Here is a 111,860-nt window from a genome sequence, read left to right as displayed (position 1 = left end):
TCAGAACGTAGCTGGTTTTGCCGACCCCGCCTTTCCTGTTCCCTACCGCGATCACATGGGCCATCTGGCATCCTTCCAAAGTCCTTGTTGCAATATTGCATTCTTGCTTGCAATAAGGCGTTATTGCTTGCCGTATTGCACGCATCCTATTCGTCGTCTTGCATGCTTGCAAGCTGCAATATTGCAAGCATGCAAGACGACCTGAGGGGTGCCTAGCAAGCCGCACGGATGTTCCACATCCCTGCGGCATCGGCGTACATGCCGGGGGGCGGCCAGTATTCGTCTATCTCCGGGTCGTAGAGATCTGCTTCTGCCAACTGGCGGTCTGGGTGGTGGCGGTCGAGCCAGGCATGCCAGGCGGCACGCTGCTGGCGGTGGATGGTGAGTTGTGCGGCGACGTCTTGGTCGGCACCGAGTCGCTGGGCGAGCTGGGTGAGGCTTGTGGTGTGGGTGATGTACCAGCGTTTGTCCTGGTCGCGGCGGATCATGCCGAGCGCTGACATCTCGGCCAGAGCGCGCTCGGCGGTGCTGGCACCGATCTTGGCCTGCTGGGCGACCTCCTTGGTAGTGGGGGAAAGGCGGCTGCGTTCGATGGCTTCGTAGGCGAGTGCTGCGGCGGGACCCAGGACGCGGAAGACAGGTCGGATAGCGTGGATTTTGCCCTGACGCCAGCTGAGGTCGCGGGCGAGCTCACGGTACTGCTGAGGGAGTTCTACGAGGTAAACGTCGGCGTTGCGGTGGCGCGCGTCCGCGACCTTGGTGACCATTCCATCCGAAAGCTGCGCCAGGCGATGCAGCAGCCTCGCCACAGTGCTGTGGTGCTGCCCCAGGGCAAGTGCGAAGGTCCGGCAGCCGACGTCGAGCGTATCGGTCTCCATGGTCCTCATGTAGGCCAGGACGCCCCTGATGAGGAACCGCAGGCCAATCCCCTCGCGGCCGTACTTCTGGAACCGTGCATCGAGTACCGCGTAGAGCACGTTCTCTAGATCGTTGACAAGCTGGTGGATGCCGGCCGCGCTGGGCGCCCCCCCGGTGGGTTTAGTGGGGCTTGTGTCGCTTTTAGGGGCAGTTCTCTTCCCTTGGCTGCTGGCGGTGAATTCGAGGGCCTTTGCCCACTCGGCCTCGAGGAGGCGGGAGAGCTGGGCGGGGGACTGGTACAGGGCTGCGAGGCCGCGGAACTGTCCCGTCAGCTCTCCTCGCACCTGCTCGAGGGTCCACCCGCATGCTGCGAAGTGGTTCAGGACGGCCATGCGCGCTTCAGACGGAGTGCGGTGACGGGCTGTGTCGAACAGGCCGGTCTGGGCGATCGCACGGAGTGGGGACTGCCAGCCGGCCGTCGGGGTGCAGGATCTGGCGTCGCGGGCCTTCTCGGGCGTCAGGGGGGAGGGGGCGGCCTTCGCCCGGAGGGCGGCCTCTTGGCGGTTGCGGCGCAGCTCAGGTGCGAGCGCCCGGCGGAGCTTGTCGACGTCCCCGGCGGGGTTGCGCCTCCTGAGGATGTCGTAGGCGGAAGACAGCGGAGTGATGAGCTGCTGGCGGCCGCCGCGCTTGTGGAGGGTGCCAGGAACGCGGATGCAGCCGGTGGAGGGGTTCTGGTGCGGGCTGGCGTCCATGCTGGGGGCCGTGCGGGCCAGCGCGGCCACGAGTTCGCGGGCCTCTGCGCCGTCCATCGGTTCGGCGAGGGGCACGTACAGGTGCCGGCCTCCGGCGGGAGAGAAGTCCTCGACGTAACGCAGGCCACAGGAGGCCAGCAGGGCACCGAGGCGTTCTGCGTCATTGTCGACGACGGCTTTGGTCGCCTTCGAGGTGTCCAGGTCCAGGCAAAGTGTCGTGACGCGGCCTGCCGTGTCGTGGATCAGAACGGCCGCGGGAGCCCGTGGGGGCACGGCAGTGAGCTTGTGAGGGGTGCCCGGGTACTGGAACTTGCCCCGGACCCAGCGGCCCGCCCGGTACGCCGGCTGGCCTGCGATCAGGGGGGCAAGGGCCCACGCCTGCTCAGGTGTGACTGGCGCGGACAGCGCTGGCGTGGCAGACACGCCGACCCGGCTGTCGGTCTTGAGATCCCGCTCTGGGAGCACGGCATGTAGACTTGTCGGCATAGCAGGAGGACTCTCCTAGAGGGTGTGACTGTCGGAGCCCTTCACCCGGTCCCGCCAAGAACTTGGGGTGGAGAGCTTTAGAATTTGATATAGGAAGGCCCGCCTAGGCGGGCCTTCCTCGTTTTAACTGGCTTTTGCGATGGGCAACGACTCCGGTAGTTCCTTACGGTCGAACCAGGAAGGGAGTCCGTCCGACTGCATCTCAGCGCGGAGCTGTCCGAGAATCAGTTCCATCGCCTCACTTGCCGAGATCCCTGCGTGCTTTGCCATGAGGAAAACAAGATCCTTGTGTTCCCGTGGCACCGAGGTAACGAGCTGGACATTGTCCAGCGCCGTGCCACGCTTCCGTCGCAATGCAGTACTCATGAACCGAACCTAGCCTTAGGTCTAAGGATTAAGTGGGATCCTGCGCCGTGTCGCCCGGAAGCCCTCTGGAAGCCAGGAGGCGGCGAGGCATTCAGCGTCCACGCCGACTCCGCCGGGTTCCAATGAGAGTCGGCAAAGCGGGTTCTACCGACCGTCGAGGTAGGTGAGGAGCCTCTCCGCCTCGCGGTCGCGCACGTCCCGGTTCAGCCGGTATACGACCCGCTGACCCTGGCGGTCGCCCTCTGCGTCCGAGTCGACTAGGCCGAGCTCTTCGAGCTCACGGAGGTGGCGGAAGACGGTGTGGTAGGTCGCTTCCAGGTCCCGAGCGATCTGTCCGGATGTCTCTCCGTCGGGATGGCGGGCCAGTTCGCGGATCACGGCAGCGCGGATGGCGGAGACGCCGAATGCGCTCATCGCGGTCGCCTCGGCCGGTCCCGTCGGCGTAACCCTTGCATTTCGCGTCACCGTCCCATCTTGCCGCAGGTCCTTCGCTGTTGCGCTTGACTCTAGCATCCATTGCTAAAGTAGCCTAGCAATGGATGCTAGGGTCGGGTCGTCACCGGGGCATGCGGGGGGTCCTTTCCCCGCGGTTTGCAAGTATTTCAGCTTCTTGTAACCCCTGTGACTGGTTTGTCATTGAGGGCTGGTAGGTGTGGTGGGCAGGGGGTGGATGGGATGAAGCAGGGGATCGGGTGTGCGGTGGTGGCAGGGATGGCAGCCCCGCTGATGCTGCTCGCTGCCGTGGTGGTCCTCTCGCCCGGGGACGGCGCGGCACAGGCCGCGGGCTGCGGCGGAGCTGCGGCGTCCCCGAGGATCTCCGCCCCGACCCAGGCAGCCGGTTTCTCCGGGGAGCAGCTGGCGAACGCAGCGGTGCTGATGGACGATGCGAAGAAGCTCGGCCTGCCGGTGGCCGCGCAGGTCCTGGTGGTGCAGGCCGCGATCGGCGAGTCTTCGCTCCGCGGCATCGGCTACACGGACGCTGCGGGCACCGTGGACGGCGTCGCTGTCACGATCGGCATCCTCCAGCAGGATGACTCCTACGGCCCTCGGGCCGACCGGCTGGACGTGGCGAAGGCGGGCACGGGGTTCCTGTCCCGTCTCAAGGACGTCCCCGGCTGGGAGTCGCTGGAGCCGACCATCGCGATCCACCGGGTCCAGCGCAACGCCGACCCCCAGCACTATGCGGAGTACCGCGGCGCCGCGCTCGAGGTCGTGCAGTCGCTCTCCGGGGCCAAGGTGTCCGTCGGGGACTGCAGCGGCGGCGGTACCGCGGCGGGCGCAGGGGATGACCTGCCGTGGGGCCACGGGCCTGTCGACGCGCCGAGTGATCTGGGCATGTACACACGCGAGTGCGTGGACTTCGCCCTCTGGCGCGTGAACCAGGCGTACGGATCGACGTCGGCGCCGTTCAGGTTCACCAACGCGGACTTCCGCAGGGACGGCGGCGTGCTCGGCAACGCCGTGACCTGGCTGGACGGCTGGCGGGCGAAGGGCTGGCCGGTTGGGACAACACCCCGCGCGGGCGCCGTCGTCTACTACGCCCCGGGCGTCGGCGGAGCCGGCGACGTCGGGCACGTCGCCGTGGTGAAGGCCGTCAACCCGGACGGGTCCTTCCTCGAGGAGGGCTACAACGGCAACCTGCCCCCGGACGACCACACCTACTACACCCGCACAGTGCAGGACGGCACGCCCACGGCCTTCCTGTACGTGCCTCAGAAGGGATGATCCGCATGCTGCAGAGGACCATGGCCGCCGCGGCCGGGGCCGCGCTGGCCCTCGCCTGCACGGCGTGTGGCCCGGCTGCACCGACTGCGCAGACGGCCCAGGCACCCAGCGCGACGCCCACGCCCTCGTGGACGGCCTCGCTGAGCGGCGGCGACCACGCCCAGGCCCAGAACGCACCGCCGCTGCCCGTCTCCTCGTGGGACGCCGCCGGCGAGCAGAGCGCGAAGGACACGGCCGCCAAGGCCATGGCCCTGTTCGCCCGGCCCCGGGTGGACCAGCGGCAGTGGATCACGGACCTGGCGCCGATGCTGTCCCCGGCCTACCGGACCGAGGCCGAGTACATCAACCCGGCCCGGGTGCCGGTGAGCAGGGTCCTCTCCGGCCCGGCCCTGAAGGCCTCGTCCGGGGACCCCATGACCGTCAAGGCGGTCTTCACGACCGACGCGGGGGAGTGGGTCGTCCTGCTCCACCGCACAGCAGCGGCGCAGCCCTGGCTCGTCCAGGACATCGCCGCTGAGGACGCCTGAGAAAGAGGAGAACGAAGATGGCGATCGACAAGAGCAGGATCCGCGAATTCCCCCCGATCAGCATCACCATCAAGGACGAGACCGGCGGGGAGCTGCTCATCGGAGCATCCCGACAGACCGTGGTCGGCGGCAGCGAGGTCGAGGTCCGCCGCGAACTGCTGGGCCTGGTCGTCGCGCACGCCCGCACGGGCGGGTCCCCGGTCAGGGTCACCACCCGTGACCAGGAGAGCATCGGAGTGCTGCTGGTCTCCCCGGAAGGGGAGATCGAGGAGGAGTACTCCGAGTCTCTGGACGAGACGGTGGAGCCGGTGCCGGCCGCTGCGGAGACTCCCAGGCTCAAGCCCCAGGCCTCGCGTGGAGAAGGGCCGGCTGTCGAGCTGACCGCCCCGGGCGAGGCTGCGGACGGCTTCGACAGCATCGTGAAGAGCCTTGAAGATGGCGACCCAGCGCCTCCCGCCGAGTCTGAGGCCCCGGCCCCGGCGGCGGCGACGGTGCGCAGGTCCTTGCGGGACTCGCAGTCCTTCCTCGCGGTGCAGGACAACATTGAGCCGGCCAGGAAGGGCTGGCAGGGCAAGGCGAACGCCTTCGGGCTCGCCCTCGCCCCGGGCGCGGCGGAGCTGGCCGAGCGTGCGGACGAGCACCTCGTCTCCCGCATCTACTCAGGTCCGCGCACGATCGCTGTGGTGAACCAGAAGGGCGGCGCGGCGAAGACCCCCACCACTGTCTGCCTTGCGGCCGTCTTCGGCCGTGCCGGCGGCTCGGTGCTGGCCTGGGACAACAACGAGACAACCGGGTCACTGCCGTGGCGGGTGGAGCGCGGCGACCACGCCAGCTCGGCCCTGCAGGTCCTCGAGCGCTCGTCCCACCTGCTCTCGGACACCGCCCGCGCCGCGGACATCAACGCCTTCGTCCACCGCCAGACCGCAGACAAGTACGACGCGCTGTTCTCCGACCAGGACATCGACGGCGAGCACGAGATCACAGCCGACGAGGTCGACGTCCTGCACGCGGTCGCGTCGAAGTACTTCAACGTGATCCTGATGGACTCGGGCAACAACCACCGGGCCGCGAACTGGCGCCAGATGATCCGCCACACGGACCAGCTCGTCGTCACTGCCACCACGGTGGAGGACAGGGTCGAAGGTGCCCGCCTGACCCTGCAGGGCCTGGCCGGCCGCGACGAGCGCACCGCGCAGCTCGCGGCCGACGCCGTCGCGATCGTCTCCCAGGAGCAGCCCGGACACGAGAAGCTGGCCCAGCTGCACGCCGAGAAGTTCCGCCCCTACGTGCGCGAAGTCCACGTGATCCCGTTCGACCCGGCGCTCAAGGACGGCGTGATCCACTTCGGTGCCCTCCGTCCCGCCACCCAGCGGGCCTGGCTGGCCGCGGCAGCATCGGTCGCGAAGGGCCTCTGATGGCTGCCACCGCCCGCCATTCCGCCTCGAAGTGGCTCCAGGCCCTCGAGGTCGCCCCGGAGCCCACAGCGGCCCCGGCGGTCCGGGATGCCCCAGCCGGTCCCACGCGGCCGCAGAGGGGCGTGCGGTGGGAGTCGGAGACCGGTGTTCCGCGCACCACAGTCGTCGGGCCGTGTCCGGCTGTGTGGGTCATGGGGGCCCATGGCGGGGCAGAGGAGAGCACCCTCTGCGCCCTGCTCGAGAGCGCGGTGAGCACAGACCACGCATGGCCCGTCCGCCACGACCATGACCAGGAGCGCGGCGGCCAGGACGTGGTGCTGCTGGTCTGCCGCTCGAACGCAGCGGGGCTGCGCGCCGCCCAGCTCGCCGCCATCGAGTACGGCTCAGGGGCCCTGCCGGGGTCGCTGGCCGGGCTCGTGGTCATGGCCGATGCGCCCGGGCGGCTGCCGAAGGCCCTGACCGACCGGCTCCGGCTCGTCGCTGGTGCGGTGCCCCATCTGTGGCAGATGCCCTGGGTGGAGGGGTGGCGCTTGACCGAGACGCCGGACCCTGCCGCGCTGCCTCCGGCAGCGCGCGGCGTCCTGGACAAGATCCGGCTGCACACTGCCGCCGGCACCCAGTAGGAGGAGACATACATGCATCTGGAAGCGCTCAACCTCGCCGCGGACGTCCTGGCCGCGATCCCCAACCCCTCCCCGGAGGAGCCCCCGGGCGGTGCCGGGTTCCTGAAGATCCTCGGATGGGGTGCCTGGATCGTGTTCGGCCTCGGCGTCCTGGGCATCCTGTTCGCCGCGGGCAAGATGATGATCGACCAGAAGAGCGGGCACGGAGGCGGCCAGCACGCCCAGGCCCTCGGCATGGTCCTGGTCGGCTGCATCGTCGCCTCGGTGGCCTCGGGCATCGTCGGCGGTGTGGTGGCGGCCTCCGGGGGCATGGCATGAGCCAGCCCACCGAAGGCCAGGGCTCCCCTCAGGGCCAGAGCCCGTGGACCCGGCCCCGGTTCATCGCCAGCGCCGCCGTCGTCGTGGTGCTCATCGCCCTGGGCGTGGCCTACGTGGCCCTGCCATCCCCGAGCGCCGGACAGGCACCCGCGCCCACCTCTCCGGCGACGGCCGCCGCCACTGCACAGGCCAGCCAGAGCGTGTGTGGGCTTCCTGCAGGGGACCAGCGCTACCCGTCCGTGGGCCTGCCCACCAAGTGGGAGCTGCTGGGCCGGGTCGCGGTCCCGACCGATCCCAAGGGCAGCGGCCCGGGAAAGACTGACGGCAGCCTGCGAACCTGCTACCAGCACAGCCCCACGGGAGCCCTCTACGCCGCCGCGAACATCGTCGGCGTCGGGACGCTTCCCGGCGGGCCGACCGTCATCAACAAGAACTTCGCGGCGAAGTCACCAGCTCGGGATCAGGCCCTGGCCGCCCCGCCCACGCAGACACCACTTGATCCATCGATGAGTATGCAAATCGGTGGATTCAAGGTCGTCTCCTACGCGCCTGACTCCGCGACGATCGCACTGGGGATGAAAGTCACGCAGGACTCCCGGACCGGTTATGGGTCAGTGACCTACGCCCTGCGCTGGGAGGGCGGGGACTGGAAGGTCGTCCTTGAGGACAGCAGCACCTCGACATCACTCAAGGATCTGAGCGACTTCGTTCCGTGGACGGGGGTCTGACATGTTCCCGATGATCGTTCCCGCAAAGCAATGTTTACCAGCGGATCCAGGCTGCTGGGGCGGCGAAATCGTCAAGAACGTTGCTGGTGCTGCGGCGAACGGCGCTCTGGATCAGCTTCGGGATGCTGTGATCGAGGCGTGGGGGAAGGCCGTGGCGTGGCTGGGCACCTTCTGGGTGAACGTGGACACGACGCCTGTGATCACTCCGGGCACGGTGGACCAGCAGTCCGACGTGGTGTGGTGGGCGCAGAACCAGCTGTGGTGGTACACCCTCGTCCTGGTGGTCTTCGGCATCCTCGTCGGTGCCGGCCGGCTGGTGTGGGAGCAGCGCAGCAAGCATTTGATGGACATCGTGAAGCAGCTGATCACCTTCACGCTGGTGACAGGCTCCGGTGTGGCGGTGCTCCAGTTGCTCATCACCGGCTTCGACGAGATGGCCAAGGCCCTGCTGAGCAATGCCACGAAGGGGACCGGGTTCGCGCAGAGCGTCGCAGGGATGATCTCCCTGACCGGTGGCCTCGGGGTCCTGCTTGCCGTCATCTTCGGCGTGCTGGCGATCCTCGTGTCCTTGGTGCAGCTGGTGATGATGGTGTTCCGCTCCGGGATCCTGATCCTGCTGGCCGGCGGCCTGCCCACCGCCGCGGCGTTCACGAACACCGAGACGGGCAAGCAGTGGTTCCAGCGGTTCCTGTCCTGGCTGATCGCCTTCACCCTCTACAAGCCGGCCGCCGCGCTCTGCTACGCGGTGGCCTTCAAGCTCACCGGCTCGGACATCTTCGCCTCCGCGGATGAGGGTGTGAAGGCCATCGTGGGGCTGTCCCTGATGGTCCTGGCACTGGTGGCACTGCCTGCGCTGATGCGCCTGGTCACCCCGATGGTCGCCGCGGCGAGCGGCGGGGGAGCAGGCATGGCTGCCATGGGCGCCGCGGTCGGCTCTCTGGCCACCGGCGCGATCAACAACGGCCGGCTGGGCGGCGGCCGCAGCGGCTCCTCGAGCAGCGCGACCACCAGCCACAGCAGCAGTGCCAGCAGCACGACGGACCGTCAGGCGTCCGGGGCGAGCACGAACTCATCCCAGCCCAAGGCTGCCTCCGCCGCGCCCTCGGGGGCGAGCGCAGGAGCGGCGGGCAGCACGGGTGCCGGTGCAGCAGGAGCGGGAGCCGGTGGGGCTGCCGCCGCCGCGGGCCCGGCCGGGATCGCGGCCGCCGTCGGCGTGCAGGCCGTGAAGAAGGGCGCAGCCGCCGTGCAAGGCGCCGCAGAGTCAGCGGCGGGCGAAGGCCCGTCCGGAAGCCAGAAGGGATAGTCCATGGACACGAAGAAGCAGCAGGGCGTGCCGGAGCTGGCCCCGGGTGCGCCTGTCACCGTCTCCACCGTCAGGGGTGCCGGCGCTGTGCAGGAGACTTCGGGGCCCGCGGCTGCCGTCCTGGGCGAAGGCGGTGCGGCATGAGCGAGCAGACGACATACACGGAGCCGACCTACGGGAACTGGCGCAGGCCGCGCACTGCGGGCATCGGCAAGCTGGGGGCCCTGGAGACATGGGCCATGATCACGGCGCTGCTGGTGCTGCTGTTCGTGTTCCGGCTGGCGGGCCCGGTCTGGGGATTCATCACCTTCCTCGTGATGGGCATCGCCCTGGCGGTGTTCACGGTGCGGGACCGGCACGGGCAGTCCCGGATCAGCCGCATGGTCGCCAAGCGCGCGCATAGGAAGGCCGTGAACCGCCGTACGAACCTCTACCGCTCCGGCCCTGTCGGGCTCATTCCCAGCGGCACGGCGCAGCTGCCGGGCCTGCTGGCCAAGTCGCAGCTGCACCAGTTCACTGACTCCTTCGACCGCGCCTTCGCCCTGGTCTTCATGCCGGACACCAATCACGCCACGGTGGTGATCGAGTGCGAGCCCACCGGGATGTCCCTGGAGGACCCGCAGACGATTGACGCCTATGTGGCGAACTGGGGCGGCTGGCTGTCCGACCTGGGCAAGCAGTCCGACGTCGTAGCGGCGTCCGTGACGGTGGAGACGGCCCCGGACTTCGGTGTCCGGCTGCGTCAGGCCGTGGACACCCGGCGTCACCCGGATGCCCCCGAGGCGACGGTGCAGATGATGGAGGAGGTCAAGGCGACCTTCCCGCAGTCGGCCCCGGTGACCCGGGCCTTCCTCGCCGTGACGGTTACCGCTTGGCGGCAGGGCGCTCCGCGTCCCCGCAAGGTCGAGGACCTGGGCATCGACCTCGGCGCCCGGCTGGGAAAGCTCACCGAGCACCTGGAGCAGTGCGGGGCCGGCGACGCGCACCCGGTCACCGCCCAGACCCTCTGCGAGGTCGTCCGCAGCGCCTACGATCCCGCGGTGGCCAGGCACATCGCGGCCGCGCACGCCGAGGAGGTCACTCCGTCGCTGTCCTGGAACGACGTCGGCCCCATCGCCCACAACGCCGGGTGGGAATGGTACCGGCACGATTCGGGGTTCTCGAAGTCGTGGGTCATGTCGGTGGCCCCGCGCGGGGAGGTGTTCTCGAACGTGCTCGAGGCGATCCTGTCTCCGACCGGCGACGTGGACCGGAAGCGTGTGACGTTCCTCTTCCGCCCGGTGTCGGCAGCGAGGGCCATGGACGTGGCGGAGAAGGACGTCAACGCGGCCAAGAACCGGGCGGCCTCGACCGGCACCCCGAACTTCCGGGCCATCGACGACTACGCCAAGACGGTCCAGACCGCCAAGGAGGTCGCCAAGGACGCGGGAATGCTCAACTTCGGCGTGGTCATCACGGCCACCATCCGCAACGTGGAGGACGCCCTGGCCGTCAGCTACGGGGTGGAAGACCTGGCCGCGGAGTCCCAGCTGACCGTCCGTCCGGCCTACGGCGCCCAGGACACCGCCTTCGCCGCGTCGCTGCCGCTGGGCCTGGTCCTGCCCGACTACGTCATGGTCCCCTCCAAGATCCGAGAGGCAGTCTGATGAACCCGCTGAACCTGCTCCCCAGGCCCGCCCCGCGCAGTCGGCATTTCGACCCGCTCAAGCGCGGGTACCGGATTGCCGGCGGCGGATATGCGAACCTGCTGGACCTGCCCCCGGAGTACCGTGGCTCGTCCCGGCAGGTGTGCGGGCTGTGGCCGTTCTCCTCCGGCTCCGGAGCTCCTCTGGCGGGTGCGCCGCTGGGCCAGCAGATGATCACCGGCCAGGTGGTCGGGCTCGACCACTTCGGAGCCTTCGAAGAGGGCCTGATCCCGAATCCGTCCGTGTACTTCATGTCCAACCCGGCCCTGGGGAAGTCCACCGCGGTGGGGAAGATGTGCCTGTGGCTGGCCTACCGGGGCGTTCCGAGCATGTACCTCGGGGACGTCAAGGGCGAGCACGTCCTGCGCACCCGGAAGGCTGACGGGAAGGTCAACCGCCTCGGGGCCGGGCGCGGCTACCTGAACCCGCTGGACCCTGGGGGCTCGGCCCGGGCGGTCGAGCGGCTGACCGGCACGCTCCGGGAGGAAGTGGCCCGAGGCGCGCACGAGCAGCGCAAGGCCCTGATGATGGCCCTCATCACCGTCTCGAGGGAGTCCAAGCCCTCCGAGCAGGAGGACCTGATCCTGGGCAGGGCGCTGGAGATCCTCTACGACCGGCACGACGGCGTGCCGCTGGTACGGGACCTGGAGAAGCTGATCGCCGAGGCGCCGGAGGACCTGCGCACGGTGGTCCTGGACCGGGGGGACATGGACCGCTACCTCGACGCCACCGATGCCCTGCGGACCTCCCTGATCGGCATCGCCACCGGTTCCGGCCCGCTGGGGGACATGTTCTCCCGGCACACCACCGAGCAGCTGGATATGACCCGTTCCGTCTGCTTCGACCTCTCGGCACTGCCCGACACGCAGCCGCAGAAGCAGGCCGCCGGGCTGCTGGCCTGCTGGTCTGTCGGGTTCGAGGCCGTCAACACCGCCCAGGTCCTCGCCGACGCCGGCCTCGAGCCCCGGCGGAACTACAACATCGTCCTGGACGAGTTCTGGCGCGCGCTGCGCGTCGGGCGCGGGATCGTGGACAAAGCCGACTCCCTGACCCGGCTCAACCGCAACGAGGGGGTGGGGCAGATGATGATCTCCCACACCCTCAAGGACTTCGAGGCCGTGGCCGACGAGACGGACCGGGCCAAGGCCAAGGGCTTCGTCGAACGCTGCGCGATGGTCGTCCTCGGTGGCCTCGGCGCCAAGGAGCTGTCCGAGGTCGAGCACTTCCGCCGTCTCACCCGGCAGGAGAAGCGCCGGGTGGAGTCCTGGGCGGACGTGAAGAAGATCACCACCAACCAGCACGGCAGGACCGCCCCCTACGGGCGCGGGAAGTTCCTCATCAAGCTCGGCCAGGCCCCCGGCATCCCGGTCCAGATGAAGCTGACCGGTGTGGAGGACGAGATCTCGGACACCAACACCCGGTGGGAGAGCCTGCGCAAGCAGGGCGCCTCCACCGAGGAGATCGAGCGGGAGATCTTCGGAGAAGAGGGGCAGGACAACATAGAAGGAGCAGACAGTGCAGCAGCGTAGGACGTCGCAGGTCGCCCCGGGCACCTGGGCCCTGTTCATGGGCCTGGGCCTGGTGGTCGCCGTCGTCCTGGTGGTCGACGCCGGGCTGTACGGCGGGTCGTGGGTCAGCCGGGACGGGCAGAAGCTGCCCCTGAACCCGATGGAGGCCCCCTTCGGGCTGATCGCGGGCCGACTCCACTGGTCGACGGCGTCCACAGGCTCTCTCGCCGCCGTCCTGGTCCTCATGGCCCTGCTCGGGGCCCTGGTGGTCTGGGTCCGCGTCCGCGCCGCGAAGGGGCTCTCCCGCGTCGACTACAAGGCCGCGCAGATGGGACGGGGCAAGGACATTGCCATGCTCACCGAGCGGGGAGCACGCCGAGCGGCCAGGCGCTTCGGGCTCACCTGGCCCGGGATCTTCCTCGGGATCTCGGTCGCCGGGCTGGCCCGGCTCGTGGCCGACGTCGAATCCGTGGCGCTGTCGATCTTCGGCCCCCGCCAGGGCAAGACTGCCTCCCAGGTCATCCCGGCGGTGCTGGACGCCCCGGGCGCGGTCGTCTCGACCTCGAACAAGCCTGACGTCATCGACGCCACGCGGCTGCCCCGGGGCCTCAAGGGCACCGTATGGGCTTTCAACCCGCAGAAGATCAGCCCCGACCGGGCCAGCTGGTGGTGGAACCCGCTCAGCTACGTGGTGGACGACGACCACGCCCAGAAGCTCGCGGATATCTTCAAGGTGGCCGGGCGCGGGCCGAATGTGAAGGGTGAGGACCCCTACTTCGACAACGAGGGCCGGGACATGCTCGCGGCCCTGCTGCTGGCCGCTGCCCTGGGGAAGAAGCCGATCGTGACCGTCTACGACTGGATCACGGGCGGCAACGTCGGGATGAAGGAGCCCCAGGCCGTCCTCGCCGCCGCCGAGGGCGGCAAGTACGCCGCGTTCGGGCTCGCCCTGGAAGCGCAGCTCCAGCTCGACCCGGGCCAGCGCGACGGCATCGTGGGCACGGCCAAGGCCATGTGCGCGGTGCTGAAGTCCACCGGGGCGCGCCACTGGGTGAACCCGACCGGCCCGGGGGACAACCGCCCAGAGTTCAGCCCTGCCGAGTTCGTCCGGGGCACGGACACCCTGTACCTGCTCTCCAAGGAGGGCGGCGGGTCCGCGGCGGCGCTGACGACCGCGCTGACCGTCGCCGTGGCAGACGCCGCCGAGGCCCACGCCATGACCCAGCCATTCCGCCGGCTGCCAGTGCCGCTGGTGTTCGCCCTCGATGAGATCGCCAACGTGTGCATCTGGAAGGACCTGCCGGACAAGTACTCCCATTTCGGGTCCAAGGGCCTTCTGCCGGTCGCCTGGCTCCAGTCGTACTCACAGGGCGTGCGGCTGTGGGGCGAGGAGGGCATGAAGGCGATCTACTCTGCCGCGACGGTGAAGGTCATCGGCTCCGGCCTGGACGAAGAGGGCTTCCTGCGGCAGGTGTCCTCCACGCTGGGGGAATACCGCTACGACACGGTCAACGTCACTGCCGGGGACCGCAGGAGCGTGTCCATGAGCCCCGACGGCGGCAAGGAGCACATCTGGACCGTGGGGGACCTCGCGGCCATGCCGATCGGGCGGGCCATCGTCAAGCGCGCCGGAGCTCCCGGGGCGCTCATCAAGACGGTGCGGTGGATGGACACCCCGCACGCCGATGCCGTGTGGTTCTCCCTGGACCTCAATGACCCGACCCCGGAGAGCAGGAAGAAGGCGGCGGAGGCCCAGGCCCGGCGCACCGCGTGGACGCCGTTCGAGCGCCTAGTGCTGCGCCGCGCCGGCGAGAAGCCGGACTCCCTGGTGGACGCCTACCGGGTCGCGCTGAACATGCAGCAGAACAGCAGCCTGCAAATGCAGCAACCCATCAATACAGTTCCCCAGCCGATGCCAGCGAAGGCCTCGGCTGCCTCGAAGTGGCTGGAGGCGGCACGTCATGACTGAGCCGATCGACGCCTGGGAGGAGTCCCCGGAGCCGGAGGAGACCGCGGCGCCCGCCGCCGTGGACGGCGGGGAGGACGGGCGGGGCTTCCTGCTCAGTGTCACGGACGTCCTCGCCCAGATCGCCGAGGAGGCCGAGCCGATCAAGGCCGGCCGCTGGCGGTCCCTCGTCATGCACGGCAAGGCACCGGCCCCACTGGGCTGGGAGCCGCCGCAGTGGGACTACGACGCGGTGGAGGCATGGATCCACCGGGCTCTGGAGGACGGAACCCTCAAGCCGGTGCCGAAGGCGACTTCCGAGGCGGTCCCGGAGCCGGAGCTGGTGTACGGGTCCACGGCGGAGTGGGTGGCCAAGTTCCTCGTGCCGGTCTACCGGCGCCAGCTGACCGCCACTGGGGACAAGACCACATGGTGCCCCCAGTGGTGGAAGCACGCGGAGGCGATCATCCGCCTCGAGGCCCTGTGGCGGGCGTGGGAGCACCTGCGCCTGGACGGGCGCACCGGCATGAGCGTGTGGCTCAAGGACCATCTGGACCACCATCTGCCGGTCCTCACCGACGCCACCAGCGGCCCGTTCAACGGCTGCAAGCCGGACAGGCACGCGGAGAGCCCCTTGGGCCAGTTCCAACTGGTGGCCCCGCCACCCGAGCTGTTCCCCGACGTGCGCGAATCCAAGGATGAAGGAGGTACCCAGTCATGAGCACTCACCACTCAGACGGCGTGGGCGAGGCAGTGGACGACATGCTGCGCCAGGCGGTCATGGTCGCCGCCCGGCTCGGAGAGATTGCCGCCCGGGCCCGGCAGGAGCACCTCGCCCAGGCCCGTGCGGCCTCCGAACGGGCGGGCCGCGAGCTCGCGGCCCGCTTCGAGGCCGAGCGCGGTGCGGCGCGCGCCTCCCTCGCGGGCGCCCGGTCCGACTCCTGGTGGGCCGAGGCCGACCCGGAGCGGATCGGGGCCGCGTACAAGACCGCCGTGTCCTGGGCAGGCCAGGACGCGGAGATCGCCCAGACGCTGCGGCACATGGATGAGCAGCTGGCCGAGCGCGGTGTGCACGTCACGGCCTCGATGCCGGGCCGGGTCACCGACCTGCTGCGCTCACGGCAGTGGGTGGCCGAGCACGATCCGTTCATGGACGGGGCATGGACCCGGGAGATGAGTCAGGCCCGCAGCCACGAGGAGCGGGACCGCCTCAACGTCGCCCTGGTCAGCGCCTGGCTGGCCCGTCCGGAGGCACAGCAGGCCAACGCCGCTGCCAGCGAGCTGGAGGCGGCGAAGGCCTGGGCCGCCTCTGCCGACCCGGAGCGGTTCGCGCAGTGGACCCGCAGCCACGCCGCCGCCGACACGGTGGCGGCCGCGCGGTCCGACGAGGCCGAGCTGGTCCGCCGCTGGAAGGCCGAGACGGGGCAGCCCGCCGAGGCACAGGCTGTGTCCGTGGAGACGGACAGGCTCACCGGGGATGCCGTCCGGGAGGCCGGCGCCGCGGACGGCCACCGTGTGGACGGAGACCGGGCCATGGGCCGGTCCCAGGAGTGGGACGGGGTGGCAACGGACTTGGACGGCCCCTCCGAGGAGGATCTGGCGTGGGCCGCTCGGCAGGAGCAGCAACGGGAGGAGTCTGTGGCGCACGATGAGTGGGACACGGCGGAGCGGCGCGGGGAGTTCGCCGCGTCACTCCAGGGACTGGCCGACCAGACTGCCGTGGACGCCCGCGTGCTGGCCGACGTCAGTCAGGGGACCCATCCCCGCCAGGCCGTCGCCACCGCCCCGCGCAATGCCCCCGAGGCCCGACCGAACAACAACGGGGCGAGGAAGTCCCAGCTGACGAAAGGTAGCCGCTGATGCGACTGGACGTAGTAAAAGACCCAAGCCTTGATGAGTTCTTCGGCCCGGCCCTCGCAGCAGATATGCGCAATTCCGTCTACGCGGGCGGTGACTGCCGGTACTGCGGCAAGCAGCTGCGCGATGGCGACAAGGTGCGCCTGGACGCCGCCACAGAACACTTCCCCACGGTGTGGGCTCGCCATGCCACCTGCGCGCCGACAACAGCTACCGATCTGGCCTCATCGATGATCACCCCCATGACCTGGCTGACACTGGGCCTGACCATTCCCACCAAAAGCGCTTCCAGCAAGCCCCGGCAGTTGCCGCTTGCGATCCTGAATCCGAGCGTCGACGGCTTCAGCTTCCGCCCGGGCGTCGAGGCCTGGCCCCGAAGCCTGAAGGATTACTACCTCTCCCAAGGGTTCTCCGAGCCGGGGAATCTGAAGCTGGGCACCGCGTCCGATCCGCACTGGTTCGGGTCGCTGAACGGTCTGGAATTCAAGTTCTCCATGAGCCCGATCGGCTCTGACTACATCGCCAAGATGCCGATTGCGGCCCCTGCCGCAATCGAGGACTGGGGCGGCGTATCCCTGATCCTGACGCACTCGATCGTCCCGGCCGAAGCTATCGCTTCCGAACAGGACTTCCGCTCGTTCCTGCACGGAGGCGACTATGTCCAAGCCTGGATCCCGGTAAGGAAGTAGCAATAACCACCGACCCGAACACTCGGCGACAATAGCTCTCACGCTGGGACTCCGGCACCCGTCTATCCTTTTCACCAAGCGCCCCATTCGGGCTCATCACTGCTGGGGGCCATCGTGAAGACATGCCGGACATGCGGAGGGCTCAAGCCGTTCACCGAGTACCACAAGTCGAAGATGTACAAGGATGGGCTACGGCCCAGCTGCAAGGCGTGCCGCAAGGCCGCGGCGGCCGAATACTACCTCGCAGACAAAGACCGCATCGACGCCCGAAACAAGGCATACCGTGCCGCCAACGCAGAGAGCGTCAACGCTCAGGAACGCCGCTGGCGCGAAGCGAACAAGGAACGCCACGCGGCCACCACCAAAGCATGGGCCGAGGAGCACAAAGAACACCGGTCAGCCCAGGCCGCGGCAAGGTATGCCGCCGACCCAGCGAAGCACCTAGAGCGCAACCGCGCGTGGTACGAGGCCAACAAGGGGAAGTACTCGGAAACCGTCAAGCGTTGGCAGGAGGCCAACGCTGAAAAGGTTGGCATCATGCGACGAAACGCCGCAAGCAAGCGACGTGCTCGAATGCGTGATCAGGACTGTGGGTGCGTCACCGCGCAAACACTCGAAGAGGTCATCGTCGCGTACGGGCCAGCGTGCGTGTACTGCGGCGGACCGTTCGAGGACATCGACCACGTCCAGCCCATCGCGCGCGGTGGCCTCCACTGCGTGGCCAACCTCGTTCCGGCATGTGCCCGCTGCAACCGGAGCAAGCTGAAGAAGACGCTCGCTGAATGGCTCGAGCAATATCCCGAGTACGGGGACACGGTGGCGCTGACCCGGCTTCTCGCCTGCCCGAATGGCTCATCCCCAACAATGAACAACAATGAGTGACTGCCCTGTCTCTCCTCGGACTCATCTAGGCGGCGAATTGCCGCATGGGGAGCATCCGAAGCCGCCGGGCGGGAGGCAGGTGGTCCTAGATCAAGCCGTCTCCCAGGTCCTGAATCAGGCTGCCATAGTCACCCCTTTGCGTTCTGCGATAGCTGATCCCCCCGAGATGGCAGACACCCCGTCTGCCCGCTAACGACGGCCCCTCGCGCTCCTCCTTCGCGCCGAGGGGCCGTCGGTCGTTTGTCAAACTCCCCCAAACGCCGTCCACTGCATGTCAAGAAGCCTTGACGCCGTGGGGCGTGGCCGGGGAAACCGTCATCGGTTCCTGCCCTGGTCCTTGTCCCTGCCGGGGCGGGACTTGGTGCCCCGGGAGGTCTCCGGCGCGGACACGGGGGCCGTGGCCGGAGCGCCCGGGAATGCCTGGGCAACGAGGCGCTGGACCTTCTCCTGCTCGCTCTCCACACCCGGTGCGTCGGCGAGCCAGCGGGACCCTGCGGAGGGCGGCGCCTGCTCAGTCGCGCGCTGGGTCCGGAGGGCCTGGAGGTCTCCGCGGACGATGGTGAGCCTGTCCATGGCCGCGGCCCTGACCCGCTCGGCGTCGCCGAGCCTGCCGGCGGTCTTGTGCATGTCGTGGATGGCGCGCATGGTGTTGCGCAGCTGGGCCAGCAGCAGGGCGTGCCCGGCTGCCGTGGATGGCCCGACGGAGGTCTGCATGAGCAGCATGCCTGCGCCCTTCGCGCTGGGCATGGGCGCGTGCTCGACCCGGGGCGGGAAGCGGCGCAGCTGGGCCGTGCGGGCCAGCGCCTTGGCGGTGTCCGCCAGCGGCCCGGGCACTGCCTCGGTGCGCAGACTCCAGGCGGCGAAGGCACCGGAGGTTTCGCGTGCGACCTGGGCCCAGAGGGCGTCATCGTCGAGCGGGATCGTCTTCATCCGCTCGTAGAGCTGGCCGACTTCGGCGGTGGCCTTCTCCCACTCGGCAGGAGTTGGTTCGCGGCCCTCGCGGCCCTCGGTGATCGGGCGCTTCCCCTGGGCGGCCGCCTGCCATTCGGCAAGGGCTGCGGCCACGGTCTCGTCCGTGACGTTCCAGCCCTTGCGCAGCTGCGGCAGGGTCAGGTCCCGGGCGATCCTTCCGCCGCCGAACCACACCGGCTTCTCCGCCTTGCTCTCCGGCCGGAGGGCGACTGAATAGCCGGCAACGGCCCCGGTGCCGCCCTGGGCGAAGCGGGGTCGCACGAGGACCCCGGAACGGCGCAGGCGCCGGACGAACTCGGCCTCGTCCATGCTCGCGGTGGACGCCGCCCGCAGGACGCGCTGGAGCCGGTCACGGTCCAGCTCTGCCGCGCCCATCGCGACGGCGCGTTCCCGTTCCTTGGGGTGGTAGCCGCGCTCGGCATGCGGCCCGCGCACGACGCGCAGACCGTGCTCCTCCTCGAGCTCCGCGCAGGCGTCCTGGGCGCGCTTGAAGTCCTTGTGCTGGCTCCACCGGGTGCCGTCCTCGCGGACCATGGAGACGGCAAGGTGGATGTGGTCATTGCCCGCCTTGCTGGACCCGTGGTGGATGGCAATCCACCGGCACGGCGGCTTGCCGTCGCTGCCGGTGAAACCCATCTTCTCCGCGAAGCCGTGGGCGATCTTCCCCCACGCTTCATCACTGAGCTGTCCCTCATCGGCAGGCAGGCTCAGCGAGACGTGGAAGACGTGCCTGGCCCCTTCCTTGCCGGCACCGAAGACGGACTTGGGGATGTCCATCTCGCGGCCGAGAGCAAGGGCCGCCTCGGCGTCCAGGCGCTGCCCGACCTCGACACTGACGATCGACTCGGACGCCGCGATCAGCCGCTGGTCCTTGTGCTCGTTCGCACGGCCCGGGCCCACCAGGTAGTTGATGAGCCCGACCATGCGGTCACCCTTGGTGACGTTCGGGATCATGGGCGCATCACCTGCACCACGGCCTCGTCAATGCGGGCCATGAGACGACGTGCAGCGGCCACCGCCGCGGCGGCGTCATCGGGGAATTCTCCGGTGGCGTTCGCGTGCCGGGCGATCTGGTTCACGTTGTTCGACACAGCCCCGAGAAGGGTCCGGATCCCCAGCAGCTCCTGCGCGAGGTTGCGGCGGTCGAAAGCAGTCTCCCCCGGCTGCGCCATGGCGCTCTCGAACAGCAGGCGCGGTGGCGTCACACCCTGCTGCTCGGCCTTGACGACGACAGCGGCCTTCTCCTCCGGGGAGCACCAGACCTTGATGTACTCCTTGCGGCCGCCCCGCTCGTTGTCACGGCGCGACTTGCCGAGGCGCCGTACCGTCTTGGCCTCGCCCATGACGCTCCTTCCGGCCCAGCGCAGCGACCCCGAACCTCGGGGACTCACACGCCAGTGTGCCAGAAGCCCGACCCCCGGGTCGAGCTTCCAAGCCATTTACGGGCATGTAAATGTATAGCTTGCTCCTCCCTGGGGGCCGAACAGGTTTGAGAAACCATCGTGCCAACAGCTATTAAACCCAGCTGCGAAGCGAGCACTTCGGTAGGCTGAAACCATGGACATTCAGCAGATCGAAGAGGCGGCGAACCGCAAGCTTGAGCAGGACCGAAACGATCGGATCGTCGCCGTGCGCGAGTACGCTGCGGCAGCCAAGCGAAGCGCTGAAGCCCGCGCCGAACTCGCCGCCGCCGATGAGGACCACCTCGCCAAGTACCGTGTCGCCATCCGGCACGGCTGGACCGAATCGGATCTGAAGGGATTCGGCATCGAGCCGCCCGCCAAGAAGCTCGGCGGTCGGCCCCGCAAGGCCCGCACCTCGCCCCGGTCACGCACCCCCGAAACCGTGGCGGAGTCCCCCACAGGCGAGCACTGACCGCTGCCGGCCTGCCGGCCGCCGTGGTCACCGCTGCAAGGCTTTGGACGAGGCACTGGGCCGGCGCGGTGTCGCGGCGCGACCCGGGGCCTCGGACGGCCGTCCCCCACTTCTAGAGAGCAGCCTCATTCCGCGGACACAGCTCACGCGTTCCGCGCGGACGGGCCCGCCAGGATTCCTGAATCACCTCATGCAGCAAGGGCCGCTCCCGATGGGAGCGGCCCTTGCTGTGTGCCGAAGCGGGCACTCGGTCTCATCAGCGCTCGTCGACGGCGTCGGCGAGGTGTGGGCGGAGCTTGGCGCGCAGTGCTCGGGCGTCGGTGAGGAAGCGGTGGTTGGTGTGCCAGAGCTTGTCGCCGATCTCGGCGCGGGGCTCGGCGTCCCAGGCTGTCGCTGTGCGCTCGAGGTCGGCCAGGAGGAGGTCTGCGCTGCGGAGCTCCTCCGGCGTCCAGGCGGCCAGTTCCTCGTCGGTGGCCTCGCCGACTGCGGCCATCGCGTCTGCGGTCTCCTCGATCCTGGACGGCTCAGGAAGCGGGGGCCGCGCGGTGCTCTTCGAGGTGTGCATGGTCCCTCTCAATGCGGGTCGTTGGTATGGGCGATGAGAGCAGAAGAGCGGGATGGCACGGTTCACCACAAACCGTATGGCCATCCCGCTCTCTGCCTTTCCCGAACACAGGGAAATCCTGCGCGGTGCACCTCGGCCGCCCAGCGGCCGGCTCATACACGTGCTGGCACAGACTCTAGCCGCGGCCGGTTCCGCACGGAGGGTGGGGCCGCGGCTATGTGGGGTGACACGCTGGCGGCCGGCGGCCGCGCACCTGTTGCGCGCCGACCGCCGCCCGGAGCTCTGCGGAGGCTGGCCGCGCCACCCTCGAAGGTGAAGGTGACGCGGCCGATGTGTTCTAGTCGAGGAATCCGGTGAAGGGACGGCGGAGGTCATCGGGCAGGTCCGCCGCCGTCTCGGGCAGGCGGGTCGGGCCGTGTCCGTTCAGCTGCCACCAGCCGAAGGCCTCGGCGCTGATGGCTTCCCAGCAGCGGGGCTGCTGGCGGTACCAACGGGTCTGGACGTCGCCCTCGACATAGGTGGCGAAGCCGTAGATGGGTCCGTCCTCGGCCTCGAGCGTGCGGGTGGCGACGATGACGTAGGGCCACTGGCCCAGGTCCCAGCCTTCCGCTCCCCACATGCCGGGGGTGGCCCAGCCTCGGTCGGTGACCTCGTCCATCCAGTCGTAGCCGCCGTTCATGTGGTAGTCGAGCAGGACGGGGGCGGTCACCGGCTCGCGGGTGTCGAGGGTGGTCATGTGCCTGGTCTCTTCGATGAAGGCCATTTCTCTCTCCTGTGTTCGGTGGGTCGGGAGGTGTGTGGTGACCAGCCGGGCCTCCCCTCCCCCGTTCGTTTTTCTTACGGTTTTCGAGGTGTCGGTTCGGGGCTTCCGTAGGCTTCTGATCGCCCAGGGATGCGGGTATGGCTGACTGTTTTTCGCCGTCGTGGTGGCTTAGCCGAAATGGCCGCCCGCGTCCCACGACGACTCGACCGCTGATTGAGAAGTGCGACGTGATCGCTGTGTAAGAAAATGCCGGCGTGGTTGTCCGTGGGCGGCGCTGCACACGACTTGAGACGAAGGGGACTCCATGGCGGAACTGTGGGCCGGTATCGACGCGGGCAAGACCCACCACCATTGCGTGCTCATCGACCAGGAAGGGGCCCGGCTGCTCTCACGCCGGCTCGCGAACACGGAGGAGGAGATCCTGACCCTGATCGCCGACGTCCTCGACCTGGCCGCGGGCCGAGAGGTCCATTGGGCGACCGACCTGAACCAGGGCGGAGCCGCGCTGCTGATCAGCGCACTGCTTGCGCACACCCAGACGGTCTTCTACATTCCCGGTCGGGTGGTGCACCACGCAGCACGCACCTACAGCGGGGAGGGCAAGACCGATGCCAAGGACGCGGCGATCATTGCCGACCAGGCCCGAATGCGACACGGACTGCAGCAAGTGCGGGCAATGGACGAGACCATCGTCGAGCTGCGCCTGCTCACAGCGCGCCGCACCGATCTCGTCCATGACAGGACACGGTCGTTCAACCGGCTCCGCGCGACCCTGCTCGAGTACTTCCCCGCGTTGGAGGCCGCCTTCGACTTCTCCCAGCGAAAGGGCGCCGTCATCCTGCTGACCAAGTACCAGACAGCGGAGCGGATCCGAAGGGCCGGGCGGGCAAGGATCGAGGCATGGCTGCGCAAGCAGGGCTGCAGCCGCCCGGACAAGATCGCCGAGGCCGCCGTGGCTGCCGCAGAACAGCAGTCGACGACGGTCGTCGGCCACACCGCGGCGGCAGCGCTCGTGGCGCGGATCGCAGGCGACGTCCTCTCCCAGATCGAGCAGATCACCGAGGTCGAGACCGAGATCAAGACACGGCTCCAAGGGCACGCCCACTTCGAGATCCTCACGAGCGTGCCCGGCTTCGGCCCGCAGCTTGCCGCCGAGTTCATCGCTGCAATCGGCGGGAGCATGGACCGATTCGCCAGCGCCGACCACCTCGCCGGGATCGCCGGTGTGGCGCCGGTGCCGAGGGATTCGGGAAAGGTCAGCGGGAACCTCCGACGGCCCAAACGCTACGACCGCCGCCTCCTTCGGGTCTGCTTCCTCGCTGCCCAGAGCGCCGCCAGATACTGCCCCGAATCACGCACCTACTACGAGCGAAAGCGCGCCGAAGGGAAGAACCACAAACAGGCCGTCCTCGCCCTGGCCCGACGCCGCATCAACGTCATCTGGGCCCTCCTCCGGGACGGAACCACCTTCCACCACCGAAAACCCGAAGCGGTGCCTCTGGCGGCATGACGACTTCTCGCCGACCTACCTGAAGATCGCGGGCGCCATACGGCTACCCTTGGGGCCGTGGTGTGGCTGATCGTCTTCGTCGCGGTGCTTGCGGCAGTTCTGCTGTGGGGTGAGATCGTTCATTGGCGCGCCAGACGCCGCCGACTGGGCTCCCGCCCCGGTCCCGGTGGCCGCGAGGCGGTACTCGTGCTCGGTTTCAAGAACCGCAGCACACGCCCGAACCTGGTCAACCGCTTCCGGGTACGGGCAGGCCTCCGGTCACTGGACCCGGAGCCAGGATCGTCCGTCCTGATCCTCAGCGGAGGCGGCGTGGGAAGCGAGGTCCCCGAAGCGGAGCTCATGGCGAGTTACGCCCGAGAACGCCGGGGCTACGACGGCCCGCTGCTGACCGAAACAGCCAGCCGGACCACATGGGAGAACATCCAGAACACCATTCCCCTGATCGAGGACGCCGACCGGATCAAGATCGTGTCGAACTCCCTCCACGCCGAGAAAGGGCGAGCGTACCTCCGCAAGCTGCGCCCGGACTTGGCCGACCGGCTCGTTCAGGCAGACGAGTACCGCTTCGGTGAACTCATCTGGCTCAAGCCCGTCCTGGCCGTCGTCGGCATCGAGAACCTACGCAGGTACGATTCCCAATCCGAACGGTGACACCCCACAGCGACGTCGCTGATGCCCTTCCACGGAAGACCGCCGCGATCTACGATCACTCTGGCGAGGGGGTCCGTGATGCGTCGTTTCGGTTCGGTCGGCCGAGTCTGTTCGGTGATTGTCCTTCTCGCGGCGGGGACGCCGCCGTCGTGCAGTGGCCCAAGCGCGTGCCCTGCGGTCGGCTATATCTCCATGGTGACCCTGCACATCACACCGGAGCGCGCAGCCACCCTGGCCAAGCTCGACATCGAGCTGTGCCAAGACGGTGCCTGCCACAGCCTGGCCGTCGACGCCACGGCACCGCTCACACCCGGGCCCGTTCCCCTGCCGACGCCGCCCGGTGCGCCCCGGGCGGAGCCTCTGCGTGCCGCAGACGGAAGCATCGACGTCCGCATCGAGATCGGCGTCAACGACGATCCCCTGGACGTCACCACGTCGGGCACCAACACCTCCGGCTGGTCGATCGGCACAAGCCACGCTAGGCTCAACCCAACGACCACCTATCCCGACGGCCGCGGATGCGGCGGGCCGACAAACGCAGTGGCCACACTCGACAGGCTAGGCCTCAGAGCCGGCTGACCTTCCGGGGACACCCGTTCGTGGAGCCGACGGGCGAAGCGATCAGGTCCGGGCCCCGACCCCCAAGGCCTTCCCCGCTCTGCTTCCACCCAGCTTGACATTGCCATTGAGATTTCGGCTGGCGAACTTGTTCGCTTGCACCCGGCCGGGGCCGGCTACCCGAAGGGCGGCACCCGGCGGGAAATCTGCGCAGGAAACAAGCGAGCGAAGCGAAGCGCCGGAGCAGAATTCCCGGCGCGTGGCGGCCCCGACGAAGGAGGGGCTGGCCGGTTCCGGGCGGGTGCGTACAATCCGCAGGAATCTCAATGCTGTTGTCAACGCGCTCGGTCAAGCCAGCAAGGTCTCTTGGGGGTGTTCTGGCCGCCGTGCGAATGAGCAGAAAGCCTGGGTGCCGTAACCAGCTGGGGCGAGTATCATGTCCCCGCAAGGTGCCGTTCGTTAGCTGAGGCTCCTTCGCGTACAGAAGCCAGCGACCCTGAACGTCGAGAGACGCCACGGGTCAGGACAGGCTGCCCCGGACGCAAGGGGCAGCCCCGATTGGCTCCCTCCCCGAGGAGGGTCACGACGCGGAGTGCTGAAGGTCTTACGAGGAAGGGCACCCCGGGCGGTCCGCCCGGGGCCTCCCAGGCACGTGATGACGATGCCCAGGAGGTGGTTCGCCGTGGCGAGTGGCGATAGTAGTACCTCCCGACGCGCATCCTGACTGGTCCCTCTCCTGCCCAGCTCTTCCCTATTCACTGCATGCCGATGACGGCCCTACCCGGGCCCTTCCGGCATGCTCGCTTCAACTCGCCCGGCCACCGCCGGGAGGAAGCAGGCCACCATGCCCAAGATCCCCATGAACAAGACGACTCCGCCGGGCCGCACCGGCGCACAGACCACTGAACCCGCAGCCCCAGCCGCCCCCCACGGCTCGGCGGTGCTCGATTCGGCCCACGTCGGCGACATCAAGGGCGCCTTCGGCACCATCCGGCTCGATGACTCCTCGGTGCAGTCGAGCTGGAAGACCCGGCTGAAGACCCTGCTGGCCATCGTCGGGCCGGGCCTGATCGTGATGGTCGGCGACAACGACGCCGGCGCCTTCGGCACCTACACCCAGGCCGGCCAGAATTACGGCACGTCCCTGCTCTGGACGCTCCTCCTGCTCGTCCCTGTGCTCTACGTGAACCAAGAGATGGTGCTCCGCCTCGGCGTCGTCACAGGCGTGGGGCACGCCCGCCTCATCCTCGAGCGCTTCGGGAAGTTCTGGGGCGCGTTCAGCGCGATCGACCTCTTCATCCTCAACGCCCTGACCATCGTGACCGAGTTCATCGGCATCTCGATCGGCCTCGACTACCTCGGCATCCCCAAGGTCTGGGGCGTCGTCGTCTCGGCGCTGTTCGTCATCGGCGCTGCCAGCACCGGCTCCTTCCAGCGTTTCGAGCGGGTCTGCATGGCCCTCGTCGCCGGCTCGCTCCTGCTCGTGCCCGTGTTCTTCATGGCCGGCCCGGATTACGGGCAGATGGCGCACGACTTCGTCGTCCCCGGCATCCCGGCAGGCTCCGACATCGCGGACGTGACCCTGCTGATCATCGCGATCGTCGGCACCACGATCGCCCCGTGGCAGCTGTTCTTCCAGCAGTCCTACGTGATCGACAAGCGCATCACCCCCCGCTACATGAAGTACGAGCGCGTGGACCTCTGGCTCGGGATCGGCATCGTGATCCTCGGCGCCGCGGCCATCATCTCCTTCACCGCTGCCACCTTCGCGGGCCGACCCGAATTCGGCCACTTCACCGACGCCGGCGGCGTGGCCGAGGGCCTCGGCACGTACGCCGGGCACCTCGCGGGCATCCTGTTCGCCCTCGCGCTCATCGACGCCTCCATCATCGGCGCCGCCGCGGTCGGGCTCTCGACCTCCTACGCGCTCGCAGATGTCCTGGGCCTGAAGCACTCCCTGCACCGCAAGCCCAGCGAGGCCAAGGGCTTCTACGCCGCCTTCGCCGGCATCATCGCCGTCTCGGCGGTCATCGTCATCATCCCCGGCAGCCCTCTGGGCCTCCTCACCGTCGGAGTGCAGGTCCTCGCCGGAGTGCTGCTGCCGTCGGCCACCGTGTTCCTGCTCCTGCTGTGCAACGACCGGCAGGTCATGGGGCCCTGGGTGAACGGCCGCGGCAGGAACATCTTCACCTCCGCGGTCATCGCCATCCTCGTGATCCTCTCCGTGGTCCTCACAGCAGCGGTCCTGTTCCCGGACATCGACGGGGCGACCATCCTGGAGATCCTCGGCGGCGGCGCGCTCCTGGCCATCCTGGCCGCAGTCGCCCTGGTCGTGGTTCGCGCCCGCGCCAGGGCGAAGGGCACCGCCGCGCCCGAGGAGCTGGCGGTCGACCGGTCGCAGCGCTCCACGTGGCGAATGCCCCCGCTGGCCCTGCTCGAGCGCCCCCAGCTCTCGCTCGCCCGCCGCACCGGGCTGAGCGTGCTGCGCCTGTACCTGCTCGTGGCGATGATCCTGGTCATCGTCCGCGTCGTCCAGCTCGCCCTCGCCGGCGCCTGACAGCCCACCCTCCACAGCCCCTCCCTGCTGGCATAAAGTCACCCTGAGAATGTGCACCGAAAGGCACCCGATGACCACCGCAGCACCGACCGCCGCCCTGTCCCTCTCGGCCCTCCTGCGCCAGCCCGTCACCGACTCCGACGGGCACCGCATGGGCGCTCTCGCCGACCTCATCGTCCGCCTCCGCCACGACGACTACCCGCTCGTCACGGGCCTCGTCGTGGCCGTCGGGAACACCCGCGTCTTCGTCTCCGCCCACGACCTCGCCGCCCTCGCCCCGGAGCGGATCGAGCTCGGCATGAGCACAGTGGACCTGCGCGAGTTCCGCCGCCGGGAGGGCGAGGTCCTCCTCTCCGAGGACGTCCTCGGCCACCGCCTCATCGACGTCACCCGCGCGGCATTCGTCAAGGCCTACGACGTCCAGCTCACCCCCGTCCTCGACGGCTGGGCCGCCACCGGCCTCGACGTCCACCGCCGCCGCTGGCTCACCCTCGGCGCCCGACACGCCGCCCACGCCCCGCGGGACTGGAAGGACTTCGAGCCGCTCATCGGCCATGCCGAGTCCGCAGAGGTCCGCGCCGTCACCGGACGCATCCCCGAGCTCAAGCCCGCCCAGATCGCGGACATCATCGAAGAGGCCACCGACGAGGAGCAGGACGAGCTCATGGCCCAGGTCCACGCCGACCCCGAGCTCGAGGCCGACGTCTTCGAAGAGCTCGACGAGGACTCCCAGTCCGAGCTCTTCAAGGACCGCACCGACGCCGAAGTCGCCGAGGTGCTCGGGCGGATGCAGGCCGACGACGCCGCCGACGCGCTCATGGACCTGCCCCAGGAGCGCCGCTCGCCCGTCCTGGGCCTGCTGCCCGAGCCCCAGCGCTCCCGCGTCCACCGGCTGCTGGGCTACCACGACCTCACCGCCGGCGGGCTCATGGGCACCGACTTCCTCGCCCTGCCCGCCACCTCCACCGTCGCCGACGCCCTCACGGCCGTCCGCGGCGCCGTGCTCCTCCAGCCCCAGGCCCTGTCGGTGATCTACACCCTCGCGCCCGACGGGACGCTGGATGGAGCGCTCAGCCTCGTCCACGCCGTCCAGGCCGACCCCGACCGGGCCCTCGCAGAGGTCGCCGACCGCGACGTCGTCACCGCCTTCCCCGGCGACGACGTCATCGACGTCACCACCCGCATGGCCGACTTCAACCTCCTCGCCCTGCCCGTCATCTCCGAGGACCGGCGCATCCTCGGGGCCATCACCGTCGACGACGCGCTCGAGGCCGCCATCCCCGAGGACTGGTCCCGCCGCGAATCCAACCACCACGAGACAGGAAGGGAAGGCTGATCTCACTGGCGCGGAAAGACGTGCCGGGCGTACAGTAGCAGTGTGGAGGGACACGGCCGGACCAGGGCACAGCGCGAACACCCGAGCCTGAGAGTTCTGGTCGTCTCCAGGCTGCTCGCCCGGGGCGTCCCCTCGGACCAGATCGGGAGGATCACCGGGGTGCCCGCGGCCCTCGTCACGCTCATCGCCCAGGAGATACCGCAGCCTCGCCCTGGCAGGACCCGCGAGCCGGGCCCGCGAGCGACAACACGGCATGGGGACCGCTTCGGCCCCCTCCCGCGACGCCTGGCAACCCTCGCGGTCTACGGGGCCGGCACCGCCGCGACCATCATCTGGCACCAGCCGCTCATGCTCCTCGCGGTCGCGGGCGCGGCATTGATCGCCTCCCTCCCAGCTGAACCGCGAGGAATCACCAGCCATCGAACCGCCGCTCCTGACGGCAGTCTCGTCAGGCAGCAGCCAAGCGCGCGGCCGCCCGGCCGGGTGGGGCGTAATTCGTACTGTCGCGGAGCATAGCCCACAGGACGTTCACCCTGCGGCGTGCCAGGCAGAGGATCGCCTGGATGTGGGTCTTGCCCTCGACGCGCTTGCGGTCGAAGTAGGCGCGGGACTCCGGGGAGCTCTTCAGGCTGGACAGGGCCGCGAGGTAGAAGACTCTCAGGAGCCGGCGGTCATAGCGCTGCGGGCGGCGGTGGTTGCCGCTGATCTTGCCCGAGTCCCTCGGGACCGGAGCGAGGCCGGCGACGGCGGCGAGCCGGTCCGCGTTCTCGAACAACCCCAGGTCGCCGCCAGTGGCGGCGAGGAACTCCGCCGCCAGGAGCGGGCCGAACCCGGGCATGCTCGTGATGACCTCGGTATGGGGGTGGGCGGCGCCCCGCTCGGCGATGAGGGCGTCGAGTCCGGCGAGCTCGTCCTGGACCCGGAGGACCTCTTTCGCGAGCCCGGCGACGACGAGGGCACCGGCGGCCTGGCCGGGTACGGCGGTGTGCTGTCCGCGGGCCGCGGCGACGGCTGCCTCGGCGACCGCGGCGCTGCTGCGCGCGCCCTGCTTCTTCAGCCAGGCCTGCAGCCTGGCCTGGCCGTACCGGCGGATCCCGTCGGGGGTGTTGTGCCGGGTCAGCAGGGTCAGCGCGGCCTTGGACCTGCTGTAGTCGAAGGCTGCCTCGAGGGCCGGGAAGTACTCCAGCAGAGCCGCGCAGAGGCGGTTGATCGCCCGGGTGCGGTCCTCGGCCATGTCCGCGCGGCGGGCGGTGAGGATACGCAGGTCCGCGCTGACCTCGTCGCCGGTGCGCAGGGTCTGGAGGTCGTGGCGCATCCTGGCCTGGTCCGCTATCACGGCCGCGTCCTTCGCGTCCGTCTTGCCGTCGCCGCGGTAGAGCCGGGAGGCGTGGTGGACGGTGCGGCCCGGGATGTACAGCAGCCGCTGGCCATGGCCGTGCAGCAGGGCGATCATCAGCGACGCCCCGCCACGGTTGAGGTCGGTCGCCCAGACCACCTCTTCCCCGAGGGCGTTGACCTCGGCGATCAGGGCAGTCAGGTCGCCCTCGTAATTGCCGACCTTCCGTGACAGCAGCCGTGTGCCGTCGGTGTCGATCGCCACGCAGTGGTGGCCTGTCTTGCCGGCGTCGACGCCTGCCCAAACCTGCATGAATGGTGCCTCCGATCTCCAAGGCGAACAAATGGGTGGCCCCTCAGACGACTGGCCGTCGTGTCCTTATCCAGCGATCGTGTCGCGTCTCTCAATTCAGCGGTCAAGCCATCAGCGGGCGGCGGGCGGCCATTCCTGCGAAGCCGTCACCTTCCGGCCCGGCACAGCCGAAAATGCCATACCCACCGCCCCGGGTAGCCCGGACACTACTGCAGCCGGCCCAGCCAACCCGGCATCAACATAAGGACAGCCGAAAGACGATCAAGACCCCGGGGCATGGACGGGGCCGGAGCGAAGCGCAGGCACCGGCCAGGACCCGGGGCCACAGCCCGAGCGCAGCGAGGACCGAATGCCAGGGCGCAGCCCTGGCCATGCCTTGGCACAGTACTGACCCCATTAGTAACTAATGGTTCTAAGAGGCTGATCTTGGGGCCAGGCGACAGGGATGAGGACCTCGCACCCGCGCTCCCGGCGCATTGGGCCAGCACTCCAATCTCCGGCCGACACCCCCGCTGCCGCATTCTGAAGCGTGGCCGCACACCTAGTGGTTAGCACCTCAACCGAGGCCCGCTATTCGCACTACTGAGGAGACAAGTTGACCACTCTCGTGGCCCTCGTGGCCCTGACCTTCGGGATCCTGCACATCGGCGCGGGCGTGTTCGGCCTGCGGAAGCTCTACTCGCAGGACTGGCACTACTCCTACGACAGGCTGGACGTCGCGTTCAACTGGATCGTGTTCGGGGGCGGCGCAGTGGCGATCCTGACCGGCGTCCTCTTCGTGACGAAGGCGGCAAACCTCTTCGTCCCGGGCTAGTGGAGCTTGGCCCGGGCGTCCTCGCACGCGGGGCGCCCAGGTCGGGCCCGTCCAGCGCAAGCTGCTCGTATCAGGTCCTCGTCGGCTGGACTTTGGAAGCGGGTCCGCCTGGCCACGAGCTCAGTCGTCCGTGCGAGAAATCAGAGTTTCTCGAGGCCGCTCCATAACTCCTGCTCGAGCCATCCCCGCCCGACGCCCATAGAACCGAGGTCGATGTGTTCGGTCGAGGGGAAGGCCCGAAGCAGGGATCTCACTCGCCCCGGCCACTCCTCGTCAATATGAGTGGAACGCAAGATGTAGGCCATCACCGCTAACGCGCTGTAGACGCCGAACTGTTTGGGAGCCTCGCTCTCACTGAGATGCGCGAGCAACGGCACCTCAGCTGGCCGTGGCCGTTTCGGTGCGGTCACCAGTTTGCGGTTGAAGAGCCTGGCGTGATGAGCAGCGATGTTCCGGACATAGTTCAGTGTGGCGAGCCAGCTTGCCATCAGTCGCTTGGTCGGAACGCAAAAGCTATGTGCCACCTCCGTGGCCACATCATTGCGCAATCCTGTGTAGAGGCGGGAAAGATGGCCCAGCTCAAGGATCTCCGTCAAGGCCCAGATTGGCATCCGGTCGTCATACTTCGCACGAAAGTGCGCGACGAACGCCTCATCGGAACTGTCCTGCCGGCTCTTGATCCGCGAGAGCCATTGCCCATGCTGACTGGCAGTGACCGCACCGTTGGCATCTGTGGTGGGTGCGATGAAGGCCGAGACGAACATGGTCGGCTCCTCGTGAGCGAAGGCATGATGCCGGCCCAAGGTGTGCCCGATCTGCGTGCGAATCGCCACCTCGAGCCGTTCGACACCCTCGAGCACGAGCATGCGAAGGCGTCGGTCAAAGTCCAGCAAGTGGGCCGCGTCCATGATCCGAGTGCCTGGGCGATAGCGGTTGAGGACCTGGACATGGGTGCGGCCTGTCTCATCCAAGCGGTCCTCTGACTCACGGAAGGGATAGAGGTAGCCGGTCAGACGGTAGTAGCCGATCTCGTGCAGAAGCGCGGCCGTCTTCTGCTTGTCGTCAATCTCGACGCCGCGAGAGACGAGCCTTTCGATCTGATCGTGGACCGGAAGCCACGGCTTCAGGTACTCCATGCGCCCCCCAGACAAGAAAATCGGCCCGAGCCGTAAGGCGAGCGGGCCGATCATGATGTTGAGACTGTATCACCGAAGTCGGACTAGCGCCGTGCCGCTGAGCGATGGCCCCTGGTCCATCGGTGATGATCCCAGCTCAGGTGGTCGAGGGTCGACTATCCAATCAAAGGTTCCTTTGATGGGACGGTGGCGCGAGCTGGCGCCCCTCCCCCACGCAGGGACTGTCAGTTAAACGGTGTGCGGGGCCTTGGCGGTTTCAGTGAGTGGTTCTCTCGAACCGGTCCGCGAAGGTGATCGCGAACGCGTTGAGGGCTGGCTTCCACCTGATCGCCCAGCGTGCCCTGCCGCCGCCTGTGGGGTCAAGGGAGCGGGTGACCAGGTAGAGGCACTTCAGCGCCGCGGCCGCGGTCGGGAAGTGGCCCCGTGCCCTGACGGCCCGGCGGTAGCGGGCGTTGATCGACTCGATCGCGTTCGTCGTGCAGATCACGCGCCTGATCTCCACGTCGTATTCGAGGAACGGCACGAACTCCGCCCAGGCGGACTCCCAGAGCCGCACGATCGCCGGGTAGCGGGAACCCCATTCCTTGGCGAACTCGGCGAAGCGGTCCTTCGCCGCGGCCTCGGACGGTGCCGTGTAGACCGGTTTGAGCGCCTTGACGATCGCGTCGCGGTGCTGCCGGCCTGCGTACTGGAACGAGTTGCGGATCAGGTGAACGATGCACTGCTGGACCACCGTGCGCTCCCACGTGGTGGTGATGGCTTCGGGCAGGCCCTTGAGCCCGTCGCACACCGCGATGAACACGTCCTCGACCCCGCGGTTCTTCAGCTCCGCGAACACGCTCAGCCAGAACCTCGCCCCTTCGCCTCCCTCGCCTCCGGCCCAGATGCCCAGGATCTCCCGTTCTCCGTTCGAGCTCACTCCCATGACCACGTAGAACGGGGTGTTGCGCACCTGGCCGTCTCTGACCTTCACGACGATCGCGTCGACGAAGATCACCGGGTAGACCGGGTCAAGCGGGCGGGAGGACCACTCCGAGAGCTCCCCGGCGACCTTCTCGGTGATCTTCGAGACCGTGTCCTTGGAGACCTTCGCCCCGTACACCTCGTCGAAGTGCGCGGCGATCTCCCCGGTGGTCAGGCCCCGCGCGGAGAGCGAGAGCACGATCTGGTCGATGCCCTCCAGACGGCGCTTCCGCTTGGGCACGATCACGGGCTCGAAGGAGCCCTCCCGGTCCCGGGGAACCTCGATCTCCACCGGTCCGATCTCCGTCAGCACCGTCTTCTTCCGTGTGCCGTTTCGCATATTCGAGCTCAGCGGCCGCTCGCCGTGCCCGTGGCCCAGATGCTCGGTCAGCTCTGCCTCGAGCGCAGTCTCGAGGACCTGCTTCGTCAGCCCGGACAGCAGCCCGCCCGGCCCGACAAGCCCGACGCCCTGCTCTTTCGCCTGGGCAAGAAGCTGTTCGGCCAGCTTCCTGTGGTCGATAATCTCTCCCGTCACAGGATCGACCATCACATCAGAATCAATCTCGGTCGTGTCCGACACGGCCTGTCCTTCCAGTCAGGCCAAGCCCCCACACACCGTTTTTCCGACAGTCCCTTTCGGGTACAGATCATCTGTACCCGAGACGGGAAAACGCGCGAGTTGGCGTACCCGAAACGGGAATGGGTGACGGGAGTGGGGGGCCGGGGGCGAGGTCAGTCGAGGCCGAGACGGGCCAGGCGGCGGCGGGCCGCGGCCTCGCTTGGGCCGTGGCTGCCGAGCGCGAGGCCGACGACGGCGAGTGTCACCTGAGCCCCCTGCCGCGCCGGAAGCAGGCCGCGCCTGAGCGACTGCCGGTCGAGACCGAGCAGTTCGACGTGACGGTTGGACATCGAATCGACGGCAGCGGCAAACAGCGTCCGATAGCCCGGAACGAGCAGCGGGTCGAGCGGAAGGCGGCGCAGGAAGCCGACCGCCTCCTCGAGGCGAGGACTGTGCGCGAGGCGCGCGCCGTCGTCGTACGCGGCGAGCTGTTCGCGCAGTTCGGCGAGGGACCGGGGCGGCTCGGCGACCCCCATGAGCTCGCCCGCCGTGGCCCATTCGCGCACGTACTGGTCGGCGCCGCCGGGCGGGAGCGGCCCGCGGAGATATTCGTACGAACCGAGGAACGCGTCCGCGAACGCAAGGTGGACCCAGGCCAGGAGCTCGGGATCGTTCGCAGAGTACGCGCGGAGATCGCCGTGCCCATCGGTGTACTCCCCCACGACGGACTCGTGCCTGCGGTGCACATGCTCGCACGCGCGGCCAGCGGCCACGGTGTCGCCGTACGTGACCGTGAAGACCCACCGGATGGTCCGGGCCAGGCGGGCCAGCGGATCCTCGCGGTAGTAGGAGTGGTCGAGCACGCCCGCGAGGACCCCGGGATTGAGCGCCTGAGTCAGGAGCGCCCGGATGCCGCCCACGATCGGCGTCATCCCGCCATGGACGCGCCACGTGACCGAATCGGGCGCAAAGTAGCCCGCGTCGTCGCCCTTCTCGAGGGCCAGCTCCCACTCCGGGATGCCCTCGGACTGGCCCGCGAACGTGAGACTCAGCCGGCGGCGCAGAGGGGCCAGAAGACCGTTGCTCATCCCTCCAGCGTCGCGCGATGCGGCGCATGCGGCAATCCCACCTTCAGTCGTCAGGATCAGGTGAGTCCGCACCGAGGCGCACTGGTCCCGTCAGCGGTCCGCGGCCATGGCTCGGGCCGTCTCGGCGAGCGCTTCGTCGGTCGAGGCAAACCGTCAATACAGCCTCCCGAGGAGGCCGGACCCTCGCACGAGCTGAGCAGCATCCTCGTCTCGGCGGGCGCGGAGCCGCGTGTCGACGTCGGCCGCTTGGCGGGCCGATTCGCGCAGCCAGCCCCACGCGCGAATCGCTGCGGCACGAGCCGTCGCAAGGCCCGCGGGCCGGGGGCGCGGGCGGGCAGGAAGAGCGGCGATTGAGGGGGTCGGAACGGTCTGGAGGGCGGGAACGGTGCAAGCATTCGTGGTCATGCCCTGAGTCTGCGCCGGGCCGTCGGGGCGGCGATACGATTCGGCTCTGCCCAAATCCTCGCCGTGGAAAGCGCGAATTCGTAGGCTGAACACATGCTGATCACGCTCACGAGCGAGGACCTCACGAGGGTCCGATTCGAGGCCTCGCCCCTGTGGGAGACCGTCACGAGCCTTCGGGCGCTCCAGCAGGGGACCCCGCTGCACCGGCCATGGATCGACGAGGCCAAGAAGCGCCTCGCAGAGGCCGCCGAGCCGAACGCCCGCGAGCACCTCCGAATCCTCACGACGCTCGTTCCGCCCAAGGGCCCCATCCCCGACGCGCTGACGCCGACACCGCTCCGACAGGATTCGTTCGGCGAGACCCTCAAGGCTTTCACCACGACGCCACCCGAGCTCTGGCTCCGCGACCTCGCCTACCTCGACCACGCGGGGCTCCCCGACTACTCCCGCCGAATCCTCGAGGAGTTCCGGGCAGACATCGGCGCCGCGGTGCCCCGCATCACCGCCGCCCTCGAGTGGTACTGGCGCACCGCCGTCGAGCCTTACTGGCCGCGCCTGCGATCGGTGCTACTCGCGGACATCGACTCGCGTCTCGAGGAGCTGGCCCACCACGGGATCCAGGAGGTCTTCAAGACGCTGCACCCGAGCGTGCGCCCCACCCAGGATGGCCTCGAGATCCTGCGCGGCTGCGAGGCGACCGACCTCCCAGAGCCGGGCCGCGGGCTCATCCTCGTGCCGAACGCGTTCGTGTGGCCTAACACACTCGTGCTCAACACCGCGCCGTTCATCCCGACCATCACGTACGCGCCGCGAGGCGTCGGCCGGCTGTGGGAGAAGGGCCGGGAGACGAAGGAGAGCCCGGTCTCGCGGCTGCTCGGGCGGACGCGGGCACAGATCCTCGCCCAGCTCGACGTGCCGATGACGACGACGCAGCTCGCCTGCGCGCTCGACCTCGCCGCCGGGACCGTCAGCAGCCACCTAAAGATCCTCGCCGAATCGGGGCTCACGGAACCGGTGCGGGCCGGCCGCGAGGTGTTCTACCAGCGGGGCCGCGTGGGCGAGGAACTGCTCACGCGAGCGTGACGCTGCGCTGGCAGAGACCCCACAACGCATCGCCAGGGACCCCACAACGCACCGCCAGGGACCCCACAACGTTGTGGGGTCCCGTCCCACCCGTTGTGGGGTCCTGTCCCACCGGTTGTGGGGTCCCGTCCCACCCGTTGTGGGGTCCCGTCCCAACCGTTGCGGGGTCCCGTCTCACCAGTTGCAGGGTCCCGTCCCACCAGAGACGCCACCACGCTCCGCCGTCGTCTGTTCGCGACCGTGATTGAAGCCCCTCATCAGCGAGCCCCGTGCGACACACCGGGCAATGGCCGGGAGTGGCAGCCGAAGTTGGTCGGAATCGGGCGCCGATCCTGGTCGCACCGTCACGGCGACCCCCAGGTGAGCGCGGTGACGCCGTGGAGCGTCCCGACGAAGACCCGTCCGCCCGAGAGCGTCGGCGTCGCGAAATGCGGCACCGGGCCGAGCTGCGCCTGCTGAAGGATGTGGCCGGTCTCCGGATCGAGCGCGTAGAGCGCTCCCGTCCCGTAGTCCACGACCCACACCGCGCCCGCGCCGATCACGGGAGAGCCGGCCGCGTGCAGCGGCAGCTTCCAGCCCGCGTGGATCGCCGCGGGATCCGTCACGGTCACCTGCTGCAGCCCATCGCGGCACGGCACGTAGAGCGTCGTTCCGCTCACGGCTGGCGTCCCGAAGGCCCGGCCTAGCGACGACTGCGCGACCGCGCCCCCGATCCCGCCGAAGTGGTTGGGGTCCAGCAGGTAGGCCGTGCCCGCCTTTCCGTCCATGAACACGTACGGGCCCACGCGGACGGGGGTCATCGAGCCGAGGTCGGCATCGGCGGCGTTCTCCTGAGCCCAGCTGGACGGGGCGAAGAAGTCGGTGCGGTGCAGCGAGGCGTCGAGGGAGAGCACGGAGTCCGAGCCGTCGTAGCTCGTGGTCGACTCACCGTTGCCTACCCCGACGAGCAGGCGCGAACCGTCGACGGCGGGGCCTCCCGGCGCCCAGATGCCGCCCTCGCGCGACGTCGGCACCACATACGAATCGATCGCGCCGCCGCCCGACGTCGAAACGGAGAGGACGGTCCCGGTGTAGTCGGAGCAGTCGCCGTAGAGCCCGCCGTAGGCGATGTAGACGCGGCCGTCGAGGAGGGCGAGCGCGGCCCGCTGCTGGTAGGCGATCGGCTCGCCGCGCGGAGGCTCGACGTCGCGGCGCACCACAAGTGCGCCGTCGCCGGCGTCGAGGCCCACGAGCTCGTGATGGCCTCCGGAGAGCTCCGCGACCGCGAAGACCAGCCCCGTGGCGGGGTCGTAGACGGGTGTACCCGTGATCCCCAGAGGGTCGATGTCACCACACGGCAGCGCCGATCGCGGGACCGGCGAACCCAGATGGCGCTGCCACACGATCTGGCCGGTCGAGGCATCAACCGCGTACACGGTGTCCGACTCGGTCGCCGCGATCACTCGGCCCCCGACCACGAGCGGCTCGCCGTACACGGCCCCGTCGAGCTGCGTCGACCAGGCGTTGCGGAGCGGCCCGAGGGCGGACAGCCCGGGCGCGGCACCCGTCCGTGCCGCGTCGCGGTGATACGTGGGCCAATCGTCCGGCAGCAGCGGCTGGGAGCTGCGGGCGCCGGGGGACGCCGTCAACGTGCCGATCGGCACCTCGGAGGGCGGCGCCGTCGTCTGCGCGGAAGTGCACGCGGCCGCAGAGGCCAGCGCCACCGCGAGCGCGGCCGCGGCCGCCGCCCGCCGTGCGGCGCGGCCAGCCCCGCCAACCCGCGCGCCCGCCATCTTCCGGTCCTCTCCGAGGCCGATCCCAGCACCATGTCCCTCTACAGTGACACCCTGCCGCCTCCGGGTACCAGAAGAAAACACGACGGCGGCCGGTCGCCTTCCGCGGCGAAAGGCGACCGGCCGCCGTCGACCGCCCAGGCTCACACGCCCAGGCGTGGCACCAGGATCAGTTCGAGTCTTCTCGCTTCGCGAAGACGTCGGTCCCGAAGGGCCGCAGCCCAGTCTGGCCGGCGAAGCCGAGGTGGCCCCGACCGTCAGAGCCGCCGCTCGTGATCCCGAGCAGGTCCTCGTAGCTCCGCAGCGCGGAGTAGTGGTTGTACGGGGTCGCGTTGACGCTGCCGGGCGCGACGAGCTTCGAGTTGAGCAGCACGGCGCCCACGCGGCCACCGCCCGGGTACTGGCCCGGCGCGGTCGGGGGCTTCTCGCCGGTGAACAGCGCCGCGAGCGGCGGGTAGCCGGGGTTGGCGTTGTCCGGGCCCGGCTGCTCGCCGCAGCACGCGCTCGAATCGCTCGCGGAGGCCTCGTCGAACGTGACGACCACGAGCATTTCCCCGCTCTTGTAGGCCGGCGAGTTCAGGATGAGGGGCATCCAGTGCTTGAGCCACAGGTCGGCGCCGACGAGGCCGCCGGCGTGGCCGCCCTCGGTGTTCGTGCCCACGCAGGTGTCGTCGTGGCCGTCGTTGCACACGTTCGGGGTGACCATCGAGAACGCGGGGGTGGTGCTCTTGTGCGCGAGGTCCTCGGCGAGGTGGCCCGTGAACGTGTCTCCGGTCGCCGTCGTCTTGACGGAGCCGAGCGGGACGACGTGCTGGTTGCACGAGGCCGCGTTGTCCGTCACGGAGTGGAAGAAGAGGAACGGGACGTGCCGGATGGCGTACTGATCGGTGGTCGTCGAGTGGTTCGGGAACGTTCCGTTGGCCGCCGGGTGCGCGCAGTCGGTGCCGCCGAGCGGGTCCGGCGTGCCGTGGTCGCGGGCCGGGTCATTGCCCATGTCCTCGGCGTACTGGCGCCACGCGAGCTTCGAGGCGCCCTCGTCGGCACCCTGGTCGTCGGCCTGCTCTTGCGCGGCGCGAGCGTCAAGCTGGTCGCCGATGGTCTTCACGGAGGAGGGGTAGACGCAGCCGCTCCCGTCGACCTGGCCCGGGTACTTGGCCTGGTTCGGGTCGAGCGTGCCGGGCGTGACGTCGGTGTACGTCGAAGCGAACGTCTTCGTGTCCGTGATGCAGTCGTTGCCCGAGACCCGGTTGGGCGCCTGGCCGGAAACCTGGGCCAAGTAGTTGTCGGTGCTGAAGTGGCCCGTCGCGAAGTAGTTCGTGAGGAGCTGGCCCTTCGGGACGAGCGTCTCGTTGAGGTACTTCGCCGGCGAGTTGGGTCCGAACGAGGTGTTGAAGTCCTCGTTCTCGAGGTCGATGACCATCACGTGCTTGATGGCACCGGAGGCGGACGAATCCGGGTTCTGATCTCCTGCCGTGGCGCTCGACGCGAGGGCGACGGCCGCGATCATTGCGGCGGTCACCCCCGCGGCGATGGCGGGAAGTTTGCGCATGGTGTCTCCTTCGTCTGAACGCGAGCATTCGGAATCTACGGAGGCAACGTGAAGGCGCCGTGAATGCGTGCGAACACCACGATGAAAGGGAGAGTGCAACTCTCGGTGAGCCCCGCCGTCGTCCGCTGTGGGCGGGCGCCTCAGAGGTGACAGACGTTGCGCGCGGTGATAAAGCGTAAGGGGAACCAGCAACGCACCAGAAGGAGCCAGCCGTGACCACTTCGAACCCCGCCGAACCCGGCTACCGCGTCCTGAACCCCGCGACGGGCGAGGTCGTCGAGACGTTCCCCACCGCCTCGGACCCGGAGATCGAGGCCGCGATCGGCGCGGCCGCCGCCGCGTACCCAGCCTGGCGCGACACTCCGATCGCGGAGCGCGCCCGGGTTGCCTCTCGCGTCGCCGAGCTGTTCGCGGAGCGCGGCGACGTGCTCGCCGAGATCATCACCACCGAGATGGGCAAGCCGCTGTCGCAGTCCAAGGGCGAGGCCGAATTCTCGGCCGACATCTTCCGCTACTTCGCGACCGAGGGGCCCGCGCTCGCCGCGGACCAGGAGATCAAGACGTTCTCGGGCGGCCGTGCCGTGGTCCAGCGGCTCCCCATCGGGCCGCTCCTGGGCATCATGCCGTGGAACTACCCGTACTACCAGGTGGCCCGCTTCGCCGCGCCGAACCTCGTGCTGGGCAACACGATCCTGCTCAAGCACGCGGAGAACTGCCCGCGCTCGGCCCTCGCGATCGAGCAGATCATGCAGGAGTCCGGCGTGCCCGCTGGCGTTTACACGAACGTCTTCGCGAGCCACGCGCAGGTCGCGGACATCATCGCGGACCCGCGCGTCCAGGGCGTCTCGCTCACGGGCTCCGAGCGCGCGGGGGCGATCATCGGCGAGCTCGCGGGCCGGAACCTCAAGAAGGCGGTCCTCGAGCTCGGCGGCTCAGACCCGTACGTGGTGCTCGACGCCGCGGATGTCAGGGGCGCCGCCGCGACTGCGTGGACCACGCGCATGGAGAACACCGGCCAGGCCTGCAACTCGAACAAGCGCATGATCGTGGCGGAGGGCCTCTTCGACGACTTCGTCGCCGAGCTCACGGCCCGCGCCGAGAGCCTCACGCCGGGCGATCCCGCAGTGGACGCCGAGGGCACCTTCGCGCCGCTGTCCTCGCGCGCGGCCGCCGAGTCCCTCGCCGCCCAGGTCCAGGACGCCGTGGACAGGGGCGCGACGCTGCACACGGGCGGCGTCCTCTCGGCTGGAGGGGCGGCCTACTTCTCCCCCGCCGTCCTCACCGGCGTGACGCCGGACATGCGTGCCTACCGCGAGGAGCTTTTCGGCCCGGTCGCCGTGGTCTACAAGGTCGCGGACGACGACGAGGCCGTGCGCCTCGCGAACGACACCCCCTACGGACTGGGGGGTGCAGTGTTCTCGGAGGACCGCGAGCGCGCCGCCAGGGTCGCGGCCCGGCTCGAGGTCGGGATGTCCAACGTCAACATCCCCGCCGCGGAGGGCGCGGAGATGCCGTTCGGCGGCGTCAAGCGCTCGGGCTTCGGGCGGGAGCTCGGCCCGCTGGGCATGGAGGAGTTCGTGAACAAGCGCCTCTTCTTCGTCGCGGATTAGCCGAGCGAGCAGCACGCGCGGGTTTGGCCGCGCCGCACCCGCTCCAGCTGCTCGCTCACCGCCCCGCGAACGACGGCGGCCGGTCGCCTTCCCCGGGAAGGCAACCGGCCGCCGCGCTGCTTTGAGCGATCAGCCCACGCCGGGGAGACCCGGGACGGTGCCGCCCGGAACCGCGCCGAGCACGCCGTTGAGGAGATTCGTGACGAGCGCGACGAGGGTCGCGAAGGTTGCGCTGAGAGATGCGCCGAGGTTCGTGAGAATCCCCGAAACGGCGGTGGGGTCGATGCCGAGAATTGACGCGATCGGTCCGGCGAATTCGGTGGGGTTGGTCATGATTCTCTCTCCTTAGGTGTCATAGTCAGTTCCGTTCGCGCAGCGCAGGGCCTGACAGGCCGCGCCACTCCCTCAGTCGAACACAGCGAACCGCGGATTTCACCCCTCGGGACGGAAATATGACCCAGCCTCTGGAAATCGATTGTCAAGTTTCATTTACAGAAAAGTGACAGACATTGTCATGCTCCTGCGGAGCGGCACGCGCCGATCCCCCGGCGCGCCCACTCGACCTGGTCGGGCGTGCCGACCCGCACCGCCCACTGCTCGGCGAGCTGGAACTCGACGAGCGCGCGATGCGCCTCGCCGGCGTCGAGCAGGTGCCAGCCGAGGTTGCCGTGGAGGCCCACGCACCAGCGCTGCACGCGCGGCGAGTGAGCGCCCGACGCGTACTCGACCCCGGCACGCGTCCACGATTCGGCGTGCCCGCTGTCCGCGAGCGCGAGCATGTGCAGCGCGTCCGCGGCGAGGAACTCCTCCCCGAGGTGCTCGCCGAGCTCGGCAGCCTGTTCGAAGAGCGGGACCGCCATGGCGGCGTGCCCGGCGGAGTTGAGCACGCGCCCCCGCTCGAGGAGTACGCGGACAGCGATCGTGGGATCTTGCTCCGCGTCGATCGCATCGAGGAGCTCGTCGGCCTCCTCGAACCGGCCCTGCAGGCCGATGGCTCGCCCCAGCTGGGTCGTCAGCTCAGCCAGCTCGGCGCCGTCGTACGCCGGGTCGGCCAGCGCACGGCGGAAGGCCTCCTCGGAGGCCGCGGGGTTCTGGAAGTCCCAGAGCTGGTCAAGGGTCGCCTGTTCGAGCGTCACGGGGCCAACCTCGACCATCCGAGCGCGTCGCGCTGGCCCTTGGGCAGGGAGGCGACGACGAGGTCGTAGGAATCCTCGACCATGTCGCGTACAGCGTCCGCCCCGAGCTCGCCGTCGAGGCGCACGCCGTTCCAGTGCTTCTTGTTCATGTGGTAGGCCCCCGTGATCTCGGGGTGGGCCGCGCGCAGCTGGACTGCGAGGGCCGGATCGCATTTGAGCGAGAGCGACAGCGGGCGCTGCTCGGGCTGGATCGCCGCGAACATCTTGCCTTCGACGGCAGAGCCCGCCGAGGCCGGTGGGCGGACTTTGTAGACGGCCACTTCGGGCCCGAACGGATAGTCTTCGTAGGACCCTGGGAAGGACAAGCAGAGCTCTCTCACGGCATCGGCATCCATGACTCTCAGCCTAGCGGCGCGGAGGTGCCCCCAAGCTGTCAGGCGCGGTCTCGCGGCGTCGGAAGCCCCGCGTGGTCAGGCCGCCGGCCGGTGCTCGATGTCGACCGGCGTGCCCCACAGGAGCGCCCGGAACATTGCCGCGATCGCGGGCCAGAAGCCGCCACGGCCGACGGTCAGGGGTGCCACAGGGCGGTACACGATCATGGCTCTTCCTTTCGGGCTCGGAGTGTTCGTGTAACCACTGTGTGGCCGCCGGCTGGCACGGCGCTTTCGGCCGGCTTTGCGCGGGCTGTAGATCCTGCGGCAGGCACCGTGGCCCGGAAGCGCACCGTTCCTCCGGGGCGGACGTTCGACGGCGCCGAAAGGTCCGCGCTCGCAGGAAGGGTCCGCTTTCGTGGCGCGAAAGCGCTACTCGGCCCCGATGAAGCGCTCGAGATTCACCACGGTGAGCCCAGCCGCGAGCTGGGCCGCTCGGAACGCCGCAAGATCAGCCGCGAACTCCGGCCGGAAGTGCATGAGCACCACGTCGCCTGGCCGAAGGCCGTTGCCGTACTGGTAGTCCATGTGGCCGGCATTGGACTTGGTCTCCCAATCCACCACGGCCTTGATGCCCGCGTCGGCGCACGCCTTCCGCATGACGTTCGAATACGCGCCCCCGGGCGGGCGGAAGAGGGTCGGGCGACGGCCGAACGTGGCCTGCGCGTAGTCCTGCATGCCCTTGATCTCGGCGAGCTGGTAGGCGTACGCCTTCGTGGACATCTGCACGTCGTGGCTGATCGTGTGGTTCTCCACGAAGTCCCCCTCGCGCATGAGCTGGCGGAAGTAGTCGGGGTCGTCCTGAACGAAGTTCTTCGTGAGGAACATCGAGATCGGATACTCGTACTTGTGCAGGAGGTCGATCGCCTCCGGCTTCTTGGTCACGCCGTCGTCGATGGTGAGGAACACGACCGGCTGCTTCGTCGTGACCCGGGTGATGACGGGGGCCAGGCCGTTCACGATCGGCGGCATCTTGAAGTCCGATTCGAAATGCGGCGGCGCGGGCGGCGCGGGGGGCGTCGAGGCATCATCCGAAGCGCGGATCCCTGTCTGGATGTTCGAATCCGGCGGAAGCTCCGAGTCCGGGACTGACTGCGCGGAACGCGTTGGCTGGGGTTCGACGCTCGAGGTGAGCGCTCCACCCACGGCTGCGGCGCCGAGGATCGCCAAGGCAGCCCGGCGGGTGGGATGAGCGCGAACAGGATCGGACATGGATTCCCCTGAGAGGGCCGACGAGATCAGAGCTAGCGTAGTGCAAGCACATTAACGTCCGGAGAACAAGTCAAACGCCGGGGCTCTTGGCGCGTCGCCACGCTTCCTGTGCGGGGCAGGAGTTCATGACGACCTCGAGACCCGCCTCCTTGGCCCGTTCCGCGGCGGCCTCGTCGATCACCCCGAGCTGGAGCCACACCGCCTTGGCCCCCACAGCGATGGCCTCGTCCACCACCTCGCCGACGCGCTGGGAGTTGACGAAGCAGTCCACGACGTCGATCGGCTGGAGCTCGGGAGGAACGTCGGCGAGATGCCGGTAGCCCGTCTCGCCGTGGACGTCCTCCCCGCGGGGATTGATAGGGATGATCTGCTGGCCCAGCTCGTCACGGACGAACTCGGACACGGAATAGGCGGAGCGCCATTGATTCTGGCTCAGACCCACGATGGCCCAGCGGCCAGGCGTGCTCATGAGCCGTTCGATGACCTCGGGATCGTTGACATGTCCCATAACTTCACTCTACGCCGCCGGCTCCGGAATCCGGGCGGAAAGCCCGCGGGACCGGTTCCGCTGTAAGGGAACCGGTCCCGCGGACCGAATGAGGGACGGGGACAGTTATGCCCTCGCGGCCTCGACCGACGACTCTTCGCGGTCCACGTAGCCGTAGAGCTCAGGCAGGATGAACTTGGCGGACAGGAAGCCGATCAGGGAGAGGACGGAGACGGCGAGCGTTGCCCCTACCTTGCCCCACGAGGCGGTCATGATCGGGAAGATGAAGGCGCCGAAGAAGGAGGCCGCCTTCACGAACACGTAGCCGAAGCCCGAGGCCGTGGCCCGGAACCGCGAGGGCGCGACCATCGAGGTGATCGTCATGCCGTTCGAGGCGTCCCAGTAGTGGCCCCACATGAGGGTGCAGGCCCCGATGACGATGAGCCACTGGATGTTCGCGCCGAGGGCGAACGCGCCGATGAGCAGGCCGGCGAACGCGAGGCCGTAGCCCCACATGGCCACGCCGCGGTGGCCGATCTTCTTGATCATGAGCGGCGCCGTGAAGCCCGAGATCGTCGCGAGGACGTAGATCGCCGCGGTGACCAGGTTGGTGCCGGTGATGTTCGTGTTCGCGCCGCTGCCGGCCACGCCGACGCCCGCGGTCACGAGGATCACGGGGAGGTAGAAGCCGAACGCGGTGAACTCCGCACCCTGGCAGGCGTTGGAGATCCAGCCGAAGATCGTGGCCCGGCGACGGGTCTTGTCGGCCCAGATGACCTTGAGGAAGTCGCCGACCTTGGGCTTCTCCATGACGACGTTCTCGTTCGGGAGCATGTCCAGCGGGTCGTTGAAGAGGCGCTGGGAGACTTCCTTGGCCTTGACGAACTGCCCACGCTGGATGAGCGAGAGCGGCGTCTCGGGAAGGTCAAGGCGTGCAAGCAGAAGAATGACGGCGGGGATGGCGCCGATCGCGAGCGCGACGCGCCACAGGATCTCGTGGGGCATGCCGGTCACGTACATGACCGTGATGACCACGATCGAGAAGACCTCGCCGAGGCCGAACATGAACTGCCAGCGGCTGCCCATGACCTCGCGGGCGCCCTTGGTCATCGACTCCATGATGTAGGCGTAGCCGTTGGAGATGTCGCTGCCGAGCGGGATGCCGATGAGGAACCGCATGATGATGAGGTCCCAGACGTTCGTCGAGAAGCCCTGCGCAATAGCCAGCACGATGAACAGCGCCATCGTGAGGATGAACACGCGCTTGCGGCCCAGCCGGTCCGCCACGTACCCGCCGATGAGCGCACCGAGAAGCGCGCCGCCCTGGACACCTGCCGTCACGAGGCCGAGTTGGGCCGCGGTGGGGTGGTATTCGGCCGAAATGAAGACGAGGACGAAGGAGATCGCGTAGAGATCCCACGCCTCGATGAGGATCGTCGCGATCATCATCCAGCCGCCACGGCGGCTGGACGCGGTCCCGTCCTTGTTCAGAAGGACGCCGGTCGCCTCATCGGACAACCGGCGAATGGTGGTCTGGTCCATCATCGCCTTTCTCGCTGGGAACGGACGTGCGTCGTAGCAGCCCGCGAGAGCGGTGTGGAAGACGCCATAGTCACTCCTAGATGGTGATTTACATCTGATCTTGGTCTTTCAGATGCGGCTTAGATCATACCTAAAAACGTGAGGAGCGCAACAGCTATGATGTAGGGACCCCTTTTGGCCTAGATCAGCGACGATCCTCTAGGAGGAGTCCACATGGTGCACGCCGGCCCGCTTGCCACGCCCGGCCCCTCGGTTTCGACCGGCCTGCACGCCAGAGTGCTCGACGAGGTGGGCTCCGCCATTACTGACGGGACACTCGCGGCGGGTCGCGTCATCCAGATCGAAGAGCTCGAGGAACGCTACGGCGTCTCGCGCTCAGTGGTCCGCGAGGCCGTGCGCGTGCTCGCCTCGATGGGGCTCGTCGCCATGCGGCGCCGTATCGGCGTCCAGATCCTCCCAGCCGCCGAATGGAACCTCTACGATCCCCAGGTGATCCGCTGGCGGCTAGCGTCGTCGGACCGCTTCGCCCAGCTGAGGTCGCTCACCGAGCTGCGCGCCGCCGTCGAGCCTGAAGCCGCCCGCCTCGCCGCCCTGCGGGCGCCCCAGACCGCCGCCGCGGAGATCATGACCCTCGCAGGCGAGCTGTGGGCCGCGGGACACGACACCGACAGCGAGCGGTTCCTCCCCCTCGACATCGAGTTCCACCGCTGCATTCTCGAGGCCTCTGGGAACGAGATGTTCGCGACGCTTCACCCGCTCGTGGCCGAAGTCCTCTCAGGGCGCACGCATCTCGGTCTCATGCCCGACCGGCCGCATGCGAACGCCCTGGAGCTGCACATGGACGTGGCCGTGGCCATTCAGCGTTCACGGCCGGACGAAGCGCACGACGCCATGCGGGCCATCATGACCCGGACCATGTCCGAGCTCGCCGCACCACTCGACCAGCCCCGCTGACGAGGCGCTCAGAGCCCTCCACCGAGGACCTGCGGCGCCTTGAGGTGCCGTGGTCCGCCTTGGAGGGCCGCCGCCTGTGGAATCCCGAGCTCAGGCAGCGCAAGCCCCGGATCACCCGGCTGGTTCGCCTGCTGGCCCGGCGCGGCCGCGGGCTGGCCGCCGCCCTTCGCCGCCCCCGGCTGGGATGGCTGGGATGCCCCGCCGGACGGCCACCGGCCGCCCGCGTTCGCGCCCTGGGAGTGGGATTGCGCGGCGCTGGCCGAGGCCTCGTCGTCGTTCGTCGACTCGGCGGAGTGCCGCCCTGCGGAGCCCCGGACCGCCTGGGCGATCATCGTCTCGGCGGCAGTGAGCGCGTTCCGCGCGTCGTCCCCGAGGCGCTGGGCCGGATCGTCCGCGCGGTGGCGGGGCGTCCCCGCCCCACCCGCATCCGCGGCGGCGGGCGCGGCGGGTTGCTGCGGGCTGTCCGCTGGGGTGTCGTGCGAGACCGGGACGACGGCGGGCGGCTCCTGGGCGGTCGGCGTCGACTGACCCGCGGAGCTCTGGGCCGCCTTGGCCGGGGCTGCTGCGGACCGCACGCTGGACGACGGCGCGTCGCCCGAGTAGTCGACCCCGCCCAGGGCGGCGACGCCCGAAGCGCTGAGCCCGACGCCGGCCACGACGGCGGCGCTGATCATAGCGCCGCGGTGGCGCTTGCGCGGGGCGGCCCGCACGGCCGCGAGCTCGATCGGCACCGCAAGCTTCTCGAGCGCGGCTTCGGCCGCGCGGCTCCCCGCGCGAGTCGGGGCCGCACCGACGAAGGGTGCCGAGGAACCGCCCACGCCCGCCAAGAATTCGGCGAGCGCCCCGGACGGCTCGGGAGCCTCGGCCGGGGAGAGCGCGCGGAGGGATTCAAGCGCCTGGCCAAGCGCGGCGTCGTGCGCCATGCCGGACTCGGCGAGGATGTCCGCTACCGGATCCCGCATCGATTCGCTGCTCACTGTGCCATCACCCCTTCCGAAACCATCTCCCGCAGAGCCTTGAGGCCCCGTCGCTGTAGCTGCTTGACCGCGCCCGGGGTCTTCCCGAGCACCGTCGCCACATCGTCGATGCTCAGCTCGCCGACGATGCGGAGCATGAGCACGTCTCGCTGCTCAGCTCTGAGCGCGCCGATCAGGAGGTGGGCATCGGTCTGGCCGGTGCGCACCAAAGCCTCGGACTCCGCGGAGGGAACCTCGCGCTGGTCCAGGAGCGGGTCGTAGTCGACATTGAGCGGACGCCGCTCGGTGCGCCGGTAGTAGTCGACGGCACGTGCATGCGCGACGGAGAAGACGAAGGTGCGCAGTCCGGCCACACCGCCGGTGATCTCCCCGATGCGCGGGAGCACGCTCAGGAAGACATCCTGCATGAGCGCCTCGGGATCGTCGACGCCGCGCGCCCCGAAGTAGCCGATGACCGCCGGAGCCAGCGCCCTGTACACCCGCGCGAACAGATCCGGCTCAGGATGAACGCCAGCCACGAGGTCATGATCCGTGAGTACGTCCGTCACGTTTCCCCACTCCGTAGAGTCATCCCCAATGGCCGTCCCAGTGTATAGCCACGGGCCGCCGCGCACGCACCCGACTAAGACATAGGAGAAGCCGGGCTGGAACATGATGGGGGACAGATTCCAACCCGGCTTCCACATACGTCATCGCACGGGGGGCCTCGAAGGTTACGCGCGAGTTCGGTTTTTTCTGGGAAGTATTTCGGGGCCAGCTGAGGGTGGCCGGGAGCCCGATCTGACGGTGCTCCGGGCCTAGTCGATGAGGTCGCGGACCACGATGGTCTGGTCGCGGTCCGGGCCGACGCCGATGGCTGAGAAGCGCGTGCCGGAGAGCTTCTCGAGGGCCAGGACGTAGTCGCGCGCGTTCGCAGGGAGGTCGTCGAGGCTCTTCGCCCCCGAGATGTCCTCGGTCCAGCCGTCGAAGTACTCGAAGATCGGCTTCGCGTGGTGGAACTCGGTCTGAGTCATGGGCATCTCGTCGTGGCGGATGCCGTCCACGTCGTAGGCGACGCACACGGGAATCTGCTCGATCCCTGTGAGGACGTCGAGCTTCGTGAGGAAGTAGTCCGTGAAGCCGTTCACCCGCGAGGCGTGTCGGGCAAGGACGGCGTCATACCAGCCGCAGCGCCGCGGACGGCCCGTGTTGACCCCGAACTCGCCGCCGGTCTTCTGGAGGTGCTCGCCCATCTCGTCGAAGAGCTCGGTCGGGAACGGGCCCGCGCCGACTCGCGTCGTGTAGGCCTTGATGATGCCGATGGCGCGCGAGATCCGTGTGGGCCCGATGCCGGAGCCCACGGACGCGCCGCCCGCCGTCGGGTTCGAGGACGTCACGAACGGGTACGTCCCGTGGTCCACGTCAAGGAAGGTCGCCTGGCCGCCCTCCATGAGGACGACCTTGCCGTCGTCGAGCGCTCGGTTGAGCTCGTAGGTGGAGTCGATCATGAGCGGACGCAGCCGGTCGGCGAAGCCCAGGAAGTAGTCCACGGTCTCGTCAACGCTCACCGCGCGGCGGTTGTAGACCTTCACGAGGAGCTCGTTCTTCTGGTGCAGCGAGCCTTCGACCTTCTGGCGCAGGATCGACTCGTCGAAGACGTCCTGCACGCGGATGCCGAGCCGCGCGACCTTGTCCATGTAGGCCGGTCCGATGCCGCGGCCGGTCGTGCCGATCGCGCGCTTGCCGAGGAAGCGCTCGGTCACCTTGTCGAGCGTCTGGTGGAACGGCGCCACGAGGTGCGCGTTCGCGGAGACGCGGAGCCGGGACGTGTCGCCGCCGCGCGCCTCGAGCCCCTCGATCTCTTCGAAGAGCGCCTCGAGGTTCACCACGCAGCCGTTGCCGATGATCGGGATCGCATTGGGGCTCAGGATGCCTGCGGGAAGGAGCTTGAGCTCGTACTTCTCGCCGCCCACCACGACCGTGTGGCCCGCGTTGTTTCCGCCGTTGGGCTTGACCACGTAGTCCACGCGCCCGCCGAGCAGATCGGTGGCTTTGCCTTTGCCCTCGTCGCCCCACTGGGCTCCGACGATCACGATTGCGGGCATGGATTCCTCCCCGAGGATTACCGCCTCCGGCCCGGCTGGCCGAACGCTGCGTGGAAAAACCCCGGCTCTGGCGCGCGGCCGCCTCTGCAGGTCCTCACGCTCCGGGCGTCGTGCCTCCGGGCGCGGGATCCAACATCGGCAGAGCTGCGCGGCAAGTGTGCCGGGGCTCTTGCCACCCAAGTCTACCGAAGGGGTGCGTGGAAGCGGCGAAAGCGGGAAACAGAAGGGCACGAAAGCTTGCGGGAGGACACAGAGTGGACAACAACAGCCGTTGGAGCGCACGGACGGCCGGCAAGGCAAAGGACGGCGCCCGGAAGGCCGAGCACCAGACGGAGAAGGTCACCCGCTCGCCGTTCGCGAAAGGAGTGGCCCGTGCCGGTTTCGTCTTCGTCGGCCTGCTGCACGTCCTGATCGCCTGGCTCGCAGCTGAAGTCGCGCTCGGAGGCAACAGCAACGCCGACCAGACCGGCGCCGTCGAGCAGATTGCCTCGGCACCCGGTGGCCCGGCTCTCCTGTGGGGCGGCGCGGTCTGCTGCGTGGCGCTCGCGGTGTGGATGGTCCTCGAGTTCGCCACCGAGTGGCGCCGGCACGGGAAGCCGACCAAGGGGCTCGGCCCGTTCGGGACCGGCATCGCCTATCTCGCGCTGGCCGGGCTGTTCGTAAGCTTCGCAGTGGGCAACCGAGAGAACTCGAGCGATCAGTCGAAGGAACTCACGGCGACCCTCCTCGCCGCGCCTTTCGGCGTCGTCGTCCTCGTTGCCGCGGGCCTTGCCCTCCTCGCGGCCGGCGGATACTTCGGCTTCCGGGGCGTGACCCGCTCGTTCCTCGGGAAGGACGCACAGCCCACGCCGCTTGTCCCCACGTGGGTCAAGGTGGTGGGCTGCATCGGCTTCATTGCGAAGGGCGTTGCCCTTGCCGTGGTGGGCCTGCTGGTCCTCGTGGCGACGGCGCGGCACGACGCGAGTCAGCAGAGCGGGCTCGACGGCGCGCTGAAGAGCCTTGCGGGCCAGCCGTACGGCGGCTGGATCCTGGGCGCCGTCGCCCTGGGGCTCGCGTGCTACGGCGCCTACTCCGCGGCGAGGGCGAGATACGCAGACTTCTAGCTGACCCCGCCCCGCCCCGCCCTCCCCTTCCCGTCTCGGGTACAGATACTGAGCGCCTCACGCATCTCGGGTACACCAACTCCCCGCCCCGCCCGTCTCGGGTACACCAACTCCCCGCCCCGCCCGTCTCGGGTACAGATGATCTGTACCCGAAACGCCCCAGGCGAGGCAGTATCTGTACCCGAAACGGCTAGGGGCGGCAGTATCTGTACCCGAAACGAGAAGGTAGGGGTGGTGGTGTGGGGGTCAGGTGGCGTATTGCCTTCGGAGATCGGCCTTGCGGATCTTGCCGCTCGCTGTCCTCGGCATCTCCTCGACGAACACGACCGACTTCGGGATCTTGTACCGGGCGAGTCGTCCGTCCAGGTGAGCTCGTACGTCGTCGCCTGTGAGCTCCGCGCCCTCGCGCAAGGTGACGATCGCACGGGGGACCTCGCCCCATTTCTCGTCCGGCACGCCGATGACGGCGACCGACGCGATCTGGGGCAGCTCGACGATCGCGGCCTCCACCTCCGCCGGGTAGACGTTCTCGCCGCCGGAGATGATCATGTCCTTGAGCCGGTCTGAGACAAAGAGGAACCCCTCCTCGTCCACGTAGCCCATGTCCCCCGACCTGAACCAGCCCTCCGCGAAGCCGGACCGCGTCGCCTCGGAACGGTTCCAGTACTCGCGGATCACGTTCGGGCCCATGATCTGAATCTCCCCGACCTCCCCGGGAGGGACCACCTCCCCGAGCGGGTCCGCGATTCGCATGGACGTGAAGAAATGCGGGAGCCCCGAGGACCCGGCCTTCTCCCGCGAGCGTTCGCGCGGAAGCATCGTCACGCCGGGGGCAGTCTCGGTCATGCCGTAGCACGCGGTGAAGCCGATCCCCCGGGCCTCGTACGCCTCGAGCACTCGCGCCGGGATCGCGGACCCGCCGCACGTGAGCTTGCTGAGCGAGCCGAGGTCCGTCGACGCCCACGAAGCTTGCTCGGCGAGCATCTGGAACGTCGTCGGGACCCCGCTCAGCGTCGTGACCTTGTGCCGCTCGATGAGGCCCAGCGCGCGGCCCGGATCGAACTTCTGCTCGAGCACCACGGTCGCGCCCTTCAGCAGCATCGGCAGGAGGCCCATGTCGAGCGACGCGACGTGGAACAGCGGCGAGATCATGAGCGCAACGTCGTGCGAGCTGACATCCATGTCGACCAGGACGTTGTAGCAGTTCCATGTGAGGTTGCCATGCGTGAGCAGCGCGCCCTTCGGCCGGCCCGTGGTGCCGGAGGTGTACAGGATCATCGCGCCCTCATCGAGGTTCACCGTCTCGTCGATCGGCTCCGCGGGCGCCGCGAGGAGCGCTTCCTCGTAGCGTTCGACGGCGGGGCCCACCTCAGCGGAGGGGGCGGCGCCGCCGGCAGTATTCCCGCCCGCGACGGCGTCAGCGACGATCAGGCGACGCTGCACGCCGGTACCCTCGACGGCGGCCGCGGCGAGCGCGTCGAGCCGGGCCGACGCGACGAGGAGCCGCACGCCGGCGTCGTCGAGCTGGAACTGAAGCTCAGGCGCGGCGAGCCGGGTGTTGAGCGGCACGAACACCGCGCCGAGCAGTCCGCACGCAAAGAACGTCTCGACGAAGGCCGGATCGTTCTCACCGAGGTACGCGACGCGGTCCCCGCGGGCCACACCGCGCCGGCGCAGCGCGTTGGCCAGCCGATCCGTCCGCTCGGCGAGCTCGGCGTACGAGATGCTCCGCTCCCCTGCGATCAGGGCAGTCTTCGAGCCGGACTTCGGACGTCGCCGCTCGAGCCAGGAGCCAACTCCGTTGTTGTACATGGGGACTGCCCTCCTAGCGGACGGTCGTGAGGTCATTGTCCTTCGATTCGCGGGTCAGGAGTATGAACACCGCGGAGACGAGGGACAGGGCCGCGAGGAACCCGACGACGGCTCCCACGTCGAGGCCCGATCCCTTGTAGAGCGAGCCGACAATGCCGGGCGTGAAGCCGCCGCCGATGAGCGTCGCAAGCTGGTAGCCCAGAGCGGCGCCGGTGTAGCGGGACGTCGTGCCGAACTGCTCGGAGACGAACGCGGCGAACGGCCCGTAGAGGGTCGAGTGGAAGACGAGCGCGAGCGTGAACGCGAGGAACACGAGCCACGTATTGCCGGTTCCGAGAAGGGCGAACATCGGGAATAGGTACGCGACGAACAGAACGAGGCCTGCGATCATGACCGGTCGGCGCCCGAAGCGATCCGAGATCCGGCCCCCGAACAGCACGAACGCGATCGAAATGACCGAGGCCCCGGCGAACCCGTACAGCACGCCCTGCTGCGGCGCGCCCTTCGACACTGCGTACGTCACCGCGAACGTGGACAGGGTGACCTGGAGTCCGAAGGCGGCCGCCCCCGCGAGCATGACGAAGACAAGGGCCTTGGGCCGTCGGAGCACCTCGAACAGGGGCACCTTCGGCTTCGCGTCAGAGCTCTCCTCGGCGGCAACAGCCGCCGCGAAGATGGGGCTTTCCGAGACCCGAAGTCGAACGAAGAGTCCGACCGCGAGCAGGGCGAACGAGAGCAGGAACGGCACGCGCCAGCCCCACGCGAGGAACGCCTCGCTCGGCAAGGCGGAGACGATGCCCATCGCGACAGTGCCGAGGAACGCGCCCGTGGGCGCGCCGGCGTTCACGAACGACGCCGCGAAGCCGCGCCGCTTCGGGTCCGAGTGCTCGAGCGCCATGAGCGCCGCGCCGCCCCATTCGCCGCCGACGGCGATGCCCTGCAGGACGCGGAGCATGACGAGGATGACGGCGCCCCACGAGCCGATGACGCTCGCCGCGGGCACGAGGCCGATCGCCGCCGACGCGAGGCCCATGACGGTCATCGAGACGATGAGCATGCCCTTGCGGCCGAGCCGGTCGCCGAAGTGGCCGAAGATCACGCCGCCGAGCGGGCGCGCCAGATAACCGGCCGCGAACGTCGCGTACGCCTCGACGGCTCCGGCCCACGGGTCGGCGCTCGCGAAGAAGACTTTCGGGAAGGCGACGGCTGCCGCGGTGGCGTAGAGGAGGAAGTCGTAGAACTCGATCGTGCTGCCCAGATAGCTGGACAGGATGACCGTGCGCGCCTCTTTGCGCTGCACGGACTGGCTCATCTGCGTGAGACGGGTGGTTCCAGACATGCTGATTTCCTTGAGGGTGTGCTTCGGGTGGGGTGGGGAGAACCGCTATTTGTAGAACCGGGCCAGGAATTCGGCGACAACGGCCGGACGCTCCTGGCCCTCGATCTCGATCGTCGCGTTGACCTTGATCTGGGCGCCGCCCTTGACCTCGGTGACCTCGGCGATCCGGCCCGCCATGCGGACCTTCGAGCCGACCTTGACCGGCGAGGTGAAGCGCACGCGGTCGAGGCCGTAGTTGACCTTCGTCGTGACGCCCTCGACGTCGAACAGCTCGCCCCAGAACGGGATGAGCAGCGAAAGCGTGAGGAAGCCGTGGGCGATCGGGGCGCCGAACGGGCCGTCCTTGGCACGCTCGGGGTCGACGTGGATCCACTGGTGATCGTCGGTCGCGTCGGCGAAGAGGTTGACGCGGTCCTGGGTGATCTCGAGCCAGTCGGTCGTGCCGAGGTCGGCGCCGGCCATGGTGAACAGCTTCTCGAAGTCGACGACGAGGCGGGGGGTGGTCATGAAATCTCCAGACTGTTGTTCGTTTCGAGTACAGCTACTTCGTGAAAAAGCGCTGACTACTTCGTGAAAGCACTGGCGCCAGTCAGTGACCGGCCGACGATGAGGGCATTGATCTCGTGGGTGCCTTCGTAGGAATAGACAGCCTCGGCGTCGGCGTGGAAGCGGGCGACGTCGGTGTCCAACGTGATCCCGTTACCGCCGACGACCTCGCGCGCCAGGGCAACGGTTTCGCGCATGGCGAGAGACGTCTGCATCTTCGCGAGGGCGGAGTCCTGATCCCGGTAGATACCGCGCTCCTGCTGCTCGGTGAGCCGGACGACGAGCGAGAGGCTCGCCGTCACGTTGCCCAGCATCCGGGCGAGCTTCTCCTGGACGAGCTGGAACGAGCCGAGCTTCCGGCCGAACTGCTCGCGCTCGCGCACGTACCTGAGCGCCGCCTCGAATGCGCCGGCTTGGATGCCGGTCGCGATCCACGCGACGTCCGAGCGCATGGCCCGCAGCATCGCGGCGACGTCCTTGAACGAGTTCACGTTGTGGAGGCGATCTGCCTCGGTGACGCGGACGCCGTTGAGCGTGATGTGCGCGTTCTGCATCATGCGCAGCGCCGTCTTGCGGTGGATTGTCGAGACGACGACGCCGGGCGCCTCGCGGGGGACGAGGAACGCCTTGACCTGGCCGTCGGCGACGTCGCGTGCGAAGACGGCAAGGACGTCCGCGGTCGCGGCCCCGCCGATCCAGCGCTTGGCGCCGTCGATGACCCACCCGCCGCCGTTTTCCCCCGGCTCACGCCGGGCCGTCGTCGCCAGCCCGCCGGCGATGTCCGAACCGTGCTCGGGCTCGGTGAGGCTGAAGACGCCCTTGAGCGAGAAGTCGACGACGCGCGGCATCCACTCCCGCTGCTGCTCCGGCGACGCTCCCACGCGGATCGCGGTCCGGAACAGGCCGGCCTGCGCCGTGTAGAACGTCGCGAGCGAGGCGTCCGTGCGGGCGAGCTCGAAGATCCGGAACCCCTGGTAGATCCCGCGGGCCGGCCCATCGGCGGTCAGCTCGGCGGGCTCCATGAGATCGAGGTCGATGAGCGGCTGCCGCAGCTCCTCGGGGAACTCGCCGCGCTCCCAGTACTCACCCAGGAGAGGCCGGGCCTTCTCCTCGAGGAATGTCCGGAGCCGGCCCAGCACCCGGCGCTCGTCGTCCGTGAGGAGGGACTCGGCGTCGTACCAGTCCGCGACGTCGTACAGGCGCTCGACGGCGGTGGGTCGCCGACCGCTCGAGGCGAGCTTCGTCGTCGTACTCATCTCACTCCCCCAGCCCCAGGACGCGCACGGCGTTGCCCTTGAGGATCTTGGGGCGCACCTCGTCTTTGAGCGGGAGGTCGGCGAAGGCGCCGAGCCACTTCTGCGGGGTGATGAGCGGGAAGTCCGTGCCGAAGAGAACCTTGTCCTGTAGCACCGCGTTCGAGGCCTTCACGAGCGACTCGGGGAAGTACTTCGGCGACCAGCCGGAGAGGTCGATGAACACGTTCGCCTTATGGGTCGCGATCGAGTTCGCCTCCTCCTGCCACGGCACGGAGGGGTGGGCCATGATCACGGTGAGGCCCGGGAAGTCGGCGGCGACGTCGTCGAGCAGGAGCGGGTTCGAGTACCGCAGCTTGATCCCGTGCCCGCCCGGCAGCCCCGCTCCCATGCCGTTCTGGCCGGTGTGGAAGATGGCAGGCAGCCCGAGCTCCTGGAGCGCGTCCCAGAGCGGGTAGAACTCCTCGCTCGAAGGGTCGAAGCCCTGCAGCGACGGGTGAAACTTGAACCCGCGGGCGCCGAGTTCGAGCGCCTGGTGCTTCGCGCGGGCGATCGCGTCCTCCCCCGTGCGCGGGTCCACGGACCCGAACGGGATCAGGACATCGTTGTGGCGCGCAGCGCCCTCGATGAGCTCCTCGATGCTGTTGGGCTCGTGCCCCAGCTGCGTCCGCGCGTCGACCGTGAAGACGACGGCGGCCATGTTCAGCCCGCGGTACGTGTCAGCGATCTTGTCCAGGCTCGGCGAGCGGTCCTCGGCCTTGAAGTACTTCGCGGACGCCTCCGTGAGCGCCGCCGGGAGGGACGCGTGCCCGCACGAGTCCACCTCGAGGTGGACGTGCATGTCGATCGCGTCGACCTTCTCGACGTCGATCCCGAGCTCGTAGCGCATCAGCGGGCCTCGACGGCCTCGGGCTGGAGGTCCTCCGGCAGCGGCAGGAATTCCTCGCCGACGCTCTGCAGGTGCCCGCCGATGATCTCCGCGCCGCGCTCCTGGAGCGCCTCGTACGTCCAGCCACCCTCGCGGTAGTCGGTCGTCGCCGGCTCGGGGTGGGTCCAGACCTGGAGGCGGTCCCCGCCCGCGCCAATCGCCTGGCCGGTGATCCCGGCGGCCTCGTCGGAGGCGAGGTACGCGATCAGGCCCGCGACGTCGTCGGCCGTCCCGAAGCCGAGGTCGTGGCGGAAGAACGCCGGCATGGCCTCCCCGCGCTCGTCAGCCTCGACGGCCTTGGCGAAGTACGGGACGGTCTTGGTCATCGCGGTCGCCGCGACGGGGATGACGGCGTTGACCGTCACGCCGGCCTTCTTCATCTCCAGCGCCCACGTCCGCACCATCCCCACGATCCCGGCCTTGGCGGCGGCGTAGTTGGTCTGGCCGAAGTTCCCGCGCTGGCCCGTCGGGGAGCCGATCGTGATGATGCGGCCCTGGACGCCGTTGGCCTTGAAGTACGCGAACGCCTCGCGGACACACGTGAACGTGCCACGGAGGTGGACGTTGATCACGAGGTCGAAGTCCTCGTCGGTCATCTTCAGCAGGCTCTTGTCCCGCAGGATTCCCGCATTCGTCACGAGGATGTCGAGCCGGCCGAACGCCTCGACCGCGCCGTCGATGAGGGCCTTCGCAGCCTCCGTGGTGCCCACGGGGACGACGACGGCGGTCGCCTTCCCGCCGTCGTCCTCGATCTGGGCGACCGCGGCAGCCGCGGCCTCCCCGTTCACATCGTTGACGACGACGGCGGCGCCCTGCCGCGCGAGCTCCCGGGCATAGGCGAGGCCGAGGCCCTGCCCGCTGCCGGTCACGATCGCTACCTTGCCTGCCAGGCTCATGCCGTGCTCCCTCGCACTCGTGCTGCTCGGTCTCGTTGGTTCGGCTCCTCGGCCATGAGACCCTTGTCACGATCCATGAAAAGCCGGATCATTGAAAATGTCAACGATTGATTTTTGAGGATGTTTGGAGGCCGTGTGAGCGTACAGGACGAGGCTGCGGTGCCGCGGCTTGCGGAGGCGGCGATTGCGGACGACGTGGGCCTCCTCCTCGCGAAGCTGCATGCGGCCGGCTCCGTGGTGAACAACAAGGCCCTCGCCGAGTTCGGGCTGCGCGAGCGCTCATACTCGGTGCTCCGGCTCGCCTGCAGCGGGCTCGAGCCCACGCAACGAGAGCTCGCGGAGTTCCTGAGCCTTGACCCGAGCCAGATCGTGGCCCTCGTGGACGACCTCGAGGCGCGCGGGCTGGTGGCCCGCGAGCAGGGCCGGACCGACCGGCGGCAGAAGATCGTCCTCGCGACCGCTGACGGCGAACGGGTGCATCGCGAGGCCTACCGCGCCATCGCGGAGTGCGAGGCGAAGACGCTCGCGGCGCTCGCTCCGGACGAGGCCACGGCGCTCAGGATGCTCCTGCGCAAGGCACTGTGGGGGTAGACAGCGCGTCATCCAGATTCCGCACGCCTTCAGGAGATGGCCTAAATTTTGGTCTACTGAAGATCTTTATTCAGGTCCGCGCGCGGTAGCATGATGTCATGATCACCACTTCGCTGTCGGACCTGAAAGCCCACCTCTCCGAATACGCCGAGCGTGCCGAGCGCGAACACGAGAGGTACACCGTGACTCGCAACGGCCGCCCGGCCGTCGTGATGGTCAGCGCCGACGAATGGGAAGAGGTGCAGGAGACGATCTTCTGGCTGTCCCAGCATGGCCAGCCCGAACGGCTGGCTGAAGCGGCGGCCGATGTCGCCGAGGGCCGAGTCTATGGTGAAGCTGACGCCCGCGCGCTTCTGGCCAAGATGCACCGCCAGCAGTGACGGGCTACACCGCCCTCCTGACCGCAACAGCTCTGCGAAGTCTCGCCAGGCTCCCCCCGAGGATCGCCGAGCCCCTCCTCTCCTTCATCTACGGCTCGCTCGCCGAGAACCCCAAGCGCCGCTCCCACGAACTGCGCAACGAATTCAGCGGCTACCGCTCAGCCCGCCGCGGCGACTACCGCGTTCTCGTCGTCCTCGACGACGAAGCGCGCACGATGACGGTCATGGACGTCGGTCCGCGCGCCACCGTCTACCGCCCGCGATAACCACCGCGGACACCGCGGACGACGGCGGGACTCGCCGCCCGCCGTCGTCCGCGCCGGAGTCAGCCCCGCCGTTCGAGAGTCTCCACGAGTTCGAGGCCCCTCTCGGCCCACGCAATCTCGGCCTCCGCCCGCGCGATCATGCCCTCGTACGCGAAGACCTTGTACGCCGTGATGCGGTCAGCCTCGCCGCTGGCCTTGCCCTCGATCCGCTTGGCGAGCGTGGGGTTGGAGTGGTCGCGGAGAGTCCGGATCATGTCCTTCCAGTCCTCGATCCGAGCCGAGTGGTACGCGATGTGAGCCGTGAAGAACTCGCTCGACGCCTCGGGCTCCGCCCACTCGAGGTAGGCGGCGCGCAGCCGCACGGGGTCGCGCTCGCGCTGATACTCGGGCGGGGTGTTGAGCCAAGCCTGGAACGATTCGACCCCGGCTTCGGTGATCGCGTAGCGCTTCTTCGTGCCCCGCTTGCCCCAGGGGACCGTCTCGCCGCGGATGAGCCCGTCCTGCTCCATGCGGCGCAGCTCGGGATAGATCTGCGAGTCCGGCGCATGCCAGACATAGCCGACCGAGGTCTGGAAGTTCTTGTACACGTCGTAGCCGGTCATGGGCTGCGACGTCAGCATCGCCAGGAGGGCATTCCGGAGGCTCACTCGGATACCCTACCCACCTCTTGCAACTACCTATCTCCATAGATAAAGTGTGTCTCAGCTCACCAACTATCTATGACGATAGTTAGTGCCCGCCAAAGGCGGCGGGCAGGAAGGACCACCATGTCGCACCCCGCCTCCACGACCAACAAGACCCTCGCCCATCCGCTCAATGCCTGGTACGTCGCGGGCTGGGACTACGAACTCACCCGCAAGCCGCTCGCTCGCACCATCGCCAACCGGCCGCTCGCACTGTTCCGCACCGAGGACGGCCGGCCCGTTGCGCTCGCCGACGCATGCTGGCACCGCCTCGCGCCGCTGTCGATGGGCAAGACCATCGGCCGGGACGAGATCCAATGCCCGTACCACGGCATTCGCTACAACGCCGCGGGCCGCTGCACCTCGATGCCTGCCCAGGAGACCATCAACCCCTCGGCCACGGTGCCCTCGTTCCCGATCGTGGACCGCTATCGGTTCGCATGGGTCTGGCTCGGTGACCCCGAGAAGGCGGACCCGGCACTCATCCCGGACATGCACCAGATGAGTTCCGCCGAATGGGCCGGAGACGGCGAGACGATCTACGCCCCCTGCAACTACCAGCTCGTGCTCGACAACCTCATGGACCTGACGCACGAGGAATTCGTCCACTCCTCCTCGATCGGCCAGGAGGAGCTGAGCGCCTCGGACTTCAAGGTCACCCATGACGACCGCACCGTGACCGTCTCGCGCTGGATGTTCGACATCGAGGCTCCGCCCTTCTGGCTCAAGAACATGCGGGACAAGTTCCCCGGCTTCGAGGGGCGCGTCGACCGCTGGCAGATCATTCGCTTCGAGGCGCCGTCGACCATCAGGATCGACGTCGGCGTCGCCAAGGCCGGGACAGGGGCGGCCGACGGCGACCGCAGCCAGGGCGTCAACGGCTACGTCATGAACACCATCTCCCCCGAGACAGACAAGACGTGCCACTACTTCTGGGCCTTCATGCGCAACTACTGCCTCGAGAGTCAGCTCATCACCACCCAGCTCCGCAACGGCGTCCACGGCGTCTTCGGCGAGGACGAGGCCATGCTCAAGGCGCAGCAGGAGGCAATCGACGCGAACCCGGACTACGAGTTCTACAGCCTCAACATCGACGCGGGAGGCATGTGGGTCCGCCGGCTCATCGAGCGGATGCTCGAGGCTGAGGGCCGGCTGGCATCCGCCGCAGAGGCTCAGTCGGCTCCCTCCGCCCAACCCGCGTCGATCGGCGCCTAGCCGTGGCGGCCGATTCGAGCGAGGTCTGGCAGAAGGGCCGGATCGTCGAAGCCCGCGAGGTCGCGCGAGACATCCGGCGTATCGTCATCGAACCCGACATCCCGGTCCGCGCGGCGCCCGGCACTCACGTGGACGTCGCCGTCGTCGTCAACGGCGAGCGCGATGTGCGCTCCTATTCGATCGTCGAAACGGACGACGGCGGCACGCGGCTCGCGCTGTCGGTGTTCCGCACGCCGACCTCCCGCGGCGGGTCTGTGTTCATGCACGCACTGGCCGAGGGCGACGTCATCGAACTCACCCAGCCCATGCAGAATTTTCCGCTCCGCATCGGCGCTGCACGCTACGTCATCCTCGCAGGCGGGATCGGAGTCACCGCCGTCCTCGGAATGGCCCGGGCTCTCGCGCGCCTCGGTGCCGACTACCGCTTCGTCGTCGCGGGCCGCAGCCGCGACGCGATGGCGTACCTCGACGAGCTGGTCGCCGAGCACGGCGACCGGATCGAGGTCCACATCGATGCCGAAGGCACTCCGCTCGATGTCCGCACGCTCGTCGGCAGCATCGACCATGACACGGAGCTGTACATGTGCGGGCCCATCCGGCTCATGGACGCCGTGCGACGCGCGTGGCAGGACTTTGGACTTGACCTCCCGAACCTCCGCTACGAGACCTTCGGCAACAGTGGATGGTTCGAACCCGAAGAATTCATCGTCCGGATCCCGAGGCTCGGCCTCGAGACCGTGGTCCCCGAGGGACGCTCCATGCTGGAGGCCCTCGAGGACGCCGGGGCGGACATGATGTTCGACTGCCGCAAGGGCGAATGCGGTCTGTGCGAGGTCGAGGTACTTGATCTCTCCGGAGCCATCGATCACCGCGACGTCTTCTACAGCGAACGACAACAGCACGAATCGGCCAAGATGTGCTGCTGCGTCTCCCGCGTCACCACCACCAAATCGGCCCCTCATCCCGGTTCTGGCCGGGCCATCGTGAGTATAGAAGTGAGCTGAACCATGACTACAGACATCAGGGCGCACATCGAAACGTCGCCCATGCGCGCCGGGCAGTGGAACATCGTCGGACTCTGCACGCTCCTCAACGCCCTCGATGGGTTCGATGTGCTGGCCATGGCCTTCACGTCTGCCCGCGTGTCGAAGGACTTCGGGCTCAGCGGCAGCGAACTCGGCGTGCTGCTCAGCGCAGGCTTGGTGGGGATGGCCCTCGGATCGCTCCTGATCGGCCCGATCGCGGACAAAATCGGGCGCCGTCCGATGCTCCTCGCCTCGGTCGGGATGTCGGCCGTCGGGATGCTCCTCTCCGCCACGGCTGCGGGCGCCGTCCCGCTGGGGATCTGGCGCGTTGTCACCGGGCTCGGCGTGGGCGGAATCCTTGCGTGCACGAACGTGCTCGTGAGCGAGTTCGCGTCGAAGCGCTCGCGTGGCCTCGCCATCAGCATCGTGACGGCCGGCTACGGAGTGGGCGCTACGATCGGCGGGGCCGCGGCGGTGTGGCTCCAGGCCGAATTCGGGTGGCACGCGGTCTTCCTCGGCGGTGGTCTCGTCACCATCGTCCTGCTCGCGCTCGTCGTCGGTCTCGCGCCGGAGAGCGTTGACTTCCTCGCGACCCGTCGGCCGCGAGGGTACGAACAGAAGCTCGATCGGCTCGCGCGGCGCCTGCGGCTGACCTCGGTGGCCCTGCCGGAGGGAAGTCCGGCCGCCTCCGCCACGCAACCCGCCCGGAACCCGCTGAGCCGCCTGTTCGATGCGTCAAACCGCCGTTCGACCCTGTTGATCTGGGTTTCGTTCTTCGCCGTGATGTTCGGCTTCTACTTCGTCAACAGCTGGACGCCGAAGCTTCTCGTGACCGCCGGGATGACCGAAAGCCAGGGCGTCGTCGGTGGCCTGATGCTGACTCTTGGCGGGACCGTCGGCTCGATTGCGTTCGGGGTGTTCGCCGCGAGGTTGGCGAGCCGGGTGGTGATGATCTGGTTCACGGTCCTCGCGGCTCTCGCGACGGCGGTCTTCATTTCCGCCGTCGGGATCCTCGCCCTCGCCTTCGCCGTCGGTGTGCTGCTCGGTGGCCTCATCAACGGCTGCGTCGCGGGTCTCTACGTCATCACCCCCTCGGCCTACCCTGCGGCCATCCGGAGCACGGGAGTCGGCTGGGGCATTGGGGTGGGGCGGGTCGGCGCGATTCTCTCGCCCACCGTCGCAGGAGCCCTCCTCGACGCCAGATGGACCCCGAGCGGGCTCTACCTCGCGGTCGGCGCCGTCGTGCTTGTCGCCGCGGCCGCGGTCTTCCTCCTGCGGCCCTCCGCCGCGGAGACGGCAACGGCCGACCGCGATCCGAGCCTTGCGGAGACCTAACCCGCGGATCGACGCGGTCGCCTCGCGGGCGCTCGCTCGGGCGTGACGAAAACAGCCGACGACGGCGCAAGCCAGCTTGCGCCGTCGTCGGCTGTTTCGCTCCGGGCGCGGACTCCTGGATCAGCCTTCCAAGAGACCCCTTAAATTGCCCAATATCAATTGCCAGGTCTTCTCCGACTCCGCGGCCTCGCCTTCGCTCGCGTTATTGCCCTGGGTAATGGTCACTAGCGAGGCCCCGTCGCCGTCGTCCGTAATTCGATATTCGACGCTGTGGTAATTCTCCGGGATGTCAGGCTTGCCGCTGAGCGGGCTGTAATGGCTGATGCGGAGCAGCTGGGGCGGCTCCGCGGCGAGGATCGCGCCGTGGTCTTGGTAGCGCCTTCCCTGCCATTCGCCGGAGAAGGTGATCGGGCTCCCGACCTCCCAGGTGGTCTCGACGTGTGTGCCCAGGAAGTACTGCTTGATCAGTTCAGGGCTGGTCAGTGCCGTCCAGACTTCTTCGCGGCTCGCGGCAATCTTCGCGGACGCGACCGCGTCCCTCGCATGGTTCGTCATATCACCCTCCTCGGGGCCATAAAGTACTCCGGCCGGCGGCGAAGTCCAATGGCCGGGGGTGAGTTGGCGTACCCGAAACGCCGGAAGGGTTGGGAGTAGCTGTACCCGAAACGCCGGAAAGCGCGAGTTGGCGTACCCGAAACGGGAAGGGGCGGGAGTAGCTGTACCCGAAACGGGCTAGGCGAGGATACGGTCGAGGTAGGCGTTGCGGAACTTGCCCTCCGGGTCCCGCTTCGCGACGAGGTCGCGGAAGTCGGCGAACCGTGGGAAGAGGCGCTCGAGCTCTGGCGTCGTGACGGTGAAGAGCTTGCCCCAGTGCGGCCTCGCCGCGTACGGCGCGAGCGCGGCCTCGAGCTCGGGCAGGAACGCCTCGACATCGGCCTGGAGCGGCCGCCACGTGAAGTGCAGGGCCACGCTGTCCTGCCGGTACGACGGGCTCAGCCAGAACTCGTCGGCCGCGATGGTCCGCACCTCCGAGACGAACAGGAGCGGCGCGAGCTTCCCCGCGAGGCCTCGCACGGCCTGCAGGGCGCCCGCCGCCTGCGAGCGCGGCAGGAGGTACTCGGTCTGCAGCTCGTCGCCCGCGCTCGGGGTGAACTCGTGCCGGAAGTGCGGGAGCCGATCGAGCCAGGGCCCGGGCAAGTCGAGCTGCTGGGTGCAGTTGAGGGCATCCATGTCCGGGAGCGGGTGCCGGGCCACCTTCGCGGGCGAACCGCCGTGGAAGGACGACGGCGCGGGGCCGGGTTCGGCGTCCACGCGCACCTTGCGCCACGCCTGGGGCACGGATTCCCCGGCGTAGTCGGTGAACAGCGAGACGCTGTAGCCGTCCCCGGCCACGGCGTCGTAGTTCGCGAGCACGGTGTCCCACGGAAGGCCCTCGAAGACCTGTTGGCGCACCTGATACGTGGGCTCGACGCTGAGCTCGAGCGCCGTCACGATCCCGAGCGCGCCGAGGCCCACGACGCTCCCGAAGAACTCGTCGCCGTCGGCCTCCTCGAGCCGCTCGACCTCGCCGGACGCCCGCACGAACTCGACCGCCTTCACGGCCGAGGCCAGCGAGGGGCTCGCGATCCCGGAGCCGTGCGTCCCCGTCTGCACCGCGCCCGCGACCGAGATGTGCGGGAGCGAGGCCATGTTGTGCAGGGCCCAGCCCTGCGCCTCGAGCGCGAGGCCCAGATCCCCGTAGGTGAGACCGCCCGCGACCCGGGCCACGCGTCGCGACGTGTCCACCTCGACGTCACTCGGCAGGCGGTCCAGCAGCACCTGCACGCCTGGCGTGTCCGCTACGTCGTTGAAGCAGTGCCGCGAGCCCAGCGCCTTGACGCGCTCGGCCGAGGCGACGAGCTCCGCGAGCTCGCTGACCGACCCGGGCCGGGCCACCGAGGCCGCCGAGTACTCAAGATTTCCAGCCCAGTTCTTCATGCGTCAGCCTTCGGGATGTCAGATGTCGGTCGGTCGGTCGGTCGGGAGCGCCAGCGGTCAGAGCGCCGCGGCAGGGAGGCGGAACCGCTCGACGAGCCCGTCCATGAGCTGGTCCATGCGCGGATCGACCGTCTTTCGCGCCGGGTCCGCGTCGTACCACGCGACGGTCTCGCGGGCGCCTTGCTCGTACGGGATCCGCGCCACGAAGTCCGGCACCACGCTGCGCAGCTTCGAGTTGTCGAAGACGGCTGAGTGCGTCTTGTCGCCGAGCAGCGAGGCGCCCCAGTCGGCGTCGGCCGCTGCGATGGCGTCCGAGGTGACGTGCACGATCCGGGGCTCGACGCCGGCCGCGCGCCCAAGGATGTGGGCGATCTGGTCCCACGTCAGGACGTCGTCCGACGTGATGTGGAAGGCCTCTCCGAACGTGCGCGAATTCCCAAGGAGCGGGACGAAACCGCGGGCGAAGTCCTCGTGGTGGGTCAGCGTCCACAGCGATGTGCCGTCGCCGTGCACCACGATCTCCTTGCCCTGCCGCATGCGCTCGACCACCGTCCAGCCGCCGTTGAACGGAACGCTCGTGCGGTCGTAGGTGTGGGACGGCCTGATGATCGTGGCCGGGAAGCCCCTCTCGCGATAGGCCGCGACGAGCAGCTCCTCGCACGCGATCTTGTTCTGGCTGTACTTCCAGTGCGGATTGCGCAGCGGCGTCGACTCGCGGATGGGCAGCCGAGACGGCGGCGTCTGGTAGGCCGAGGCGGAGCTGATGAACACGTACTGCCCGGTTCGCCCCTCGAACAGCTCGAGGTCGGTCCGCACGTGATCGGGCGTGAACGCAACCCAGTCGACCACGGCGTCAAACTCCCGGCCCCCCAGCGCCTCGCGCACCGAGCTTGGCTCGCGGATGTCGGCCACGAGCTGCTCGGCGCCGGCCGGAACCTCGCGCCGGCCGGTGCCGCGGTTGAGCAGCGTGAGCTCGACGCCACGCTCGACGGCGAGGCGCGTGCTCGCCGAACTGATCGTGCCGCTGCCCCCGATGAAGAGGACCTTGAGTGGACTCACGAGACGGACCTGCCTTTCGCCGATGCTTCGTTGCGGTAGCGCTCCAGGACGTGCGCCGCCGGAGGAGCGGTGACGGTCGCCGTGACCGAATTCTCCCACTCGGGGAAGCGCCCAAGGAGGACGCCTGCGGCTTGGCGCGCGGCGCCGTCGGCCACGTACTCCCCCGGCTCGGGCACCAGGACGGGCAAGCCGAAGATCGCGGCCGCGGCCTGCTGGACAGCGCCGGAGCGTGCGCCGCCGCCCACGAGGATGATTCGTTCCGCCGCGACGCCCTGCGCGGTGAGCGCCGCGAGCCCGTCCGCGAGCGAACACACGATGCCCTCGACGGCGGCCCTGGCCAGGTTGGCCCGCGTGTAGTTCCGCAGCGTGATGCCATGCAGGGATCCGGTCGCGTCGGGGAGGTTCGGGGTGCGCTCGCCCTCGAAGTACGGGACGAGCGTGAGCCCCTCGGCCCCGGCGGGAGCGGAGAGCACGAGCTCCGTGAGGGCGGACAGCGAGACGCCGAGGAGCGCGGCCGTCGCGTCGAGCACGCGCGAGGCATTGAGCGTGCACGCGAGGGGGAGGTAGTTCCCCGTGGCGTCGGCGAATCCGGCGACGAGCCCCGAGGCGTCCGACGTCGGCCTCTCGGCTACCGCAAACACCGTCCCGGAGGTGCCGATCGAGACGACGACGTCGCCCACAGAGGCGGCCACCCCGAGGCCGGCGGCGGCGTTGTCCCCGGCGCCGGGGCCGATCAGGGCATCCGTCTGGGACAAGAAGCGCGTCCGTCCTGCCGCCTCGAGCGGACCGAGCACGCGCGGCAGGATCGGGACGTGTCCGAGCGTGCGCGCGAGCACCTCGGGCAGGTACTCCCCGGACGACGGCGACCAGTACCCCGTGCCGGACGCGTCAGAGCGGTCGGTCCGCAAGAGATCAAGCGCGGCGTCCAATCCACTGCCGCTGGGGCCGTGCCCCGCGAGCCGCCACGAGAGCCAGTCGTGCGGGAGGCACACCGCCGCCGTGCGCGCCGCGTTCTCGGGCTCGTTCTCGGCGAGCCAGCGCAGCTTGGCCGCCGTGATCGAGGCGACCGGAACCGTTCCGGTCGCCTCGGCCCACCAGCGGGCGCCGGCGGCAGCGTCGCCGTCGCCCGCCTGTTTGATGAGCTCCTCGGCAGCCGCCGCCGAGCGCGTGTCATTCCACAGGAGCGCGGGCCGCACCACGGAGCCGTCCTCGTCGAGGCACACCATGCCGTGCTGCTGGCCGCCCACGGAGATCGCGGCGACGCCGTCGAGCCCGCCCGCGGCCGCGACCGCGGCCTCGAGCGCCTCCCACCACGCGTCCGGGTGCACCTCGGTGCCCTCCGGATGGCGGGCCGAGCCCGAGCGGACGAGCGCGCCGGTCTCGGCGTCGCGAACCACGACCTTGCAGGACTGCGTCGAACTGTCGATTCCGGCTACGAGCGGCACGCCGCCCCCCTTATCCCTCGTGTTCTGGCGGCTCAGCGGGCGCCGAGCAGGTGCTCGATCGCCAGCTGGTTGAGGCGGATGAACGCGTACGAGCGCTCGGCGGCCGCGGCGGCGTCGAACGAATCCCCGGCCGACGCATCGGCGAGGAGCTGCGCGGTCGTCTCGCCGGGGGCCAGCGTCGCCTCAGACAGCTCGTACACGCCCGAGGTGCGCAGGGCCTCCTGGACCTCTGCGTCCGCGCGGAACGCCTTCGCGCGCTCCTTCAGGAGCAGGTACGTCGACATGTTCGCAGCGGCCGAGGCCCACACGCCGTCGTAGCCGTCCGTGCGCGAGGGCTTGTAGTCGAAGTGGCGCGGGCCCTCGTAGCGGGGACCGCCGCCCGGGAAGCCGTTCTCGAGGAGGTCGACCGTGAAGAACGCGCTCGTGAGGTCGCCGTGGCCGAACACGAGGTCCTGGTCGTACTTGATGCCGCGCTGGCCGTTGAGGTCGATGTGGAAGAGCTTGCCCGCCCACAGCGCCTGCGCGATGCCGTGCGTGAAGTTCAGGCCGGCCATCTGCTCGTGGCCCGTCTCGGGGTTGAGGCCCACGATGTCGCCGTGCTCGAGCTGCGCGATGAAGCCGAGGCCATGGCCCACGGTCGGGAGGAGGATGTCGCCGCGCGGCTCGTTCGGCTTGGGCTCGAGCGCGATCCGGAGGCCGTAGCCCTTCTCCTTGATGTAGCCCGCGGCCGTGTCGACGCCTTCGCGGTAGCGGTCGAGCGCCGCCGCGAGGTCCTTGGAGCCGTCGTACTCCGAGCCCTCGCGCCCGCCCCACATGACGAACGTCTCGGCGCCGAGCTCGGCCGCGAGATCGATGTTCCGCAGGACCTTCGCGAGCGCGAAGCGGCGCACGGAACGGTCGTTGGACGTGAACCCGCCGTCCTTGAAGACCGGGTGGCTGAACAGGTTCGTGGTGACCATCGGAACCTTGAGGCCCGTCTCCTCGAGCGCGGCACGGAAGCGCTTGAGGATGAGTTCGCGCTCGTCGGCGGACGCGCCGAACGGCACTACGTCGTTGTCGTGGAACGTGATGCCGTAGGCGCCGAGCTCGGCGAGCTTGTGGACCGCTTCGACCGGGTCCAGGTCCGCGCGGGTCGGGACGCCGAACGGGTCGTTGCCGGTCCAGCCGACGGTCCAGAGGCCGAAGGTGAACTTGTCGGCGGGCGTGGGCTTGGGAGACATATCAGGCACCTCATTGGGCTCGAAAGTGATTTAGTATGTGTTCTGAACTATATGGGTCATGATGAACTTGGTCAATGATCTTCCGGAACCTACCGGATGGCCGTGGGATTCACAGGAAGGGGCGCAGTTTGCGCGAGCACTTGGGCGGCGCGGGAGCCGGCACGGCTCCCGGCCGCGTCGCCGATGTGCGGCGGCGGAACCTGGCCCTGGTCCTCGGCAGCATCGGCCCCGACAGGCGGGCCACGCGGGCAGACATCGCCGCCGCGATCGGCCTCACGAAGGCGTCCGTCTCGAGCCTCGTGGCCGAGCTCCTCGAGACCGGGCTCGTCGAGGAGGTCGGCGTCACGCGGGACGGCGAGCGCGGGCGCCCGGGCGTGGGGCTCGTGCTCAACGCCCAGCAGGGAGCGCTCGGGGCCGAGCTCAACGTCGACTACCTCGCTGTCGGCATCATGGACCTCCAGGGCAGCCTCCGGTTCCACGAGGTGTCCGAGGCGGAGAACCGTGGCCGCAGCCCCGAGGACGTCCTCGCCGAGCTGACCGGGCTGGCCAGGCAATGCATCGCCGACGCGGAGGCCGCGGGCATGACGCTCCTGGGCGGAGGGCTCGCCGTGCCGGGCCTTGTCGAGCCCGCGCGCGGCCACGTCGTCACGGCCCCCAACCTCGGCTGGAGGGACGTCGACCTCTCCACAGCGCTCGGCGGCCTGGCCCCGGAGGCCCCCTTCGGCGTCGTCCTTTCGAACGAAGCGAACAGCGCGGCGCTCGCCGAGCTCTGGTACGGGCACGGTGCGTCATTCGGGACGTACCTGTACGTGTCCGGCGAGGTCGGCGTGGGTGGCGGGCTCGTGATCGGATCAGAGCTTTTCGCCGGGCCCGGCGGCTACGCGGGCGAGGTGGGCCACGTCGTCGTGGAGCCAGGCGGGCGGCGCTGCTCATGTGGGGGGCGAGGCTGCCTCGAGACCGTCGCCGGCCAGGAGGCGATCCTCGCTGCCGCGGGCATCACGGACGGCGGGCGGACGACGGCGGCGCGCATGGCCGCGCTGCAAGCGGCCCTCGAGGCGGGGGACGCCCAGGCGATGAGCGCCGTGGAGCGCGCGGGGCACTATCTCGGTATCGCCGTCGTCTCCGCGGCGCGCCTCGTGGACCTCTCCGCCACGGTGCTCGGCGGTCACTTCGCCGCGCTCCGGGACTGGATCGCGCCCGCCCTCGCGAGCAGCCTCGACGGCTTCGCGCCTGGGCTCGTCGCCCCCGGTGCCGTCGCGTTCTCGGAGCTCGGCACGACGGCCGCCTTGCGGGGAGCTGCCGGCGCCACGCTCCGGCGGGCGCTCGCGGCCCCGTATGCACTGCTGGGATAGGCGCGCGCGGGCAGCCGGGCGCGAGCGTCTGCGATAGGTGCGCCCGGGCAGCCGGTGTGCTACGGTCTTGGCGATCGTGATCGCCAGTAGGAGGTGAGACCCATGTGCGCAGTATCCACAGTGGGCGCTCCCCTGCAGTCCACGGTCCGCGACTGAGGTAGTCGCCACTGGGAGCGCCGTAAGGCACTTTTCGCGAAAGGCGACTCCCATGAACACAACACCTTCTTCAACTCCACCTTCAGCTCCGCGCGCCACGTCGACGGCGGGCGGGCGGGCACTCGTCCTCGGCGGCGGTGGATCCACGGGCAACGCGTGGCTGATCGGCGTCGTGGCCGGCCTGTTCGATGGCGGCCTGGACGTGACCGCGGCAGATCTGACCATCGGCACTTCGGCAGGCTCGACGGCGGCGGCCCAGTTCGCGGGCGCGACCCCGGCCGAACTGTATGCGGCCATCCTCACTGCCGCCCCGCCGCAGCGGACCGGTGTGGCCGGATCCGGCCGCGGGCGTGGCCCGGTCAGCGGGCGTAGCCCGGTCAGGTCGGCAGCAGACATGATGGAGCGAACGGCCACCATCATCGCCTCGGCCGAGGATGCCGCCGACATGCGCCGCAGGATAGGCGCGGCGGCGGTCGACCGTGCTGCCTCAGACGGCGCTCGGCAGGCACAGTGGCGCGCCACCGTGGCCGCGCGCCTCCCCAGCCAGCTCTGGCCGGAGCGGACGGTGCTCATCACCGCAGTCGATGCCCGCACGGGTGAACCTTCCGTGTTCGACCGGAACAGCGGGGTGGACCTCGCGGACGCCATCGCGGCCAGCTGCTCCAGTGGCTCCGCCTATCGGATCGGCGACCGCGAGTACATCGACGGCGGCTATCGGCGCAACGAGAATGCAGATCTGGCAGCCGGCTGCGGTCGGGTGCTCGTGCTCTCGCCGTTCGGCGGCAGATCCCGGACGCCTTCGGACTGGGGGCTGCAGCTTGCGGCGCAGGTCGCGGAGCTGCGGGACGGCGGGAGCAGAGTCGAGACGATCTTCCCGGACAGCAGTTCCGAGCACCTGTTCGGCGCGAACGCGATGGACCTGTCGCTTCGCCCGGCGGCCGCGCAGGCCGGCTACGACCAGGGCAAGGCCTCGGCCGGCCGGCTCACCGAATTCTGGGATGGCGCCGGTCTGGATGGCGCCGATCAGAGCTGACGCCGTTCAGGGCTGACGCCGGCTAAGCCGAGAGCCGGGCCACGAGGCGATCGAGGAACGCACCGAAGGAGCGCTCGAGGTCGAACGCCGGGTTGAGCAGGAACTGGATCTCGAGCCCGTCCATGGTGGCAAGGAGGCACTCGGCCTCGCCGTCGATCTCCTCCTCGGCCATGGGGCGGAAGTGCCCGTCCTCGATGGCGTCGTAGAAGAGTCGGCGCATGCTCTCGAGGGTCGCGCGGTAGCGCCCGGTCATGAATTCGTGGGCCGGGTGCTCCGCCGACGTCGCCTCCGCCGCCATCGTCGTGTACAGCTCGAGCAGGCCGCGATGCTGCGTGTGGTAGTGCATGAGCTTCCTGAACGCTTCCAGGAGCCCATAACCCCGCTGCGGGGAGCCCATGGCCTGGCGGGTCACCACATCCCAGTGCTCGAGGACCGCGATGAGCAGCCCCTCCTTGCTGCCAAAGAGCTTCAGGACCGCGGCCGGGGTCAGGCCCACGCGCTCCGCGACCTGCTGGAGCGTGCCGCCCTTGAAGCCATGCTGGCCGAAGACCTCAATCGCCACCGACACGACCTCACGGCGGCGCTCGATCCCCTTCTTGTAGGGGCCCCGGGGGCTGCGTGCGGGCGGCCCCGAGGGGCTGGACGAGACGGTCACGACTTGGAGCCTACCGCCCGGACGGAGCCATCCAGCGATTGCCTTGTGCCAAAAGTAAATTTCCATATACTTTTTAAGTGTTGCCCGGATCACAGCCCAGAGAAACGGTGAGCACTTGAGAACATCCACCCTCGGCGTCGGCATCCTCGGTGCCGGCCCCGTCACCCAGGCAATCCACCTGCCTACCCTCGCCCGGATCCGCGACGCCTTCCACGTCGCGAAGATCATGGACGTGGACCCCGACATCGCACGGTCGGTGGCCGGCAGAGTCGGCGCCGCATGGACCACCAGCATGGACGACCTGCTCGCCGACGAAGCGGTCCAGGTCGTGGTGATCTGCAGCCCGCACCAGTTCCACGCCGAGCAGGTGATCGCCGCGTGCCGCGCCGGCAAGCGGGCAGTCCTCTGCGAAAAGCCCTTCGCGATGAGCCAGGCCGAGGCCGAGGAGATCGCGGCCGTCTCGCAGGAAACGGGTGTGCCGATCATCGTCGGGGCCATGCACACGTTCGACCCGGGGTGGCTCGCCGCCAAGGAGCACTGGGGCGATCTGCCTCGCACGGCGCACACGATCCGCTACTCGATCGTCCTGCCGCCCAACCCGCGCTTCGAGGACTTCGCCACCGAGGTGATCACCCGTCCCGCGAGGACGCGGCAGGACCGCCACGACCCGGAGGTCGCGGCCGCCATGGTGCGCGGGGGCATCATGGGCCTCGCCATCCATGACCTCCCCCTCGTGCGCGCGTTCTGCCCCGACTTCACCGACCTCGAGGTCCTTACGTGCCACGTCCCGGACCCGTCCGGGTACCTCGTCAACCTGCGCATCGGCGACCGGAACGTGCAGGTGTTCGGGATCAGCACCGACAGCTGGCAGCCCGAGTGGACGTTCGAGGCCATCAGCGACACCACGTCGCTCCGGATCGACTTCACGCCGTCCTACGTGCAGGCCGGTTCGGCGACCGCGACCATCACGCGCGGCGGAGAATCCGCCGTGTACGGCCCATACTCCGCCAACGGCTACGAGGGCGAATGGCGGTATCTGGCCGATCTCGCGGACGGGAAAGCCGCGCGCCTGGACGTGACAGAACTGATCCACGACCTCACCTTCGCGCTCGACGTCGCCGACAAGGCCTCGGCCGCCGTCCGGGCCACGGCGGAATCCCAGGCCACCGGGGAGTCCCAGGCCACTGCGCCCCAGAAGGAGGCCATCTCATGACTCGGCAGCTCACCGTCACGTCCTCGCCCGAGGCCGACGCCGCAGGCGGCGTCGCCCAGGTCGTCGCCTCCCTGCCCGTCTCGCTTCACCCGTTCGACGGCGGCGCCGCGGCCGGCCACGACGGGGCGGCCACCGGCGCGGCAGCGCCCGACGGCGGCGCTGCCGCCCTCGTCGCGATCGCGGGCATCGCGGGCTGGCCCGAGGAAGCGCTCGGGGCGCTCGCCGCGGGGGCGAGGGGCGTCGTCGTCGTCAGCCCCTCCGCAACTGACGTGACGGCACTCCAGGAGCGCGCGAAGGCTCTGGGGGTCCCCGTCGTCCTGGACACGGAGTGGGCCCCGAACCCCGCCGTCGCGGCAGCGGCACCGCACTTCGCCGCCCACGACGACGAGGAAAGCCTCGTCGAGGCGCGCGTCGACGCACCGGTCGGCTCAGACCTCGACCAGGTGCTTCTGGCCCAGCTGGCGCTCGTCCGGGCGGCCGTGGGTCCGGTGGTGAGCCTCTCCCCCGCGCGATGGAACAATCACGGTTACGACGTGCTCGCGCAGCTCGCGAGCGGCGCCCGCGCGAGCCTCGGAGCCATCCTCACGGACGCCGCTCCCCCGCAGGCAACCGTGCGCATCATCAAGCCCCATACGGCGGTGGCGCTCGTCCTGCCCGGAGCCGGGACGGCCGCGCCCGGCAAGGTCACCGTCTCGGGGCCGGACGGGGCGACGCTCCTGCCGACCCAGTGGGAGACGGCCCACCGCGCCCTCTGGCGGCGGCTGCACGCCCTCGTCGAAGCCGGGCAGTCGTGCGAGGACCTCCTCGACTTCGCTGCAGATGCCTCCCTCCTCCCAGCTCTGAGCTAGACAGGAGCCCCGGTACTCGACAGCAGGCCTCGACAGCAGGCAGGGCCCCGTCGGGCGGATAGCCGCCCGACGGGGCCCTGCTGGCTGGCATAAGCTCCCACTGAATCCACAAAGCGTCGAGGTCCTCGACCGGGCGGCTACCTCGCCACCCGAGCCGAAGACCTCGACGCTTTGCTGCTGTTCCTGCGCCCGCGGCGCCCGCGGACGTCAGCGTCCCGCGAGGGAACCGCCGATGCCGCCGACGCTGAAGTACTTGTTCAGGACAGCGAACATGATGATCGGTGGAAGCATCATGATCACTGCGCAGGCCGCGACCGGCCCCCACGCAGTGGCGTTCTGCTGGAAGAACGTCTCCAGGCCAACCGGGAACACGTAGTTCTCGCTCGAGCGCAGGAACACGAGTGCCACGAGATAGTCGTTCCAGGACAACAGGAAGGCGAAGACCGCCGTCGACAGGATGCCCGGGAGCGAATTCCGCAGCACCACCCGGACGAAGCCACCCGCCACCGAAGCGCCGTCGATCCAGGCCGCCTCTTCCAAAGCGATCGGGATGGAGTCGTAGTAGGCGGCCATCATCCAAATTGCCACCGACATGGTCGCCCCGACGTAGATGATCATCATGCCGAGAAGGGTGTCGACCAGTCCGAGCTGCGCAAAGAGGATGAACAGCGGGATGACCGCGGTGACGACGGGGAGGGACTGCACGATGAACAGCACGAGCGAGAACCCGGACACGAGCTTGTTGCGCCCCCGAGAAAGCACGTAGCCCGCGGGAGCTGCCACGACCACCGAGACGATTACCGTCACGACCGTGACCAGCAGGCTGTTGTTCAGCCACGTCAGCACGCCCGTTTGGCTGAAGATGTTCGTGAAGTTCTCGAACGTGTACTGCGACGTCGTGGTGCTGCCGAGAGAAGGCTGCAGCGACAGGAGGAAGATCGCCGCAATCGGCACGAGGACGACTGCCGTGATGATCAGGATGAGCAGAAAGCGCCACCAGCGCCCGCGCAGCTCGGCTTCCTGCATTCCGCGTCGCCGGGAACCAGGCTCACGTGGGACGGACTGAGCCGAAGCACGTACGGTTTCGACGCTCATTCGATGCTCGCCTTTCGGATCTGACGGTAAAGAACTACGGAGACCACAATCAGGACAACGGTGGTCATGAAGGCGATCGCAACGCCCGGGCCGACCTGGAAGTCCTGGAACACCGTTCGGTACGCGAGAACCACGAGCGACGTCGTGGAGCCGACGGGTCCGCCGCCTGTCAGCAGGAAGATCGTCGGAAAATCATTGACGCAGAAGATGGTCATCAGAATCCAGCTGATGTAGGTCGAGCGCGAGATGAGCGGAAGCGTGATCTCCCTGAACACCTGCCAACTGCCCGCGCCGTCGACCTTCGCCGCCTCGTAGACGTTGTTGTCCACGGCCGCGAGTGCGGAACTCATCATCATCATCATGAAGGGGAAGCTGATCCACACCTTGAAGACGCAGACAGTGACCTTCGCAAGGGTTGGATCCGCGAGGAAGAGCACGTTGCCGAGCCCGAGGGCCTGGGCAAGCATCGGGAACGGGCTCTGCGGAGTTGCCACAAGCCAGTTCCACGAGAACGCCGACACGACGACGGGCACGATCCAGGGCAGCAGCAGAAGGACTTTGAAAAGGCCACGGGCTGGTATGCGGGTCCGCAGCAGCAGCGCGAGCACGAGGCCGACCGCCCAGCTGCCGAATACACCGACGAGCGTGAAGATCAGCGTGAACAGAGCCGCCTGCCAGAAGGCAGGCGTCATGTTGCCCGCGACGAGGGTGTTGACGTAATTGGTGAACCCGACGAAATCGCCCCCGTCAATCAGGGTGCCATTTCGCAGTGACTGAAACGCCGCGTAAATCACCGGGTAGAGGTTGATCAGCAGCAGGAGGATCAGCGCCGGGGCCGTGAAGATGATATAGGTCCACGTCTTGGCGCGAAGACTCTTATTCCTTCTCCGGCCGCCCTGACGGCCGGTGCCCGAGACACCGACGCCGCGCTTCGCCCGACCCATACGGTCGGCGATGGAGGTTGTCGACATTACTTCTCTTTCTCTGGCGACGATAGGCCGGGCGGGTCCCCCGAACTGATCGGGAGACCCGCTCGTCGTGCTATGACTTCAGATTCGCCTTGATGGAGTTCTGAAGAGTCGTCAGGGCCGACTTGGCATCGGTCTTTCCACCCAGGATCGACTGGGTGAAGGTGTCCATCGCCGGGGTGCCGTCAACCGTGGTGACTCCGAGGAACAGCGCAGTGCCGCCGGGGGCGGCCCAGGTCTTGGCAATGGGCTGCCACTCGTTGATCACCTTGACGTTGTTGGCGTTCGCCTGGAACTCCTTGGTCTGCGTGATCGACTTCAGCGGCGGGAGCCCAATGCCGGTGGCCTGGGTCCAGAGCGGCGTCATGTTCTGGTAGTAGTACGTGAGGAACGCCTCGGAGCCTTCCTGGCTGGGGGTGTTCTTGTACATCATGATGTTGTTCGGGAAGAACAGAGCGCCCTTCTTCCCGTTGGGGCTCGTGAGCGGGCTGGCGACGGCGAGATCGTTGAGGGCATCCCCTCCCACGTTCTGCGCGAGGCCGGCCGTGTCGAAGCCCATGCCGTACTTCTTCGCCTTCCACTGTGCCTGCGCGTTGGCGCTCGTGTAGGTGGGGCTCGCCGGATCGATGTAGCCCTTGGAGACGAGCTCGAGCACAAAGTTCATCGCGTCGATGTTCTCCTGGGTGACACAGTTCGGCTGCTGCTTCTCATCGAAGAGGCCGCCGCCGTTGTTGATCATCCAGCTCACGAGGATGTGGCCACCGGTAAAGGCTCCAGCGCCGGCGGCCGTGCCATACCCGTACACGCCGATCTTCTTGAGAGCGGCACAGGCGTCGAGGTACGACTGCCAGTCAGTCGGCACCTTCGCGCCGGCCTGGTCAAGCAGCGGCTTGCTGTACCACAGCACGCGCATGTCGAGGTTGTACGGAACGGCCGCGTAGCCCTTCGGAACCTTCATCGCATCGAGGAGGCCGGGCAGGAAGTCGTTGTACAGCCCGTTGTTCTTCCAGCTGTTGAGCAGGTTGTCCGCGTACGCGATGGCGCCCTGCGACTCGAACTGGAACGCCTGCGTTCCACCGCCCGAGCTCACGGCCGGACCGGTGTTGGAAGCTACCGCAGAGGAGAACGTCTGGGTGAAGTTCGCCCACTGGATCTCCTGATAGGCCGCCGACGGCAGACCGTTGGCCGGCTTGTACGCCTCGGTGATCTTCTGGTCGAGCGGGTTGAAGGCCGTGTTGCCCCACGGCATGTTCCAGAACTTGATCGGCTTGTTGCCGCCGCCTCCGCCGGATCCGCCGCTGCACGCCGCCAGGAGCGGGATCGAGGCCGCGGCGCCGGCCAGGCCAAGGAAGCCGCGGCGGCTGAACTTCGTGTTGATGGACGAATTGCCATTCATTGATGACTCCTTCTGATGGAATCGGCGGCCGAGCCGCGGATTCCGTACTCCTCATTGAGATTTAGAAAGCGCTCCGATGCGCTGAATATAAAAAGAGCCGGGCGAGAAGGTCTAAGTCGTAGGCTTTTCACCTTTCAGCCGGGTGCGGACGTTAGGGAGCTGAACGGAATACGGCATGGGCGGTGTCCTCTCGGTCGCTGACGAAGGAGAGGGACGCCTGGTGAGCTGTCTCACATGCGAGCCTAGAAGGACTTTTGACGATGTGCAAGCAAAAGATGAAAACTCAACGTCACGAAGTTCTCGTTCCATCGGCATTCAGCCCTCGTGACCCGTGAGCGGGACCGCGCTGGGCCGCTCTGCGCGGCTCGCGACGGCCACGGCCTTGCCGCTGTGCGCGGCGTCGAGGAGCGACTCCATGACGTCGAGGACGTGGAAGGCCAGGGCGCCGCCGGCACGGGGTTCCTCCCCCGCCGGAGTGGACGCGAGGTCCGCGATCCCGAAGCCGCGACCGGACCCGGCGTAGCCGGCCGAGACCGGCAGCGTCTCCCATTCCGTGCCGCCGAGGCGGAACAGTCGCGTCTCGCCGTCGAAGTGGTTGGGATCCGGGACCGCGAGCGTTCCCTGGGGGCCGTGGACCTCGATGTTGGACGAGTGCGTCGCGACGGCGTCGAAGCTCATGACGAGCGTCGAGAGCGCGCCAGACTCGTGCACGAGGACGCCTGTGACGTGCGTGTCGATCGCCACGGGGAACGATTCCCCCGCGCGTGGACCCGAGCCGATGACCCGCTCGGGACGCGTGTGGCTCGCCGCCCCGACTACCGAGACGACCGGGCCGAGCAGCGTCACGAGCGCCGAGACGTAGTACGGGCCCATGTCCAGGAGCGGTCCGCCGCCGGGCTGGTAGTAGAAGTCCGGGTTCGGGTGCCAGCGCTCGTGCCCAGGGGTGACCATCGTCGCCGTCGCCGCGACGGGCGCCCCGATGAGGCCGTCGTCGATCGCCTTGCGCGCGGTCTGGATGCCCGTGCCGAGCACGGTGTCCGGCGCGCAGCCGACGACGACGCCCGCCTCCCGTGCCGCGTCCAGCACCCGCCGGGCCTCCGCAGTCGTAGCGGCGAGGGGCTTCTCGCCGTAGACCGCCTTCCCGGCCGCGATCGCCGCGAGTGCGACCTCGGCATGCGCGGCGGGGATGGTCAGATTCAGGACGAGGTCGACGTCGTCGGCGGCGAGGAGCTCCTCGACGCTCAGCGCGCGGACGCTCGCGCCGTCGTCGGCCGCGGCCTGGCCCGCCCCGCCGTCGTTCCACTCAGAGGCGACCGCCCGCGCCCGCTCCATGTCGAGGTCCGCGACCGCAACGAGCCGCACGTCCTCGAGCCGGCGGAAGCTCTCGAGGTACTGGCCCACGATCTTCCCGCACCCGACGATTCCAATGCGCATCGGGCTGGGAGCCCCAACCGGGCCCCCGCCACCTACCGGCTTGCCCACAGCAGGCCCCTTTCGACGATCGTGCGGACGTTGGCGTCCTGAAGGATTTCGACCCGGTGGCCGGGGGTGCACACGAAGATGCGGCCCTTGCCCCACTGCCGGGTCCAGATGGCCGGCGAGGTCACCTCGCGGTGCCACGGGTCCCACTCGCGGACCTTCTGGGTCGTGGTCGCAAGGACGTCGATGTAGTCGTCGGCCAGGACCCAGTACTGCTCGGTCACGAGGTCGAAGTCGGAGATGCCCTCCGTGATCGGGTGCGAGGCCGCGGCGGGAAGCATGTTCACGGTGTACGGGACGTAGTTGTCCGACTGCTCGCCGATCCGCTCGTCCGGGTGCTTGCCCGGGTGGCAGGCGAACTGCCCGCCGATGAGGTGGAGGTAGTCCGAGGTGTTCCGGTACGAGTCCGCGATCCCGCCGTGCCAGCCCGCCAAGCCCGTCCCGTTCTCGACGGCGGTGCGCAGGCCTTCGAACTCGTCCTTCTCGATCGTGGACATCGTCATGCACTGCACCACAAGGTCCACGGTCGCCATGTACTCGGCGTCGGCGTAGACCTTCGGCGATTCCTCGATCCGCACCTCGTAGCCGTTGGCCTTCAAGTAGGGGATGAACAGGTCCGTGGCCTCGATGGGCTGATGGCCGTCCCAGCCCCCACGCACCACGAGTGCGCTCTTGGTCGTCGTCACAGGTTTCCTTTGCTTGGTAAGGGTGGTGGGTTCTAAAGCGGGCGGCTGCTGAAGGCGGCGTCGAACGCCGCGGCGGGCGGGGAGATCCGGGCCAGGCCCTTCACGAGCTCGAGCGCCTGCGGCGCGCCGACCAGGCGGTCCATGCCGGCGTCCTCCCACTCGATGCTCGTGGGCCCCTCGTAGCCGATCGCGTTGAGGGTGCGGAAGATCGGCTCCCACTGCACATGCCCGTGCCCCGCCGTGACGAAGTCCCAGCCCCGGCGCGGGTCCGCCCATGCGAGATGCGAGCCGAGCCGGCCGTTGCGCCCGTTGAGCTGGCGGATGGACTCCTTGACGTGGACGTGGAAGATCTTGTCCGCGAAGTCCTGCAGGAACATGACCGGGTCGAGGTCCTGCCAGATGAAGTGCGAGGGGTCGAAGTTCAGCCCGAACGAGTCCCGGTGGCCGATCGCCTCGAGGGTCCGCTTGGCCGTCCAGTAGTCGTACGCGATCTCGGACGGGTGGACCTCGAGCGCGAACCGGACGCCGACCTCGTCGAAGACGTCCATGATCGGGTTCCACCGGTCCGCGAAGTCCTGGTAGCCGGCCTCGATCATCCCGTCCGGCACCGGCGGGAACATGGCCACGGCCTTCCAGATCGAAGAGCCCGTGAACCCCGTGACGGTCTTGACGCCCAGCCGCGCCGCAGTGCGCGCCGTGGCCTTCATGACCTCGGCCGCGCGCTGGCGGACACCCTCGGCGTCGCCGTCGCCCCACACCTCGGGGGCGAGGATGCCCTCGTGGCGGGCGTCGATCGGGTCGTCGCACACCGCCTGCCCGGTGAGGTGGTTCGCGATCGCGAAGACCTCGAGGCCGTTGCGCTTGAGGATGTCGAGCCGGTCCTCGAGATATGCGTCGTCCTCCGCGGCCCGGACCGGGTCCAGGTGGTCGCCCCAGCAGGCGATCTCGAGCCCGTCGAAGCCCCACTCTCCGGCGAGCCGCGCGACCTCCTCGAACGGCAGATCGGCCCACTGGCCCGTGAACAATGTGATTGGTCGTGCCATGCTTCCTCCTCAGTCCTTCCTCGACCCCGGGGGGCCTAGACCTTCGTCCAGCGGCTGTCGTCCGCGGCGCTCGCCTCGACGGCTGCGAGGACGCGCTGCACCTGGAGCGCGTCCGCGAACGACGGCGCGGGCTGGTTCCCTGCCGCGATCGCCTCCACGAGGTCCACCACCTGGTGGGTGAAGGCGTGCTCGTAGCCGAGCCCGTGGCCCACGGGCCACCAGTGGCCCGTGTAGGGGTGCTCGGGCTCCGTCACCTGGATCTTGCGGAATCCCGCATTCGGCTCGTCCGCTGAGTCATAGAACCAGAGCGAGTTCATGTCCTCGAAGTCGAACGCGAGCGAGGCCTTCGAGCCGTTGAGCTCGAGCCGCATCGCGTTCTTCCGGCCCAGCGCGAACCGCGTCGCCTCGAACACGCCGACCGCGCCGCCGTCGAGCCTCGCGCTGAAGATCGCGGCGTCGTCGACCGTCACGGGCCCCTTGGCCGCCTCGGCCCCGCCGCGCCCGCCCAGGCCCACGAAGTCCCCGCCCTTCGGCCGCTCCTTCACGAACGTCTCGAGCAGCGCCGAGACCCCGCCGATGCTCTGCCCGCTGATCCACTGCGCGGCGTCGATGATGTGCGCGCCGATGTCCCCGAGCGAGCCCGAGCCCGACTTCGACTTGTCGAGGCGCCACGTCAGCGGGGCGTTCTCATCCGTGAGCCAGTCCTGGAGGTACTGCGCGCGGACGTGGCGGATCGACCCCAGCGCGCCCGAGTCCACGAGGCGCTTCGCGAGCGCCAGCGCCGGTGTCCTGCGGTAGGAGAACCCGCACATCGAGGCGACGCCCCGCGCCGCCGCGGCATCCGCGGCCACGGCCATCCGCTCGGCCTCCGCGACCGAGTTCGCGAGCGGCTTCTCGCACAGCACATGCTTGCCCGCCTCGAGTGCGGCGATCGCGATCTCCGCGTGCGTGTCGCCGGGGGTGCAGATGTCGATCAGATCGATGTCGTCACGCTCGATCAGGCGCCGCCAGTCCGTCTCCGCTGAGGCCCAGCCCAACTTCGCCGCGGCCGCGGCCACCCGCTCCGGGTCCCGGCCGGCTACGGCGGTGAGCTCCGGGGCCAGCGGGAGGTCGAAGAACCGGGGCGCCGTGCGCCACGCGTGCGAATGGGCCGCCCCCATGAAGGCGTACCCGACCATCCCGACTCGCAGCGCCTTCGATTCAGTCATGCCTGGGGTCCTTTCGAATCACTTGCAGGGGTCCGCCTTTGGATCGCTCCGCTTGTCGAAATATTTCGTTGAACAGTCGGGCTGAACAGCAACGTTAGGACGTGACTCGAATCACGGTCAAGGGGTTGAGGCGATAAAGTTCAGATTGTGGACGAAAGGTTCGGGTCGGCCACAGGATCCTGTCAGGCGCCGTTGAGCCCAAGCCAGAAAGGCCCTCGGCGAGCCAACCGCAGCGGTGCCGCCCCGCCGTCGTCCGTCTTGACTCGCCGCAGCGCCGACCAGACACTAGCCTTAGCGAAAACCTTTCGAAACTCAGGATCCCGATGACCCTCACCTCGTCCGACGGCAAGCCGACGCTCGCCGCCATCGCGCGCCTCACGGGCGTCTCCACCCCGACGGTCTCGAAGGTGGTCAACGGACGGCAGGACGTCTCCGCGGACACTCGCGCGAAGGTCCTCGCCGCGCTCGAGGAAGCCGGGTACCAGTCGCCGGGCCAACGGAGGAGCACGGGGCGGCCGCCCGTCGTCGAGGTCGCGTTCGACGGCATCACCTCGAACTATTCCGCGACCGTGCTCGACGGCATCCTCACGCACGCCGCCTCGATCGGGGTCGAGGTGATGCTGAGCGTGACGGGCAGCGAGCACCCAGGCGGCCCCAGCTTGGGCCAGCGGTCCCAGCGCCTCGTCGACGAAGGGCGCGCCGGCATCATCTTCGTGACGTCAGCGTTCACGGATTCCCACCTCGCGGCGTTCCGGCGGCGGCGCATCCCGGTCGTGGTCATCGACCCGCTCAACCCACCGCCCAAGGACGTGGTGAGCGTCGGCGCCACCAACTGGGCCGGCGGTCGGGCCGCGGCGGAGCACCTGCTCGGCCTCGGCCACCGGCGCATCGCCTACCTCGGCGGCCCCGAAGCCGCCGACTGCAACCAGGCGAGACTCCACGGCTACCTGTCCGCGCTCATGTCGGCCGGCATCGAGGTCGACCCGGAGCTGATCTGGCACGGGAGATTCCGCGTCGAGCACGGCATCGAGGGCCTCACGCGGCTGCTCGCCCTCAGCAAGCCACCCACGGCGATCTTCGCCGGGAGCGATTCGATCGCTGTCGGCGTGCTCCGCGAGGCGCGGCGGCGGGGCCTCCACGTCCCCGAGGAGCTGAGCCTCGTGGGATTCGACGGCACGGCCCAGGCCGAGGATTCCGTGCCCTCGCTCACCTCTGTGACCCAGCCGCTTCACGACATGGGCCGGAGCGCCCTGCGAACGCTCCTGCGCCAGGCGAGGGGCGAGCAGCTCGACTCGCACCGCGTCGAGCTCGCGACCCAGCTGGTGGTCCGCGAGTCGACGGCCCCGCCCGCCTAACCGTCTCGGGTACAGATACTCACGCCAGCGGCCGTCTCGGGTACAGATACTCACGCCAGCGGCCGTCTCGGGTACAGATACTCACGCCCGCGGCCGTCTCGGGTACAGATAAAAGCTGCGCCATCGCGACCTTCTTTTGGCTGCTTGGGACAACGGACGACGACGGCGCTCCCGCCATCCCGCGGGTCGCGGCAGCGGGCGCGCCAAAAGTGGGTCAGGACGGGACGCGCCGCGGAGGAGGGGGTCGCCGTCGTCGTCCGCTGCGGTGAGCGCCGCACCCGGCTCTCTCCCGCGGCGCGCGGGCCGGCACCGGGTGAGCGATCAGGGACTGTTGAGCGGCTGCGCCGGAGAGCGCACCATGGTCCCATGACCGAATCTGCTGACCGCGAGACTCTGCGCGCGCTTGCCGACGAAGGCAACGAACTTGCGCTGGACCGGCTCGCGGACCTGGCCGACGCCCGCAACGACACGGACGAGCTCCACGAGTTGCTGGACGAAGGCAGCATCCACGCGGGCCGCCTCCTGACCCGCCGGGCCGTCGCGGCACATGACCTGCTCGAGCTCCAGCGCCTCTCCGACGCCGGTGCCGACGAGGCCGGGCTCGAGCTCGACCGCATCCTCGCGAATCCGAAGCGAACCTGGCCCGAATAGCCCGTCCACTGCTCGATGTCCCTCGCTACTAGAGTGGACATCATGAGCGAGGCAATCGACGTCGGCAGCCCTGACGAGATCGAGGAGGGCACGGCGCGCGTCGTCGAGCCCGAGGAGTCGGGCTTCGACGAACCGATCGCGGTCTTCCACGCCGAGTCCGGCTGCTTCTATGCGCTCGACGACACGTGCACCCACGAGGAGGCCTCGCTCGCCGAGGGCTGGATCGAGGGCGAGACGGTCGAGTGCCCGCTGCATTCCTCGAGCTTCAGCCTCCGCTCCGGAAAGGTCCTGTGCCTCCCGGCCACCCAGGACGCGCGCACGCACAAGGTCGAGGTCGCGGGCGGGCGCGTCATGCTCTACCCGGGCGTCGACGCCGACGAGGCCGTCCGCGCCGGCGAATAGCCCACCGACCAGCGCCCATGAACTCAGTCCCCGAGCCGCCCCGCCGCATTCTCGTGGTGGGCGGCGGCGTCGCGGGCTTCAGCGCGGTGAACGAGCTGCGGGCCCGAGGCTACGAGGGCGCCCTCACCGTGCTCTCGCCGGAAGGCCTCCCCTACGACCGGCCACCCCTCAGCAAGGGCTACCTCCTCGGCACCGAGGACGCCGACAAGATCCGCCTCGCGCCCGAGGCCTGGTACGCCGAACGCGGCGTCGAGGTCCTGCCCGAGCGGGCGGTCGCCCTTCGACCCGCCGAGGGCGGGGTCGAGCTCGACGGCGGCCGCCTCCTCGCCGCCGACCGCGTCCTCCTCGCCGTCGGCGGCGCCCCACGGAGCCTGCGCATCCCGGGCGGCGAGGCGGCGCTCACCCTTCGCAGCCGCGCGGACTCGGACGCGCTGCGCCAGGTGCTCGTGCCGGGGGCGCGGGTCGCGATCGTCGGCGCGGGGCTCATCGGCGCAGAGGTCGCCTCGGCCGCAGTCGGCCTCGGAGCCGAGGTGACGCTCATCGACCCAGTCGAACTCCCGCTCGCGCCCGCCGTCGGCGAGGCGATAGCCCGCCGGCTTCACGCGATGCACGGCGAGCGCGGCGTGCGCGCGGTCGTCTCGCTCCCCGTCGAGATCGCCGCCGGAAACGCGAACGACGGCGCCGCCCACCTCGTCCGCCTCGCCGACGGTTCCTCGGTGGTTGCGGACTCAGTGGTCGCCGGGATCGGGATCGTGCCGGAGACGGGGCTTGCCGCGGCGGCCGGGATCGCGGTCGACGACGGCGTGATCGTGGATCCGTCTGGCGCCACCTCGAACCCCGCCGTGTTCGCGGCGGGCGACGCCTCGCGCCTCCGCGTCGCGGACGGAACGCTGCTGCGCCGGGCCGAGCACTGGGAGGCCGCGGTCCGCTCGGGGCAGGCTGCCGCGGCCGGACTTCTGGGTGAGCCGGCGCCCGCGTTCGGTGCGCCGTGGCTGTGGTCGGATCGGCACGGCGTGCACGTCGAAGCCGTCGGGACACTCGACCCGCGGCAGGCGCCCGGCTCCCGGACGGTTCTGCGCGCCGTCGGCGGCGTCCCCCAGGCCGCGTTCCTGCTCGCGGCCGACGGGCACCTCCTGGGTTGCGCCGCCGTCGACCTTCCGCTCATGGTGCGGGCCGCGCGCCGCATGATCGACCGCGGCCTGACGCCGGACCCGGACGCCCTCGCCGACCCGGCCGTGGATCCGAGGAAGCTCGCCCGCTAACCCCACCCACGCGTTGCGGGGTCCCGTCCCACGCGTTGCGGGGTCGCTGTCAGGACAAAGACCCGCAACGAACCGGCAGGGACCCCACAACAACTTGGCAGGGACCCCGCAACGGTTGGTCAGGGGGCGGTCGGGAGGTGCAGCGACGCCGTGATCGCGGTGACGAGGCTCTCGGGGCTCTCGGCGATGTCGAGCCTGAGGCTGCCCGCGGCGTATTCGTCGGCCGTCAGCGCCTCGAGGGTCGCGAGCTGGCTCGGGAGGAGACCGGTGGGCATGAAGTGCCCGGAGCGCGACGACATGCGCTCGGCGAGGAGCTCGGGCGAGCCGTCGAGGTGCGCGAAGATCACGCGTCCCTCGGCCTGGGCGAGGAGGCGCCGGTAGCTGCGCTTGAGCGCGGAGCACGTCAGCACCGTGCTCTGCCCGGCGCGCGTCTGCGTGGACATCCAGTCGCGGATGCTGCGGAGCCACGGCCAGCGGTCGTCGTCGGTGAGCGGCACGCCGCTCACCATCTTGTCGATGTTCGCCTGCGGGTGGAACTCGTCCGCCTCGGCGAGAATCCAGCCGAGCCTGTCGGCGAGCGCGGAGGCCACGGTGGTCTTGCCGGCACCGGCAACACCCATCACCACAACGTGCAAGGATTCCATGGCTACCTCCGCAGAAGACATCATTGGCTTCCGTAGAAGCGCGTGCAGCGGGACTCGCCGCATTTCAAAGATAACACTTTTGAGTGACATAGGTAATACTTTTACTGGCGCGTGACTCCCCGCGACCCAGAGCACGCGGAAGGCGGGCTGCGCATGGCGAAAGCACGGATGCAGGAGCCAGAGACGGGCGACGGCGGCCTGCACCGCCGCATGCTCGACGCCTTGGGCGAGGCGATCACCTCGGGACAGCTCGAGCCGGGCCGCCGCCTCACGCTCGACGAGCTCCAACGCGAATTCGGTGTCTCGCGCACGGTCGCGCGGGACACGATGCGCGTGCTCGAGACCATGAACCTCGTGCAATCCCGGCGCCGGATCGGGATCGTGGTCCAGGACCCGTCGCGCTGGAACGTCTACGACCCGCAGCTCGTGCGCTGGCGGCTCGCCTCGCCCCGCCGGGACGATCAGTACTCCTCGCTCACCGAGCTGCGCATCGCCGTCGAGCCTCTCGCCGCGGCGGGCGCCGCCCGCCGCGCCACTTCCGGCCAGCGCGCGGAGCTCGCTGGGCTCGCCGCCGAGCTCCGGGCGTTCGGCGAGGCCGGCGACCTCGAGTCGTTCCTTGCGACGGACATCGCGTTCCATCGGCTGATCGTTCGCAGCAGCGGCAACGAAATGTTCGCCGCGCTCGACGGCATGATCGCCGAGGCGCTGACCGGCCGCACACGCCAGGGCCGCATGCCGTTCCACCCGCGCGACGAGGCGCTCGACGCCCACGCGCGCGCGGCGGAGGCGATCGCGCACGGGAACCCCGGCGCCGCCGAGGGGGCGATGCGCGAGGTGCTCCAGGAGGTCCGCACGGCCCTCAATCTCGACTAGCAGAGATCCCCGGACCGCCGGCCGTAGGATGAGCGCGTGGCCATCATCCATCGGGCAACTCTCGTCCCCAGCAAGCTCGAACTGATCGATCCGTGGCTCGACCGCCAGGCCTGGGCGGCCGGCAGCAGCGGGGAGCTGAGCCGGAGGGGCAGCTATCGCCTCGACGATCCCGACGGAGAGGTCGGGATCGAGGGCTTCCTCATCTCGCGTGGCGAAACGACGTTCCACCTGCTGCTCACCTACCGCGCGGCACCGCTCGACGGCGGCGACAGCTGGCTCATCGGGACCATGCAGCATTCGGCGCTCGGCGAGCGCTGGGCCTACGACGGGCTCGGCGACCCCGTTGCCGTGGCAGCGCTCGCCCGAGCCGCGGCCGGCCGACAGGCGCAGGCCGAGCTAGAAGTGCACGACGGCGGGGCCCCAGTCGGGCGGCTCGAGCCGGATCTCCGGGTGCATTCGACGGCTGCCGGTCCAGATTTCGCCCCCATCGCCCTGTCCGTGGCGCTGCCGAGGCCGGTCAGAGACGGGGCCGTTGCAGAGATCGACCTGGGCGGTACCCGCCTGAGCGTCGCGCGGACCCTCGGTGCGCCGCTGCCCGAGGGCGCCCGGCTCGTCGCCGAATGGGCAGGCGGCCAGGCCACTCTGGCGAGCGTCTCCTAGCCGTCTCGGGTACAGATACTCACCCACCAAGCCAACTCGGGTACAGAAACTCACCCACCAAGCCAACTCGGGTACAGAAACTCACCCAACAAACCAACTCGGGTACAGATATCGACGGCGGGGCGAACTCCACAAGGGACGCACCCGCCGTCGTCGTATGAATTTGCTGTACCCGAAACCGCCCACAGCGCGAATAGCCGTACCCGAAACCGCCCACAGCGCGATTAGCCGTACCCGAAACCGCCCACAGCGCGAATAGCCGTACCCGAAACGACGGGGCAAGGCGGGGCGGGGCGAGACGGGGCGGGGCGGGGTCAGTGGCCCAGCGCCTCGATCGCGGCCTTGGCCGCCGGGTCGGAGCCCTCGAGGAACGCGTCGATCCGCTCGGGCTCGCCGTCCTCGCCGATCGCGGACGCAGCGCGGCCCAAGTCGTAGAGCGCGCGGAGGAAGCCCTGGTTGGGCTCGTGCTCCCACGGGACGGGACCGGCGCCGCGCCAGCCGTTGCGACGCAGCGCGTCGAGCCCGCGATGGTAGCCCACCCGGGCGAACGCGTACGACTCAACCGTGTTGCCCGCGGCCCAGGACTCCTCCGAGAGGAGCGCCCAGAGCAGCGACGATTCGGGGTGCCGCGTCACGAGGTCCCGCGCCGAGTGACCGGTCGCGAGGCCCTGGTAGACCTCGGTCTCGGCCGGCAGCCGAGTGGGCTCGGGCCCGAGGAGGTTGCTTCGGAATTCGTCGCTCATTGGCGCTCCCCACTGTCGATCGGCCCTCAGAGGGGACCTCCGGAGGCGCCCGCAGAACAGGCGCCTCCGGACCAAACAGGACTACTTGATGGACTTGCCTTCGGAGCCGAGCTGCTGCGCGGCCTCGACGACGCGCGCCGCCATGCCCTTCTCGGCGAGAGCGCCCCACACGCGGGGGTCGTAGGTCTTCTTGTTGCCGACCTCGCCGTCGACCTTGAGCACGCCGTCGTAGTTCGAGAACATGTGGCCGGCCACCGGGCGAGTGAACGCGTACTGCGTGTCCGTATCGATGTTCATCTTGATCACGCCGAAGGAGACGGCGTCCGCGATCTCCTGCTCGGAGGACCCAGAGCCGCCGTGGAACACGAGGTCGAACGGGCGGTCCTTGCCGAGCTTCGCGCCGACCTCGGCTTGGATCTCCTTGAGGATCTCGGGGCGGAGCTTGACGTTGCCGGGCTTGTAGACGCCGTGCACGTTGCCGAACGTGAGGGCCGTGATGTAGCGGCCGTTCTCGCCGGCGCCGAGCGCCTCGACGGTCGCGAGGCCGTCCGCCACGGTCGAATACAGCTTCTCGTTGATGGCGTTCTCCACGCCGTCCTCCTCGCCGCCGACGGCGCCGATCTCAACCTCGAGGATCATCTTCGCGGCGGACGTGCGGGCCAGGAGGTCCTTGGCGACGCGGAGGTTCTCCTCGAGCGTCTCGGCGGAGCCGTCCCACATGTGCGAATTGAACAGCGGCTCACGTCCAGCCTTCACCTCGGCCTCGGAAGCGGCGAGGAGCGGGAGGACGAAGCCCTCGAGCTTGTCCTTCGGGCAGTGGTCCGTGTGGAGCGCGATGTTGATGTCGTAGTTCTTCGCGACCTCGCGGGCGAACGCCGCGAAGCCGAGCGAGCCGGCCACCATGTCCTTCACGGAAGCACCAGACCAGTAGGCAGCGCCGCCCGTGGAGACCTGGATAATGCCGTCCGAGCCGGCCTCGGCGAAGCCGCGGATCGCCGCGTTGAGCGTCTGCGACGACGTGACGTTGACGGCCGGGAACGCGTATCCGCCGTTCTTGGCGGAATCGATCATCTCGGCGTACTTCTCAGGGGTGGCGATAGGCATGGAAACTCCTCGAGTCGTGTCCGTGCGACAGTAAGCGGCGCGCGGCGTGCTGGCCACTTCACATCCTAGCGACCACGGCCGTGGCGGCCATGTGCGGGCCTCCACATGACGACGGCGGCCCTTGAGTTCGGCTGATCCCCCCCCGCTCGGGGAGGGCCCGGGCCGCGCCCGGCGCAAAGAAAGGACGACGACGGCGCCCCTCCCGCCGTCGTCGTCCTCCTATCTGCTCCCCTGGCCGGGAAAGCAGGCTTTCAGCGCCCTGGGGCGCTCCGTGATCAGTGCTGGGCCGCCACCTGCTGCGCGAACGTCTCGTTCATGCTGCCGACGCCGGTGACGTCGTCGTAGCCGGGGGCCGTGAAGAGCGACGAATCGTGGTTCATGCCCACGAGGTACGTGTTGCCGCTCACCGTGCTCGAGAACGCGACCGAGACGGGCTGCGCGGGCGGGACGATGTCACGCTGTGCGCCGCCCGAGGCCGCCGCCGCGTAGATCGCCGGGTTCGCGAAGCCGATCACCTTGCCGGTCGCCCCCTGCGCGACCGCCATCTGGGCCGCCGTGAGCGGGCTCGCGAGCGAGGTGCCGCCGATGTCCGACAGGCCGAACGAACCGGTCTTGAGGACGTTGTCGTTCGTGATGGGGCTGTATCCGATGAGGTAGCCCGTGTACGGATCCGCGAGCGCGGAGACGTCCGGGGAGACGCGGTGGCCGTTGGCGAGGGACGTCGGGACCGTGCCGGCCTGGTACGCAGGCTGCGCGAAGACGGCGCTCGTGCCTCCGCCCGCACCGAAGCGGAACGGACCGGGCAGCGAGCCCGCGTAGACGAGCTGGCCCGAGGCGTTCGGGACGACGCGCTGGCGCGCGGTGCCCCATCCGGTCTCGAACTCGTAGGTGCCGTCCTTGCCGGCCGCGAGGCTCGTGCCGCCCACCGCGGTGACGTACGGCGAGCTCGCCGCGAAGTCAGGCGACGCGTAGCCGAGTGCGGCCTTCTCGTCGCCGCTGTCGCCGCTCGAGAAGTAGAGGCCAATGCCTTCCGCAGCGGCCTGGAGATGGATGTTCTGCTCGCCCATGAGCGTGTTCGCCGGAAGCGCCTCGCCCACGTTGCCGTAGCTGTTGGAGACGATGTTCGCGAGGTGGCTGTCGAGGATGGTCGACATCGCGAGGTCGAGGCCGCTGCCGCAGTTGTTGCCGCCCACGTACAGGATGTTCGCGGCCGGCGCGAGGCCGTGCACGGCCTGGACGTCGAGGGACTGCTCGCCCTGCCAGCCGCTCGGCTGCTGGCACAGGTCCTTGTCGAGGAACATCCGGGAGTCCGGGACGATCTCCTGGTACTGGTTCGCCGTGAGCTGTGGCATGCCCGTCGCGGCGGCCCAGGAGTTCGTGTCCTGGACGATCGTCGGCGACGCGTAGGCGTCGATGATCGCAACCGTCTGGCCTGCGCCGGCCGTCGGGTTCACGGTGCCGGCGGAGGAGATCCCGTAGGCGGTCTGGAGCTGCGCCGGCGTGTAGCCGCAGAGGTGGGTCGGGAACGTCGTGGTCCCGTAGGCCTCCGGAAGAGTCACCGTCTTCTCGCCCCAGTAGTTCGAGCAGGGCACGCTCACGGGAGGCGTGAGCGGCTTCGTCGCCGCGGGGGTCTCGCCCGAGTCGGGGGTCGCGTTCGCGGGGTGGGTGAGGAGCTTGCCCTGATCCACGGAGACGGACTGGATCGCGTCACCGAGCTCGGCCGGAACCGACGGCGCCGTCGCCGGGCCGATGAGCGTCTGCCCCTGGAAGCTGTAGTTCTGCTCGACCGTGTTGAATGCCGCGTTCATCTGGGCGGCGGTGCCCCGGAACACGACGTAGAGCCGGCTCTGCGGGACTCCCATGATGGTGAGGCCCTGCGACTTGAGGTAATTGACTGTCGCGTCGACGGTCGCTTGCGTCGGCGAGTAGGTGTCAATCCACTGCTGCGGCGAAAGGAACTTCCCGTAGCTGGGGTTGCCCGGCGTTGAGACGGCGTCTGCCGTGGCCTTCGCCCCGGCGAGATCACGGAGGTTGAAATAGATTTCGCCCTCGATAGTCGTGTTGCTCAGCGGAATTCCAGTCTTGGCCCGCGATCCTGCCCACGGGGGCACCGAGCCCGGATAGGACTTCGAGTGCGACGGCGGGCTGGGCGGCGAAGCCGTGGCCGCAGTGGTGGCCAGTCCAGCGATGCAGGCAACGCTCGCCGCAGTCGCGAGAACCCGCATGGAAATCCGATGAGAACCGTGATTCATACCCATAATTTCTTCTCCCCGTAACCCGAGATTCAGAAGCCCCAGACGCAGCGAGACTAGTTCTGAAAGAACTGTTGCAGTAGTAGCTAGAAGCTGGGAATTCTCTGTGAATTTGAGAGTTCGCTGTGAATTGGGGATCCTCGGCGTCCCCGGTAGGCTTGGAGATGCGCAGGGGAGTATCCCGAGGCGCTGCACACGTCAACACGTCAGGCGCAGGAGCTTGGCCGGGTGCGGCGGTCCGCGAGCTGGATGAGGCGGATGGAAAGACTTGCGGCGGTTTAGCCTGCCTGCGAAAGGGACTTCGATGTCCGCCTCTCCCCTCGTCTGGTCCATCACCATCCTCGTGATTCTGGGCCTCCTGGCGTTCGACTACTTCTTCCACATCCGCAAGGCCCACGCCCCATCCCTCGGCGAGGCCGCCATGTGGTCCTCCATCTACGTCGGCGCGGCGGTGCTGTTCGGTGTCGCCGTGCTCCTCTTCGGCGGCACGGAACTGGGCAGCGAATACTTCGCCGGGTTCATCACAGAGAAGGCGCTCTCGGTTGACAACCTCTTCGTCTTCCTCGTGATCCTCGCGAGCTTCCGCGTCCCACGGGAAGACCAGCAGAAGGTCCTCCTGTTCGGGATCGTGTTCGCACTCGTGGCCCGGACGGTGTTCATCTTCCTCGGCGTCGCGCTCATCGACGCCTTCTCCTGGATTTTCTACCTCTTCGGCGCGGTGCTACTGCTCACCGCGGGCCAGCTCCTCAAGCCGGACAAGCACGAGCGCGCCGAGGCGGAGAACTTCATGGTCCGCCTCGCACGAAAGTTCCTACGGACCTCAGAGAAGTACGACGGCGACCGGATCTTCACCGTGGAGAACGGCCGGCGGGTCCTCACGCCCATGCTCCTGGTCATGATCGCGATCGGCGCAACGGACGTCCTCTTCGCGCTCGACTCGATTCCCGCGATCTTCGGGCTCACTCAGGACTCGTACATCGTCTTCACGGCCACGGCGTTCTCCCTCATGGGCCTGCGCCAGCTGTTCTTCCTTCTGGACGGGCTGCTCGACCGGCTGATCTACCTGTCCTATGGCCTCGCCACCATGCTTGCGTTCATCGGCGCGAAGCTCGTGCTGCACGCACTCCACGAGAACACGCTCCCGTTCATCAACGGCGGCGAGCCCGTGCCGGTCTTCGAGATCACCACGGGCCTCTCGCTCTCGGTGATCATCGGCGTGCTCGCCGTGACCGTCGTCGCCTCGCTCGTGAGCCCAGCGGGCAAGGCCCAGACGGCCATCAACAATGCGCGCCGGCACGCGCAGAACTACCTCGACCTCGATTACACGGCCGATCCCGACGAGCGCGAGCGCATCTACCGGAACCTCGTGGACGAAGAATCGGCCATCAAGGCGATGGACAAGAAGTATCGGGACAAGGCGAAGGACGTCGAGGCGATCCGTGCCAAGGTCGGCGAGGCCCACGCCCGCCACGAGGAGTACCAGCGCACGGCAGGGTGACGGCCGGCACCCGCCGCCGCCGTCGGATCCCGACCAGCTTCGGCGAGGCCCGGCCCGCGGTGACGGAGTGTCGCGCGGCGACCCGCCGCCGTCGTCCGTCAATCCCGGTCGGAATCCAAACCTAAGCCGCAGGCTGACGGTCAGCGGCTCCGGCCGCGCCTGAACGTCGGCCCGGGCGGCGCCGGGATGGCAGCGCGGGCCACGTCATCCGCCGCGCGGCGCCGCCGAAGCTCTAGGGCCAGGCTCTCCTGGCCGCGCGCCATGGCCCAGCGATGGTTGGCCGCGAACACGGGCTTGAAGACCCAGCTGAGCCGGCGAAGCAGCGGCTTGCCCACGCTCACATTCCAGTCGTAGCGGACCACCGTCTCGGGCCCGTCCTGAGTGAGGGTCCACCGGCCGGTCCCGTTGAGGTCGCCCTGGGCCGCGATCGCGAAGCCGGCGGGGGTGATCGGCTCCGTGACGGTGAACGCCCAGCGCAGCGTGTACGGGAGCCAGCCCTTGGTGAACAGGTCCACGCGACTGCCGAGACCGTCCGAGTCCCCGGGGTCGAGCATCCTCACGTCGAGGTACACGGCCGGCCACCAGCGCGGCAGGTCCTCGCCGTGCCGCAGGATCGACACGACCTCCTCGCGCGTCCCCGCGACGCGCCACCACGTCACGAACGTGTAGTCGGTGCTCGCCACGTCGTTCCGCTCCGGCCCTCCCCTGCCTCAAAGGTACGCCCGGGCGGTCGCGCTGTGACCGGGCGACGGCGCCTAAACTCACGGATGTGAGCGCAGCGAGGCCCTCGTTCGGGCGCGAGATCCAGTCCCGCATCTACCAGAACGGGATCTTCGGCCGCCTCCCGGCCGTCCCCACGGATCCGGCAGAGCTCGAGCGCCGCGCCCTCGCCGCCATGCGCCGCGAGGCACGCGGCTACGTACGGACCGGGGCCGGCCCCGGCACGACGATGGATGCCAACCGGGCGGCGTTCGGCCGCTGGTCGCTCGTGCCGCGCCTCATGCGCGACGTCTCCCACCGCGACGCGTCGATCGAGCTCTTCGGCCGTCGGCACCCGTCGCCGTTCCTGGCGGCCCCGCTCGGCGTGCTCGAGCTCGCCCACCCGGGCGGGGACCTCGCCGTCGCCCGCGCGGCGCGGGCCGCTGAGGTGCCTCTGATCATCTCCTCGCAGGCCTCGTTCCCGATGGAGGAGATCGCGCGCGAGCTCGGCGACTGCGAGCGCTGGTTCCAGCTGTACTGGAGCAGCGAGGACGGCGTCGTGGAGAGCTTCGTGCGGCGGGCCGAGCGCAGCGGATGCACGGCGATCGTCGTCACGCTCGACACCCTCGTCCTCGCGTGGCGCCCGGGCGACCTCGACAACGCGTTCCTCCCGTTCGCCCGCGGCATGGGCATCGCGCAGTACACGTCCGACCCAGCCTTCCAGCGCCTCGTCGCGGAGCGGCTCGCCACCGGCACGATCGAACGGACGACGGCGCGCCCCACCCCCGAGGCCGTCCGCGCCCTCGCGCAGATGGCCGGCCGCCACCCGGGAGGCCTGCGCAAGAACCTCGCCTCACCGCTCCCGCGGGCGAGCGTCCAGACGTTCCTCGACGTCTTCTCGCGGACGACGCTCACGTGGGAGGACCTCGCGTGGCTGCGCGAGCGCACCCGCCTGCCGATCCTCGTCAAGGGGCTGCAGCACCCGGACGACGCGCGGCTCGCCCTCGAGCACGGCGCCGACGGGATCGTGGTCTCGAACCATGGCGGCCGGCAGCTCGACGGGGCCATGGGATCGCTTGACGCGCTGCCCGGGATCGTCGAGGCGGTTGGCGGACGGGTGCCCGTCCTGTTCGACAGCGGCGTGCGGTGCGCCGCGGACGCGTTCAAGGCGCTCGCACTCGGCGCCTCGGCCGTGTGCCTCGGGCGGCCGTACCTCTACGGGCTCGCGCTCGCGGGCGAGGCGGGCGCGCGCGAGGTGTTCGAGGGTTTCCGCGCCGAGTTCGACCTCACGATGGCCGTGGCCGGCGTGACTCGGATCGCCGAGATCACGCGGGACACTGTGGCGCCGTGACGTCGTGACGCCGGCACCATCATCGGCCCCGTGACTATCCGGCGGTTGGCGACTGCCCGAACACGTGGCGCCGGATCCACGCGTGCATCGCGATGGCAGCGGCGGAGGCGGCGTTGATTGAGCGTGTCGAGCCGAACTGCTCGATGGAGAGCGTGGCTTGGGCGGCCGCGTGCACCTCCGGGGTCAGCCCCGGGCCCTCCTGACCGAAGACGAGGACGCAGCGGCGCGGGAGCTCGTAGGTCTCGAGCGGCACGGAATCCGGGAAGATGTCGATCCCCAGGATCGGGAGGTCCTCCGACTCGGCCCACGCCACGAACTCCGCGACGCTCGCGTGATGGCGGACGTGCTGGTAGCGGTCGGTGACCATCGCGCCCCGGCGATTCCACCGCCGTCGTCCGATGATGTGCACCTCCTTGGCGAGGAACGCGTTCGCGGTGCGCACCACCGTTCCGATGTTGAGGTCGTGCTGCCAATTCTCGATCGCCACGTGGAACTCGTGTCGACGCGTGTCGAGCTCGGCGACGATCGCCTCGTGCCGCCAGTAGCGGTAGCGGTCCAGGACGTTGCGGCGGTCGCCGCCCTCGAGCAGCTCCGGGTCCCAGTGCTCGCCCTCGGGCCAGATGCCCTCCCACGGGCCGACGCCTACCTCGTGCTCGCGCTCGGGCCCCTCACGCTCTTCGCTCCCACGCTCTTCCGTCACCGGACCAGCGTAGGCGAGCGCGGGGAGGCCCCGCTCGGGCGAGGAGGCATGCTCGCCCGAACGGGGCCGGGCAGATCCGCGCGAAGCGGACCTCGCTGCACCCCACCGGGCACCGGGCGCACCAGCCGCCCGGCCCGGAGAGCTACGAGTACGAGAGAGCTACGAGTGCGAGCGGTCCCCGAGAGTGAAGGCGATCGAGCCCTTCGCCGGGACGTTCACCGAGGCGAAGCCATGCGGATCGACGGTCACTGTCTGGCCCGTGCACGCACCCCCGGGTCCGCCAGCCGTCTCCCCGCTGATCACGTCGCAGTACTTGCCTGGCGGCATGCCGGTCTGGACGTCCGCCGTGCTCGCAGCCCCGCCGTTGTTGATCGCGATCCATGCCTTGTTGCCGCGGCTGAACGCGATGAGGTTCGCGCCGTTGTCGTACCAGTTCGCCACGTCGGAGCCCGCGGCCGCGTTGTGCCATCCGACCATGTGCAGGATCGCCGGTTCGCGGTCAACGCACGCCCATGTTGTGGTGCAGTCGGTGTTCGTGACGTAGCCATGGGCGTCCGCGGGCGGTGAATCGTCGCCGCCGGTGAACTTGAAGCCCGAGTACACCTGCGGGACTCCGTAGCCGCGGGCCAGGAGGAACTCCGTGGCCAGCACGTTCGTGGCGCCGTCCTTGTAGCTCAGCGTCGAGCCGTTGCGCTCCGTGTCGTGGTTCTGCACGAACGCGAGCTCCTTGTCGGAGGGCAGAAGCCCCGACTCGGTTCCGTAGTTCTTGAGCGACGCGATGCTCCCCGTGAAAGCCGACTGCAGCTGATACGCGCCGTCGAAGCCGAGCAGCGAGCCCTGTCCCTCGAAGGCCTGGGGCGCGAGCTGGCCCGTGCTGCCGGGGAAGACCTCGAGCGCCATGTAGGGCCGATCGCCGTCCACGGTGTCGCGGAGCCGCCCCTCGATCGCTGCGAGGTCCGTCTGGCCGATGTGCTTCGCCGCGTCCACGCGGAAGCCGGAGACGCCGTAGCCGAGGAGCTTGTTGAGGTAGCCCGCGAGGGTCGAACGGACCTTGTCCGACTCGGTCCGGAGATCGGCAAGGCCCAGGAGCTCGCAGTGTGTGACCTCCTGGAAGCTGTTCCAGTCGTGGATGCCGTTGTCCGGCTCGGGGCAGTCCGCCGGGTAGTGGTGGAAGTCGGCGTACCCGTAGTCGGGGTAGCTGTAGTGCGTGTACGAGACCCCACCGTAGGAGAGGTCTCCCTGGCCGGTCGTGTGGTTGATGACCGCGTCGACGTAGACCTTGACCCCGGCTGCCCGGCACGTGGCCACCATCGCCTTGAACTGGTCCTCGTTGCCCATGCGGCTCGTGAGGTTGTAGTCCACGGGCTGGTAGACCTCCCACCATGGGTGGCCATCACGCGTGAGCGAATCCTGCGGCGGCGCGACCTGCACGCCCGCGTAGCCGTTGGGCCCGAGGACCTGGGTGCACTCCTTGGCGACCGACTCCCAGTTCCACTCGAAGAGATTCGCGATCACGTCCTTGAAGTGCTGGGGCGACGTCTGGTTGGCGGCGGCGTGGAGCGGTGGGCTTCCCGGCGAGCCGCCCGGGTCCGCGCCCGCGGGCGGCGCCATGAGGAACATGACGGCGGCGGTCGCGGCCGCCGCGAGGCTCAGGGGCTTGCGCCCGGGTTTCAGGCTGAAAGTGACCATCGAATGCACCTATCCGATCCGGATCGTGGAGCAAGGCTATGCGCCGGCGAGAGCCAGCACGCCCACTCTCCGTGATCCTTGTCACAGAGGTCAAGGACTTAGTCACATCGATTGACAGATTCGGCGATCACGGCGATCACACTGATCCGGGCATCAGGCCGCGTAGACCGTCACCGCCGCGGCCTTCGCGACGAGGACGACGGCGGCGCCCGGCGCGAGATCCAGCTCGGCGGCCGCGGCAGGGGTCAGGTCCGCGACGATGGCGGCGTCTCCCGCACGCGCGTGGACGCGGACCTGAGCGCCGCGCGGCTCGAGCTCAGCGACGACGGCGCGCCACGCGTTCCGCGGCGAGCCGTGCGGGGGCTCTTCCATCGAGTCCTGACCACCTCGACCGTCGGCGCCCGGCGCGGACGCGCCCAGGCCGGAAGAGCTCGCGTAGACGGCGACGTCCGCCGGCCGGAACACGGCGACCGCGTCCTCGCCCGTCGCGGGCGCCTCCCCGGCCTCGGACGGAACGACCCCGAACACCTCGCCGAGCCCAGCCACCGCGAGGCGAGCAGGCGCCGTCGTCCGTCCCCGCACGAAGTTGAGCCCGGAGAGCCCCGCCGCGAAGTGACTCCTGGGGCGCTCGAGAAGCGCCGCCGTCGGGCCCTGCTCCGCGATCCGCCCGCCCTCGAGCACCACAACGCGCTCGGCGAGGAGGTGCGCGTCAAGCGCCTCGTGCGTGATGATCACGGCCGTCCGGCCGGCGAGGACCCGCCTGAGGAGGCGGCGCAGCGCGGGCGCTGCGCCGGCGTCGAGCGCGGCGAACGGCTCGTCGAGCAGGAGGAGGCTCGGCTCGGCGGCCAGCGCGCGGGCGACGGCGACCCGCCGCGCCTGCCCGCCCGAAAGCTGGGTGGGGCGGCGGTCGGCGAGTTCGGCGGCGTCGACCTCGCGAAGCCAGCGCTCCGCCGTGGCGCGGGCCGAGGCGCGCGAGGCCCCGCCCGCGCGGGGGCCGAACGCGACGTTCTCGAGCACGGTGAGGTGCGGGAACAGGAGCGGCTCTTGCGCGAGGAGCGCGACGCCGCGCGCGTGCGGCGGAACCCAGGCGCCGGACTTGGTGTCGAAGAGGACGCGGCCGTCGAGCTCGGCGCTGCCCTCGTCCGCGCGGACGAGCCCCGCCGCGAGCGCGAAGAGCGTGGACTTGCCCGCACCGTTGGGGCCGAGGACGGCGACCGTCTCGCCGGACTCCACGTGGAGACCGGCGTCGAGGCCTCGGTCGGCGAGCGCGGCGCGCAGGCGGAAGCTCACGCGGCCACAGCCCCAGCGGCGCGGCGACCATAGGCGAGGCCCACCACGAGCGCGGCAACCACCACGAGCACGAGCGCGAGGGCCACGGCGGCGTCGGGGTCGACCTCGCGCTGCAGGTACACCTCGAGCGGCAGCGTCCGCGTGACACCCTGCAGGCTCCCAGCGAACGTGAGGGTCGCTCCGAACTCGCCGAGGCTCCGCGCGAAGGAAAGCACGAGTCCGGAGGCGAGGCCGGGCAGCACGAGCGGAAGCGTGACGCGCCAGAACACGTGGCTCGGGGCAGCCCCGAGGGTCGCCGCGACGGCCTCGTAGCGGCCGCCCGCCGTGCGGAGCGCACCCTCGAGGCTCACCACGAGGAACGGGAGCGAGACGAACGTCTGAGCCATGACCACGGCGGTCGTCGTGAACGCGAGCTGGACGCCGAAGACGTCGAGCCAGCGGCCCACGAAGCCGAGCCGGCCGAACGTGTAGAGGAGCGCGAGGCCGCCGACAACCGGCGGCAGCACGAGCGGCAGGAGCACGAGCGAGCGCAGCCAACGCCGGCCGCGGACGGGCCCCCGGGCGAGCACAAGTGCCATGGGCACCCCGAGCACCAGGCACGCCACGGTGCTCGCCAACGCAGTCTCAAGGCTCAGGCCGAGCGCGGCGAGCGAGGAATCCGACGTGATGAGCGCGACGAAGTGCAGCCAGTCGACGCGCGTCAGGATCCCGACGAAGGGCACGAGCACGAACAGGGCCCCGAGGGCCGCGGGGACGTAGACCCAGCGCGGAAGGCCGGAGTACGCCCTGGACCTAGGGCGCGCCGAACCCGGCATTGCCGAGCACCTTCTGCCCCTCGGCGCCACGCACGAACTCGACGAAGTCCTGCGCGACCGAGCTCGCCTTGGACTGCCTGAGCATGGCGATCGGATAGCGGTTCACCGCCGCCTTCGACTCGGGGAACGCCACGCCGTCGACCTTCCCGCCCGTGCCCTTGACGTCCGTCACGTAGACGAGGCCCGCATCGGCGTCCCCCGAGATGACCTTGCCGAGCACGTCCGTGACGGACTGCTCCTCGCTCACGGGCTTGAGCGCGACGCCGGCCGCATCCGCGGCCTTGTGCGAGGCGCTCCCGCACGGGACCTGCTGCGCGCACAGAACGAGGCGGAGCCCGGGCTTCGCGAGCTCCTGAAGCGAATGGATCCCGGCCGGATTCCCCTTCGGCACAGCGATCTCGAGGACGTTCGTCGCGAAGATCTGCGGGCTACCGGACACGAGCTCCGCGTTCGTCGCCTTCGTCATGTTCGCCTCGTCGGCGGAGGCGAACACGTCAGCCGGCGCCCCGCTCTGGAGCTGCGCCACGAGGTCGGAGGAGCCGCCGAAGCTCAAGTTGACCTTCGTCCCGCCGTGCGCTGCCTCGAACTGATGCGCGAGGTCCGTGAACGTCGCCTTGAGCGACGCGGCCGCGAAGACCGTGATGCTCGCCGAGGTTGACGACGTCGACACGCCGCCGCCCGTCCTCGGCATCGCCCCGCACGCCGTGAGGAGGAGGGCAAGGGTGAGCACACCGGCCGCGGCAAGCTTGGAGCGGAGTCGCACTGCGCGTCCGTTCATGGGGACTTGCTTCACGGTGTCTTCCTTCACCGGGCCTTGCTTCACCGCGCCTTCCCTTCATGGGTTTCCACAATCACCGTCGTCGCCTTGACGACCGCGGTGGCCACGCTTCCCGGCACGAGGCCAAGCTCGCGCACGGCCTCCGAGCTCATGAGCGAGACCACGCGATACGGGCCGCACTGGAGCTCGACCTGCGCCATGACCCGGTCCTCGATGACGTCGGTCACGAGCCCCACGAAGCTGTTGCGGGCCGAGCGGGCCACGCCGCTCGCGTCTCGCGGGGCCGCCGCCTGCCGCCGGGCCAGATCGGCGAGCTCGGCGCCGTCGACCGCGGCGCGGCCCGAGGCGTCCTTCGCGGGGCTGAGCGCACCCGCGTCGACCCAGCGGCGCACGGTGTCGTCGCTCACGCCGAGCAGGCTCGCCGCCTCGGCGATGCGGATCAAAGGCATGAGCCAAGTGTAGTTCCGCAGCTGCGGACTGACGTCGAAATTTTCTCCGCTCCTGCGGACGCCGATGGGGCCGTCGCCGTGGCAGCGCGCAAGATGAAAGACTGGGCGAGTCCGTTCGCGATCAGGAGGCACCATGTCCGAATCCGCCGCCCCGACCACCGACACCCTCGCCGCCGTCCCCGCGCCCGCGAGCGCCAAAGTCGCGTACCGCAGCGGCCAGGACATCGAATGCTGGCTCACGGACATGGACGGCGTGCTCGTGCACGAGAACCACCCGATCCCGGGCGCCCCGGAGCTCATCCAGCGCTGGGTCGACACCTCGCGGCGATTCCTCGTCCTCACGAACAACTCAATCTTCACGCCGCGCGACCTCGCGGCGCGCCTGCGGTCCTCCGGCCTGTCCATCCCCGAAGAGAACATCTGGACGTCGGCGCTCGCCACGGCCGTGTTCATCAAGGACCAGATGGCGGGGGCGCGCGTCTACTGCATCGGCGAAGCAGGGCTCACGACGGCGCTGCACGAGGCCGGCGTGATCCTCACCGACCAGGACCCTGACTACGTGGTGCTCGGCGAGACCCGCACGTACTCGTTCAACGCCATCACGACGGCGATCCGGCTCATTGTGGGCGGCGCTCGGTTCATCGCGACGAACCCCGACGCGACGGGCCCGTCGAAGGAGGGCGTCCTCCCCGCAACTGGTGCGATAGCGGCCCTCATCACGAAGGCCACGGGCCGGGAGCCGTACACGATCGGCAAGCCGAACCCCATGATGTTCCGCTCCGCCATGAACCAGATCGACGCCCACTCCGAGACGACCGCGATGATCGGCGACCGCATGGACACCGACATCGTCGCGGGCATGGAGGCCGGACTCCACACGGTCCTCGTGCTGTCCGGCATCACCCAGCAGGCAGACATCCCCACCTATCCGTTCCGACCGAACCAGGTCCTGAACTCGGTCTCGGACCTGCTCCGGCAACTCTAGCCCCGCCCGCGCGCCCGACCCGTCCCGCCCAGTTGCGGGGTCCCGTCCAACCCAATGCGGGGTCCCGTCCGACCACTTGCGGGGTCCCGTCCGACCCAATGCGGGGTCCCGTCCGACCGATTGCGGGGTCCCGTCCAGCCGCTTGCGGGGTCCCGTCCGACCCAATGCGGGGTCCCGTCCAGCCGCTTGCGGGGTGCCGTCCGACCCAATGTGGGGTCCCGTCCGACCGATTGCGGGGTCCCGTCCGGCCCAATGCGGGGTCCCGTCCTGTCATAGACCCCGCAAACGCCGGAACGGGACCCCACAAACCCTGGGACGAGACCCCACAAACCTTGGCACGAGACCCCGCAAACGAGCTTGTAAACGCTTACAGAGCCTGGTTACACTCTTCCGGGCGCGGGGCGGGCGTCTTCTCCTGCCTCATGACGAAAGGGATGAGTCCGTGTTCCGTGGCTGACCGCGCTCGCGCGACGATCCATGACGTCGCGACGCTCTCGGGCCTCTCGATCTGCACCGTGTCCCGCGCCCTGCGAGGGCTGCCGAACATCTCCCCCGCGAGCCAGCTCCGCGTCGAGGAGGCAGCCGAGAAGCTGGGGTACCGCGCCTCGTCCGCAGCGGCGCGTCTGGCCGGCGGGAAGACCGGGCACGTCGCGATCGTTGTGCCCAAGACCACGGCCTGGTTCTTCGCGGAAGCCGTCGAGGCGGCCGAGGAGGCGCTGGCCCACGGCGGCCTCGACTCCGTGCTCATGAGCCTGCGAGGCCGGGAACACGTCAAAGACGCGCTCTTCCGGAACCCCGACGAGCTGTCCGAGCGCGTGGACGGCGTCCTCCTGCTCGGCGTGAACCTCGATCCCGTCCAACTGGAAGCGCTTGCAGCATCAAAGCTCGCCGTCGCGAGCGTCGGCCTGAGCGACGTCCCGTGGGACAACGTGGGGATCGACGACGAGGCTGCCGCGTGGCGTGCAACGCGTCACCTGCTCGACCTCGGCCACTGGGACGTTGCTATACTCGCGGGTAACGAACCCAGCGACGGAACCGTGCGCACGGCCGCCCACCGGCAGGCCGGATTCGAGCGGGCGCTGGACGACGAACATCTCGAAACCGATCCGGACATGATGGTGTGCACCGAGTCCACGATCGACGGCGGGTATCGGGCCATGACGGAGCTGCTCGCAGCCCGCCGCCGGCCCGCCGCGGTGTTCTCAGGGTGCGACGAGGCCGCCTTCGGGGCGCTCAAGGCCCTGCGCGAGCACGGGATCACAGCGCCGAAGGGAGTCTCTGTCATCGGCATCGACGACCACCCCATGAGCTCGTTCCTCGGGCTGACCACGGTGTCCCAACCCGTGGCCGATCAGGGCGCCTTCGCGGCCACCCTGCTCGCGGAACGGCTCGACAACCCAGAGCTGGGCTCCCCGCCCCAAGACCACCGACTGCCCACTTCACTGATCGAACGCAAGACCACCCGCCGCGCGCGGCACTGAACCACGGAGGCCCCCCAATGCTCTCCCAGACTCAGCTGGACATCTGGACCGGAACCGAGGCCCTGCTCTTCGACCTGGACGGCGTGCTGACCCCCACAGCGACCGTCCACGAGTCGGCCTGGCGAAGACTGTTCGAGGAGTATCTCGCGGCGACCGGCCGCGGCCCCGCTTACTCGGACACGGACTACTTCGACCACATCGACGGCAAGCCCCGCTTCGACGGGGTCCGCGACTTCCTCGCGTCGCGAGGGATCGTGCTGCCTGAGGGCCCGCTCGACGACGACCCCGACCACGAGACGGTCCAGGGGCTGGGCAATCGGAAGAACCGCATCTTCAACGCGATCATCGAGGACGACGGCGTTGCCCCCTACCCGGGGTCAGTGCGCCTGGTCGAGGCGGCCCGCGAGCGCGGGCTCAAGCTCGCCGTCGTCTCCTCGTCGCGCAACGCGCCCGCCGTGCTCCGCGCCGCGGGCCTCACCGAGGTCTTCCCGGTGGTGGTCGACGGCGCCGTGGCGGCTCGCGAGGGCCTCCCCGGCAAGCCGGACCCCGCGACGTTCCACCGTGCCGCCGAGCTGCTCGACGCGCCGCGCGGCGCGTGCATCGTGGTCGAGGACGCCGTCTCGGGCGTCCAGGCAGGGGCGGCGGGCGGCTTCCGCGCCGTCGTCGGCGTTGACCGCGGGGCCGGGAGCGAGCAGCTCCTCGCCGCGGGCGCGACGTTCGTGGTCAACGACCTCGCCGAGCTGCTCTGACGCCTCGCGGCTCACCGCTAGACCTTCAAGGCTCCCCCCAAGAGCACCCATCCCCCAATCCTTCCCCCTCCAGATCGGCACACACTCATGACTCTCGTCACTGCAGATCGCCTGCGCTTCCCCGTCGACGCGTGGGGTCTCCTCGAGACGAGCCACGTTCCCGGCGCGGAAGGCGCGCTCGAGACGCTCTTCAGCCTCGGCAACGGCCACATCGGCATCCGCGGATCCCACACCGCGGAGGCGGACGCGGCGCTCCCCGGCACGTTCGTGAACGGCTTCCACGAGACGTTCGACATCCGGCACGCAGAGAATGCGTACGGCTTCGCGAAGCAGGGTCAGCGCATCCTCTACGTCCCCGACACGCATGAGACGACCGTGTGGGTGGACGGCGAGCAACTCACGCTCGCGGGCTCGGAGGTGCTCGACTACCGGCGCCGCCTCGACTTCGCGACCGGCGTCTACGAATGCACGATCGTGTGGCAGACCGCGTCCGGGGCGTCCGTCACCACGCGCGAACGGCGCGTCATCGGTGCGCAGTCCCGCTCGAGCCTCGCGATCGACTTCGAGATCAGCGCCGACCGGCGCATCGTCGTCGACTTCGAGTCGCACGTGGTCAACCGTCAGGACCAGCCGACGGAGGACCACTCGGAGCACGACCCTCGCCGCGCAGGCCGGCACGCAGGCCGCGTCCTCGAAGCGGTCGCCGCGGAGGGGGCCAACGGGAGCCTGAGGCTCGCGTGGTCCACGGTGACCTCGCGGCAGCACGTCGCGATCGCCGTCGACCATGCCACGAACACGCTGCATCAGCCGTTCTCCACCGAGGCCGACGGCGACCGCGGCGGCGTCCGCTACGTCCTCCAGATCGACCCGAGTGAGGCGTTCCGGCTCGAGAAGCGAGTCGGCTACGCGGTGGCCCCGGCCGCGGACCCGGAACTCGTGGACGCGGCGGCCGCCGCGGTGCGCGGCTTCGACGAGCTGGCCGCCGAGAGCGCGGCGCACTACGAGCGCTACTGGGCCACGGCCGACATCGAGATCGGCGGCTCTCCCGAACTCCAGCAGGCCGTGCGCTGGAACCTGTTCCAGCTCGCGCAGGCCACGTCGCACGCAGGGGTCGCTGGCATCCCTGCGAAGGGCGTGACCGGCTCGGGCTACGAGGGCCACTACTTCTGGGACCAGGAGATCTACGTCCTGCCGTACCTCACGTACACCGCGCCCGAGGCGGCCCGCCAGGTCATCGACTTCCGCCACGCGATGCTTCCCGCGGCGACTGCCCGGGCCGCCGAGCTCAACGTGGACGGCGCGCTGTATCCGTGGCGCACCATCAACGGCCAGGAGGCGAGCGCGTACTACGCCGCCGGCACTGCACAGTTCCACATCAATGCCGCGATCGCGTACGCGGCCGCGCGCTACGCATGGGCCTCGGGAGACGACGCGTTCCTCGCCGGTTCCGGCGCCGACGTCCTCATCGAGACGGCGCGCATGTGGGCATCGCTGGGCTTCTTCGGCAAGAACGGCCAGTTCCACATCCACGGGGTCACGGGCCCGGATGAGTACACGGCCGTGGTGAACGACAACCTGTATACGAACGTCATGGCCCGTTTCAACCTCCGCGCGGCCGCGGCGCTCGACCATCCGAACGTCTCCGACACGGAGCGGCTCCTGTGGTCGCACATGGCCGAGCGCATGGCCATGCCCTACGACCCGGACATGCGGGTCCACGCCCAGGACGCCGACTTCATGTCGCTCGAGCCGTGGGACTGGGAGACGCCGCGCTCGAAGTACCCCCTCCTGCTCCATTTCCACCCGCTGGTCATCTACCGCCACCAGGTGCTCAAGCAGGCCGACGCCGTGCTCGCGATGTTCCTCCAGTGGCAGGACTTCACGGCGGAGGAGAAGCAGCGCGCGTTCGACTTCTACGACCCGATCACCACGGGCGATTCGACGCTGTCCGCCTGTGTCCAGGGCATCATGGCCGCCGAGGTCGGATACACGGAGGAGGCACTGCGACACTTCACCACCGCGGCCTTCATCGACCTCGACAACCTGCACCACAACACGATCGACGGCGTCCACACGGCTTCGGCGGGCGGCGTGTGGAGCGCGCTCGTGAACGGCTTCGCGGGCTTCCGCGACCAGGGCGCGCTCCCGTACTTCGACCCGCGCCTGCCTGACGACTGGGAGAGCCTCGCGTTCCGGCTCCAGCTCCAGGGCCGCACGCTGAGCATCCGGCTCACGCCGGGACTCCTCCAGCTCGCCGTCGAGTCCGGCGATCCGATGGACGTGAGCGTCCGGGGCTCGATCGTGAGCGTCGGAACCGAGCCCACGGCCGTGCCGCTCGAGCCCACGCCCGCGCCCGTGCCGAGCGTGTTCCCCCGGGCCTTCCCGACCGCCGGGCTCAGCGTGCTCTCGCCGCAGCGCTAACGCGGGCCTACCTCCCGCCGCCTCCCGCTCCGCCGACCTTGCGCGGCAGCGGGAGGAGTTGCGGGAGCAGCTGCCCGAGCACCGTGTTGTACACGAGGGCGCTCCACTCGGGGCTCGCGTGGGCAGGGAAGGCGCCCAGCGTCTGCAGCGAGGATGAGACGAGGTTGTCTGGGAAGTACTTCTGCCATCGGGCACGGGCCGATTCGTAGTCAACGGTCTGGTCGCTGGGATTGCCGATGAATCCGAGCTGCGCCCCGCCGATCTCCCCGGCGAACCGAGTCACGTCCCAGTTGTAGATGTACTCCGACTCGGTCTGGATCAGCACGCTCGACGGCGCGAGCGGAGTGAGCTGCTCGAGCGCCTGGTCCAGGACCTGCGTCCACGTCCGCTCGTGCTTGTTCACGATGCGCTCCCCGAGCTCGTAGCCGCCGCGCAGGATTGAGGGCACCCTGAAGCCGAGCTCGTACAGCTCGACGACGCCCTCGAACCACGAGAGGTCCTTGACGTCGTACTTCGAGGCCGGGGTCGAGTCCAGCACGACCGCTCCCACCCGCGGCACGTTTCCCGCGCCGCTCGCGTCGAGACGCGCTAGCCGGGCCGCGACGTCGATCGCGAGCATCCCGCCGAACGAGTGCCCGTAGAGGTGCAGCTCGTCGAGCCTGTAGCGCGAGGCGTGCGCGAGAATCGCGTTCACGACCTCGTCGACCTCGAGCCCGTTGTTCGAATAGCCCACCGCGGCGAGCTGTCCGCGCTCGCCAAGCGACGGCGCGAGCAGCGTGATGATGAGCTGCGCCTCTTCCCAGCTCGTCTTGTAGCCCGGGAGGAGGATCCAGGAGGTACCGGGGAAGCGCCGCCGCGCGTCGTCGTCGTTCGCCGTGAGGACCACGGTCGAGCGGCGCTGCGCCTGGACGGCCCGCGTGACCATCATGTCCGCCGCGAGCAGGCCCGAGCCGATGATCCCCGTGAGGAGGGCGCGGCGCGAGACGCGCCGCAGACGGTCGACGGCGCGCAGCGCGTCGGCCATGCTTCGCGCCCCGCCCTCGCCGAGGGCGGGGTTGCCCTTGCGGGGCTCAGTCGAGTCCGAGCTCATCCTTGCTGAACGCATAGAGGTACGGCACGCCTGCCTCGGCCTCGATGCGCTCCTTCGCGCCCGTCGCGCGGTCCACGATGACGGCGACCGCGGTCACCTCGGCGCCCGCGTTGCGCACGCCTTCGACGGCGGTGAGCGCCGAACCGCCCGTGGTCGAGGTGTCCTCGACGACCACGACGCGGCGCCCCTCAACCGAGGGGCCCTCGACCTGGCGGCCCATGCCGTACGACTTCTGCACCTTCCGGACCACGAAGGCGTCGACGTCCTGGCCTGCCTCGCGCGCGGCGTGCATGATGCCGGTGCCCACGGGATCGGCGCCCATCGTCAGGCCGCCAACAGCCTCCATCGTGACGCCCGCGCCCTCGATGAGGCCCAGCATGACCTGGCCCACGAGCCGCGACGCCTCATGATGCAGCGTGATGCGGCGGAGGTCGATGTAATAGTCGGCCTCCTTGCCGCTCGAGAGGGTCACGCGGCCGTGGACGACCGCGAGCTCCTTGATGAGCTCGAGGAGGCGTGCACGCGCGGCGCCCAGTTCGGGCAGGGCTGAATCAAGGGGGGAAGTCATGGTCTCGATTCTAGTTGCTGGCCCCGACCCCACGCCGACCGGACCAGCGAACCAACCCGCCTCGCAGCCCGTCTCGGGTACAGATACTCCCCACCACAGCCATCTCGGGTACAGATACTCCCTGCCCCAGCCGTCTCGGGTACAGATACTCCCCCACCCCAGCCATCTCGGGTACAGATACTGCCCTACCAAGCACATCTCGGGTACAGATACTCTCCCACCCCAGACGTCTCAGGCACGGATGATCTGTACCCGAGACGTCTAGGAGGGCGAGTTGGCGTACCCGAAACGGCCCCAAGCGCGAGTTGGCGTACCCGAAACGGGATGGTGGGGGGCTAGGCGCGGGCCCTTCGCAGCAGCCAGTCGGCGGCCTCGCGGGCGATGTCCTCCGGCGTCTCGGCGATGTTGAACACCTTGCCGTCCTCGTCGGGATCGAGCGGCTCGAGGGTCGCGAGCTGCGAATCGAGGAGCGAGGGCGGCATGAAGTGCCCGGGCCGGGTGGCCATGCGCTCGGCGAGGAGCTCGCGCGAGCCATCGAGATGCACGAACACGGTGTCCGGGGCCGCGGCACGGATGAGGTCCCGGTACTTGCGCCGCAGGGCGCTTGAGCCGATCACCAGAGTTCCGCGCGCGGCCCCCATGCGGGCGCCGATCTCACGGAGCCAGGGCTCGCGGTCGGCGTCGTCGAGCGGGATCCCCGCGGCCATCTTCTCGACGTTGGCCGCGGGGTGCAGATCGTCCCCGTCGATGAACGTCCCACCGAGCTCGTCGGCGAGAAGCTGACCCACGGTGCTCTTGCCAGAACCGGACACGCCCATCGCGATGACGTGGAACACGGCTCGGTTCTGCTCGCCCGTCGTGGTCTGCTCGCCCGCCGTCGTCGGCTCGCCCGCGCTCACCAGTGGTGTCCTCACCAGTCGTGAACGGTACCGTCGACGAGACGGTTGTACGGCAGGTAGGCCTGCTGGTAGGGGTACGTGTTCGCGGCTTCCTCGTTGAACTCGACACCGAGGCCCGGCTTGTTGCCCGGGTGCAGGTAGCCGTCGTTGAACGTCATCGACTGCTCGAACACCGTGTTCGTGGCGTCCGAGTGCTGCATGTACTCCTGGATCCCGTAGTTGTGGATCGCCAGGCCCACGTGCAGCTGCGCCGCGAATCCGACCGGGGAGATGTCCGTGGGACCGTGGAAGCCGGACTTCACCTGGTACTGGGCCGCGTAGTCCATGACCTTCTTGAGCGGGCTGATGCCGCCGAAGTGCGTCGAGGCCGCCCGGACGTAGTCGATGAGCTGTTCCTTGATGAGGGTCTGGAAGTCCCACACCGTGTTGAAGATCTCGCCGATGGCGAGCGGGGTGGTGGTGTGCTGGCGGACCAGGCGCAGGGCCTCCTGGTTCTCCGCTGGCGTGCAGTCCTCGAGCCAGAACAGGTCGTAGGGCTCGAGCGCCTTGCCGAGCTTCGCAGCCTGGATCGGGGTCATGCGGTGGTGGCCGTCGTGCAGGAGGGGGATCTCCGGGCCGAACTCGTTGCGCACCGCCTCGAAGACGGACGGCAGGTGACGCAGGTAGGCGCGGGTGTCCCAGTCCTCCTCGGCCGGGAACGCACCGCGGCCGGCGGGCTCGTAGTCGTAGCGCTGGCCGGAGGCCTGGACCTGGGCGGCGACGCCGTACACGGCCTTGATGCCCGGGATCGCGGTCTGGACCCGGATCGACTTGTAGCCGAGCTCGAGGTGATGCCGGATCGAGTCGAAGAGCGAGGGGATGTCCGTGCCCGAGGCGTGCCCGTACGCGCGCAGGCCCTCGCGGGACGCCCCGCCGAGGAGCTGGTACACGGGAAGGTTCGCGACCTTGCCCTTGATGTCCCAGAGCGCCATGTCCACCGCGGCGATCGCGGCCATCGTCACGGGGCCCCGTCGCCAGTACGACGAGCGGTAGAGGAACTGCCACGTGTCCTCGATGCGGTGCGGGTCCTTGCCGATGAGCAGCTGCGCCACGTGCTCCTTGAGGTAAGCGGCGACAGCGAGCTCACGGCCGTTGAGCGTGGCATCGCCGATGCCCGTGACGCCCTCGTCAGTCGTGATCCGCAGGGTGACAAAGTTCCGCGACGGGCTCGTCACGAAGACATCAGCAGCAACGATCTTCATGTCGTTCCTCTCCATCCAGTGCGTGTTTTCCTCGAACCACCATAGTGATCCCCTGCTACGCGTGGCAACCGCTTGCCGAATTATTGCCACCCGTTGCAGAGACGGGTTCAGTCGTTCGCGAACGTCCCGAGCAGGCTGTCCACGCGGTCGATCACGGCGGCGTCCTCCGCGAGCCCGGCGTCGACGAGGCGGAGAAGCGCGGTGGTGCGCTCGCGGCCTTCGAGCGCGAGCGCGCGGCGCACGTCTGCCTCAAGCGGGTCGTGGAACTCGGTGCCGCGCTCGGCGCTGTCCACGAGGTAGTCCATCCACGCGGCGATCATCCGGGCCGCGGCGAGCCCGGTGCGGCCCGCCGACCGCTCGGCGCGGAGCACGGGCACGGAACGGAGGCGGAGCTTGAGCGAGCCGTCCTGGGCGATCTGGGCGAGGTAGTGCGCGATCCGCGGGTTCGCGAAGCGCTCGAGGAGCGCGTCACGGTAGCTCGGGACGTCGAGCTCCGGGAGGGTGAGATGCCGGGCGGCCTCGTCCCAGAACGACTCCATAGCCGCGCGGCACACCGGGTCGGCGAGGGCTTCGGCGACGGTCGCGTGGCCGCGCAGCTGGCCCGCGTACGCGAGCATCGTATGCGCGCCGTTGAGGAGCCAGAGCTTGCGGTTCTCGAACGGCTCGATGTCGTCCACGAACAGCGCCCCGCCGTCCTCCCACGCCGGCCTACCGGCCGGGAACTCGCCCGAGAGGATCCAGGACGCGAACGGTTCGGCGACCACCGGGGCCGCGTCGCGGTAGCCGCACTGCTCGGCCACCTCGGCGATGTCCTCGGGCGTGGTCCGCGGGGTGATGCGGTCCACCGAGGTGCCCACGAAGCTCACGTTCGCGCGCACCCAAGCCTCGAGTCCGCCGTCGTCCGCACCATCGCCGGAGCGGTCACCGGAAGGCAACGCAGCGCCCGGCGCCTCCGCGTCGAGCGCCTGGGCGAGGCGTTCGACGGCGGCGCGGGCCACCTCGGCGTTGTGGGCGAGGTTGTCGCAGCTGACGATCGCAATCGGGCCGGCGCCGGCTGCCCGCCGGGCGGCGAGTCCGCGCACGAGGCGGCCCAGCGGGGTGT

General features: G+C 69.1%; 109 protein-coding genes and 1 riboswitch (2 of these 110 running past the window's edge). Of the genes, 48 read left to right on the top strand and 61 right to left on the bottom strand.

The features are described 5' to 3' along the window. The 4 genes from E6A26_RS10085 to E6A26_RS10070 all read right to left on the bottom strand — a co-directional run. Positions 1-64, bottom strand: partial view of a ParA family protein gene (locus E6A26_RS10085; protein ID WP_136611063.1) — the 5' portion only. The gene continues 722 nt to the left of window position 1, outside the view; only the first 64 of its 786 coding nucleotides appear in the window; the start codon lies at positions 62-64; its stop codon lies beyond the left edge, outside the window. A gap of 148 nt (positions 65-212) precedes the next feature. After that, complete coding sequence (locus tag E6A26_RS10080) at positions 213-2,075, bottom strand: hypothetical protein (RefSeq protein ID WP_136611062.1); 1,863 nt, start codon at positions 2,073-2,075, stop codon at positions 213-215. Positions 2,076-2,219: 144 nt separating this feature from the next. Further along, a complete protein-coding gene (locus E6A26_RS10075; protein ID WP_136611061.1) occupies positions 2,220-2,462 on the bottom strand; it encodes a hypothetical protein in 243 nt (80 codons plus the stop codon). 144 nt (positions 2,463-2,606) lie between these two features. Further along, complete coding sequence (locus E6A26_RS10070; protein WP_168928716.1) at positions 2,607-2,876, bottom strand: ArsR/SmtB family transcription factor; 270 nt, start codon at positions 2,874-2,876, stop codon at positions 2,607-2,609. 297 nt (positions 2,877-3,173) lie between these two features. Here E6A26_RS10070 and E6A26_RS10065 point away from each other — a divergent pair, with 297 nt between their 5' ends. The 15 genes from E6A26_RS10065 to E6A26_RS17755 all read left to right on the top strand — a co-directional run bounded on the left by E6A26_RS10065 (position 3,174) and on the right by E6A26_RS17755 (position 17,667). After that, positions 3,174-4,187 carry a CHAP domain-containing protein gene (locus E6A26_RS10065; protein ID WP_234865320.1) on the top strand — a complete coding sequence of 338 codons (1,014 nt, stop codon included), beginning with the start codon at positions 3,174-3,176 and terminating at the stop codon, positions 4,185-4,187. 5 nt (positions 4,188-4,192) lie between these two features. After that, a complete protein-coding gene (locus tag E6A26_RS10060; RefSeq protein ID WP_136611058.1) occupies positions 4,193-4,714 on the top strand; it encodes a hypothetical protein in 522 nt (173 codons plus the stop codon). Between the two features lie 17 nt (positions 4,715-4,731). Then, positions 4,732-6,129 carry a MinD/ParA family ATP-binding protein gene (locus E6A26_RS10055; RefSeq protein ID WP_136611057.1) on the top strand — a complete coding sequence of 466 codons (1,398 nt, stop codon included), beginning with the start codon at positions 4,732-4,734 and terminating at the stop codon, positions 6,127-6,129. Next, positions 6,129-6,752 carry a DUF6668 family protein gene (locus E6A26_RS10050; RefSeq protein ID WP_136611056.1) on the top strand — a complete coding sequence of 208 codons (624 nt, stop codon included), beginning with the start codon at positions 6,129-6,131 and terminating at the stop codon, positions 6,750-6,752. The genes E6A26_RS10055 and E6A26_RS10050 overlap by 1 nt, the downstream gene beginning before the upstream one ends. 12 nt (positions 6,753-6,764) lie before the next feature. Next, complete coding sequence (locus E6A26_RS10045) at positions 6,765-7,070, top strand: hypothetical protein (protein WP_136611055.1); 306 nt, start codon at positions 6,765-6,767, stop codon at positions 7,068-7,070. Continuing rightward, positions 7,067-7,798 carry a hypothetical protein gene (locus tag E6A26_RS10040; RefSeq protein WP_136611054.1) on the top strand — a complete coding sequence of 244 codons (732 nt, stop codon included), beginning with the start codon at positions 7,067-7,069 and terminating at the stop codon, positions 7,796-7,798. Before E6A26_RS10045 ends, E6A26_RS10040 begins: the two co-directional genes overlap by 4 nt. Positions 7,799-7,925: 127 nt before the next feature. Next, the gene (locus tag E6A26_RS17600) at positions 7,926-9,101 is read left to right on the top strand and encodes a hypothetical protein (RefSeq protein ID WP_168928715.1); all 1,176 of its coding nucleotides are present in this window, start codon (positions 7,926-7,928) and stop codon (positions 9,099-9,101) included. Positions 9,102-9,104: 3 nt separating this feature from the next. Continuing rightward, positions 9,105-9,245 (top strand): hypothetical protein, encoded by a 141-nt coding sequence (locus tag E6A26_RS17595; RefSeq protein ID WP_168928714.1) that lies wholly within the window; start codon positions 9,105-9,107, stop codon positions 9,243-9,245. Then, a complete protein-coding gene (locus E6A26_RS10020) occupies positions 9,242-10,747 on the top strand; it encodes an SCO6880 family protein (protein ID WP_136611050.1) in 1,506 nt (501 codons plus the stop codon). The genes E6A26_RS17595 and E6A26_RS10020 overlap by 4 nt, the downstream gene beginning before the upstream one ends. Beyond that, positions 10,747-12,315 (top strand): ATP/GTP-binding protein, encoded by a 1,569-nt coding sequence (locus tag E6A26_RS10015; RefSeq protein ID WP_136611049.1) that lies wholly within the window; start codon positions 10,747-10,749, stop codon positions 12,313-12,315. Before E6A26_RS10020 ends, E6A26_RS10015 begins: the two co-directional genes overlap by 1 nt. Beyond that, entirely contained in the window at positions 12,302-14,263 is a 1,962-nt protein-coding gene (locus E6A26_RS10010) for a type IV secretory system conjugative DNA transfer family protein (protein WP_136611048.1), read from the top strand. Before E6A26_RS10015 ends, E6A26_RS10010 begins: the two co-directional genes overlap by 14 nt. After that, positions 14,256-14,960 (top strand): DUF4913 domain-containing protein, encoded by a 705-nt coding sequence (locus tag E6A26_RS10005; RefSeq protein ID WP_234865318.1) that lies wholly within the window; start codon positions 14,256-14,258, stop codon positions 14,958-14,960. Before E6A26_RS10010 ends, E6A26_RS10005 begins: the two co-directional genes overlap by 8 nt. Continuing rightward, positions 14,957-16,099 (top strand): hypothetical protein, encoded by a 1,143-nt coding sequence (locus tag E6A26_RS10000; protein ID WP_136611047.1) that lies wholly within the window; start codon positions 14,957-14,959, stop codon positions 16,097-16,099. The genes E6A26_RS10005 and E6A26_RS10000 overlap by 4 nt, the downstream gene beginning before the upstream one ends. Continuing rightward, positions 16,099-16,785 (top strand): hypothetical protein, encoded by a 687-nt coding sequence (locus E6A26_RS09995; protein ID WP_136611046.1) that lies wholly within the window; start codon positions 16,099-16,101, stop codon positions 16,783-16,785. The genes E6A26_RS10000 and E6A26_RS09995 overlap by 1 nt, the downstream gene beginning before the upstream one ends. Before the next feature lie 174 nt (positions 16,786-16,959). Beyond that, positions 16,960-17,667 (top strand): HNH endonuclease, encoded by a 708-nt coding sequence (locus tag E6A26_RS17755; protein WP_136611045.1) that lies wholly within the window; start codon positions 16,960-16,962, stop codon positions 17,665-17,667. Between the two features lie 315 nt (positions 17,668-17,982). Here the strand turns inward: E6A26_RS17755 and E6A26_RS09985 are convergent, their stop codons facing one another. Together E6A26_RS09985 and E6A26_RS09980 are read right to left on the bottom strand one after the other, a co-directional pair. Next, entirely contained in the window at positions 17,983-19,593 is a 1,611-nt protein-coding gene (locus E6A26_RS09985) for a relaxase/mobilization nuclease domain-containing protein (RefSeq protein WP_136611044.1), read from the bottom strand. Then, positions 19,590-19,982, bottom strand: a complete 393-nt coding sequence (locus E6A26_RS09980) for a plasmid mobilization protein (RefSeq protein WP_168928713.1) — start codon at positions 19,980-19,982, stop codon at positions 19,590-19,592. Before E6A26_RS09980 ends, E6A26_RS09985 begins: the two co-directional genes overlap by 4 nt. A 214-nt stretch (positions 19,983-20,196) precedes the next feature. Between E6A26_RS09980 and E6A26_RS09975 the strand changes: the two genes are divergently transcribed. Continuing rightward, positions 20,197-20,514 carry a hypothetical protein gene (locus E6A26_RS09975; protein WP_136611042.1) on the top strand — a complete coding sequence of 106 codons (318 nt, stop codon included), beginning with the start codon at positions 20,197-20,199 and terminating at the stop codon, positions 20,512-20,514. 256 nt (positions 20,515-20,770) lie between these two features. On the opposite strand, the gene E6A26_RS09970 is transcribed toward E6A26_RS09975, so the two are convergent. Both E6A26_RS09970 and E6A26_RS09965 read right to left on the bottom strand, forming a co-directional pair. Beyond that, on the bottom strand, positions 20,771-21,079 hold the full coding sequence (locus tag E6A26_RS09970) for a hypothetical protein (RefSeq protein WP_136611041.1): 309 nt from the start codon (positions 21,077-21,079) through the stop codon (positions 20,771-20,773). Between the two features lie 337 nt (positions 21,080-21,416). Beyond that, complete coding sequence (locus E6A26_RS09965) at positions 21,417-21,842, bottom strand: hypothetical protein (protein WP_136611040.1); 426 nt, start codon at positions 21,840-21,842, stop codon at positions 21,417-21,419. 304 nt (positions 21,843-22,146) lie between these two features. Here E6A26_RS09965 and E6A26_RS09960 point away from each other — a divergent pair, with 304 nt between their 5' ends. The 5 genes from E6A26_RS09960 to E6A26_RS09940 all read left to right on the top strand — a co-directional run bounded on the left by E6A26_RS09960 (position 22,147) and on the right by E6A26_RS09940 (position 28,454). Next, complete coding sequence (locus tag E6A26_RS09960) at positions 22,147-23,352, top strand: IS110 family RNA-guided transposase (protein WP_136611039.1); 1,206 nt, start codon at positions 22,147-22,149, stop codon at positions 23,350-23,352. A gap of 57 nt (positions 23,353-23,409) precedes the next feature. Next, on the top strand, positions 23,410-24,003 hold the full coding sequence (locus E6A26_RS09955; protein ID WP_211129074.1) for a YdcF family protein: 594 nt from the start codon (positions 23,410-23,412) through the stop codon (positions 24,001-24,003). A 192-nt stretch (positions 24,004-24,195) separates the two neighbouring features. Beyond that, a complete protein-coding gene (locus E6A26_RS09950) occupies positions 24,196-24,582 on the top strand; it encodes a hypothetical protein (protein WP_136611038.1) in 387 nt (128 codons plus the stop codon). A 427-nt stretch (positions 24,583-25,009) separates the two neighbouring features. Then, a riboswitch (M-box (ykoK) riboswitch) is annotated at positions 25,010-25,182 on the top strand. Positions 25,183-25,405: 223 nt separating this feature from the next. Beyond that, positions 25,406-27,118, top strand: a complete 1,713-nt coding sequence (locus tag E6A26_RS09945) for an NRAMP family divalent metal transporter (RefSeq protein WP_234865316.1) — start codon at positions 25,406-25,408, stop codon at positions 27,116-27,118. Between the two features lie 70 nt (positions 27,119-27,188). Then, on the top strand, positions 27,189-28,454 hold the full coding sequence (locus tag E6A26_RS09940) for a magnesium transporter MgtE N-terminal domain-containing protein (protein ID WP_136611037.1): 1,266 nt from the start codon (positions 27,189-27,191) through the stop codon (positions 28,452-28,454). Between the two features lie 448 nt (positions 28,455-28,902). Here the strand turns inward: E6A26_RS09940 and E6A26_RS09935 are convergent, their stop codons facing one another. After that, entirely contained in the window at positions 28,903-30,102 is a 1,200-nt protein-coding gene (locus E6A26_RS09935; protein ID WP_136611036.1) for an IS110 family RNA-guided transposase, read from the bottom strand. 595 nt (positions 30,103-30,697) lie between these two features. Between E6A26_RS09935 and E6A26_RS09930 the strand changes: the two genes are divergently transcribed. After that, positions 30,698-30,916: a hypothetical protein gene (locus tag E6A26_RS09930; protein ID WP_136611035.1), complete on the top strand. Its 219-nt coding sequence runs from the start codon at positions 30,698-30,700 to the stop codon at positions 30,914-30,916. A 140-nt stretch (positions 30,917-31,056) separates the two neighbouring features. On the opposite strand, the gene E6A26_RS09925 is transcribed toward E6A26_RS09930, so the two are convergent. The 4 genes from E6A26_RS09925 to E6A26_RS09910 all read right to left on the bottom strand — a co-directional run bounded on the left by E6A26_RS09925 (position 31,057) and on the right by E6A26_RS09910 (position 35,067). Continuing rightward, complete coding sequence (locus E6A26_RS09925) at positions 31,057-32,106, bottom strand: Abi family protein (protein WP_234865314.1); 1,050 nt, start codon at positions 32,104-32,106, stop codon at positions 31,057-31,059. A 202-nt stretch (positions 32,107-32,308) separates the two neighbouring features. Continuing rightward, positions 32,309-33,562, bottom strand: coding sequence for an IS256 family transposase (locus tag E6A26_RS09920; protein ID WP_136611034.1), 1,254 nt, complete (start codon positions 33,560-33,562; stop codon positions 32,309-32,311). A gap of 185 nt (positions 33,563-33,747) precedes the next feature. Continuing rightward, a complete protein-coding gene (locus tag E6A26_RS09915) occupies positions 33,748-34,662 on the bottom strand; it encodes an oxygenase MpaB family protein (RefSeq protein WP_136611033.1) in 915 nt (304 codons plus the stop codon). 153 nt (positions 34,663-34,815) lie between these two features. Beyond that, positions 34,816-35,067 (bottom strand): hypothetical protein, encoded by a 252-nt coding sequence (locus E6A26_RS09910; protein WP_136611032.1) that lies wholly within the window; start codon positions 35,065-35,067, stop codon positions 34,816-34,818. A 93-nt stretch (positions 35,068-35,160) separates the two neighbouring features. On the opposite strand from E6A26_RS09910, the gene E6A26_RS09905 reads away from it, so the two are divergent. After that, positions 35,161-36,150: an ArsR/SmtB family transcription factor gene (locus tag E6A26_RS09905; protein WP_136611031.1), complete on the top strand. Its 990-nt coding sequence runs from the start codon at positions 35,161-35,163 to the stop codon at positions 36,148-36,150. 344 nt (positions 36,151-36,494) lie between these two features. Here the strand turns inward: E6A26_RS09905 and E6A26_RS09900 are convergent, their stop codons facing one another. Both E6A26_RS09900 and E6A26_RS09895 read right to left on the bottom strand, forming a co-directional pair. Further along, positions 36,495-37,922, bottom strand: a complete 1,428-nt coding sequence (locus E6A26_RS09900; protein ID WP_136611030.1) for an outer membrane protein assembly factor BamB family protein — start codon at positions 37,920-37,922, stop codon at positions 36,495-36,497. 169 nt (positions 37,923-38,091) lie between these two features. After that, the gene (locus E6A26_RS09895) at positions 38,092-39,471 is read right to left on the bottom strand and encodes an alkaline phosphatase family protein (RefSeq protein WP_136611029.1); all 1,380 of its coding nucleotides are present in this window, start codon (positions 39,469-39,471) and stop codon (positions 38,092-38,094) included. Between the two features lie 212 nt (positions 39,472-39,683). On the opposite strand from E6A26_RS09895, the gene E6A26_RS09890 reads away from it, so the two are divergent. Then, positions 39,684-41,081 (top strand): NAD-dependent succinate-semialdehyde dehydrogenase, encoded by a 1,398-nt coding sequence (locus E6A26_RS09890; RefSeq protein ID WP_136611028.1) that lies wholly within the window; start codon positions 39,684-39,686, stop codon positions 41,079-41,081. A 129-nt stretch (positions 41,082-41,210) separates the two neighbouring features. Here the strand turns inward: E6A26_RS09890 and E6A26_RS09885 are convergent, their stop codons facing one another. From E6A26_RS09885 to E6A26_RS09860, 7 genes are all read right to left on the bottom strand, one after another. After that, positions 41,211-41,414, bottom strand: coding sequence for a hypothetical protein (locus E6A26_RS09885; protein ID WP_136611027.1), 204 nt, complete (start codon positions 41,412-41,414; stop codon positions 41,211-41,213). 179 nt (positions 41,415-41,593) lie between these two features. Continuing rightward, positions 41,594-42,217 (bottom strand): tetratricopeptide repeat protein, encoded by a 624-nt coding sequence (locus tag E6A26_RS09880; protein ID WP_234865312.1) that lies wholly within the window; start codon positions 42,215-42,217, stop codon positions 41,594-41,596. Next, positions 42,214-42,612, bottom strand: a complete 399-nt coding sequence (locus E6A26_RS09875) for an MmcQ/YjbR family DNA-binding protein (protein WP_136611025.1) — start codon at positions 42,610-42,612, stop codon at positions 42,214-42,216. Before E6A26_RS09875 ends, E6A26_RS09880 begins: the two co-directional genes overlap by 4 nt. A 75-nt stretch (positions 42,613-42,687) precedes the next feature. Further along, positions 42,688-42,816: a hypothetical protein gene (locus E6A26_RS18045; protein WP_268815379.1), complete on the bottom strand. Its 129-nt coding sequence runs from the start codon at positions 42,814-42,816 to the stop codon at positions 42,688-42,690. A 204-nt stretch (positions 42,817-43,020) separates the two neighbouring features. Next, positions 43,021-43,860, bottom strand: coding sequence for a polysaccharide deacetylase family protein (locus E6A26_RS09870; RefSeq protein ID WP_234865311.1), 840 nt, complete (start codon positions 43,858-43,860; stop codon positions 43,021-43,023). Positions 43,861-43,930: 70 nt separating this feature from the next. Beyond that, complete coding sequence (locus E6A26_RS09865; protein ID WP_136611024.1) at positions 43,931-44,368, bottom strand: CoA-binding protein; 438 nt, start codon at positions 44,366-44,368, stop codon at positions 43,931-43,933. A gap of 105 nt (positions 44,369-44,473) precedes the next feature. Then, the gene (locus E6A26_RS09860) at positions 44,474-45,889 is read right to left on the bottom strand and encodes an MFS transporter (protein WP_168928712.1); all 1,416 of its coding nucleotides are present in this window, start codon (positions 45,887-45,889) and stop codon (positions 44,474-44,476) included. Positions 45,890-46,102: 213 nt separating this feature from the next. Here E6A26_RS09860 and E6A26_RS09855 point away from each other — a divergent pair, with 213 nt between their 5' ends. Next, the gene (locus E6A26_RS09855; RefSeq protein WP_136611022.1) at positions 46,103-46,843 is read left to right on the top strand and encodes a FadR/GntR family transcriptional regulator; all 741 of its coding nucleotides are present in this window, start codon (positions 46,103-46,105) and stop codon (positions 46,841-46,843) included. Positions 46,844-46,851: 8 nt separating this feature from the next. Here E6A26_RS09855 and E6A26_RS09850 read toward each other — a convergent pair whose 3' ends face one another. From E6A26_RS09850 to E6A26_RS09840, 3 genes are all read right to left on the bottom strand, one after another. After that, a complete protein-coding gene (locus E6A26_RS09850; RefSeq protein ID WP_136611021.1) occupies positions 46,852-47,820 on the bottom strand; it encodes a hypothetical protein in 969 nt (322 codons plus the stop codon). Further along, positions 47,817-48,368, bottom strand: coding sequence for an RNA polymerase sigma factor (locus tag E6A26_RS09845; protein WP_234865309.1), 552 nt, complete (start codon positions 48,366-48,368; stop codon positions 47,817-47,819). Before E6A26_RS09845 ends, E6A26_RS09850 begins: the two co-directional genes overlap by 4 nt. 249 nt (positions 48,369-48,617) lie before the next feature. Then, positions 48,618-49,904 carry an adenylosuccinate synthase gene (locus E6A26_RS09840; protein WP_136611019.1) on the bottom strand — a complete coding sequence of 429 codons (1,287 nt, stop codon included), beginning with the start codon at positions 49,902-49,904 and terminating at the stop codon, positions 48,618-48,620. A 254-nt stretch (positions 49,905-50,158) separates the two neighbouring features. On the opposite strand from E6A26_RS09840, the gene E6A26_RS09835 reads away from it, so the two are divergent. Next, positions 50,159-51,007 (top strand): DUF1206 domain-containing protein, encoded by an 849-nt coding sequence (locus E6A26_RS09835; protein ID WP_136611018.1) that lies wholly within the window; start codon positions 50,159-50,161, stop codon positions 51,005-51,007. Between the two features lie 246 nt (positions 51,008-51,253). On the opposite strand, the gene menE is transcribed toward E6A26_RS09835, so the two are convergent. The 6 genes from menE to E6A26_RS09805 are packed head-to-tail and all read right to left on the bottom strand — an operon-like array spanning position 51,254 to position 57,781. Next, positions 51,254-52,819, bottom strand: a complete 1,566-nt coding sequence (gene menE / locus E6A26_RS09830) for an o-succinylbenzoate--CoA ligase (RefSeq protein WP_136611017.1) — start codon at positions 52,817-52,819, stop codon at positions 51,254-51,256. A 13-nt stretch (positions 52,820-52,832) separates the two neighbouring features. After that, a complete protein-coding gene (locus E6A26_RS09825; protein WP_136611016.1) occupies positions 52,833-54,158 on the bottom strand; it encodes an MFS transporter in 1,326 nt (441 codons plus the stop codon). Between the two features lie 45 nt (positions 54,159-54,203). Further along, positions 54,204-54,665 (bottom strand): MaoC family dehydratase, encoded by a 462-nt coding sequence (locus E6A26_RS09820; RefSeq protein WP_136611015.1) that lies wholly within the window; start codon positions 54,663-54,665, stop codon positions 54,204-54,206. A gap of 56 nt (positions 54,666-54,721) precedes the next feature. Continuing rightward, positions 54,722-55,960 carry an acyl-CoA dehydrogenase family protein gene (locus E6A26_RS09815; protein ID WP_136611014.1) on the bottom strand — a complete coding sequence of 413 codons (1,239 nt, stop codon included), beginning with the start codon at positions 55,958-55,960 and terminating at the stop codon, positions 54,722-54,724. Position 55,961: 1 nt separating this feature from the next. After that, on the bottom strand, positions 55,962-56,846 hold the full coding sequence (locus tag E6A26_RS09810; RefSeq protein WP_136611013.1) for an amidohydrolase family protein: 885 nt from the start codon (positions 56,844-56,846) through the stop codon (positions 55,962-55,964). Further along, the gene (locus E6A26_RS09805) at positions 56,846-57,781 is read right to left on the bottom strand and encodes an SDR family NAD(P)-dependent oxidoreductase (protein ID WP_136611012.1); all 936 of its coding nucleotides are present in this window, start codon (positions 57,779-57,781) and stop codon (positions 56,846-56,848) included. Before E6A26_RS09805 ends, E6A26_RS09810 begins: the two co-directional genes overlap by 1 nt. Before the next feature lie 135 nt (positions 57,782-57,916). Between E6A26_RS09805 and E6A26_RS09800 the strand changes: the two genes are divergently transcribed. The 3 genes from E6A26_RS09800 (at position 57,917) to E6A26_RS09790 (ending at position 59,018) form a co-directional block, all read left to right on the top strand. Next, complete coding sequence (locus E6A26_RS09800) at positions 57,917-58,372, top strand: MarR family winged helix-turn-helix transcriptional regulator (protein ID WP_234865307.1); 456 nt, start codon at positions 57,917-57,919, stop codon at positions 58,370-58,372. Between the two features lie 98 nt (positions 58,373-58,470). Continuing rightward, positions 58,471-58,752, top strand: a complete 282-nt coding sequence (locus E6A26_RS09795) for a type II toxin-antitoxin system Phd/YefM family antitoxin (RefSeq protein ID WP_136611010.1) — start codon at positions 58,471-58,473, stop codon at positions 58,750-58,752. Next, complete coding sequence (locus E6A26_RS09790) at positions 58,749-59,018, top strand: type II toxin-antitoxin system RelE family toxin (RefSeq protein ID WP_136611009.1); 270 nt, start codon at positions 58,749-58,751, stop codon at positions 59,016-59,018. The genes E6A26_RS09795 and E6A26_RS09790 overlap by 4 nt, the downstream gene beginning before the upstream one ends. Before the next feature lie 59 nt (positions 59,019-59,077). Here the strand turns inward: E6A26_RS09790 and E6A26_RS09785 are convergent, their stop codons facing one another. Next, complete coding sequence (locus tag E6A26_RS09785) at positions 59,078-59,665, bottom strand: PadR family transcriptional regulator (protein ID WP_136611008.1); 588 nt, start codon at positions 59,663-59,665, stop codon at positions 59,078-59,080. A 120-nt stretch (positions 59,666-59,785) separates the two neighbouring features. On the opposite strand from E6A26_RS09785, the gene E6A26_RS09780 reads away from it, so the two are divergent. The 3 genes from E6A26_RS09780 to E6A26_RS09770 are packed head-to-tail and all read left to right on the top strand — an operon-like array spanning position 59,786 to position 63,276. Continuing rightward, on the top strand, positions 59,786-60,916 hold the full coding sequence (locus tag E6A26_RS09780; protein WP_136611007.1) for an aromatic ring-hydroxylating dioxygenase subunit alpha: 1,131 nt from the start codon (positions 59,786-59,788) through the stop codon (positions 60,914-60,916). A gap of 2 nt (positions 60,917-60,918) precedes the next feature. After that, a complete protein-coding gene (locus tag E6A26_RS09775; protein ID WP_136611006.1) occupies positions 60,919-61,920 on the top strand; it encodes a PDR/VanB family oxidoreductase in 1,002 nt (333 codons plus the stop codon). A 3-nt stretch (positions 61,921-61,923) separates the two neighbouring features. Then, a complete protein-coding gene (locus tag E6A26_RS09770; RefSeq protein ID WP_136611005.1) occupies positions 61,924-63,276 on the top strand; it encodes an MFS transporter in 1,353 nt (450 codons plus the stop codon). A gap of 120 nt (positions 63,277-63,396) precedes the next feature. Here the strand turns inward: E6A26_RS09770 and E6A26_RS09765 are convergent, their stop codons facing one another. The 5 genes from E6A26_RS09765 to xylA all read right to left on the bottom strand — a co-directional run bounded on the left by E6A26_RS09765 (position 63,397) and on the right by xylA (position 68,977). Beyond that, positions 63,397-63,831, bottom strand: coding sequence for an SRPBCC family protein (locus tag E6A26_RS09765; protein WP_136611004.1), 435 nt, complete (start codon positions 63,829-63,831; stop codon positions 63,397-63,399). Between the two features lie 177 nt (positions 63,832-64,008). Further along, on the bottom strand, positions 64,009-65,253 hold the full coding sequence (locus E6A26_RS09760; RefSeq protein ID WP_136611003.1) for a D-arabinono-1,4-lactone oxidase: 1,245 nt from the start codon (positions 65,251-65,253) through the stop codon (positions 64,009-64,011). A 57-nt stretch (positions 65,254-65,310) separates the two neighbouring features. Next, positions 65,311-66,312, bottom strand: a complete 1,002-nt coding sequence (locus E6A26_RS09755; RefSeq protein ID WP_136611002.1) for an SDR family oxidoreductase — start codon at positions 66,310-66,312, stop codon at positions 65,311-65,313. Further along, positions 66,309-67,757 (bottom strand): xylulokinase, encoded by a 1,449-nt coding sequence (gene xylB, locus E6A26_RS09750; protein ID WP_136611001.1) that lies wholly within the window; start codon positions 67,755-67,757, stop codon positions 66,309-66,311. Before xylB ends, E6A26_RS09755 begins: the two co-directional genes overlap by 4 nt. Positions 67,758-67,789: 32 nt before the next feature. Next, positions 67,790-68,977 carry a xylose isomerase gene (gene xylA, locus E6A26_RS09745; RefSeq protein WP_136611000.1) on the bottom strand — a complete coding sequence of 396 codons (1,188 nt, stop codon included), beginning with the start codon at positions 68,975-68,977 and terminating at the stop codon, positions 67,790-67,792. 128 nt (positions 68,978-69,105) lie between these two features. On the opposite strand from xylA, the gene E6A26_RS09740 reads away from it, so the two are divergent. Together E6A26_RS09740 and E6A26_RS09735 are read left to right on the top strand one after the other, a co-directional pair. Then, complete coding sequence (locus E6A26_RS09740) at positions 69,106-70,329, top strand: ROK family transcriptional regulator (RefSeq protein WP_234865305.1); 1,224 nt, start codon at positions 69,106-69,108, stop codon at positions 70,327-70,329. Between the two features lie 208 nt (positions 70,330-70,537). Further along, positions 70,538-71,518: a patatin-like phospholipase family protein gene (locus E6A26_RS09735; RefSeq protein WP_136610998.1), complete on the top strand. Its 981-nt coding sequence runs from the start codon at positions 70,538-70,540 to the stop codon at positions 71,516-71,518. Between the two features lie 22 nt (positions 71,519-71,540). Here the strand turns inward: E6A26_RS09735 and E6A26_RS09730 are convergent, their stop codons facing one another. Then, entirely contained in the window at positions 71,541-72,173 is a 633-nt protein-coding gene (locus tag E6A26_RS09730; RefSeq protein ID WP_168928711.1) for a TetR/AcrR family transcriptional regulator, read from the bottom strand. Positions 72,174-72,288: 115 nt separating this feature from the next. Here E6A26_RS09730 and E6A26_RS09725 point away from each other — a divergent pair, with 115 nt between their 5' ends. Further along, the gene (locus E6A26_RS09725) at positions 72,289-73,386 is read left to right on the top strand and encodes a Gfo/Idh/MocA family protein (protein ID WP_136610996.1); all 1,098 of its coding nucleotides are present in this window, start codon (positions 72,289-72,291) and stop codon (positions 73,384-73,386) included. After that, entirely contained in the window at positions 73,383-74,234 is an 852-nt protein-coding gene (locus E6A26_RS09720; RefSeq protein ID WP_136610995.1) for a hypothetical protein, read from the top strand. The genes E6A26_RS09725 and E6A26_RS09720 overlap by 4 nt, the downstream gene beginning before the upstream one ends. 207 nt (positions 74,235-74,441) lie before the next feature. Here E6A26_RS09720 and E6A26_RS09715 read toward each other — a convergent pair whose 3' ends face one another. The 7 genes from E6A26_RS09715 to E6A26_RS09685 all read right to left on the bottom strand — a co-directional run bounded on the left by E6A26_RS09715 (position 74,442) and on the right by E6A26_RS09685 (position 82,109). Further along, a complete protein-coding gene (locus tag E6A26_RS09715; protein WP_136610994.1) occupies positions 74,442-75,329 on the bottom strand; it encodes a carbohydrate ABC transporter permease in 888 nt (295 codons plus the stop codon). Next, the gene (locus E6A26_RS09710) at positions 75,326-76,300 is read right to left on the bottom strand and encodes a carbohydrate ABC transporter permease (RefSeq protein ID WP_136610993.1); all 975 of its coding nucleotides are present in this window, start codon (positions 76,298-76,300) and stop codon (positions 75,326-75,328) included. The genes E6A26_RS09715 and E6A26_RS09710 overlap by 4 nt, the downstream gene beginning before the upstream one ends. Before the next feature lie 70 nt (positions 76,301-76,370). After that, positions 76,371-77,693, bottom strand: a complete 1,323-nt coding sequence (locus E6A26_RS09705; RefSeq protein ID WP_136610992.1) for an ABC transporter substrate-binding protein — start codon at positions 77,691-77,693, stop codon at positions 76,371-76,373. 315 nt (positions 77,694-78,008) lie between these two features. Further along, a complete protein-coding gene (locus tag E6A26_RS09700; RefSeq protein ID WP_136610991.1) occupies positions 78,009-79,127 on the bottom strand; it encodes a Gfo/Idh/MocA family protein in 1,119 nt (372 codons plus the stop codon). Between the two features lie 32 nt (positions 79,128-79,159). Further along, positions 79,160-79,858 carry a ThuA domain-containing protein gene (locus E6A26_RS09695; RefSeq protein WP_136610990.1) on the bottom strand — a complete coding sequence of 233 codons (699 nt, stop codon included), beginning with the start codon at positions 79,856-79,858 and terminating at the stop codon, positions 79,160-79,162. 32 nt (positions 79,859-79,890) lie between these two features. Next, complete coding sequence (locus E6A26_RS09690) at positions 79,891-80,901, bottom strand: sugar phosphate isomerase/epimerase family protein (protein ID WP_136610989.1); 1,011 nt, start codon at positions 80,899-80,901, stop codon at positions 79,891-79,893. A 35-nt stretch (positions 80,902-80,936) separates the two neighbouring features. Next, positions 80,937-82,109, bottom strand: coding sequence for a Gfo/Idh/MocA family protein (locus E6A26_RS09685; protein ID WP_136610988.1), 1,173 nt, complete (start codon positions 82,107-82,109; stop codon positions 80,937-80,939). A 323-nt stretch (positions 82,110-82,432) separates the two neighbouring features. On the opposite strand from E6A26_RS09685, the gene E6A26_RS09680 reads away from it, so the two are divergent. From E6A26_RS09680 to E6A26_RS09665, 4 genes are all read left to right on the top strand, one after another. Then, positions 82,433-83,464 (top strand): LacI family DNA-binding transcriptional regulator, encoded by a 1,032-nt coding sequence (locus E6A26_RS09680; protein WP_136610987.1) that lies wholly within the window; start codon positions 82,433-82,435, stop codon positions 83,462-83,464. Between the two features lie 366 nt (positions 83,465-83,830). Then, complete coding sequence (locus tag E6A26_RS09675) at positions 83,831-84,115, top strand: hypothetical protein (protein ID WP_136610986.1); 285 nt, start codon at positions 83,831-83,833, stop codon at positions 84,113-84,115. 42 nt (positions 84,116-84,157) lie between these two features. Continuing rightward, positions 84,158-84,517, top strand: a complete 360-nt coding sequence (locus tag E6A26_RS09670; protein WP_136610985.1) for a non-heme iron oxygenase ferredoxin subunit — start codon at positions 84,158-84,160, stop codon at positions 84,515-84,517. Positions 84,518-84,534: 17 nt separating this feature from the next. After that, positions 84,535-85,779 (top strand): NAD(P)/FAD-dependent oxidoreductase, encoded by a 1,245-nt coding sequence (locus tag E6A26_RS09665; protein WP_136610984.1) that lies wholly within the window; start codon positions 84,535-84,537, stop codon positions 85,777-85,779. 119 nt (positions 85,780-85,898) lie between these two features. Here E6A26_RS09665 and E6A26_RS09660 read toward each other — a convergent pair whose 3' ends face one another. After that, positions 85,899-86,423 (bottom strand): gluconokinase, encoded by a 525-nt coding sequence (locus tag E6A26_RS09660; RefSeq protein WP_234865303.1) that lies wholly within the window; start codon positions 86,421-86,423, stop codon positions 85,899-85,901. Positions 86,424-86,576: 153 nt separating this feature from the next. Here E6A26_RS09660 and E6A26_RS09655 point away from each other — a divergent pair, with 153 nt between their 5' ends. Beyond that, a complete protein-coding gene (locus tag E6A26_RS09655; protein ID WP_136610983.1) occupies positions 86,577-87,296 on the top strand; it encodes a FadR/GntR family transcriptional regulator in 720 nt (239 codons plus the stop codon). Between the two features lie 36 nt (positions 87,297-87,332). Continuing rightward, positions 87,333-87,956 (top strand): maltokinase N-terminal cap-like domain-containing protein, encoded by a 624-nt coding sequence (locus E6A26_RS09650; RefSeq protein WP_136610982.1) that lies wholly within the window; start codon positions 87,333-87,335, stop codon positions 87,954-87,956. 314 nt (positions 87,957-88,270) lie between these two features. On the opposite strand, the gene E6A26_RS09645 is transcribed toward E6A26_RS09650, so the two are convergent. The 3 genes from E6A26_RS09645 to E6A26_RS09635 all read right to left on the bottom strand — a co-directional run bounded on the left by E6A26_RS09645 (position 88,271) and on the right by E6A26_RS09635 (position 92,028). Further along, positions 88,271-88,699, bottom strand: coding sequence for a DUF3151 domain-containing protein (locus tag E6A26_RS09645; protein ID WP_136610981.1), 429 nt, complete (start codon positions 88,697-88,699; stop codon positions 88,271-88,273). Positions 88,700-88,780: 81 nt separating this feature from the next. Then, on the bottom strand, positions 88,781-89,803 hold the full coding sequence (gene fbaA / locus E6A26_RS09640) for a class II fructose-bisphosphate aldolase (protein WP_136610980.1): 1,023 nt from the start codon (positions 89,801-89,803) through the stop codon (positions 88,781-88,783). A 275-nt stretch (positions 89,804-90,078) separates the two neighbouring features. Next, positions 90,079-92,028, bottom strand: coding sequence for a S53 family peptidase (locus tag E6A26_RS09635; RefSeq protein ID WP_136610979.1), 1,950 nt, complete (start codon positions 92,026-92,028; stop codon positions 90,079-90,081). A 331-nt stretch (positions 92,029-92,359) separates the two neighbouring features. Here E6A26_RS09635 and E6A26_RS09630 point away from each other — a divergent pair, with 331 nt between their 5' ends. Next, on the top strand, positions 92,360-93,553 hold the full coding sequence (locus E6A26_RS09630; protein ID WP_136610978.1) for a TerC family protein: 1,194 nt from the start codon (positions 92,360-92,362) through the stop codon (positions 93,551-93,553). Positions 93,554-93,693: 140 nt separating this feature from the next. Here the strand turns inward: E6A26_RS09630 and E6A26_RS09625 are convergent, their stop codons facing one another. Beyond that, complete coding sequence (locus E6A26_RS09625) at positions 93,694-94,236, bottom strand: SRPBCC family protein (protein WP_136610977.1); 543 nt, start codon at positions 94,234-94,236, stop codon at positions 93,694-93,696. Positions 94,237-94,322: 86 nt separating this feature from the next. Between E6A26_RS09625 and E6A26_RS09620 the strand changes: the two genes are divergently transcribed. Further along, positions 94,323-95,603, top strand: a complete 1,281-nt coding sequence (locus E6A26_RS09620; protein ID WP_136610976.1) for an alpha-hydroxy-acid oxidizing protein — start codon at positions 94,323-94,325, stop codon at positions 95,601-95,603. Positions 95,604-95,637: 34 nt separating this feature from the next. On the opposite strand, the gene E6A26_RS09615 is transcribed toward E6A26_RS09620, so the two are convergent. The 6 genes from E6A26_RS09615 to E6A26_RS09590 all read right to left on the bottom strand — a co-directional run bounded on the left by E6A26_RS09615 (position 95,638) and on the right by E6A26_RS09590 (position 101,324). After that, the gene (locus tag E6A26_RS09615) at positions 95,638-96,303 is read right to left on the bottom strand and encodes an RNA methyltransferase (protein ID WP_136610975.1); all 666 of its coding nucleotides are present in this window, start codon (positions 96,301-96,303) and stop codon (positions 95,638-95,640) included. 159 nt (positions 96,304-96,462) lie between these two features. Next, a complete protein-coding gene (locus E6A26_RS09610) occupies positions 96,463-97,992 on the bottom strand; it encodes an alpha-amylase (RefSeq protein ID WP_211129072.1) in 1,530 nt (509 codons plus the stop codon). Positions 97,993-98,145: 153 nt separating this feature from the next. Beyond that, on the bottom strand, positions 98,146-99,282 hold the full coding sequence (locus E6A26_RS09605) for a sulfate/molybdate ABC transporter ATP-binding protein (protein WP_136610974.1): 1,137 nt from the start codon (positions 99,280-99,282) through the stop codon (positions 98,146-98,148). Then, positions 99,279-100,097: an ABC transporter permease gene (locus E6A26_RS09600; RefSeq protein ID WP_136610973.1), complete on the bottom strand. Its 819-nt coding sequence runs from the start codon at positions 100,095-100,097 to the stop codon at positions 99,279-99,281. Before E6A26_RS09600 ends, E6A26_RS09605 begins: the two co-directional genes overlap by 4 nt. Continuing rightward, positions 100,075-100,875 carry a molybdate ABC transporter substrate-binding protein gene (gene modA, locus E6A26_RS09595; protein WP_136610972.1) on the bottom strand — a complete coding sequence of 267 codons (801 nt, stop codon included), beginning with the start codon at positions 100,873-100,875 and terminating at the stop codon, positions 100,075-100,077. Before modA ends, E6A26_RS09600 begins: the two co-directional genes overlap by 23 nt. A gap of 41 nt (positions 100,876-100,916) precedes the next feature. Further along, positions 100,917-101,324 carry a TOBE domain-containing protein gene (locus E6A26_RS09590; RefSeq protein ID WP_136610971.1) on the bottom strand — a complete coding sequence of 136 codons (408 nt, stop codon included), beginning with the start codon at positions 101,322-101,324 and terminating at the stop codon, positions 100,917-100,919. Positions 101,325-101,457: 133 nt separating this feature from the next. Between E6A26_RS09590 and E6A26_RS09585 the strand changes: the two genes are divergently transcribed. The 4 genes from E6A26_RS09585 (at position 101,458) to E6A26_RS09570 (ending at position 106,960) form a co-directional block, all read left to right on the top strand. Beyond that, complete coding sequence (locus E6A26_RS09585) at positions 101,458-102,309, top strand: HAD-IIA family hydrolase (RefSeq protein ID WP_136610970.1); 852 nt, start codon at positions 101,458-101,460, stop codon at positions 102,307-102,309. Positions 102,310-102,758: 449 nt separating this feature from the next. Next, positions 102,759-103,790 (top strand): LacI family DNA-binding transcriptional regulator, encoded by a 1,032-nt coding sequence (locus E6A26_RS09580; protein ID WP_234865301.1) that lies wholly within the window; start codon positions 102,759-102,761, stop codon positions 103,788-103,790. Between the two features lie 17 nt (positions 103,791-103,807). Then, the gene (locus E6A26_RS09575) at positions 103,808-104,539 is read left to right on the top strand and encodes an HAD family hydrolase (RefSeq protein WP_136610968.1); all 732 of its coding nucleotides are present in this window, start codon (positions 103,808-103,810) and stop codon (positions 104,537-104,539) included. 87 nt (positions 104,540-104,626) lie between these two features. Then, positions 104,627-106,960 (top strand): glycoside hydrolase family 65 protein, encoded by a 2,334-nt coding sequence (locus tag E6A26_RS09570; protein ID WP_136610967.1) that lies wholly within the window; start codon positions 104,627-104,629, stop codon positions 106,958-106,960. A gap of 7 nt (positions 106,961-106,967) precedes the next feature. On the opposite strand, the gene E6A26_RS09565 is transcribed toward E6A26_RS09570, so the two are convergent. The 5 genes from E6A26_RS09565 to E6A26_RS09545 form a co-directional block, all read right to left on the bottom strand. Continuing rightward, on the bottom strand, positions 106,968-108,065 hold the full coding sequence (locus tag E6A26_RS09565; protein ID WP_234865299.1) for an alpha/beta fold hydrolase: 1,098 nt from the start codon (positions 108,063-108,065) through the stop codon (positions 106,968-106,970). Next, positions 108,031-108,618, bottom strand: a complete 588-nt coding sequence (gene pyrE, locus E6A26_RS09560; protein ID WP_136610966.1) for an orotate phosphoribosyltransferase — start codon at positions 108,616-108,618, stop codon at positions 108,031-108,033. Before pyrE ends, E6A26_RS09565 begins: the two co-directional genes overlap by 35 nt. 335 nt (positions 108,619-108,953) lie before the next feature. Then, positions 108,954-109,517 (bottom strand): gluconokinase, encoded by a 564-nt coding sequence (locus tag E6A26_RS09555; protein ID WP_234865297.1) that lies wholly within the window; start codon positions 109,515-109,517, stop codon positions 108,954-108,956. 11 nt (positions 109,518-109,528) lie between these two features. Then, positions 109,529-110,758 carry a D-mannonate dehydratase ManD gene (manD, locus tag E6A26_RS09550; RefSeq protein ID WP_136610965.1) on the bottom strand — a complete coding sequence of 410 codons (1,230 nt, stop codon included), beginning with the start codon at positions 110,756-110,758 and terminating at the stop codon, positions 109,529-109,531. Between the two features lie 107 nt (positions 110,759-110,865). Then, positions 110,866-111,860, bottom strand: the 3' portion of a protein-coding gene (locus E6A26_RS09545) for a mannitol dehydrogenase family protein (RefSeq protein ID WP_211129070.1). 385 nt of this gene lie beyond the right edge of the window; 995 of the gene's 1,380 nt are visible here — the last part of the coding sequence; its start codon lies off the right edge, out of view — the gene reads right to left on this strand; the stop codon is at positions 110,866-110,868.

This window comes from Sinomonas albida, from assembly GCF_004919045.1.
Lineage (GTDB): Bacteria > Actinomycetota > Actinomycetes > Actinomycetales > Micrococcaceae > Sinomonas > Sinomonas albida.
Note: the sequence above shows the minus strand (reverse complement) of the source record. Positions and strands in the feature narration are given on the sequence as shown.

Excerpts from the sequence above, each read along its gene's own strand:
- E6A26_RS10075 (WP_136611061.1), bottom strand. The coding sequence starts at position 2,462 with ATGAGTACTGCATTGCGACGGAAGCGTGGCACGGCGCTGGACAATGTC.
- E6A26_RS10070 (WP_168928716.1), bottom strand. The coding sequence starts at position 2,876 with ATGAGCGCATTCGGCGTCTCCGCCATCCGCGCTGCCGTGATCCGCGAA.
- E6A26_RS10065 (WP_234865320.1), top strand. The coding sequence starts at position 3,174 with ATGGCAGCCCCGCTGATGCTGCTCGCTGCCGTGGTGGTCCTCTCGCCC.
- E6A26_RS10060 (WP_136611058.1), top strand. The coding sequence starts at position 4,193 with ATGCTGCAGAGGACCATGGCCGCCGCGGCCGGGGCCGCGCTGGCCCTC.
- E6A26_RS10055 (WP_136611057.1), top strand. The coding sequence starts at position 4,732 with ATGGCGATCGACAAGAGCAGGATCCGCGAATTCCCCCCGATCAGCATC.
- E6A26_RS10050 (WP_136611056.1), top strand. The coding sequence starts at position 6,129 with ATGGCTGCCACCGCCCGCCATTCCGCCTCGAAGTGGCTCCAGGCCCTC.
- E6A26_RS10045 (WP_136611055.1), top strand. The coding sequence starts at position 6,765 with ATGCATCTGGAAGCGCTCAACCTCGCCGCGGACGTCCTGGCCGCGATC.
- E6A26_RS10040 (WP_136611054.1), top strand. The coding sequence starts at position 7,067 with ATGAGCCAGCCCACCGAAGGCCAGGGCTCCCCTCAGGGCCAGAGCCCG.
- E6A26_RS17595 (WP_168928714.1), top strand. The coding sequence starts at position 9,105 with ATGGACACGAAGAAGCAGCAGGGCGTGCCGGAGCTGGCCCCGGGTGCG.
- E6A26_RS10020 (WP_136611050.1), top strand. The coding sequence starts at position 9,242 with ATGAGCGAGCAGACGACATACACGGAGCCGACCTACGGGAACTGGCGC.
- E6A26_RS10015 (WP_136611049.1), top strand. The coding sequence starts at position 10,747 with ATGAACCCGCTGAACCTGCTCCCCAGGCCCGCCCCGCGCAGTCGGCAT.
- E6A26_RS10005 (WP_234865318.1), top strand. The coding sequence starts at position 14,256 with ATGACTGAGCCGATCGACGCCTGGGAGGAGTCCCCGGAGCCGGAGGAG.
- E6A26_RS10000 (WP_136611047.1), top strand. The coding sequence starts at position 14,957 with ATGAGCACTCACCACTCAGACGGCGTGGGCGAGGCAGTGGACGACATG.
- E6A26_RS09995 (WP_136611046.1), top strand. The coding sequence starts at position 16,099 with ATGCGACTGGACGTAGTAAAAGACCCAAGCCTTGATGAGTTCTTCGGC.
- E6A26_RS17755 (WP_136611045.1), top strand. The coding sequence starts at position 16,960 with ATGTACAAGGATGGGCTACGGCCCAGCTGCAAGGCGTGCCGCAAGGCC.
- E6A26_RS09985 (WP_136611044.1), bottom strand. The coding sequence starts at position 19,593 with ATGATCCCGAACGTCACCAAGGGTGACCGCATGGTCGGGCTCATCAAC.
- E6A26_RS09980 (WP_168928713.1), bottom strand. The coding sequence starts at position 19,982 with ATGGGCGAGGCCAAGACGGTACGGCGCCTCGGCAAGTCGCGCCGTGAC.
- E6A26_RS09975 (WP_136611042.1), top strand. The coding sequence starts at position 20,197 with ATGGACATTCAGCAGATCGAAGAGGCGGCGAACCGCAAGCTTGAGCAG.
- E6A26_RS09970 (WP_136611041.1), bottom strand. The coding sequence starts at position 21,079 with ATGCACACCTCGAAGAGCACCGCGCGGCCCCCGCTTCCTGAGCCGTCC.
- E6A26_RS09965 (WP_136611040.1), bottom strand. The coding sequence starts at position 21,842 with ATGGCCTTCATCGAAGAGACCAGGCACATGACCACCCTCGACACCCGC.
- E6A26_RS09960 (WP_136611039.1), top strand. The coding sequence starts at position 22,147 with ATGGCGGAACTGTGGGCCGGTATCGACGCGGGCAAGACCCACCACCAT.
- E6A26_RS09950 (WP_136611038.1), top strand. The coding sequence starts at position 24,196 with ATGGTGACCCTGCACATCACACCGGAGCGCGCAGCCACCCTGGCCAAG.
- E6A26_RS09945 (WP_234865316.1), top strand. The coding sequence starts at position 25,406 with ATGCCCAAGATCCCCATGAACAAGACGACTCCGCCGGGCCGCACCGGC.
- E6A26_RS09940 (WP_136611037.1), top strand. The coding sequence starts at position 27,189 with ATGACCACCGCAGCACCGACCGCCGCCCTGTCCCTCTCGGCCCTCCTG.
- E6A26_RS09935 (WP_136611036.1), bottom strand. The coding sequence starts at position 30,102 with ATGCAGGTTTGGGCAGGCGTCGACGCCGGCAAGACAGGCCACCACTGC.
- E6A26_RS09925 (WP_234865314.1), bottom strand. The coding sequence starts at position 32,106 with ATGATCGGCCCGCTCGCCTTACGGCTCGGGCCGATTTTCTTGTCTGGG.
- E6A26_RS09920 (WP_136611034.1), bottom strand. The coding sequence starts at position 33,562 with ATGGTCGATCCTGTGACGGGAGAGATTATCGACCACAGGAAGCTGGCC.
- E6A26_RS09915 (WP_136611033.1), bottom strand. The coding sequence starts at position 34,662 with ATGAGCAACGGTCTTCTGGCCCCTCTGCGCCGCCGGCTGAGTCTCACG.
- E6A26_RS09910 (WP_136611032.1), bottom strand. The coding sequence starts at position 35,067 with ATGACCACGAATGCTTGCACCGTTCCCGCCCTCCAGACCGTTCCGACC.
- E6A26_RS09905 (WP_136611031.1), top strand. The coding sequence starts at position 35,161 with ATGCTGATCACGCTCACGAGCGAGGACCTCACGAGGGTCCGATTCGAG.
- E6A26_RS09900 (WP_136611030.1), bottom strand. The coding sequence starts at position 37,922 with ATGGCGGGCGCGCGGGTTGGCGGGGCTGGCCGCGCCGCACGGCGGGCG.
- E6A26_RS09895 (WP_136611029.1), bottom strand. The coding sequence starts at position 39,471 with ATGCGCAAACTTCCCGCCATCGCCGCGGGGGTGACCGCCGCAATGATC.
- E6A26_RS09885 (WP_136611027.1), bottom strand. The coding sequence starts at position 41,414 with ATGACCAACCCCACCGAATTCGCCGGACCGATCGCGTCAATTCTCGGC.
- E6A26_RS09875 (WP_136611025.1), bottom strand. The coding sequence starts at position 42,612 with ATGGATGCCGATGCCGTGAGAGAGCTCTGCTTGTCCTTCCCAGGGTCC.
- E6A26_RS18045 (WP_268815379.1), bottom strand. The coding sequence starts at position 42,816 with ATGATCGTGTACCGCCCTGTGGCACCCCTGACCGTCGGCCGTGGCGGC.
- E6A26_RS09870 (WP_234865311.1), bottom strand. The coding sequence starts at position 43,860 with ATGTCCGATCCTGTTCGCGCTCATCCCACCCGCCGGGCTGCCTTGGCG.
- E6A26_RS09865 (WP_136611024.1), bottom strand. The coding sequence starts at position 44,368 with ATGGGACATGTCAACGATCCCGAGGTCATCGAACGGCTCATGAGCACG.
- E6A26_RS09860 (WP_168928712.1), bottom strand. The coding sequence starts at position 45,889 with ATGGACCAGACCACCATTCGCCGGTTGTCCGATGAGGCGACCGGCGTC.
- E6A26_RS09855 (WP_136611022.1), top strand. The coding sequence starts at position 46,103 with ATGGTGCACGCCGGCCCGCTTGCCACGCCCGGCCCCTCGGTTTCGACC.
- E6A26_RS09840 (WP_136611019.1), bottom strand. The coding sequence starts at position 49,904 with ATGCCCGCAATCGTGATCGTCGGAGCCCAGTGGGGCGACGAGGGCAAA.
- menE (WP_136611017.1), bottom strand. The coding sequence starts at position 52,819 with ATGTACAACAACGGAGTTGGCTCCTGGCTCGAGCGGCGACGTCCGAAG.
- E6A26_RS09825 (WP_136611016.1), bottom strand. The coding sequence starts at position 54,158 with ATGTCTGGAACCACCCGTCTCACGCAGATGAGCCAGTCCGTGCAGCGC.
- E6A26_RS09820 (WP_136611015.1), bottom strand. The coding sequence starts at position 54,665 with ATGACCACCCCCCGCCTCGTCGTCGACTTCGAGAAGCTGTTCACCATG.
- E6A26_RS09815 (WP_136611014.1), bottom strand. The coding sequence starts at position 55,960 with ATGAGTACGACGACGAAGCTCGCCTCGAGCGGTCGGCGACCCACCGCC.
- E6A26_RS09810 (WP_136611013.1), bottom strand. The coding sequence starts at position 56,846 with ATGCGCTACGAGCTCGGGATCGACGTCGAGAAGGTCGACGCGATCGAC.
- E6A26_RS09805 (WP_136611012.1), bottom strand. The coding sequence starts at position 57,781 with ATGAGCCTGGCAGGCAAGGTAGCGATCGTGACCGGCAGCGGGCAGGGC.
- E6A26_RS09795 (WP_136611010.1), top strand. The coding sequence starts at position 58,471 with ATGATCACCACTTCGCTGTCGGACCTGAAAGCCCACCTCTCCGAATAC.
- E6A26_RS09780 (WP_136611007.1), top strand. The coding sequence starts at position 59,786 with ATGTCGCACCCCGCCTCCACGACCAACAAGACCCTCGCCCATCCGCTC.
- E6A26_RS09770 (WP_136611005.1), top strand. The coding sequence starts at position 61,924 with ATGACTACAGACATCAGGGCGCACATCGAAACGTCGCCCATGCGCGCC.
- E6A26_RS09765 (WP_136611004.1), bottom strand. The coding sequence starts at position 63,831 with ATGACGAACCATGCGAGGGACGCGGTCGCGTCCGCGAAGATTGCCGCG.
- E6A26_RS09760 (WP_136611003.1), bottom strand. The coding sequence starts at position 65,253 with ATGAAGAACTGGGCTGGAAATCTTGAGTACTCGGCGGCCTCGGTGGCC.
- xylA (WP_136611000.1), bottom strand. The coding sequence starts at position 68,977 with ATGTCTCCCAAGCCCACGCCCGCCGACAAGTTCACCTTCGGCCTCTGG.
- E6A26_RS09735 (WP_136610998.1), top strand. The coding sequence starts at position 70,538 with ATGAACACAACACCTTCTTCAACTCCACCTTCAGCTCCGCGCGCCACG.
- E6A26_RS09720 (WP_136610995.1), top strand. The coding sequence starts at position 73,383 with ATGACTCGGCAGCTCACCGTCACGTCCTCGCCCGAGGCCGACGCCGCA.
- E6A26_RS09715 (WP_136610994.1), bottom strand. The coding sequence starts at position 75,329 with ATGAGCGTCGAAACCGTACGTGCTTCGGCTCAGTCCGTCCCACGTGAG.
- E6A26_RS09710 (WP_136610993.1), bottom strand. The coding sequence starts at position 76,300 with ATGTCGACAACCTCCATCGCCGACCGTATGGGTCGGGCGAAGCGCGGC.
- E6A26_RS09705 (WP_136610992.1), bottom strand. The coding sequence starts at position 77,693 with ATGAATGGCAATTCGTCCATCAACACGAAGTTCAGCCGCCGCGGCTTC.
- E6A26_RS09700 (WP_136610991.1), bottom strand. The coding sequence starts at position 79,127 with ATGCGCATTGGAATCGTCGGGTGCGGGAAGATCGTGGGCCAGTACCTC.
- E6A26_RS09690 (WP_136610989.1), bottom strand. The coding sequence starts at position 80,901 with ATGGCACGACCAATCACATTGTTCACGGGCCAGTGGGCCGATCTGCCG.
- E6A26_RS09685 (WP_136610988.1), bottom strand. The coding sequence starts at position 82,109 with ATGACTGAATCGAAGGCGCTGCGAGTCGGGATGGTCGGGTACGCCTTC.
- E6A26_RS09680 (WP_136610987.1), top strand. The coding sequence starts at position 82,433 with ATGACCCTCACCTCGTCCGACGGCAAGCCGACGCTCGCCGCCATCGCG.
- E6A26_RS09675 (WP_136610986.1), top strand. The coding sequence starts at position 83,831 with ATGACCGAATCTGCTGACCGCGAGACTCTGCGCGCGCTTGCCGACGAA.
- E6A26_RS09670 (WP_136610985.1), top strand. The coding sequence starts at position 84,158 with ATGAGCGAGGCAATCGACGTCGGCAGCCCTGACGAGATCGAGGAGGGC.
- E6A26_RS09665 (WP_136610984.1), top strand. The coding sequence starts at position 84,535 with ATGAACTCAGTCCCCGAGCCGCCCCGCCGCATTCTCGTGGTGGGCGGC.
- E6A26_RS09660 (WP_234865303.1), bottom strand. The coding sequence starts at position 86,423 with ATGGAATCCTTGCACGTTGTGGTGATGGGTGTTGCCGGTGCCGGCAAG.
- E6A26_RS09655 (WP_136610983.1), top strand. The coding sequence starts at position 86,577 with ATGGCGAAAGCACGGATGCAGGAGCCAGAGACGGGCGACGGCGGCCTG.
- E6A26_RS09645 (WP_136610981.1), bottom strand. The coding sequence starts at position 88,699 with ATGAGCGACGAATTCCGAAGCAACCTCCTCGGGCCCGAGCCCACTCGG.
- fbaA (WP_136610980.1), bottom strand. The coding sequence starts at position 89,803 with ATGCCTATCGCCACCCCTGAGAAGTACGCCGAGATGATCGATTCCGCC.
- E6A26_RS09635 (WP_136610979.1), bottom strand. The coding sequence starts at position 92,028 with ATGCGGGTTCTCGCGACTGCGGCGAGCGTTGCCTGCATCGCTGGACTG.
- E6A26_RS09630 (WP_136610978.1), top strand. The coding sequence starts at position 92,360 with ATGTCCGCCTCTCCCCTCGTCTGGTCCATCACCATCCTCGTGATTCTG.
- E6A26_RS09610 (WP_211129072.1), bottom strand. The coding sequence starts at position 97,992 with ATGGTCACTTTCAGCCTGAAACCCGGGCGCAAGCCCCTGAGCCTCGCG.
- E6A26_RS09600 (WP_136610973.1), bottom strand. The coding sequence starts at position 100,097 with ATGCCGGGTTCGGCGCGCCCTAGGTCCAGGGCGTACTCCGGCCTTCCG.
- modA (WP_136610972.1), bottom strand. The coding sequence starts at position 100,875 with ATGAACGGACGCGCAGTGCGACTCCGCTCCAAGCTTGCCGCGGCCGGT.
- E6A26_RS09590 (WP_136610971.1), bottom strand. The coding sequence starts at position 101,324 with ATGCCTTTGATCCGCATCGCCGAGGCGGCGAGCCTGCTCGGCGTGAGC.
- E6A26_RS09585 (WP_136610970.1), top strand. The coding sequence starts at position 101,458 with ATGTCCGAATCCGCCGCCCCGACCACCGACACCCTCGCCGCCGTCCCC.
- E6A26_RS09575 (WP_136610968.1), top strand. The coding sequence starts at position 103,808 with ATGCTCTCCCAGACTCAGCTGGACATCTGGACCGGAACCGAGGCCCTG.
- E6A26_RS09570 (WP_136610967.1), top strand. The coding sequence starts at position 104,627 with ATGACTCTCGTCACTGCAGATCGCCTGCGCTTCCCCGTCGACGCGTGG.
- E6A26_RS09565 (WP_234865299.1), bottom strand. The coding sequence starts at position 108,065 with ATGCGTTCAGCAAGGATGAGCTCGGACTCGACTGAGCCCCGCAAGGGC.
- pyrE (WP_136610966.1), bottom strand. The coding sequence starts at position 108,618 with ATGACTTCCCCCCTTGATTCAGCCCTGCCCGAACTGGGCGCCGCGCGT.
- manD (WP_136610965.1), bottom strand. The coding sequence starts at position 110,758 with ATGAAGATCGTTGCTGCTGATGTCTTCGTGACGAGCCCGTCGCGGAAC.